Origin of the sequence: Proteus sp. G2618 (genome assembly GCF_009915995.1) — a bacterium.
GTDB lineage: Bacteria > Pseudomonadota > Gammaproteobacteria > Enterobacterales > Enterobacteriaceae > Proteus > Proteus terrae.
Genome location: NZ_JAABNI010000001.1, coordinates 1 through 115,343, shown reverse-complemented (window position 1 = coordinate 115,343; position 115,343 = coordinate 1). Strand labels below are relative to the sequence as shown.

100 protein-coding genes and 1 tRNA gene (1 of these 101 running past the window's edge) are annotated in these 115,343 nt (G+C 37.0%); 57 read left to right on the top strand and 44 right to left on the bottom strand.

Annotated features, from left to right (window positions below):
- From cysI to GWJ01_RS00435, 16 genes are all read left to right on the top strand, one after another.
- Positions 1-1,434: the 3' portion of an assimilatory sulfite reductase (NADPH) hemoprotein subunit gene (cysI, locus tag GWJ01_RS00510; protein ID WP_161710571.1), read on the top strand. It extends 297 nt beyond the left edge of the window; the window shows 1,434 of its 1,731 coding nt (coding positions 298-1,731); the start codon falls outside the window, past its left edge; its stop codon occupies positions 1,432-1,434.
- Positions 1,431-2,162, top strand: a complete 732-nt coding sequence (locus GWJ01_RS00505) for a phosphoadenylyl-sulfate reductase (RefSeq protein ID WP_109401389.1) — start codon at positions 1,431-1,433, stop codon at positions 2,160-2,162. Before cysI ends, GWJ01_RS00505 begins: the two co-directional genes overlap by 4 nt.
- 205 nt (positions 2,163-2,367) lie before the next feature.
- A complete protein-coding gene (gene cysG, locus GWJ01_RS00500; protein ID WP_109395443.1) occupies positions 2,368-3,792 on the top strand; it encodes a siroheme synthase CysG in 1,425 nt (474 codons plus the stop codon).
- 11 nt (positions 3,793-3,803) lie between these two features.
- The gene (gene cysD / locus GWJ01_RS00495) at positions 3,804-4,712 is read left to right on the top strand and encodes a sulfate adenylyltransferase subunit CysD (protein ID WP_161710570.1); all 909 of its coding nucleotides are present in this window, start codon (positions 3,804-3,806) and stop codon (positions 4,710-4,712) included.
- 11 nt (positions 4,713-4,723) lie between these two features.
- Complete coding sequence (gene cysN / locus GWJ01_RS00490; protein WP_161710569.1) at positions 4,724-6,175, top strand: sulfate adenylyltransferase subunit CysN; 1,452 nt, start codon at positions 4,724-4,726, stop codon at positions 6,173-6,175.
- Entirely contained in the window at positions 6,175-6,789 is a 615-nt protein-coding gene (gene cysC / locus GWJ01_RS00485) for an adenylyl-sulfate kinase (RefSeq protein WP_109395446.1), read from the top strand. The genes cysN and cysC overlap by 1 nt, the downstream gene beginning before the upstream one ends.
- A gap of 330 nt (positions 6,790-7,119) precedes the next feature.
- Entirely contained in the window at positions 7,120-7,410 is a 291-nt protein-coding gene (ftsB, locus tag GWJ01_RS00480) for a cell division protein FtsB (RefSeq protein WP_036913758.1), read from the top strand.
- Positions 7,411-7,449: 39 nt separating this feature from the next.
- A complete protein-coding gene (gene ispD / locus GWJ01_RS00475; protein ID WP_109395447.1) occupies positions 7,450-8,196 on the top strand; it encodes a 2-C-methyl-D-erythritol 4-phosphate cytidylyltransferase in 747 nt (248 codons plus the stop codon).
- Between the two features lie 3 nt (positions 8,197-8,199).
- Positions 8,200-8,685, top strand: coding sequence for a 2-C-methyl-D-erythritol 2,4-cyclodiphosphate synthase (ispF, locus tag GWJ01_RS00470; protein WP_109395448.1), 486 nt, complete (start codon positions 8,200-8,202; stop codon positions 8,683-8,685).
- Entirely contained in the window at positions 8,682-9,734 is a 1,053-nt protein-coding gene (truD, locus tag GWJ01_RS00465) for a tRNA pseudouridine(13) synthase TruD (protein ID WP_109401392.1), read from the top strand. Before ispF ends, truD begins: the two co-directional genes overlap by 4 nt.
- On the top strand, positions 9,712-10,476 hold the full coding sequence (gene surE, locus GWJ01_RS00460; protein WP_109395450.1) for a 5'/3'-nucleotidase SurE: 765 nt from the start codon (positions 9,712-9,714) through the stop codon (positions 10,474-10,476). The genes truD and surE overlap by 23 nt, the downstream gene beginning before the upstream one ends.
- Entirely contained in the window at positions 10,470-11,096 is a 627-nt protein-coding gene (locus GWJ01_RS00455) for a protein-L-isoaspartate(D-aspartate) O-methyltransferase (RefSeq protein WP_075673789.1), read from the top strand. The genes surE and GWJ01_RS00455 overlap by 7 nt, the downstream gene beginning before the upstream one ends.
- 153 nt (positions 11,097-11,249) lie before the next feature.
- Entirely contained in the window at positions 11,250-12,368 is a 1,119-nt protein-coding gene (gene nlpD / locus GWJ01_RS00450; protein ID WP_161710568.1) for a murein hydrolase activator NlpD, read from the top strand.
- Positions 12,369-13,055: 687 nt separating this feature from the next.
- Positions 13,056-14,039, top strand: coding sequence for an RNA polymerase sigma factor RpoS (gene rpoS / locus GWJ01_RS00445; RefSeq protein ID WP_075673787.1), 984 nt, complete (start codon positions 13,056-13,058; stop codon positions 14,037-14,039).
- A 170-nt stretch (positions 14,040-14,209) separates the two neighbouring features.
- On the top strand, positions 14,210-15,469 hold the full coding sequence (locus tag GWJ01_RS00440; RefSeq protein ID WP_109401394.1) for a hypothetical protein: 1,260 nt from the start codon (positions 14,210-14,212) through the stop codon (positions 15,467-15,469).
- Positions 15,466-16,620, top strand: coding sequence for a hypothetical protein (locus GWJ01_RS00435; RefSeq protein WP_161710567.1), 1,155 nt, complete (start codon positions 15,466-15,468; stop codon positions 16,618-16,620). The genes GWJ01_RS00440 and GWJ01_RS00435 overlap by 4 nt, the downstream gene beginning before the upstream one ends.
- Positions 16,621-16,735: 115 nt before the next feature.
- On the opposite strand, the gene mutS is transcribed toward GWJ01_RS00435, so the two are convergent.
- Positions 16,736-19,300 carry a DNA mismatch repair protein MutS gene (gene mutS / locus GWJ01_RS00430; protein WP_109395454.1) on the bottom strand — a complete coding sequence of 855 codons (2,565 nt, stop codon included), beginning with the start codon at positions 19,298-19,300 and terminating at the stop codon, positions 16,736-16,738.
- 564 nt (positions 19,301-19,864) lie between these two features.
- Between mutS and GWJ01_RS00425 the strand changes: the two genes are divergently transcribed.
- The 4 genes from GWJ01_RS00425 to GWJ01_RS00410 all read left to right on the top strand — a co-directional run bounded on the left by GWJ01_RS00425 (position 19,865) and on the right by GWJ01_RS00410 (position 30,218).
- The gene (locus GWJ01_RS00425) at positions 19,865-21,001 is read left to right on the top strand and encodes a DUF3829 domain-containing protein (RefSeq protein WP_109401397.1); all 1,137 of its coding nucleotides are present in this window, start codon (positions 19,865-19,867) and stop codon (positions 20,999-21,001) included.
- Positions 21,002-21,332: 331 nt separating this feature from the next.
- Positions 21,333-27,278: an alpha-2-macroglobulin family protein gene (locus GWJ01_RS00420; protein ID WP_161710566.1), complete on the top strand. Its 5,946-nt coding sequence runs from the start codon at positions 21,333-21,335 to the stop codon at positions 27,276-27,278.
- A 42-nt stretch (positions 27,279-27,320) separates the two neighbouring features.
- The gene (gene pbpC / locus GWJ01_RS00415) at positions 27,321-29,699 is read left to right on the top strand and encodes a penicillin-binding protein 1C (RefSeq protein ID WP_109401399.1); all 2,379 of its coding nucleotides are present in this window, start codon (positions 27,321-27,323) and stop codon (positions 29,697-29,699) included.
- Positions 29,700-29,870: 171 nt separating this feature from the next.
- On the top strand, positions 29,871-30,218 hold the full coding sequence (locus tag GWJ01_RS00410) for a hypothetical protein (RefSeq protein ID WP_109395431.1): 348 nt from the start codon (positions 29,871-29,873) through the stop codon (positions 30,216-30,218).
- A gap of 70 nt (positions 30,219-30,288) precedes the next feature.
- On the opposite strand, the gene GWJ01_RS00405 is transcribed toward GWJ01_RS00410, so the two are convergent.
- The 4 genes from GWJ01_RS00405 to GWJ01_RS00390 form a co-directional block, all read right to left on the bottom strand.
- On the bottom strand, positions 30,289-31,218 hold the full coding sequence (locus tag GWJ01_RS00405) for a Dyp-type peroxidase (RefSeq protein WP_109395430.1): 930 nt from the start codon (positions 31,216-31,218) through the stop codon (positions 30,289-30,291).
- 191 nt (positions 31,219-31,409) lie between these two features.
- Complete coding sequence (locus tag GWJ01_RS00400; protein WP_171455375.1) at positions 31,410-31,988, bottom strand: YebB family permuted papain-like enzyme; 579 nt, start codon at positions 31,986-31,988, stop codon at positions 31,410-31,412.
- 226 nt (positions 31,989-32,214) lie between these two features.
- Positions 32,215-33,039: a VanW family protein gene (locus GWJ01_RS00395; RefSeq protein ID WP_167392460.1), complete on the bottom strand. Its 825-nt coding sequence runs from the start codon at positions 33,037-33,039 to the stop codon at positions 32,215-32,217.
- Between the two features lie 113 nt (positions 33,040-33,152).
- Positions 33,153-34,067: a LysR family transcriptional regulator gene (locus GWJ01_RS00390; RefSeq protein ID WP_109395429.1), complete on the bottom strand. Its 915-nt coding sequence runs from the start codon at positions 34,065-34,067 to the stop codon at positions 33,153-33,155.
- 109 nt (positions 34,068-34,176) lie between these two features.
- Here GWJ01_RS00390 and GWJ01_RS00385 point away from each other — a divergent pair, with 109 nt between their 5' ends.
- The 10 genes from GWJ01_RS00385 to GWJ01_RS00340 all read left to right on the top strand — a co-directional run bounded on the left by GWJ01_RS00385 (position 34,177) and on the right by GWJ01_RS00340 (position 43,425).
- Complete coding sequence (locus GWJ01_RS00385) at positions 34,177-35,670, top strand: SLC13 family permease (protein ID WP_109395428.1); 1,494 nt, start codon at positions 34,177-34,179, stop codon at positions 35,668-35,670.
- 22 nt (positions 35,671-35,692) lie between these two features.
- Complete coding sequence (locus tag GWJ01_RS00380; RefSeq protein WP_075674356.1) at positions 35,693-36,298, top strand: histidine phosphatase family protein; 606 nt, start codon at positions 35,693-35,695, stop codon at positions 36,296-36,298.
- Positions 36,299-36,883: 585 nt separating this feature from the next.
- Positions 36,884-37,408 carry a fimbrial protein gene (locus GWJ01_RS00375; protein WP_098942056.1) on the top strand — a complete coding sequence of 175 codons (525 nt, stop codon included), beginning with the start codon at positions 36,884-36,886 and terminating at the stop codon, positions 37,406-37,408.
- 68 nt (positions 37,409-37,476) lie between these two features.
- On the top strand, positions 37,477-38,145 hold the full coding sequence (locus GWJ01_RS00370) for a fimbrial biogenesis chaperone (RefSeq protein WP_161710565.1): 669 nt from the start codon (positions 37,477-37,479) through the stop codon (positions 38,143-38,145).
- A 24-nt stretch (positions 38,146-38,169) separates the two neighbouring features.
- Entirely contained in the window at positions 38,170-40,677 is a 2,508-nt protein-coding gene (locus GWJ01_RS00365) for a fimbria/pilus outer membrane usher protein (RefSeq protein ID WP_161710564.1), read from the top strand.
- 86 nt (positions 40,678-40,763) lie between these two features.
- On the top strand, positions 40,764-41,285 hold the full coding sequence (locus GWJ01_RS00360) for a fimbrial protein (RefSeq protein ID WP_109395424.1): 522 nt from the start codon (positions 40,764-40,766) through the stop codon (positions 41,283-41,285).
- 12 nt (positions 41,286-41,297) lie between these two features.
- Positions 41,298-41,795 carry a fimbrial protein gene (locus GWJ01_RS00355; protein ID WP_109395423.1) on the top strand — a complete coding sequence of 166 codons (498 nt, stop codon included), beginning with the start codon at positions 41,298-41,300 and terminating at the stop codon, positions 41,793-41,795.
- A 21-nt stretch (positions 41,796-41,816) separates the two neighbouring features.
- Positions 41,817-42,110, top strand: coding sequence for a helix-turn-helix domain-containing protein (locus GWJ01_RS00350; RefSeq protein WP_109401402.1), 294 nt, complete (start codon positions 41,817-41,819; stop codon positions 42,108-42,110).
- Positions 42,091-43,074: a fimbrial protein gene (locus GWJ01_RS00345; protein WP_109401403.1), complete on the top strand. Its 984-nt coding sequence runs from the start codon at positions 42,091-42,093 to the stop codon at positions 43,072-43,074. The genes GWJ01_RS00350 and GWJ01_RS00345 overlap by 20 nt, the downstream gene beginning before the upstream one ends.
- A 48-nt stretch (positions 43,075-43,122) precedes the next feature.
- Positions 43,123-43,425, top strand: a complete 303-nt coding sequence (locus GWJ01_RS00340; protein WP_109401404.1) for a helix-turn-helix domain-containing protein — start codon at positions 43,123-43,125, stop codon at positions 43,423-43,425.
- A 67-nt stretch (positions 43,426-43,492) separates the two neighbouring features.
- On the opposite strand, the gene GWJ01_RS00335 is transcribed toward GWJ01_RS00340, so the two are convergent.
- Positions 43,493-44,965, bottom strand: coding sequence for an anion permease (locus tag GWJ01_RS00335; RefSeq protein ID WP_109401405.1), 1,473 nt, complete (start codon positions 44,963-44,965; stop codon positions 43,493-43,495).
- A gap of 522 nt (positions 44,966-45,487) precedes the next feature.
- Between GWJ01_RS00335 and GWJ01_RS00330 the strand changes: the two genes are divergently transcribed.
- Positions 45,488-46,393, top strand: a complete 906-nt coding sequence (locus GWJ01_RS00330; RefSeq protein WP_109401406.1) for a LysR substrate-binding domain-containing protein — start codon at positions 45,488-45,490, stop codon at positions 46,391-46,393.
- A 73-nt stretch (positions 46,394-46,466) separates the two neighbouring features.
- Here the strand turns inward: GWJ01_RS00330 and GWJ01_RS00325 are convergent, their stop codons facing one another.
- Entirely contained in the window at positions 46,467-47,339 is an 873-nt protein-coding gene (locus GWJ01_RS00325; RefSeq protein ID WP_109401407.1) for a pirin family protein, read from the bottom strand.
- A gap of 280 nt (positions 47,340-47,619) precedes the next feature.
- Here GWJ01_RS00325 and GWJ01_RS00320 point away from each other — a divergent pair, with 280 nt between their 5' ends.
- The 7 genes from GWJ01_RS00320 (at position 47,620) to GWJ01_RS00290 (ending at position 55,588) form a co-directional block, all read left to right on the top strand.
- Positions 47,620-48,297: a hydrolase gene (locus tag GWJ01_RS00320; protein WP_109395416.1), complete on the top strand. Its 678-nt coding sequence runs from the start codon at positions 47,620-47,622 to the stop codon at positions 48,295-48,297.
- A 105-nt stretch (positions 48,298-48,402) separates the two neighbouring features.
- Entirely contained in the window at positions 48,403-49,002 is a 600-nt protein-coding gene (locus GWJ01_RS00315; protein WP_161710563.1) for a YceI family protein, read from the top strand.
- Positions 49,003-49,549: 547 nt separating this feature from the next.
- Complete coding sequence (locus GWJ01_RS00310) at positions 49,550-51,217, top strand: acyl-CoA synthetase FdrA (RefSeq protein WP_109395414.1); 1,668 nt, start codon at positions 49,550-49,552, stop codon at positions 51,215-51,217.
- 12 nt (positions 51,218-51,229) lie between these two features.
- Positions 51,230-52,495: a DUF1116 domain-containing protein gene (locus GWJ01_RS00305; RefSeq protein WP_109395413.1), complete on the top strand. Its 1,266-nt coding sequence runs from the start codon at positions 51,230-51,232 to the stop codon at positions 52,493-52,495.
- Between the two features lie 42 nt (positions 52,496-52,537).
- On the top strand, positions 52,538-53,365 hold the full coding sequence (locus GWJ01_RS00300) for a DUF2877 domain-containing protein (protein ID WP_161710562.1): 828 nt from the start codon (positions 52,538-52,540) through the stop codon (positions 53,363-53,365).
- Between the two features lie 47 nt (positions 53,366-53,412).
- The gene (locus GWJ01_RS00295; RefSeq protein WP_109401411.1) at positions 53,413-54,318 is read left to right on the top strand and encodes a carbamate kinase; all 906 of its coding nucleotides are present in this window, start codon (positions 53,413-53,415) and stop codon (positions 54,316-54,318) included.
- Positions 54,319-54,343: 25 nt separating this feature from the next.
- On the top strand, positions 54,344-55,588 hold the full coding sequence (locus tag GWJ01_RS00290) for an MFS transporter (protein WP_109395411.1): 1,245 nt from the start codon (positions 54,344-54,346) through the stop codon (positions 55,586-55,588).
- Positions 55,589-55,646: 58 nt separating this feature from the next.
- Here GWJ01_RS00290 and allS read toward each other — a convergent pair whose 3' ends face one another.
- The 6 genes from allS to GWJ01_RS00260 form a co-directional block, all read right to left on the bottom strand.
- Positions 55,647-56,561 (bottom strand): HTH-type transcriptional activator AllS, encoded by a 915-nt coding sequence (allS, locus tag GWJ01_RS00285; RefSeq protein ID WP_161710561.1) that lies wholly within the window; start codon positions 56,559-56,561, stop codon positions 55,647-55,649.
- Between the two features lie 396 nt (positions 56,562-56,957).
- Positions 56,958-57,779, bottom strand: a complete 822-nt coding sequence (locus GWJ01_RS00280; RefSeq protein WP_109395410.1) for a CPBP family intramembrane glutamic endopeptidase — start codon at positions 57,777-57,779, stop codon at positions 56,958-56,960.
- A gap of 319 nt (positions 57,780-58,098) precedes the next feature.
- On the bottom strand, positions 58,099-59,034 hold the full coding sequence (locus tag GWJ01_RS00275) for a phosphatidate cytidylyltransferase (protein WP_023582641.1): 936 nt from the start codon (positions 59,032-59,034) through the stop codon (positions 58,099-58,101).
- Positions 59,021-59,743, bottom strand: a complete 723-nt coding sequence (locus GWJ01_RS00270; RefSeq protein ID WP_109395409.1) for a lysophospholipid acyltransferase family protein — start codon at positions 59,741-59,743, stop codon at positions 59,021-59,023. Before GWJ01_RS00270 ends, GWJ01_RS00275 begins: the two co-directional genes overlap by 14 nt.
- Before the next feature lie 3 nt (positions 59,744-59,746).
- Positions 59,747-60,409, bottom strand: a complete 663-nt coding sequence (locus tag GWJ01_RS00265) for a CDP-alcohol phosphatidyltransferase family protein (RefSeq protein WP_161710560.1) — start codon at positions 60,407-60,409, stop codon at positions 59,747-59,749.
- A gap of 944 nt (positions 60,410-61,353) precedes the next feature.
- Complete coding sequence (locus tag GWJ01_RS00260; RefSeq protein WP_109395407.1) at positions 61,354-61,989, bottom strand: response regulator transcription factor; 636 nt, start codon at positions 61,987-61,989, stop codon at positions 61,354-61,356.
- A 468-nt stretch (positions 61,990-62,457) separates the two neighbouring features.
- Here GWJ01_RS00260 and GWJ01_RS00255 point away from each other — a divergent pair, with 468 nt between their 5' ends.
- Complete coding sequence (locus tag GWJ01_RS00255) at positions 62,458-63,453, top strand: LacI family DNA-binding transcriptional regulator (protein WP_109395406.1); 996 nt, start codon at positions 62,458-62,460, stop codon at positions 63,451-63,453.
- Positions 63,454-63,482: 29 nt separating this feature from the next.
- Here GWJ01_RS00255 and GWJ01_RS00250 read toward each other — a convergent pair whose 3' ends face one another.
- Positions 63,483-64,949, bottom strand: a complete 1,467-nt coding sequence (locus GWJ01_RS00250) for a glycoside hydrolase family 32 protein (protein WP_109395405.1) — start codon at positions 64,947-64,949, stop codon at positions 63,483-63,485.
- A 272-nt stretch (positions 64,950-65,221) separates the two neighbouring features.
- On the opposite strand from GWJ01_RS00250, the gene GWJ01_RS00245 reads away from it, so the two are divergent.
- The 3 genes from GWJ01_RS00245 to purT all read left to right on the top strand — a co-directional run bounded on the left by GWJ01_RS00245 (position 65,222) and on the right by purT (position 68,628).
- The gene (locus GWJ01_RS00245; RefSeq protein WP_109395404.1) at positions 65,222-66,169 is read left to right on the top strand and encodes an aminoimidazole riboside kinase; all 948 of its coding nucleotides are present in this window, start codon (positions 65,222-65,224) and stop codon (positions 66,167-66,169) included.
- A 234-nt stretch (positions 66,170-66,403) separates the two neighbouring features.
- Positions 66,404-67,315, top strand: a complete 912-nt coding sequence (gene rarD / locus GWJ01_RS00240) for an EamA family transporter RarD (protein WP_161710559.1) — start codon at positions 66,404-66,406, stop codon at positions 67,313-67,315.
- A 125-nt stretch (positions 67,316-67,440) separates the two neighbouring features.
- Positions 67,441-68,628 carry a formate-dependent phosphoribosylglycinamide formyltransferase gene (gene purT, locus GWJ01_RS00235; protein WP_109401413.1) on the top strand — a complete coding sequence of 396 codons (1,188 nt, stop codon included), beginning with the start codon at positions 67,441-67,443 and terminating at the stop codon, positions 68,626-68,628.
- Between the two features lie 16 nt (positions 68,629-68,644).
- Here the strand turns inward: purT and GWJ01_RS00230 are convergent, their stop codons facing one another.
- Both GWJ01_RS00230 and GWJ01_RS00225 read right to left on the bottom strand, forming a co-directional pair.
- Entirely contained in the window at positions 68,645-69,382 is a 738-nt protein-coding gene (locus tag GWJ01_RS00230) for a substrate-binding domain-containing protein (RefSeq protein ID WP_109395401.1), read from the bottom strand.
- 11 nt (positions 69,383-69,393) lie between these two features.
- A complete protein-coding gene (locus GWJ01_RS00225) occupies positions 69,394-70,446 on the bottom strand; it encodes an ABC transporter substrate-binding protein (RefSeq protein ID WP_109395400.1) in 1,053 nt (350 codons plus the stop codon).
- A gap of 210 nt (positions 70,447-70,656) precedes the next feature.
- Here GWJ01_RS00225 and htpG point away from each other — a divergent pair, with 210 nt between their 5' ends.
- The 5 genes from htpG (at position 70,657) to GWJ01_RS00200 (ending at position 77,207) form a co-directional block, all read left to right on the top strand.
- The gene (htpG, locus tag GWJ01_RS00220; protein WP_109395399.1) at positions 70,657-72,540 is read left to right on the top strand and encodes a molecular chaperone HtpG; all 1,884 of its coding nucleotides are present in this window, start codon (positions 70,657-70,659) and stop codon (positions 72,538-72,540) included.
- Positions 72,541-72,722: 182 nt separating this feature from the next.
- Entirely contained in the window at positions 72,723-73,367 is a 645-nt protein-coding gene (gene adk / locus GWJ01_RS00215) for an adenylate kinase (RefSeq protein ID WP_109395398.1), read from the top strand.
- Positions 73,368-73,530: 163 nt separating this feature from the next.
- Entirely contained in the window at positions 73,531-74,511 is a 981-nt protein-coding gene (hemH, locus tag GWJ01_RS00210) for a ferrochelatase (protein WP_109395397.1), read from the top strand.
- Positions 74,512-74,674: 163 nt separating this feature from the next.
- Positions 74,675-75,793 carry an LPS O-antigen length regulator Wzz(fepE) gene (gene wzz(fepE) / locus GWJ01_RS00205; protein WP_109395396.1) on the top strand — a complete coding sequence of 373 codons (1,119 nt, stop codon included), beginning with the start codon at positions 74,675-74,677 and terminating at the stop codon, positions 75,791-75,793.
- Positions 75,794-75,896: 103 nt separating this feature from the next.
- Positions 75,897-77,207 carry an inosine/guanosine kinase gene (locus tag GWJ01_RS00200; protein ID WP_109395395.1) on the top strand — a complete coding sequence of 437 codons (1,311 nt, stop codon included), beginning with the start codon at positions 75,897-75,899 and terminating at the stop codon, positions 77,205-77,207.
- Between the two features lie 120 nt (positions 77,208-77,327).
- On the opposite strand, the gene ybaL is transcribed toward GWJ01_RS00200, so the two are convergent.
- Positions 77,328-79,088, bottom strand: coding sequence for a YbaL family putative K(+) efflux transporter (gene ybaL, locus GWJ01_RS00195; RefSeq protein WP_109401414.1), 1,761 nt, complete (start codon positions 79,086-79,088; stop codon positions 77,328-77,330).
- 237 nt (positions 79,089-79,325) lie between these two features.
- Positions 79,326-80,564 carry an MFS transporter gene (locus GWJ01_RS00190; protein WP_109395393.1) on the bottom strand — a complete coding sequence of 413 codons (1,239 nt, stop codon included), beginning with the start codon at positions 80,562-80,564 and terminating at the stop codon, positions 79,326-79,328.
- Positions 80,565-80,825: 261 nt separating this feature from the next.
- On the opposite strand from GWJ01_RS00190, the gene ushA reads away from it, so the two are divergent.
- Positions 80,826-82,490, top strand: a complete 1,665-nt coding sequence (gene ushA / locus GWJ01_RS00185) for a bifunctional UDP-sugar hydrolase/5'-nucleotidase UshA (protein ID WP_098942084.1) — start codon at positions 80,826-80,828, stop codon at positions 82,488-82,490.
- Between the two features lie 120 nt (positions 82,491-82,610).
- Here ushA and ybaK read toward each other — a convergent pair whose 3' ends face one another.
- The 4 genes from ybaK to copA form a co-directional block, all read right to left on the bottom strand.
- Positions 82,611-83,090: a Cys-tRNA(Pro)/Cys-tRNA(Cys) deacylase YbaK gene (gene ybaK, locus GWJ01_RS00180; protein WP_109401415.1), complete on the bottom strand. Its 480-nt coding sequence runs from the start codon at positions 83,088-83,090 to the stop codon at positions 82,611-82,613.
- 34 nt (positions 83,091-83,124) lie between these two features.
- Entirely contained in the window at positions 83,125-83,934 is an 810-nt protein-coding gene (locus GWJ01_RS00175; RefSeq protein WP_109401416.1) for a TraB/GumN family protein, read from the bottom strand.
- Positions 83,935-84,043: 109 nt separating this feature from the next.
- Entirely contained in the window at positions 84,044-85,513 is a 1,470-nt protein-coding gene (locus GWJ01_RS00170; RefSeq protein ID WP_161710558.1) for a YadA C-terminal domain-containing protein, read from the bottom strand.
- Positions 85,514-85,887: 374 nt separating this feature from the next.
- Positions 85,888-88,830 carry a copper-exporting P-type ATPase CopA gene (copA, locus tag GWJ01_RS00165; RefSeq protein ID WP_161710557.1) on the bottom strand — a complete coding sequence of 981 codons (2,943 nt, stop codon included), beginning with the start codon at positions 88,828-88,830 and terminating at the stop codon, positions 85,888-85,890.
- 132 nt (positions 88,831-88,962) lie between these two features.
- On the opposite strand from copA, the gene cueR reads away from it, so the two are divergent.
- The gene (gene cueR / locus GWJ01_RS00160; RefSeq protein ID WP_161710556.1) at positions 88,963-89,376 is read left to right on the top strand and encodes a Cu(I)-responsive transcriptional regulator; all 414 of its coding nucleotides are present in this window, start codon (positions 88,963-88,965) and stop codon (positions 89,374-89,376) included.
- Here cueR and GWJ01_RS00155 read toward each other — a convergent pair.
- The 5 genes from GWJ01_RS00155 to tesA all read right to left on the bottom strand — a co-directional run bounded on the left by GWJ01_RS00155 (position 89,330) and on the right by tesA (position 93,189).
- Complete coding sequence (locus GWJ01_RS00155) at positions 89,330-89,818, bottom strand: NfeD family protein (protein WP_075673931.1); 489 nt, start codon at positions 89,816-89,818, stop codon at positions 89,330-89,332. The genes cueR and GWJ01_RS00155 overlap by 47 nt on opposite strands.
- Positions 89,819-89,820: 2 nt before the next feature.
- Positions 89,821-90,744 (bottom strand): SPFH domain-containing protein, encoded by a 924-nt coding sequence (locus GWJ01_RS00150; protein ID WP_075673932.1) that lies wholly within the window; start codon positions 90,742-90,744, stop codon positions 89,821-89,823.
- Positions 90,745-90,781: 37 nt separating this feature from the next.
- Complete coding sequence (locus GWJ01_RS00145) at positions 90,782-91,639, bottom strand: co-chaperone YbbN (protein WP_109401420.1); 858 nt, start codon at positions 91,637-91,639, stop codon at positions 90,782-90,784.
- An 84-nt stretch (positions 91,640-91,723) separates the two neighbouring features.
- Positions 91,724-92,509, bottom strand: coding sequence for an SDR family oxidoreductase (locus tag GWJ01_RS00140; RefSeq protein WP_109395561.1), 786 nt, complete (start codon positions 92,507-92,509; stop codon positions 91,724-91,726).
- Positions 92,510-92,559: 50 nt separating this feature from the next.
- Positions 92,560-93,189 carry a multifunctional acyl-CoA thioesterase I/protease I/lysophospholipase L1 gene (tesA, locus tag GWJ01_RS00135; protein WP_075673935.1) on the bottom strand — a complete coding sequence of 210 codons (630 nt, stop codon included), beginning with the start codon at positions 93,187-93,189 and terminating at the stop codon, positions 92,560-92,562.
- Here tesA and ybbA point away from each other — a divergent pair.
- Positions 93,160-93,846 (top strand): putative ABC transporter ATP-binding protein YbbA, encoded by a 687-nt coding sequence (ybbA, locus tag GWJ01_RS00130; RefSeq protein ID WP_109395563.1) that lies wholly within the window; start codon positions 93,160-93,162, stop codon positions 93,844-93,846. The two genes, tesA and ybbA, sit on opposite strands and share 30 nt — an antisense overlap.
- Positions 93,843-96,284, top strand: coding sequence for a putative ABC transporter permease subunit YbbP (gene ybbP / locus GWJ01_RS00125; protein ID WP_161710555.1), 2,442 nt, complete (start codon positions 93,843-93,845; stop codon positions 96,282-96,284). Before ybbA ends, ybbP begins: the two co-directional genes overlap by 4 nt.
- Before the next feature lie 88 nt (positions 96,285-96,372).
- Here ybbP and GWJ01_RS00120 read toward each other — a convergent pair whose 3' ends face one another.
- From GWJ01_RS00120 to ppiB, 7 genes are all read right to left on the bottom strand, one after another.
- Complete coding sequence (locus tag GWJ01_RS00120; RefSeq protein ID WP_161710554.1) at positions 96,373-98,535, bottom strand: ornithine decarboxylase; 2,163 nt, start codon at positions 98,533-98,535, stop codon at positions 96,373-96,375.
- Positions 98,536-98,712: 177 nt separating this feature from the next.
- On the bottom strand, positions 98,713-99,738 hold the full coding sequence (locus tag GWJ01_RS00115; protein WP_109395565.1) for a mechanosensitive ion channel family protein: 1,026 nt from the start codon (positions 99,736-99,738) through the stop codon (positions 98,713-98,715).
- 67 nt (positions 99,739-99,805) lie between these two features.
- Entirely contained in the window at positions 99,806-101,065 is a 1,260-nt protein-coding gene (locus GWJ01_RS00110) for an MFS transporter (protein WP_109395566.1), read from the bottom strand.
- A 123-nt stretch (positions 101,066-101,188) separates the two neighbouring features.
- Positions 101,189-102,256: a 5-(carboxyamino)imidazole ribonucleotide synthase gene (gene purK, locus GWJ01_RS00105; RefSeq protein WP_109395567.1), complete on the bottom strand. Its 1,068-nt coding sequence runs from the start codon at positions 102,254-102,256 to the stop codon at positions 101,189-101,191.
- Entirely contained in the window at positions 102,253-102,774 is a 522-nt protein-coding gene (gene purE / locus GWJ01_RS00100) for a 5-(carboxyamino)imidazole ribonucleotide mutase (RefSeq protein ID WP_075673942.1), read from the bottom strand. The genes purK and purE overlap by 4 nt, the downstream gene beginning before the upstream one ends.
- Positions 102,775-102,908: 134 nt before the next feature.
- Complete coding sequence (locus GWJ01_RS00095; protein WP_109395568.1) at positions 102,909-103,631, bottom strand: UDP-2,3-diacylglucosamine diphosphatase; 723 nt, start codon at positions 103,629-103,631, stop codon at positions 102,909-102,911.
- A gap of 12 nt (positions 103,632-103,643) precedes the next feature.
- Positions 103,644-104,138 carry a peptidylprolyl isomerase B gene (gene ppiB / locus GWJ01_RS00090; protein WP_006533972.1) on the bottom strand — a complete coding sequence of 165 codons (495 nt, stop codon included), beginning with the start codon at positions 104,136-104,138 and terminating at the stop codon, positions 103,644-103,646.
- Between the two features lie 375 nt (positions 104,139-104,513).
- On the opposite strand from ppiB, the gene cysS reads away from it, so the two are divergent.
- Complete coding sequence (gene cysS, locus GWJ01_RS00085) at positions 104,514-105,905, top strand: cysteine--tRNA ligase (RefSeq protein WP_109395569.1); 1,392 nt, start codon at positions 104,514-104,516, stop codon at positions 105,903-105,905.
- An 88-nt stretch (positions 105,906-105,993) separates the two neighbouring features.
- Here cysS and GWJ01_RS00080 read toward each other — a convergent pair whose 3' ends face one another.
- The 4 genes from GWJ01_RS00080 to folD form a co-directional block, all read right to left on the bottom strand.
- Positions 105,994-106,437, bottom strand: a complete 444-nt coding sequence (locus GWJ01_RS00080) for a hypothetical protein (RefSeq protein ID WP_109395570.1) — start codon at positions 106,435-106,437, stop codon at positions 105,994-105,996.
- A 236-nt stretch (positions 106,438-106,673) separates the two neighbouring features.
- Positions 106,674-107,615, bottom strand: coding sequence for a 1-phosphofructokinase (gene fruK, locus GWJ01_RS00075; RefSeq protein WP_109401427.1), 942 nt, complete (start codon positions 107,613-107,615; stop codon positions 106,674-106,676).
- A 651-nt stretch (positions 107,616-108,266) separates the two neighbouring features.
- Positions 108,267-108,479, bottom strand: coding sequence for a ribosome-associated protein YbcJ (gene ybcJ / locus GWJ01_RS00070; protein ID WP_023582608.1), 213 nt, complete (start codon positions 108,477-108,479; stop codon positions 108,267-108,269).
- A 3-nt stretch (positions 108,480-108,482) separates the two neighbouring features.
- On the bottom strand, positions 108,483-109,355 hold the full coding sequence (gene folD / locus GWJ01_RS00065; protein ID WP_109395572.1) for a bifunctional methylenetetrahydrofolate dehydrogenase/methenyltetrahydrofolate cyclohydrolase FolD: 873 nt from the start codon (positions 109,353-109,355) through the stop codon (positions 108,483-108,485).
- Between the two features lie 190 nt (positions 109,356-109,545).
- Here folD and GWJ01_RS00060 point away from each other — a divergent pair.
- Positions 109,546-109,622, top strand: a tRNA-Arg gene (locus GWJ01_RS00060).
- A 76-nt stretch (positions 109,623-109,698) separates the two neighbouring features.
- Here GWJ01_RS00060 and GWJ01_RS00055 read toward each other — a convergent pair.
- The 4 genes from GWJ01_RS00055 to GWJ01_RS00040 form a co-directional block, all read right to left on the bottom strand.
- Positions 109,699-109,887 (bottom strand): helix-turn-helix transcriptional regulator, encoded by a 189-nt coding sequence (locus GWJ01_RS00055; protein WP_099660096.1) that lies wholly within the window; start codon positions 109,885-109,887, stop codon positions 109,699-109,701.
- A gap of 64 nt (positions 109,888-109,951) precedes the next feature.
- Positions 109,952-110,464 carry a hypothetical protein gene (locus GWJ01_RS00050; RefSeq protein ID WP_161710553.1) on the bottom strand — a complete coding sequence of 171 codons (513 nt, stop codon included), beginning with the start codon at positions 110,462-110,464 and terminating at the stop codon, positions 109,952-109,954.
- 160 nt (positions 110,465-110,624) lie between these two features.
- The gene (locus GWJ01_RS00045; RefSeq protein WP_161710552.1) at positions 110,625-111,452 is read right to left on the bottom strand and encodes a YfdQ family protein; all 828 of its coding nucleotides are present in this window, start codon (positions 111,450-111,452) and stop codon (positions 110,625-110,627) included.
- 65 nt (positions 111,453-111,517) lie between these two features.
- Complete coding sequence (locus tag GWJ01_RS00040) at positions 111,518-111,892, bottom strand: hypothetical protein (protein ID WP_006533955.1); 375 nt, start codon at positions 111,890-111,892, stop codon at positions 111,518-111,520.
- Between the two features lie 498 nt (positions 111,893-112,390).
- Between GWJ01_RS00040 and GWJ01_RS18985 the strand changes: the two genes are divergently transcribed.
- Positions 112,391-112,831, top strand: a complete 441-nt coding sequence (locus GWJ01_RS18985; protein WP_161710551.1) for an ECs1072 family phage-associated protein — start codon at positions 112,391-112,393, stop codon at positions 112,829-112,831.
- 274 nt (positions 112,832-113,105) lie between these two features.
- On the opposite strand, the gene GWJ01_RS00030 is transcribed toward GWJ01_RS18985, so the two are convergent.
- Both GWJ01_RS00030 and GWJ01_RS00025 read right to left on the bottom strand, forming a co-directional pair.
- Positions 113,106-113,309, bottom strand: coding sequence for a hypothetical protein (locus tag GWJ01_RS00030; RefSeq protein ID WP_161710550.1), 204 nt, complete (start codon positions 113,307-113,309; stop codon positions 113,106-113,108).
- Positions 113,310-113,433: 124 nt separating this feature from the next.
- Positions 113,434-114,141 carry a LexA family transcriptional regulator gene (locus tag GWJ01_RS00025; RefSeq protein WP_290013676.1) on the bottom strand — a complete coding sequence of 236 codons (708 nt, stop codon included), beginning with the start codon at positions 114,139-114,141 and terminating at the stop codon, positions 113,434-113,436.
- Positions 114,142-114,227: 86 nt separating this feature from the next.
- Here GWJ01_RS00025 and GWJ01_RS00020 point away from each other — a divergent pair, with 86 nt between their 5' ends.
- From GWJ01_RS00020 to GWJ01_RS00010, 3 genes are all read left to right on the top strand, one after another.
- On the top strand, positions 114,228-114,461 hold the full coding sequence (locus GWJ01_RS00020) for a transcriptional regulator (RefSeq protein ID WP_006533952.1): 234 nt from the start codon (positions 114,228-114,230) through the stop codon (positions 114,459-114,461).
- A 51-nt stretch (positions 114,462-114,512) separates the two neighbouring features.
- Positions 114,513-114,971 carry a YmfL family putative regulatory protein gene (locus tag GWJ01_RS00015; RefSeq protein ID WP_072065169.1) on the top strand — a complete coding sequence of 153 codons (459 nt, stop codon included), beginning with the start codon at positions 114,513-114,515 and terminating at the stop codon, positions 114,969-114,971.
- A gap of 88 nt (positions 114,972-115,059) precedes the next feature.
- A complete protein-coding gene (locus GWJ01_RS00010) occupies positions 115,060-115,269 on the top strand; it encodes a hypothetical protein (RefSeq protein ID WP_072070914.1) in 210 nt (69 codons plus the stop codon).
- Positions 115,270-115,343 lie beyond the last annotated feature (74 nt).

Here is a 115,343-nt window from a genome sequence, read left to right as displayed (position 1 = left end):
GATAAGTTTGCGACTGAAAATACGCTTTATGGCAGTATTCGTATTACCAATCGTCAAACATTTCAATTTCATGGCATTTTAAAGGGCAATGTAAAACCTGCTCATCAAATGTTGGTGGCAACAGGTCTGGATGCTTTAGCGACAGCGAACGATGTTAACCGTAACGTGTTATGTACTTCAAACCCAGTGCAATCTTCATTACACCAAGAAGCGTATGAGTGGGCGAAAAAAATATCAGAACATCTGTTACCCCGCACCCATGCTTATGCGGAAATTTGGTTAGATAAAGAGAAAATCGCAACAACAGACGAAGAGCCTATTTTAGGAGAAACCTATTTACCACGGAAATTTAAAACCTCGGTGGTGATCCCGCCTCACAATGATGTTGATCTTCATGCTAATGATATGAATTTTATTGCGATTGCTGAAAACGGGCATTTAGTTGGTTTTAACGTGCTTGTGGGTGGCGGTCTTGCAATGACACATGGCGATAAAAATACTTTTCCTCGCTTAGCCAGTGAGTTTGGTTATATCCCTATTGAGAAGACATTGGCAATTGCAGAAGCCATTGTGACGACTCAACGTGATTGGGGAAATCGAACTGAACGTAAAAATGCAAAAACAAAATATACACTGGAACGTGTTGGTATAGAGACATTTAAACAAGAGGTTGAACGTCGTTCTGGAGTAATTTTTGAGGCTATTAGAACTTATGAATTTACCCATCGAGGTGATCAAATCGGTTGGTTAAAAGGTGTTGATAATAAATGGCACCTAACTTTATTTATTGAAAGTGGGCGATTGATTGATACGCCAGATACTCCATTAAAAACAGGCGTGGCGGAAATAGCCAAAATTCATCAAGGTGATTTCCGACTGACTGCTAATCAAAATTTAATAGTGGCAGGTGTATTAGAGAGTGAAAAAGCCAATATTGAAGCGATTGCTCGTCGATATGGTTTGATGAATAGCCAAATTACACCACTGCGTGAACATGCGATGGCGTGTGTTTCTTTCCCAACTTGCCCATTAGCGATGGCAGAAGCTGAACGCTTTTTGCCTTCATTCACCGATATCCTTGATAGTTTGATGACAAAACATGGTGTGAGTGACGAGTATATTGTTGTGCGTGTAACAGGATGCCCGAATGGTTGTGGTCGGGCTATGTTGGCAGAAGTTGGGCTGGTGGGTAAAGCACCTGATCGTTACAACTTGTATTTAGGGGGAAATCGCATTGGGACACGTATTCCTAGAATGTATCGTGAAAATATTACCTCGCAAGAAATCATTGCAATACTGGATCCACTGATTGGTGAATGGGCAATTTCTCGTCATAACAATGAAGGTTTCGGTGATTTTCTTATCCGCACTGATGTTGTTAAACCTGTACTGAATTCAGCGATTGATTTTTATGAAGTGCAGGAGGCGGTATGAGTTTATTTCAGCTTGCTTCGCTAAAACAGTTACCTGTTGAAGAACAAACACATGCTTTGAGCGAGATTAATCAACAGCTAGAGCAATTAAGCGCCATTGAACGGGTTATTTGGGCTTTAGAACATTTGCCTAAAGCCTATGTATTAAGCTCTAGTTTTGGTATTCAAGCTGCGGTATGTCTGCATTTAATCACTCGGCAATATCCTGAAATTCCTGTGATTTTGACTGATACAGGTTACCTGTTTCCTGAAACCTATCAATTTATTGATACATTGACTCAGCAGTTACAACTTAACTTGAAGATCTATCGAGCTGAAATATCTTCATCTTGGCAAGAAGCGCGCTATGGCAAACTTTGGTTAGAAGGCATTGATGGTATTGAACGTTATAACCAGATAAATAAAGTAGAGCCGATGGAAAGGGCGTTAAAAGCATTACAGGCTCAAACATGGTTTGCAGGTCTTCGCCGACAACAAGCTAAAAGCCGTGAACATTTACCAGTGCTTTCAATCGCAAAAGGGATCTTTAAGTTTTTACCTATCGTTGATTGGGATAATAAGCAGGTCTATCAATATCTTAAAGAGAACGACTTACCTTATCACCCTTTATGGGAACAAGGCTATCTCTCTGTAGGAGATACTCATACAACCCGAAAATGGGAAGAGGGTATGAGTGAAGAAGATACACGATTTTTCGGCTTAAAACGTGAGTGTGGATTACACGAATAACGTCATTATCTACCAATAAATAATTGGGGGAATAGAGCTTATCTATTGCCCTTTTTGCCATTTTTAAAATTATAACTATTTGAAAAAACTTTATTTTTCCTTATTCCTTTCAGTTCCATCACATAGCTTTTTGTCATTTCATAACTTCTAAAGCACCTTTTATAGTCGTTAGTTATAAAGTGAACAACGAAGGTGAAATGCGCGTATGGATTACCTACCCTTATTTGTGGAATTAAAAGAACGCCCAGTGTTATTGGTTGGTGGTGGTCATGTTGCTGCGCGTAAAGCTTTGCTGTTGTTAAGAGCTGGCGCTCGCTTAAGGGTGATTGCACCTCAGTTGTGTGATGAATTACACCTCGCCTATCAGCAAGATAAAATTGAATGGGTATCAGCAAAATATCAATCTGAACATCTATTAGGAATGATGCTTGTAATTGTAGCCACTGATGACAGTGTGCTTAATCAGCAAGTTTATCTTGATGCACAAGCACGGCATATTTTTGTCAATGTGGTGGATTCACAACCTCAATGCTCATTTATTTTTCCTGCCATTATCGATAGAAATCCTATTTTGATTGCCATTTCATCAGCAGGAAAAGCACCTGTTTTAGTGCGAATGATCCGTGAAAAGTTAGAAGCCTTATTGCCAAGTTCATTAGGCGCAATGGCGACAATAGCAGGAAAATGGCGCAACAAAGTGAAACAGCACTTAGAGACTTTTCAAGCTCGTTGTCGTTTTTGGGAGCAAGCTTTCAGCGGTAAATTTGCTTCTTTAGTGGCAAGCGATCAATTAGCACAAGCAGAAGCCTTGCTTGAACAACAATTGAAACAAAAAGAGTGCCAACAAGGCGAACTTGCATTGGTTGGGGCTGGTCCCGGTGATGCAGGGTTATTAACACTGCGCGGTTTACAGGTTATTCAACAAGCTGAAGTTGTGCTCTACGACAGTTTAGTGAGCCCAGAGGTTTTAGAGCTTGTTCGCCGTGATGCTGACACTATTTGTGTAGGTAAAAGAGCGGGACACCATAGTGTTTCTCAAGAAGAAACCAATGCACTTATTGTGAAATATGCGCAACTTGGTAAACGCGTTGTTCGATTAAAAGGTGGCGATCCCTTTATTTTTGGACGTGGTGGTGAAGAAATTGAAGTTGCTATCGCGCATGGGATCTCTTTTCAAGTTGTACCGGGGATCACTGCAGCGAGCGGAGCTAGTGCCTATGCGGGGATCCCGTTAACCCACCGACAATATGCTCAAAGTGTCACCTTTATGACAGGGCATTGTAAAACGGATGGGATCGAGCCGGATTGGGCATCGTTAGCGCAAGCTAACCACACTCTCGCTATTTATATGGGAACAGCAAAAGCAGAGCTTATTAGCCAGCGTTTAATCAAACTAGGACGTTCTCCATTAACGCCTATCGCGGTGATTAGTTGTGGCACTCGTGGTGATCAGCAGGTCTTCACGGGAAATCTAACACAATTAGCGCAGTTAGCTGAAAAAGCACCGACTCCCGCTTTATTAATTGTGGGAGAAGTCGCTGCACTACATCACCAACTTGCGTGGTTTGGTGATAGATACGCTTATCAATCCTTACCGTCACTCCATTCACCTTTGGTTCATTTTGCCTAAACGAGGTTGTTATGAATGAAACACAGTTAACCCATCTTCAGCAATTAGAAGCAGAAAGTATTTATATTCTGCGTGAGGTTGTCGCTGAATTTGAAAATCCCGTCATGCTTTATTCAATAGGCAAAGATTCCTCGGTGATGTTGCATTTAGCTCGTAAGGCATTTTATCCCGCGAAATTACCTTTTCCTTTGTTGCATGTTGATACGGGCTGGAAGTTTCGAGAAATGTATGAATTTCGAGATAAAACGGCTAAAGAATATGACTTTGATCTTAAGGTTTATCGAAATCCACAAGGGGTAGAACTTGGGATCAATCCGTTTATTCATGGTAGTGCAAAACACACAGATATCATGAAAACCGAAGGACTAAAGCAAGCCTTAGACAAATATGGGTTTGATGCGGCATTTGGTGGTGCGCGCCGTGACGAAGAAAAATCACGAGCTAAAGAACGTATCTATTCGTTTAGAGATAGAAAGCATCGCTGGGATCCGAAAAACCAACGCCCTGAATTATGGAAAAACTATAACGGACAGATTAATAAAGGTGAAAGTATTCGTGTGTTTCCGTTATCTAATTGGACAGAACTCGATATTTGGCAATATATCTATTTAGAAAATATCGACATCGTTCCGCTCTATTTTGCAAAAAATAGGCCGGTTATTGAACGAGATGGTACTTTAATCATGGTAGATGACGACAGAATCGATCTAAAACCCGGTGAAGTGATCTCACAGCAAAAAGTAAGATTTAGAACGCTGGGATGCTGGCCATTAACTGGTGCCATTCATTCACAAGCAGAGACTCTACCGGCCATTATTGAAGAAATGCTGATTTCCACCAGCAGTGAACGACAAGGGCGTTTAATTGACAGTGATCAGTCGGCATCGATGGAACTGAAAAAACGCCAAGGTTATTTTTAATCGGAGGAAATATGGGACTTTTAGCCGTAAAAACGAATCAGCTTGTTGCAGGTGAAATCGCGCAACAGGGCGGTGTAGAGCGCTATCTCAAGACTCAACAGAATAAAGGATTACTGCGATTTCTAACCTGTGGCAATGTCGATGATGGAAAAAGCACATTAATAGGACGTTTACTTCATGACACAAGGCAGATCTATGAAGATCAGCTTTCTACATTACAAAATGAAAGTAAAAAGATCGGCACTCAAGGTGAAAAGCTCGATCTTGCTTTGCTGGTGGATGGATTAGCGGCAGAAAGAGAGCAAGGGATCACTATTGATGTTGCTTATCGCTATTTTTCAACTTCAAAGCGTAAGTTTATTATTGCTGACACACCGGGACATGCTCAATATACCCGCAATATGGCGACAGGTGCATCAACAAGTTCACTTTCTATTCTGCTGATCGATGCTCGAAAAGGCGTACAAGAACAAACACGGCGACACAGTTTTATCAGCACACTCCTTGGGATCCGCCATTTAATCGTTGCAATCAATAAAATGGATCTAGTGGATTATCAGCAAGCAACCTTTGATTCGATCCAACAAGATTATCTTCATTTTGCCGATCAACTCCCAACGGATCTAACCATTGAGTTTGTTCCTATTTCTGCCCTTGATGGTGACAATGTGGTTTCTTCCTCATTAAATATGTCTTGGTATCAAGGAAAAACGTTGCTTTCATTATTGGAAGATGCGCCGGTTAAATTAGGTTCAGACGTGCAACCACTGCGTTTCCCTGTGCAATATGTGAATCGTCCAGATTTAGATTTTAGAGGATACAGCGGTACGGTGTCTTCGGGCGTGCTTTATCAAGGGCAACAAATCAAAGTACTACCTTCAGGAAAACAGACAACGATTAAACGTATTGTCACTTTTGACGGTGATTTAACACAAGCCAAAGCAGGGCAAGCAATTACACTGGTTTTGGCGGATGAAATTGATATTAGTCGTGGGGATATTATCGTTGATGATAACGATACAACCCCCAATATTAGTACTCATGCATTAATTGACGTAGTGTGGATGTCAGAGCAACCTTTAGTACAAGGGCATACTCTAGACATCAAGATCGTAGGCAAAAAAAGCCGCGTCAAAATAGAGAATATTCATTATCAAGTGGATGTGAATAAGCTTACTCAACAAGTTACGGATAACTTAAGTTTAAATGCAATAGGTAGTGTTGAAGCCTCATTTGAAGAGCCATTAGTGCTGGATAACTATCAAACCAATGCCGATATGGGCGGGCTTATTTTTATTGATCGACTAAGCAATGTCACTGTTGGTGCTGGACTTATTCGAGAAACAAGAGATAACGCGATACAAACCACGACACAATATGATGCTTTTGAAATCGAGTTAAACCAGCTTATCCGTCGCCATTTTCCCCATTGGGGAGCAAGAGATCTTCTTGGAGGAAAATAGTGGTGATAAGCAACGATATTGTTTGGCATCCCCATAAAATTGGATTAAATGAACGCGAATCACAACAAACACACAAAGGATGTGTGCTTTGGTTTACAGGCTTATCTGGCTCTGGTAAATCCACACTTGCCGATGCGCTAGAACAAGCGCTTTATCATTACTCACAAAAGCATTCACTCATCCATACTTATCTATTAGATGGAGATAACTTACGTTATGGATTATGTCGTGATCTTGGATTTAGTGCAGAAGATAGGCACGAAAATATCCGTCGTGTGGGTGAAGTGGCTAAATTGATGGTAGATGCGGGACTGATTGTCTTAACGGCTTTTATCTCGCCTTACCAAAAAGACAGACAACAAGTTAGAGATCGTTTTGAGCAAGGAAGATTTATTGAGATCTTCGTTGATACGCCACTTTCTGTTTGTGAAGCCCGTGATCCGAAAGGACTTTATCAAAAAGCAAGACGAGGTGAGATAAAGGAATTTTCAGGTATCGATTCGCCTTATGAACGGCCCATTGATCCCGAATTACATTTAGACGGCACACTTCCTATAAATACCCTTATCCAACAAATCACCACATACTTACGGCAAAAAAAAATTTACTGTTAATTTTATGATGGCATTAAATTATCTCTACACACCCCCACACAAAAAGGGAGGATGTGTAGAGATAATGTATGTATTTAAAGTAAAATATGCATATTACGCCATACTATTTCAAATGCGACTTACGCATTAATTAAGAGCCCATTTATTTATAAATAACCCCCATAGCACTTCATCTTAATAAGAAAAAATTAAACCTTAATCTGAATTTTATAGAAGTCATCCACGTTTATAGTGAGGATAATGGGAATAATAATGTAATATATTCCAGCACTTTTGTGGCGTCTGTGGTTGAGTTGTGGGATGATTAGCCCATTAATCTTGGGGGTGGTAATGGGGAAATTAACAGTCTTACTTCTGATTTTACTTGGCTGGCTACAATATTCATTGTGGTTAGGTAAAAATGGTATCCATGATTACAACAAAGTAACTCAAGAAGTTGAATCTGCATTGGCGCAAAATACGCAGCTAAAAGAGCGTAATGATCGTCTATTTGCAGAGATTGATGACCTCAATGGCGGGCAAGAAGCGTTAGAAGAGCGTGCTCGTAGTGAATTAGGAATGATAAAGCCTAATGAGACATTTTTCCGTATTGTGAGCGATAAATCTCAACCACGTCGTTAATTTATTGAATTAATAGTGTGTCCTGATACAAATATCATAATGAATATAACAAACTCTACTCTTCCTATTGTTGCCGTTATTCCGGCAGCCGGTATCGGAAGTCGAATGCAATCAGTCTGCCCAAAACAATATTTGAAGATTGGCGGATTGACTATTCTTGAACATACCATTAATGCCTTATTGAAACACCCACGTATAACGCAAATTATCGTGGCAATCAGCCCTAATGACAGCTACTTTCACACTTTACCTTTAGCGCAAGATAAAAGAATAATTACGGTTGATGGTGGTGGTGAACGCGCTGACTCCGTATTGTCAGGTTTAGAATATGTCACTCAACATTTTCCTGAAAACACATGGGCATTAGTTCACGATGCAGCAAGACCTTGCCTACATTTTGGCGATCTTGATCATCTAATTAAACTCATTGATGAAAACGTGATGAAACCTCACTTTTGTGGTGGCATTCTTGCGACACCGGTTCGCGATACAATGAAACGTAGTCATCACCAAGATAACCATATTGAACAAACAGTAGAAAGAACAACGCTATGGCATGCTTTAACGCCACAATTCTTTCCTGCATTGTTATTAAAACAAAATATAGAAAATGCACTCTCTCAAAAAGCAACGATCACTGATGAAGCCTCAGCGATGGAGTTTGCTGGATATGAACCTTTATTAGTCAAAGGTCGTGCAGATAATATCAAAGTTACTCAGCCAGAAGATTTAGCGCTTGCAGAGTTTTTCCTCTCACGCCAAATCATCAGTATAAGGAACACATAATAAATGAGAATTGGACACGGTTACGACGTACATAAATTTGGTGGTGAAGGCCCTATTATTATTGGCGGTGTCAGAGTTCCTTATGAACAAGGGCTATTAGCTCACTCTGATGGCGATGTAGTATTACATGCAGTTACAGATGCTATTTTAGGTGCGGTGGCAATGGGTGATATTGGCACATTGTTTCCTGATACCGATCCCGCATACAAAGGCGCAGATAGCCGTGTACTCCTTCGTGAAGCCTTCTCACGGGTAAGAGAAAAAGGTTACCGAATTGGCAATTTAGATGTCACGATCATTGCTCAAGCTCCCAAAATGCTACCTCATACACCACAAATGCGCGTCAATATTGCAGAAGATCTTCATTGCCACGTTGATGACATCAATGTGAAAGCGACCACAACAGAAAAGCTTGGATTTGTCGGTAGAAAAGAAGGCATTGCCTGTGAAGCCGTTGTTTTACTAATGAAAGAGTCATTACCTGAATGAGTGATTTACCCGAACTCCGTTGGTTACATGGAAAACCACAAGCAACAGGTTTGTTAAAGTCAATTCCTGAAGATTTTATTGTCTGTGAAGATCTTGGCTTCACCCTTGATGGTGAAGGTGAGCATGTCATGGTGAAAATCAGAAAAACAGGTTGTAATACGGCTTTTGTTGCTGAAAAATTAGCAAAATTTGTTGGGATCCATCCTCGTGATGCTAGTTACGCTGGTCTAAAAGACAGAAATGCAGTGACTGAACAATGGTTTTGTCTGCGTATGCCGGGTAAAGAGATGCCTGATTTCAGCCAACTCGCTTTAGAAGGTTGTGAAATTCTAGAAACGACTCGTCAGCAACGTAAATTACGTATAGGAACACTAAAAGGTAATCACTTTACATTGGTGCTACGAGATATTTCTGATCGCAATTTTGTTGATGCTCGTTTGGCGCAAATAAAAGCAAAAGGCATCCCTAACTATTTTGGTGCTCAACGATTTGGTCGTAATGGTGATAATTTACGACAAGCCATGCGTTGGGCAACAGACGAAATCCGCGTAAAAGAACGAGGAAAGCGTAGCTTTTATCTCTCCGCAGCCCGTAGTGCGATGTTTAATCATATTGTCAGCAAAAGATTGGAATGCGATTTATATTCAAAAGTGATACTCGGTGATGCAATGCAACTTCATGGGCGAGGTAGCTGGTTTGTTGTTGATGAAGCAGAGCTGACTCAAACACAAACTCGTTATGAAGAGCATGATGTTCATATTACTGCACCTTTACCGGGTAAAGGTGATTTAGGTACACAATCACAAGCATTAGATTTTGAAACTGAAAATCTGGCAGAATATGAAGCCTTCTGGTCGTTAGCTCGACAAGAACGCGTTGATAATACAAGACGTGCTATCAATGTATTGCCAGAAAATATGTCATGGAATTGGGTAGACGATACCACTGTTTCTTTGTCATTCTTTTTACCTGCAGGAAGCTTTGCAACTAGCGTTGTACGTGAATTAATTTTATTAGGGAATGATGATGCTGAAAATATTGGTGAGTAATGACGATGGTGTGATGGCGAAGGGGATACAGACCCTCGCTAAAGCATTACGTCAGCGTTATGATGTACAAATTGTTGCACCTGATCGCAATCGTAGTGCTGCATCTAACTCTTTAACAATCGACAAACCTCTACGTAAGCAAGAGCTTGAGAACGGGGATATTGCGATTGTTGAGGGTACACCAACAGATTGTGTTTATCTTGGTGTAAATCATTTAGTGCGCCCTCGTCCTGATATTGTGGTTTCTGGTATTAATCATGGCCCTAATTTGGGTGATGATGTTATTTATTCAGGTACGGTTGCTGCGGCAACAGAAGGGCGTTTTTTAGGTTTACCTGCCATTGCTGTTTCACTTGATGGTGAAACGCACTTTGAGACAGCAGCTCAAGTAACTTGTGAAGTCTTGGCAATGTTACAACAAGTACCTTTAAGAGCCGGAAATATTCTCAATATTAACGTACCTGATATTCCTATTGATGAAGTAAAAGGTTTCCGTATTACACGCTGTGGTAGTCGTCATGCATCACAACATGTTTATACGCATACCGATCCTAGAGGAAATAGTCTTTATTGGATTGGGCCTCCAGGTGAAAAAAATGATGTAGGTCCCGATACAGATTTTGCTGCTGTTGATGAAGGTTATGTTTCGATAACTCCATTGCATGTTGATTTAACAGCGTATAAAGCACTTGATTTACTACAAAACTGGTTAAATAAAGCAGAGGTCAAAAAAACATGTTAAGTCGGTCAATGAAAGACTTACTGACAATGTTAAAACAGCATGGCATCAAGGATGAAAGCCTGTTGGAAGCAATGAGTAAAGTACCTAGAGAGCTTTTTATTGATGAAGCGCTTTCTCATAAGGCTTACGAAAATACGGCTTTGCCTATTGGCAATGGGCAAACTATTTCACAGCCTTATATTGTTGCCAAAATGACAACATTACTGGAATTACAAAGTACAGATTCTGTATTAGAAATTGGTACAGGTTCGGGGTATCAAACGGCCGTATTAGCAAATTTAGTCCATCATGTTAGTTCTGTTGAGCGTATAAAAATATTGCAATGGCAAGCTAAACGACGTTTCAAACATCTTGATTTACATAACATCTCGACACGCCATGGTGATGGATGGGAAGGTTGGTCATCAAAAGCGCCGTTTAATGCCATAATAGTGACAGCATGTGCAACAGAAGTACCACAACAGTTATTGATGCAGTTAGCCGATGGTGGCAGGATGATAATACCTGTTGGTGAACAACAACAAATACTGAAGTTTATCCGACGTTTAGGTAATGATTTTCACTACCAATCTATAGAAACAGTTAGATTTGTTCCTTTAATTGCAGGCGAGTTAGCATAACTTCCAGATAAATCTGACCGTTTTTTATTACTGCTTTTTAATAGCTTGTCGTAATCTGCACTAATAAATGAAACATTTTCAAAAAATTGCAGTCTTTTTGTTTAACTCGACAAATTGCTAGATGCTAATGCCTTTTTAAAGGGAGAAGGAAGTATGAATTCAGAAAGCCCAATTAAGCATGTCCGCTGGGCAATCATGTGTTCGGTAATTGGATTTGCATTAACAGGCTGTGCAGATACACCTTATCGTCCTGCACCAATTACCTCTGTAAATGATAGCTCTTCAAATAATACGGTATCAACCGCACCTGTAATGACTAACAGTAATGCGACACCTATTGAAAGAACTACCCCCTTACAATCGTCACCTCCTCCTTCAATTAAGGTGAACTCCGCTTCGTCTAATGGAGGCATGGTTCAGTCTCAAAACCAATCTCGTCCTCAAACATCTGTTGCAGCGCAAAATGTAAGTACTGATGGCTCTGGACGCATTGTGTATAACCGTAACTACGACAGTATTCCGAAAGGAAACTACAACGGAAATACGTACACCGTAAAACGCGGTGATACCATGTTTTATATCGCTTGGATAACAGATAGCGATGTAAAAGAGCTGGCATCAATGAATAATATTTCAGAGCCTTACAGTTTAAATGTGGGGCAGGTGCTGAATATTGGTAACCGTCAAGTCAATACGGGAACCAATACAAATGTGAACACATCCGTTATCAATCAACCAAGTAGTGCAGGTGTTCAAACGGCTCAAACGAAACCGACAAATAACACATCAATGGGGCCATTGATCACTAAACCGGCAACAACACCGCCGAAAACAACGACTCCGCCACCAACAACCAACACGAATACCACAACGACAGCGAAATCAGCACCAACAACGGTTTCTGGTAAGTGGATTTGGCCTGCGCAAGGTAATATCATCGAAAGCTATTCAAGTGCGCCAGGTGGTAATAAAGGTATCGATATCGGTGGTACAAAAGGTTCACCAATTGTTGCAACCGCAGCGGGTAAAGTGGTTTATGCTGGTAGCGCATTACGTGGTTACGGTAACCTCGTTATCATTAAGCATAATGACGAATACCTCAGCGCATACGCACATAACGACACCATTTTAGTGCGCGAACAACAAAATGTGAATGCAGGCCAGCAAATTGCCACAATGGGTAGCTCAGGAACTAGTTCTGTCCGACTACACTTTGAGATCCGTTATAAAGAAAAATCACTCAACCCAATGAGTTATTTGCCTAAGAAATAGGTAAGTGATTTTTTACACGTATAGTGAATAATCCTAAAGTTAAGCCCTCTCCTTTACAAAAAGAAGAGGGCTTTTTCTTATCTGTAATTAATTAAAATATTGAAACAAAATAAATTTTGTCTAAGTATAAGTGCTTATTTAAAGGTTATTGAAAATGAGAGGTCAATATAAAATTATAGATAACGTTAAATTAGACGGTTGATTCTCAACCAATGAATGCGTATGCTAAAAATTGTTATATAAAAAATGAATAAAGATTCGTTGTTATGAAAAGATGAACTATAAAACAACCTATTGTTTAGGTAGGTATTTTCTTTATTAGATTATCTTTTTAATAATAGTACGTAATATAAATTATTGGATATTATTTTAGTATTATGGATTTTTATTTGTTTTTTTAGATGTAAATAGTCACAAATAGTACATCAAATAGAGTAATTTTACGCATAGATAGATATACGTAAAATATAATAAAAAAACTGTTAATAACCTGCACTCAATAGTTAAGTTATATATTGAATAAAGAAAGAATAAAATTAACAGTAAAATAGATTATGTTATCTTTTATTTTGTAATTCGTTACAAGGGAAAATCAGTAAACCCGTTGTGTCGTGACACAGCGATAAACTGGTAAATAGACTTTAATTAGGAGTCGTTTACCTAAATTATCAAGGGTAGGAGCAGCTGATGAGCCAAAGTACGCTAAGAGTAGACGAGTTATATACAGATGAAATTGAAGAGAACATGGAAGAGTTCGATGAAGTTGCTGCAAAAGAGGCAGAAAATGAGTCTGATGCTCAAGATGAAATTGAACTTATTGAAGGAGTCAACCAGCGTGCGCTCGATGCAACTCAGCTTTATTTAGGAGAAATTGGTTATTCTCCGTTGCTGACCGCTGAAGAGGAAGTTTTTTTTGCCCGTAGAGCGTTGCGAGGCGATATTCCTTCAAGACAACGAATGATAGAAAGTAACCTACGTTTAGTTGTTAAGATCTCTCGTCGTTATACAAACCGAGGTCTTGCCCTGCTTGATTTGATTGAAGAAGGGAACTTAGGACTTATTCGTGCTGTTGAAAAATTTGATCCTGAAAAAGGTTTCCGTTTTTCAACTTATGCGACATGGTGGATACGTCAAACTATTGAACGTGCCATTATGAACCAGACTCGTACTATCCGCCTTCCCATTCATATCGTTAAAGAGCTGAATGTTTATTTAAGAACAGCAAGAGAATTAGCACATAAACTCGATCATGAGCCTAGTGTTGAAGAAATTGCGCAAACACTTGATAAACCAGTTGAAGATGTGAGTAAGATGCTACGTTTAAACGAACGTATTACTTCTGTTGATACTCCAATTGGTGGTGATTCAGATAAAGCATTACTCGATATTATCTCTGACGAAAATGAAGAAGGGCCGGAAGTAACAATTCAAAATAATAACCTCAAGGAAAATATCATAAAGTGGTTATTTGAATTGAATCCTAAGCAACGTGAAGTATTAGCACGTCGTTTTGGGTTATTAGGCTATGAAGCAGAAACTTTAGAAGATGTTGGTAGAGAAATTGGTCTAACAAGAGAAAGAGTTCGTCAAATTCAAGTTGAAGGACTGCGTCGCTTAAAAGACATTCTACAAAGTCAGGGATTATGTATTGAAGCACTTTTCAAAGCATAGTTAGCCATCCTTGTTCTGTTTATAGCTTTAATTGACAAATTGTTATTACCAAAGCCGATTAGTGGATTTACTAATCGGCTTTTCTTTATCTTGTATTATGCGACTTAAAACGATAAAACAAGACCGCAGTCTTGCACCTTATTAGCCTGATGAAAGTAATAAAGGAAGATATGAAAGATTATTTTTTAAACGTTAAATTAGAACGTTGCGATTTTAACCAAAGTAAAATCTCCCCGAATGGAATGGTGAGATTAATAGCATCAGGTAAAAACTTCTATCTTAATGAAGAGGATTTTTCTAATTCTCAAGATTTTCTTAAACGATTAAAACAAGGTGATGAACTTAAAATCTGTGCTGAATTATTGAAGGATGGCAGTTTTTGGGTGCAATGGATTTATCATGATACTAAAGGAAGGCTTGAGCCTGAAAGAAAATTCACGCTAACAGCAAAACAACAAAAATGGTTATTGCTTGCATTTATTCTGACGCTTGTTGGCGGTTATTGGAGCTATTTTTCGATCCTCTATCTTGAAGTGAATTTCTTTATCGTTGTTTCTATGGTTATTGCATGTGGCGCAGTGATGGCGGGGATCAGTTATATCGGAGAAAAAGCTTATCGCTATTTTCAGCGCACCAGACCCAAACATAGAAAGAGAATAAAGGCGTTAGATAAAGTTATAGCCAAGCAAACCTTGATAGCGCCAGATGGCGAGCGCCTCATTATTACTGGAATAAAATCAGCACCATTACCTTCATTGACTGTGATTAAAAAATCGTTTCCTCAAATAAAGCAAAGTAAAGTACAACGAGTTCGAGGAATAATACAAATTCATAGTAGTAATAGAATTAAAATGCATCACCGCAATGGTGAGACGGTGATAATGCAAGTATCCTGCCTGATTGATAATCATCCTTTCGTATTAAGTTATAGAGAGCGCTTATTTTATTCTGATCATAATCTGTTTCTTGCTGATGATGATGATGTTGAACTGTTCTTTTGGCAAGCTGAAGATAAGAACTCAGGACCTGTTATTTTGGGGGTTTATAATCATACAGATAATGGTGCTTATACAATATCAGGACAAATATATATTGGTCACCAGCGTACATATCGTTTATCACTGTTAATAGTCGCATTAGTCAGTGTTTTTATTTTCTCAATGGTCGCAAGTTTCTCTATTTCTGATGTTTATGATAATGGCAATTATTGGGATAAATGGGATTGGTATTCTATTGGTGATAGCTTTTTAGGTATGGGAATTATCTATGGCTTAATCATGAGTGGCATTGCTTTTTTAACTGCCTTATTTTCAAATCTTTATATTTTGTTATCAGAAAAAGGTAATAGCAGTTATCAAACCTATTTTTTACTTCAGCAGCAATGTGTTGAAAGCAAACAACCCCTGTATATTACGGAGTTGCGTCAATGAATCCTTTTTTCCGTAAGCCTTTTATCATTATCACAAGTTTATTTATTTTAAGCTTACTGCTTTTTTATGGCGTGCTTTTTCATGGATTCGCCTCTAAATGGCAATGGAAAAATGAAAGCTCTTCTGAATTATCTTCATACCCTTATTCTCACTATGATTGGCGTAATACTTTTTATGCTTCTAGCGGAATATTAATTAAAACTGAATCTGATCGTGGCCGATATGATGTAGATATTTATGGCAGACTTCACCGCCAAGATAACCAGAGAAAATATACGCTGTATTTTTCTGATAAAGAAGGCTTGCGCTTTGTATCACAAGGTCAAGGTAGCTTTTATAACGCATATTGCGTTGCCGATAAATGTGTTTTATTTACAGAGCAGGGACGGCAAACTATAGATTTAACAGAGTTTATAGTAGCAGATTTAATTCCTTGGCAAGAGGCTAACAATAGTTATTATCGTTTCCCTTTAGCGCTTATTGGTGGAAAATTACTCTTTTCACAAACAACATCGCAATTAGTATTAGTTGATAATAAGACGATATTAACAAGTTTAGATGAAGGTGAAAGCTGGGAATATTCAGTTAATACAGAAGATCTGGTGAAGCAATATTACGCTGAAGATTTCGGTGAGTTTACACAATTTCATTACGCTTTATCAGATGATTCCCTCATTATTTTTTATAACCACCATTACACAACAAATACGTTAGAAATCACGCTAAATTTAGTGAATAAAGAAGTGACAAAAACACGCTGGCTTCCTTTGCGTGTTAAAGAAGTTGCCCAAAATGCTAATGGTGATATTTATCTTATTACTCAACATGCTTATCGAGATCTCTATTCTGTTGTTCGACGTCAATCTGATGGCAATTTAAAGACTTTTTATGAAAGTGGTTATAAATATATAAATGGTTTAATGGTAAGTAATGACAGTTTAATTATAAATAAAGGTTATAATGATGATAAGGTTACACTAGTTTTTTTATTAAAAACAAATGGCTATACAATTTATGAGAAAATTACTGACGATATGATGTTTAATCCTGCTTTATCATCATTTGTTCGCTTATTTGACAACTATGGTGATGAAGACACTTTATTGTTATTGGGTGAGCGACTGAAATATAGCCATGCTTCAATTAATTAATGTTGTATTTATCTTTGATTATCTTCATTTGAAAAATTATAAAATAAGCCATAAAAAAGGCTCTGAAAAATCAAACAGAGCCTTTTTGCTATCAATATTTAGTATTTGTTATGACTTATTTTGCCATCTCTTTTAAACGATAGAGTTGTTCTAATGCTTGTCGAGGTGTTAATGCATCAGGATCGATTTTATCTAACGCTAATTCAATGGCAGAAGGCTCTGCTTCTGTTAATAACATCAGCTGTGACGTTTCAACATGACCAGAGCCAGTATGACCTGATAGCATTTCAAGCTCTTTTAGCTTCTGCTTAGCGCGACGGATCACCTCTTTTGGCACGCCCGCTAATGACGCTACCGCTAAACCATAACTTTTACTTGCAGCGCCTTCTTGGACGCTGTGCATAAAGGCAATAGTATCGCCATGTTCAACGGCATCTAAATGAATGTTTGCAGTGCCTTCAAGTTTTTCAGGCAGGGTAGTTAATTCAAAATAGTGGGTTGCAAAGAGAGTCATCGCTTTAATGCGATTTGCTAAGTTTTCAGCACAAGCCCAAGCAAGAGATAACCCATCATAAGTGGATGTACCCCGACCAATTTCATCCATTAAGACTAAGCTATTTTCAGTTGCATTGTGCAAAATATTAGCGGTTTCTGTCATTTCAACCATAAAAGTAGAACGTCCAGAAGCAAGATCATCAGAAGCACCGACACGCGTAAAGATGCGATCGACAGGGCCAATTAAGGCTTTTTCAGCAGGTACAAAGCTACCAATATAAGCAAGTAAAGTAATTAATGCAGCTTGGCGCATATAAGTACTTTTACCACCCATATTAGGGCCTGTAATGATCAATAAGCGACGTTGAGGTGCTAATTGTAATGGATTTGAAATAAATGGTTCGCTAAGGACTTGTTCAACAACTGGGTGGCGTCCCCCAGTGATTTGAATACCTGTTTTTTCACTTAATTCAGGGCGAGTATAATTTAATGACTCAGCACGCTCTGCAAGGTTAGAAAGAACATCTGTTTCAGCTAAAGCTTCTGCACTAATTTGTAATGCTGTAAGGTGAGGTAGTAGCTTTTCAAAAATCTCTTCATAAAGCATTTTTTCGATAGCTAATGCTTTACCTTTAGAAGTTAATACCTTGTCTTCATACTCTTTTAATTCAGGAATAATATAACGTTCAGCATTTTTCAATGTTTGACGACGAACATAGTGCATAGGTACTAAGTTACTTTGCCCGCGACTGACTTGGATGTAATAGCCATGTACACCATTAAAGCCAACTTTTAGAGTATCAATACCCCATTTTTCACGTTCACGGATTTCAAGTTTATCAAGGTAATCACTTGCACCATCGGCTAATGCACGCCATTCATCTAATTCGGCATTATAACCAGAGGCAATAACACCACCGTCACGTACTAATACAGGCGGTGTTTCAACAATGGCATGTTCAAGTAATTCACATAATTCATCGAACTGGCTAATACGCTTTTGTAATTCTTTAATGTAAGGCATATCAGCTTGTTCAAGCACTTGATGAATATCGTGATATTGCTGGAAAGCATGGCGCATACGAGAAAGATCACGAGGACGTGCGGAACGTAGTGCTAAACGCGCTAAGACTCGCTCTAGATCACCAATTTGTCGTAAAAAAGGCTGCAGTTCAAAATAGAGAGGCTGTAATGCACTAATAGCATCTTGGCGTTTGATAAGTTGTTCACGTTGGCGCAAAGGCGAGTGTATCCAACGTTTCAGCATGCGGCTTCCCATCGGGGTAACACAAAGGTCAAGTACGGATGCGAGTGTGTTATCGGTACCACCTGCAAGATTCTGTGTTAATTCAAGATTTCGACGAGTCGCCGCATCTAAAATAATTGAATCTTGAGGACGCTCCATAGTGATGTTACGAATATGGGGCAATGCAGTGCGTTGTGTATCTTTTACATATTGTAATAAGCACCCAGCAGCACAGAGCGCCAAATGTGCATTTTCAACACCAAAGCCTGTTAAATCACGAGTACCAAATTGCAGGTTCAGTTGTTGTTTTGCTGTTTCTGGTTCAAATTCCCAAATAGGGCGACGGCGCAAGCCTTGCTGGCGCTCAATCAGTGCCATCGACTCAAAAGTTTCTGGATAGAGTAATTCCGCGGGATGAGTACGTTGCAATTCGGCAGTCATGCTTTCACTATCTGGCATTTCAGTAACACGAAAACGCCCTGATGTGATATCTAACGTTGCATAACCAAATGCGCCATTTTTATCTTGCCAAATAGCCGCTAAAAGGTTGTCTTGGCGCTCTTCAAGTAAGGCTTCATCAGTGACAGTACCTGGCGTTACAATACGAATAACTTTGCGTTCAACAGGGCCTTTACTGGTTGCAGGATCGCCAATTTGTTCACAAATAGCGACAGATTCTCCTAGTTGAACTAATTTAGCGAGATAGTTTTCAACAGCATGATGTGGAACACCTGCCATAGGAATAGGTTGACCTGCGGACTGACCTCGTTTTGTTAATGAAATATCTAATAAGCGAGAGGCTTTTTTGGCATCATCAAAAAACAGTTCATAAAAGTCACCCATACGATAGAACAGTAAGATTTCAGGATGCTCTGCTTTAATCTTAAGATACTGCTGCATCATTGGTGTGTGGGAGTCTAAGTGTTGAATGTCAGTCATGTTGTTGTCTGTCTTAACGTATTGAATTTTGAGTTATTTGTGAAAATCTGTTGTTACACCGCATATCGTTCTATTTCACAAGCATTGCGTGATCATATCACAAGGTTTCAGTTCATTGTTTTAATGATCCAAATATCTTTTTAGACCAAAAACCAAATAATTTTACACACTATAATATCGTTGATTCACCATTAATGACAATCTGCACTTTTCTGAAAACTCTTTATTTTTAATTTATTATATATTGATTTAAATGATGTTTTATTGCATTGATAAATAAAGTGATAGTACCTGCTTTATTGATTTTATATTAAAGCTTATTGCTCAGGCGTTAAAAGAAGGAATTGAAAATAGCTAATATAGGATATTTATAAATTCTTTAAAAAATACTTATAAATATATAACATTATATTTAAGTAAATATACGTTATCAATCAAAGCTCGATACTCTTAGCAAGAGTATTATTGAGATGCTTCAAATTAATTTAAGAAATAATAGCCATTAATTATTAAACTCATTATAGTTTATAGCGGGTTGATTACTTAATAATATAATGAGGGATTATGAAAAAGAACATATTGGCATCGATAATAAGTCTTTTATTAATATCAGCAGTAGGTTGTGATAATTCAAATGAAAATTCGAATACAGGAATACCTTCGCAAGATAAAAATAAGACAGAGCAAACAACACAATCTAAACCTGATTCAAAAAACACTCAATCTGATGAAGTTCAATTTAGCCAGAAAATTGAAAAAGGCAACTTGTGGTTAGCAACGTTTAACGAAGATTTTGGCACCATAATTCAGAAAAAAACTGGCAGAATTTCGGGAACAATTAACGTCAGTCTTTTAGATAACACAAAAACAGTTTTAACAAGCTTAAGTTCTGATAATGGCAAAACCCTTGATCTAACACCTTTCAAAATACTCGAAAATGAAGCAGAGACTGATCAAATAAAAAGAATGAAAGCGAACAGTGCGCTAATGCCTGTTAGAAGTGCTTTCTCTATGTATTTGAGCGAATCAGGTGCCGAACGCGCTCAAGAGTCTTTTGAATTTATGAAAACATTTTCTCCTACACTCCCAGAGCTAGATACTGTGGGGAATACTTATGGTGAAAGTTATGTTGATCTATATAAGAAACTGCTGAAGTTGGGCGATTATCTTGTTGTAAAGGAAACTTACCGTTTAGATGGCTTCGCACAAGCAAGTACTTTGTATGAAGATGTGAAAAATGCTTATGCCAAACTAATCGATGAGAAAGAAAAAGCCGCTGAGGCATATGAAAACTATTACCAAGCAATGCATATTGAAGAGCTTGAATTAGTGAAAAAAGAAGGCTTAGTTGTTCGTTATCAAATTATGCAATCATTGGATACAGTAACTAATACTCTTGATTCAATGAACCTAGATAAAATTGATGTGGCTGCACTCTCTGCTGCAATTACAAAAATTGAGGAACAATCAATTGAGTTAGGAAAAGTATTTGGTGATGAAGCATTGCTAAATAAAGAAAATATGAAAAGTACTGATTATTCAGTTAAAAAATATCTAGAATTATACCAACAACTTGTTATTGAGTTAAAAGTGTTAGAGAAAAAACTCAATGAGAATAAAGATATATCAGGTAGCATAAATACGATTTCAAATGAATATAAATATTTAATAGAGAATTATAATTCTCTAATAGCGAAGTAATATTTACGCTATAAAAATGTAAATCGCACTTTAATAGTGCGATTTCTTTTGCAAAACTCACTTTTTTACTGTGTTTTATTAAACATTAAATGATTGTTAGAAAAAGATGATACAAACTAATGCTCAGAAGAGTCTTGAAATAAAGTGGAATACTAGGAAAAAATATTAAGAATGTAGTCTGTCTTTATATAATAAAATTTAAAATTAATGATAAGTATTCATTCTTATTCTATATTCTTACTTTATTATAGTTACGCTATTTATTTTGCTCTTTGGCTTAATTTTACTGATAAGAAATACGTTTTTATCGGTGCAAAATAGGACTATCTATATGGACGTATTGCGTTTTTTACTTTCCTTCCCTTTTAAACTAATCCGTTTATTTGGATGGATCATTGTTTTTTGTATTCGTCTTTTAGAGAAGATACTCAGCCCATTTATAGGGAAAATACAATGGAGTACGCCTGTTTGGATTGACTTTTTTGCCCGCCATTTACGGAAGATCGAAAATGGTATAGTAGGTCACCCTAAAACCGCATTAGGTTCTATTATTTTTCTTATTGTTGCGTCGTTTGGCGGCTATTACGGTTATCACAGCTATCTCAATCGACCCGTTCCTATTGATGTCGCGCCTATCGTTGTACAAAATGTTAATGTGAAGCTTACAGGCCCCACACAAATCAATTATGCAAATGATAATCCTCAACCACAGAAAATCATTTTATCTTTTTCTCGATCCGCAGCACCTATTGCGCTTATTGATAAAGAGGTAACTGAAGGTGTGACATTAACACCTGCGATTGAGGGAAATTGGCAGTGGCAAAATGGCTCGACCCTTATTTTTACAGCCAAAAAGCCTTTTGCTATGGGTAGTGAATATAAAATTCAGCTCGATGAAACTAAATTATTATCGCCACAATTTTCATTAAAATCAAATAGATATGAATTTAAAACAACCTCTTTTGATTACAGGTTAGGAAATAGTGAATTTTATCAAGATCCTCAAAATCCATCACAAAAACACGCCATTATAAAGATCTCTTTTAACGCTCCTGTCGATATTCAGAGTTTTGAAAAACGCCTTTCAATGAAATATGGCGATAATGAAAAGCTGAAATATGTCATCAATTACGATAATAAAAAATTAACGGCTTGGGTTCACTCAGAGCAATTAACGCTAAAAGACATTAGTAGCAAGGTTTTTCTTAAAATTAAACCGGGCATAGCCACAACAGTAACCGCCAATACAACATCCAAAGAAAAAACATATCATGTTGAGATCCCAAGTCTATACAGTCTTAATGTTTCAAATGTAGAGAGTGAATTAGTTGAGTCTGAAAATGGAAAAGATGCACGAGTACTCATCATTTCATTAAGTGATGAGTTAAATGAAAAAGAGATAAAAAATGAGATTTCCGCGTGGTTATTGCCTCAACACAATTTAGAGTTAGAAAATACTGACATTCGCCAAGATGAAGACGATTATTATGATTGGAACTTGAATGATGTGAGTAAAACTATTCTTGCTCAGTCAGAGAAGCTAATGCTTGAGATGAATGATAATGAGCAAGAAAAGCAAGCCACTTTTGCTTTTAAATACAATGCACCAGCTTATCGCTATATATTGGTTAAAATCCCAAGCGGGATAACATCTGTGGGTGGATACCAACTAAAAGAAGATCGTTACCAAATCGTCAGTGTGCCAGATTATCCACAAATGCTGAATTTTGTTTCTGAAGGTGCTTTGCTTTCTATGACGGGTGACAAACAGATCACTGTTTCTGCTCGTAATTTACCGGGGTTACAACTTGATATAAAACGAGTGATCCCAAGCCAGTTACAACACATCGTTTCCTTTAAAGATAAATACTTTACTTCAACACGATTTGGTCGCCTTAATGATGAATATTTCACAGAACACTTTACTTATCAAACAGCACTAAATAATGAAGATAAAGGTGAAGTTCAATATAAAGGTATTGATTTAAGTCGCTATTTATCAGCTGATCCTAATGCTAGACGCGGGATATTCTTATTAAAACTCTCTTCATGGGATCCTAATAAAGCATCCAAAACAGACGAAGATGACGATGAATACTATGAAGATGATGACGACGAAGAGCTTTCTGATGCGCGCTTTGTTGTTGTGACAGATTTAGGGATCATTGCTAAATCATCGATTGATGGTTCTCGAGATGTCTTTGTGCAATCTATCTATAATGGTGCTCCTGTTAGCGATGCGAAAGTCTCAGTTATTGCTAAAAACGGAACAACGTTACTGAGTAAAATGACCAGCTCTGATGGCCATGTCGCTTTTCCTAATCTTAAAGATTTTAGAAATGAACAGACAGCCGTTCTCTTTTTAGTTGAAAAAGATGGCGATATTTCATTTTTACCAACAGATGCTTATTACGATAGACAACTTAACCTATCTCGCTTCGATATCTTCGGTGATGATACGCCAAGAGATCCGCGTACTCTTGATAGCTTCTTATTTTCTGATAGAGGTGTTTATCGACCGGGTGAAACCTTCAATATCGGTCTTATTACACGTACCTTTGACTGGAAGACAGCCCTTGAAGGCGTACCTTTACGCGTTGAAATTCGAGATCCTCGTAATACATTGATGTTAAATCAATCTATGGTATTAAACGAGTTTGGTTTCAATGAATTAAACTATACTACATCAGAAAACTCGCCTACTGGAGATTGGAATATCTATCTCTATTTAGTCGGTAAAAATAATAAAGATGCCAGCTTACTAGGTAGTACAACTATTGTGGTTAAAGAATTTGAGCCTGATTTACTTAAAGTTGCGCTTAATCTAACGCCAGATAGACAACAAGGATGGGTAAAACCTTCTGAATTAAAAGCTTCAATCGATGTACAAAATTTATTTGGCACTCCTGCACAAGATAGACGAGTTGTTTCCAAATTAACCTTAAGGCCAATTTATCCTAATTTTTCACGTTATTCCGATTATCGTTTTTATGAAAACCGTCGTAATCACGATAGTTTTGAAACCGATTTAGAAGAAACAACAACGAATGAAAAAGGGCTAGCGGATATTGATTTAGGGCTAACATCTTATGATGATGCTACTTATCAACTACAACTTATCTCTGAAGCATTTGATGCTGGGAGTGGTCGTTCTGTAACGGCTGCTGCGCGTGTTATGGTATCTCCTCATGATTATCTGATTGGTGTGAAAGCAGATGGAACGCTTGACTATATTAATCAAAATGCACAGCGCAATCTCAATTTCATTGCAATTGATCCGACATTAAAACAAATTGCTCAAGAAACATTAACGTTAGAACGCTATGAGCAAAAATATCTCTCTGTTTTGACGCGACAAAATTCTGGTGTTTATAAATATCAATCTAAACTCAAAGAAGTGTTTATTGATGATGTTCCACTTTCTATTGATGAAAAAGGAAGTTCTTTTGCATTAGAAACACAGACTCCGGGTAACTTTGTATTATTAGTTAAAAACAAAGAAGGTAGTGTACTTAATCGCATTAACTATACTATTGCGGGTAATGCGAATGTGACCCGCTCACTTGATCGCGAAGCAGAGCTACAGCTCACTTTAAACAAAGACACATACAAAGCGGGTGAAGAGATCGAAATTGCCATCAATGCTCCTTATGTTGGTAGCGGTATTATCACGATAGAGAAAGATAAAGTTTATTATTGGCAATGGTTTACATCTTCAACAACAAATTCGGTACAAAAAATCCGTGTACCTGCGCAATTGCAAGGTAATGGCTACATCAATGTTCAATTTGTTAGAGATATAAACTCTGATGAAATATTTATGAGCCCACTTAGCTATGGCGTTGTCCCGTTTAAAGTCAGTCGTGAAAATTTCCAAGCTCAAATCGAATTAGAGTCACCAGATATTATTAAACCGGGCGATACCTTACCGATTACAGTAAAAACAGATACTCCACAACAAGTTGCTGTTTTTGCTGTTGATGAAGGTATCTTACAAGTTGCTCGATATAAATTAAAAGATCCATTGGATTACTTCTTCCGTAAGCGTGCATTAGAAGTTGAAAGCACGCAAATACTGGATCTCATTTTACCTGAATTTAGAAAAATGATATCACTGGCTTCAGCACCGGGAGGGGATGCGGGTGAAGGTGTCGATCTCTATCTGAATCCATTTAAACGCAAGAAAGAAGCGCCTGTCGCTTATTGGTCTGGTATTACAGAAGTAGATGGAGAAGCCGTCTTTAATTACAAAGTGCCAGAGTATTTTAATGGCAAAATAAGAGTTATGGCTATATCTGTTACACCAAATCGTATAGGAAATACGCAACGCTATACGACTGTGCGTGATGATTTTGTATTAAGCCCACATATTCCTACTACAGTGGCGCCTAATGATGAATTTGATGTCACTTTAGGTATCGCAAATAATCTGACCAGCCTTAATGGTGTTACAACTAAACTTGATGTGGCGATAACAGCAGCACCTCAATTAGAGGTTATCGGACAGAACAATTATCAATTGGAATTAGGTGAGAAAAAAGAAACAGTAGTTTCCTTTAGACTAAAAGCGAAATCGCAATTGGGTAATGGCGCTATTACTTTCTCAGTGAACAACGAAGGCAAAGTGACTCAAAGAACGGTGAATCTCTCTATTCGCCCAGCTTCAGCTTATCGCACTCAATCAAGCTTAGGTCGTATGGATGGTAAAGAACAGAGTGTCACATATATTCGCCAAATGTATGATGAGTATGCAAAAAGGGATGCGCGTGTTTCTTATTCGCCTTTAGTGCTAAGCAGTGCATTGGCACAATATCTGGCTAATTATCCTTATAATTGTTCAGAGCAAATAACCAGTCAGGCAATACCGTTGTTATTCCATCAACGTAATCCTGAAATGAAGGCGATGTATTCACAAGATAAAATTCGCACTCAACTTGAACAGACAATGGCAACATTACTGACTCGCCAAAATGCTCAAGGTGCTATCGGAACATGGCGTTCAACACCATCAACTGATCCATTTGTGACTTTATATGTCGTTCAATTTTTACTTGAGGCACAAGAGTCGAATTATCCTGTATCAGATACGCTATTACGTTCATCCAATGAATATTTAACTAAACTTGCCATTAATGCAGGGCTAAATAATCAAGATGAACTTAGAATGCGTGCTTTTGCCGTCTATTTATTAACACGTCAAGGTAAAGTGACGACGGGTGAAATTGCGGCTATTCAAACGCGAATGCAAAAGAATTATCCAAAAACATGGCAAAGTGATTTAGGCGCTTTATATCTAGCGGCATCTTACAAAATGCTGAAAATGGATAAACAAGCGGATGAATTACTCAAACCCACATGGCAAGAGCTGAGCAAAGCTTATAGCAAAGCGTGGTGGTCACATAATTATTTAGATCCTCTGATCCAAGACAGTACAAGACTGTATTTGATTGTGAAGCACTTCCCAGAAAAAGCGGGAGATATACCGCCACAACTACTGGAAAATATGGTTATGAGCTTTAAAGAAGAGCGCTATACCACACAATCATCAGCAATGAGTATCTTGGCGTTAGAGCATTACACTAAACAGATCCAAAATATGACAACACCGACACAGCCATTAACGGTGAGTGTAAAAAGTGGTGAAAACCCACCAGTTGTTATTTCATCTATGACAAATGCCACTGCGATAGGTCAGTTTAAAGCAGGTACTAAAGAGATCTTATTTAATAATCCAACTAATAATGCTGCTTGGTATGTTGTGACACAATCTGGTTTTGATAGTGAACAACCTAAAGAAGCACTTTCACGAGGATTGGAAATTTCTCGTGATTATGTGAATGAAAAAGGTGAGGTTGTTAATAGTGCAACCTTGGGTGAAAAACTTTATGTGCACATAAAAATCAGAGCGAATGCAAAACAAGGTGTGAATAATGTAGTGCTGGTGGACTTATTACCTGGTGGTTTTGAAGTTATACAACAATCAATGGAGAATGTGGACAATCCTGAAGTCGAATGGTTATCGCCAACCGGTAGTAAAGGTACACGCTGGTCACCAGAATACAGCGATATTCGAGAAGATCGAGTCATTATTTATGGTACTGCAACTCAACAAGTACAAGAGTTCGTCTACCAAATTAAAGCCACTAATTCGGGAATATTCTCTATACCGCCAGCATTTGCAGAAGCTATGTATGACAGGGAAATTCAGGCATTAGCGATTGGTAAAGGCGCTATGACTGTTAACAAACCGATGCAAAATAATGGCAATGTAAAATGAAATTAGTTTGTATTTCAAGTGCTTGTTTCTGGTTATTTTAGAATGACGAGAAGCAAGCGAGTTTTACAAAACATATTGATGGGTGGCTTTTTAGTCGCCCTCTTTTGTGTAGGATTTCGCCTTTTTCCACATCCAGCACTATCAGAAGGCTTTTTATCTTCAACAGCCTACTATGACAGCAATGGAAATTTACTGCGTTTAACATTAGCTAATGATGAACGTTATCGATTGTGGACAGAGTTAGATGATATTTCGCCTTTGATGATAGATAGCGCCATGCGATATGAAGATCGCTGGTTCTATTATCATCCTGGATTTAATCCTTACAGTTTAATTCGAGGTTTTTTTGTCAGTTATGTTTATGGTGAGCGATTACAAGGTGGTTCAACGATCACCATGCAATTGGCTCGTATGCATTGGCAATTAAATACACGTACAGTAGGGGGCAAATTTGTTCAGGTATTACGTGCTATTCAATTAGAACTCAGTTATTCAAAACATGATATTTTAGAAGCTTATTTCAACTATGCACCTTATGGGCGAAATATAGAAAGTGTTGGTGCTGCAAGCCTGATTTATTTTAATAAAAATCCTAAAGAATTAACGTTACCTGAAGCGTTAACACTTGCCGTATTGCCTCAATCACCGAGTTATCGAATTGAGCCAAACAGTGATGGTATTAGCCTTTCTTTAATGAAAACGCGTAATCAGCTTTATGATTATTGGCTGGAAGAACATCCCAAAGATGCCGATTTATCTGCATTGTTTCAATTACCGCTTCGTCTACGCCAACCTGAAAAGATGCCTTATATAGCACCTCACTTAGTTGAGCAACTTGAAAAGCAGGAAAAGTTTAATCCAAGAAAGCCTACAACTATAGTTACAACCATTGATCTTTCATTACAAAACTTAGTTGAAAAACAAGTTGATGCGTTTATTGAACGAAATAAACACCTTGGTGTGAAAAATGCCTCGGTGATCCTCGTTGATACACGAGATATGGGCGTTAAAGCGCTAGTTGGTTCGGCGGATTATTATAATGCTGATATCCATGGGCAAGTTAACGGCACTAATGCGAAACGTTCACCAGGTTCAACATTAAAGCCTTTTATCTATGCATTAGGGATAGAGCAAGGCATTTTACATCCTCGAACAATTTTAAAAGATGTGCCTTCTACCTTTGGTAGCTACGCACCAGAAAACTTTGATTTACGCTTTTTAGGACCTATTTCTGCCACCCAAGCGTTAAATTACAGCCGAAATATCCCCGCTGTGTCGATAGCCTCTCAACTGAAAAATCCAACGCTTTACCAGTTTCTACAAATGTCTGGGATCAGTAATATGGCGAGTGAAAGACATTATGGTTTATCATTGGTATTAGGGGGTGGTGAAATTACAGCCCAAGAATTAGCGAAGCTCTATGCAATATTAGCTAATCGAGGACAACTTAAGCCGTTAAGAATGCAAAGTACAGATGCTATTGCTAAACCTCTTCCATTATTAAGTGAAGAAGCGAGTTTTATTACGCTGGATATGTTAAGTCAACATCGAAGACCTGATGATACTTTGGCGCAAAAATCAATGACATTGCCCGTTTATTGGAAAACTGGCACATCTTGGGGGTTTCGAGATGCATGGAGTAGTGGAATTTTCGGGCCTTATGTTTTAGTTGTTTGGATCGGTAATTTTGATGGTAAAGGGAATAGTGCGTTAATTGGAGCTGAAGCCGCAGCACCGCTATTTTTTAATATCATAGATAATATTGTTGCAGATTATCCGAATTTAAATGAGCCTAGATTTAAGCCTCCTGAAAATATTAAGCAAGTCGATATTTGTTTAGCGAGTGGTAATTTACCTACGCCATGGTGTCAACGGAAAGGTAAGACATGGTTTATTCCGGGTAAATCACCAATTAAAGTTGATACAATTTATCGTCCTCTAGCAATTGATAAAGTGACGGGAGAAGTTGCTTGTCCTCCATATAATGAAGACCAGGTCAAGATTGAGGTTTTTGAATATTGGCCTTCTGATTTGGCTAAAGTATTTGCTCAAGCTGGGTTACCAAAGCGAATACCACCTTCTACTGCCCACTGTAAAAATGGAGATATGGCTATTACAGGAATGCCTCCTCGTATATTATCTCCATTACGTAATACCACTTATACTTTAAGACGTGTTTCATCACCAAATACATCAATTGTATTTAATGCAACAACGGATAATGACAGCAATATTATTTATTGGTTTGTTGATGATGCTTATCTAGGGAATAGTACAAATCAGCGTTCAATAGAATGGTATCCCAAAGAAAGTGGTCGCTATCGTATTCGTGCAGTAGACGATAAAGGAAGAGCGGATACGCGAAATATTCGTGTTGATATTATTGGGGTGATTAACAAACAAGAAATCGAAGCACATTAACATTGAAGTTAAAGTCCGTAGGTTTTACTTAATGTTTTTCTTAACGCTAAAATATTAATCTCTATCGTTATCTTATCCTAACTGTTATTACCCTATATTGTTGCGAGATAATTATTAGGTAAAATATTGAAAAATTTATTTTATCTCGTGAGCAAGGAAGAAATAACCCGTATGAAAACTAGAATTCTAAAATTAGCTTTATTAAGTGCATTAGCATTACCGTTAGTGGGATGTGGTGATTCAACACCTAATTGTGATAGCACTGAAGCAAAGAACTTAGTGGTTGATATTACAAAAGATGAATTACGTGATCAAAAAATGGCGGCAGTGATCGATCAAATTAAGATCAAAGTAGAAAGCGTACGTACCCGTGAGCATGATGAAAAGAGAGATACTTATTCATGTGCTGCTGAACTTTCTTTTGAAGGTAAAGGCGGTAAAAACTCTATTCCGATTACTTATACCATTGAAAGTACAGATGACGGCAAAGAGTTTTACGTTAATGTATTTGGTTTGTAGTTGATCCAGAAAAAACCAGAATAGAAAGTAGATATATAAGTAACAAGCCTATATATCTACTTGTAATAAATTACACGAGATCATCCAGAAATTCTGGTGATGGAACAAAGAATAATGTACCAGTTACAGGGGTACTGAATTTAAGTAATTTATCCGTATGGCCCTCAGGTGTACCTGCAAACATATTTTCTAACATACGATTAGTTGTTGAAAAATAACGTGCATAACCAATAAAGTAAGTACCATATTCATTTTTAGATGGATTGGAAAAAGGCATATTGGCTCTGACAATTTTTAAATCTTCGCCGTTCTCATCTTGAATATTGGTGACAACATTGTGTGAACCGGGCTCTTTTTCTTCATCGGTTAATTCCACATCATTGAATTTATGTCTGCCAATGACTTTTTCTTGTTCGATAAGAGGCTGTTTTTCCCATGCTTCCATATCGTGAATATATTTTTGTACAAAGGCGTAACTACCACCTGCAAATTCAGGATCTTCATCACCAATAACGGCATAAGAAGCTCGTTCATCTTCATACTCTGGGTTTTCAGTTCCATCGACAAAACCAATAATAGAGCGCCCATCAAAATATCTAAATCCATGTACTTCATCGACAGGCGTAACAATATTCTTTAGCTTTTGGCTGATGATAGATGCTAATTCGTAACAGGCTGAAACTTTGAGTGCTCGAATATGGAAAAAAAGATCGCCTGGAGTTGAAACCGCGGTATAAGTATCACCTTTAATTTCTTTAAAGGTATTTAGCTCTTTGGGTTTAGGCTGATTGGGAAATAATGTAGTCCATGCATTTGCCCCGAATCCCATTACACAACTTGTTTCCAATTCAGGAAAACGTGTTCTCATACTACGTATCAGGCCAGAAAAATTATTACAAAAATCGATCAGTGTATCGCGGTTTTCAGGTGAATGGGTGAGGTTAAAAACTAAAAAATAAGCATTCTCACAGGGTGATTTCGTAACATCTTGGTATTTCATGGTGATCCCTAAATGACGAATAATAGATGAATAGTAATTAAGTTATATTTACAAAACATTGTTTTTTTAGTTTTACACCAAAAACCTCCCTATTACAAAGAGAGGGTTTGAGTTTTATTCAGATTTTTATCAATAAACATTATCAGAAATGCTATTGTTTTCTCTATTTTTTATAATGCTAATACACTGTATTAATTAATATTCTCATGACTTTGATAAACTAAAGATAGGTGCGGATGTTCCCATAAACTAGCTGGAGTGACAGTAGTTCTTTCCCACGGTATTTGCCCAATAAACCATAATTTCCAAAATTGTAATTTGGCATTAGGATTTTTGCTTAATAACTCTTGGAATGTTTCTATTTCACCTACACGAATAGAGAGTGCTGATTTATAAATATCAAAAACAAATTTAGAGCAAAACTGGCGGGAAGAGTCGTATTTAAAACCTGTGTGGTAAAGCTTATTTAATCTTTCAGGTACTTGTGCAACAAGTGCATTTTTTTGTTCGTCAGAGAGTTGTGTTGATAGCCGGCGTATTGCATAACGTTTGCCCGCAGAGCGGTTAATAAAGCGGGTTAATGTGGTTGTGGTTGAGAGCGGAACTCGGCTTTCGGCAACTAAATAATCCTCACCATTATGACCAATAATAATGCCAACATGATTACTCCAGCATAAAGAAGCTGAGGAAATTTGACGAAATAAAGAGGTACCAATACACGTAAATACGATATCACCAACTTCTAATTTTTGTGGATAATCAATTTTTATCATCATTATATGACCTATTAAATAGAAACATAATCACCATTCTTTGACCATAATAAATAGATAAGGCTTCTATTTGATAACTCAATGATCTCAAGATAAAAAGAACACTCGGATTTAAGGCGTTCTTAATTTTAAGAGAAAAATAATTATTTATTTAGAATAAAAAGATAAAATTAGAATATTAAATTAATATTTTAATTGAGTAATAAATATATATTTAAGTGAATTAACTTAGTTGCTCATTTGAAATATCATATTTCACGACCACACTATTTTCATAAAGTAATTCTGATGTAATTAATTGAGGAAAAGCACCCACATTGTTCTTAGTGTAAATATCTCGCCAAATTTCATTACAGCGATATACATGCTCTCCTTTTTTGATAAAAGAAGAAGATTTCTCATAAATATGATAACGATATTCCCTTGCTTCGCTACAAAGGAGTTCGCCTTCTAACTGATGCTCAGCTACATGTAATCTAATTTGGTAATCATAAGGCGTTGGATTATATAAGACTAAATCGACATAGTTATAAAAAATAGCAGCTCCGGAACCAAAAGGGAGTACTCGGCCTTCATCAGGGAAAGGATCAAAACTATGATTTGCCTTTTCAATCACTTTTAATTCAGAGTGTAGTGCTAACCAATGTATTAAATTACTAGCCTGACAAATTCCACCGCCTACACCTTTTTGTGCTTCGCCATAGGAGAGTTGCATACCATCAATAAAACCTCTTTTATAGCTAGGTTTACCGACTAAATAGCAAAAAGAGAAATACTCACCTGGTTTTATCACTACGCCATCTAACGCTTTTTCGACTAATTTAAGATTCGTTATTTTATTGTATTGTAATTGAATATCACTTTCGCCACGGCGACTAATTAATTTAGATGTATGTTTTAGATAACGGTAAGAAAGTCGTTGTTCTGGCTGAACGTCTTTGCTGTATTTTCGACCTGAAAAGTACCAGCTAAGAGAACGAAATAAACGACGCTGCGCCACTCTCAACGTATAAAGAATAGGGTGATAAGACGAGAGTGTTCTACGCATAAAATCCTTTTAAACAATAGAAAGAAATAAACGCGAGTATGATAACGATTTAATGAGGATATTGATACGCTGATATCCTTAAAATAATAGGGCTAGAAATTTAGCTACTAAATTTATTTATTGATATCTTTCGTTAAAATTTGAGCTTGAGATTGTAAAACAGATAAAAAATTCTTAGTGGCTGGAGAGATATATTTTTCTTTATGGTAAAAGTAACGAATACCTCGGCTAAATTGAATATCATCAAATGCAATTTCACATAGAAGACCAGATTTTAATTCTTGCATGATAGACAAACGAGATAAAATTGAGATCCCTAAACCATGAATAACACCCTGTTTTATTCCTTCTAAGCTATTTATTTCCATCACATTTTTGAGTTCTTTATTATTTTCTTGGATCCTATCTAATAAAAAATCACGAGTAGCAGAGTGCTCGGGTTTGATCAGAAAAACTTCTGATGCAATATCAGAAAATCTACAATGTTTATTTTTTGCCAACCAATGTTCAGGTGAACAAATAAGCACTAAGGGATCGATAAGAAAGGTATCAAGATGATATTCCGTCGGATCTAAATAGATATGATCTGACATGATCAAAAATTCTAATTCTTGGGTATCAAGCTTACGGATAAGTTGGGTTGAACTTGAAATATCCATACTTAATTTCACATCAGGATATTGCTCTCTAAACTGCGCCATAATTTGAGGTAATAGGTAAACGCCAACAAAATGGCTAGCGCCAAACTTAATTTCACCTTTAGAGGGATCATCAAATTGTCGCATATGCTCAGAAGAGGATTTTACCAAATTAATAATCTGAGTTGCGTACTGTTGATAAACCTTACCTTGGGGAGTTAAATAAAGCCGATTATTGATCCTTTCAAACAATGTTGTTTGCAACTCTTCTTCTAGTTTTCTGATTTTAATACTTACACTGGGTTGAGTGCAGAATAGGCGTTCTGCGGTTTCAGTAACATTAAAACCGTTGGCTAGTAGTAAAAAAGCATCAAGTTGGCTTAAATTCATATTAACACCATAAATTATTTTTATAGTTATAATATATTAATACAATTATCTTTATACCTCAATATTTCTATACTGGACTTCCTACCCTACACATTAAGAGGAATCGGTTATGGAAAAGACTGCGAAGCGAGATGACATCGCTAAACCAGCGCCATCATCACCAAAACAAAACGGTAAGAAAATAACCTTAAAAACCATAGGAATACCTTTAGCTTTATTGGTATTGCTCGTTTTATTTTTTATGCCAACACCAGATGGATTAAGTATTGAAGGGCAAAAAGCCATTGCTATTTTTTGTGCTGCGTTAATTTTATGGGTGTGTGGTTCTTTACCCATTTATTTAACCTCAATGCTCGTTATTGTTTTACTTCCAATAACGGGAACTGTCGCAAAAGAGAAAGTGGTTTTCGGTACATTAGGTTATGACGTTATTTGGCTGATGGTTTCAGCATTTGTTTTAACGTCCGCCATGATCAAATCGAATATTGCCAGACGCTTTGCTTTATGGATGATCACCAAATTTGGGCAAACACCCAAAAAAGCGTTATTTGTTCTTATTTTAATTAACTTCAGTTTAGTTTTCTTTGTTCCTTCGACGACTGCACGCGCAACATTAATGGTGCCTATTTGTATGATCTTATTAGAGATACATAAGGCGATCCCAGGAAAAAGCAATTACGGGAAATTAATGATGTTGCAAGGGGTACAGGCTGATGCTTTAGCAACATCCGGTGTTATGACAGGAACTGCTGCCAATATAATTGCGGTTGGATTTATTAATTCACAAGCTGGCGGTTCTATTGGTTATATGGATTGGCTAATTGCTTCTTTCCCATTGGCAATTGTTGGCATGACTATCTCCTTTTTTATTGGATTAAAATTATTTTCCTTCAAAGGTGAGGTGGATTTTGAAGGTTCACTGGGAAAATTAAAACAAGAACGCTCTCAGCTTGGTGCGCTTACTAAGAATGAGAAAAAAGCCATGTATATCTTTTTAATGGCGGTGTTCTTATGGGCAACAGAAAGCTATCACCAGGATATGTTTGGCTTCAAGATTAGCGTTTATATGACCGCTGTTATTGCTGCCATTCTTTGCCTGATGCCTCGTATTGGTTTATTAACGTGGAATGAAGCCAATATCAAATGGGATCTAATGATATTTGCAGCAGGTGCTTATGCGGCTGGTAACACCTTAGAATCTACAGAAGGAGCACAATGGCTAATTGGTAAAATGGTTTATGGGCTTGGGCTAGAAAATATGAGCACTACAATGGTTTATATTGTGGTTGTCTTTATCTGCATGTATAGCCATTTAATTTTTACCAGTAAAACAGTAAAAACAACCATCTTAATTCCAGCCATTATTGCACTTGCTAAAACATTGGGCATGGATCCGGTTACATTGGCATTAGCTGCGTCATTTACACTGACTTATACCATTACCTTACCACCACATTCGAAAGTAAATACTATCTATTTCTCAAGCGGCTACTTTAGTGTGTTAGAGCAAATGAAATATGGATTAATTACTTGTTTTGTTGGTGCATCGGTAATTTCTATTGCGATATTTACTTGGTTCCAAATTCTTGGATATGGTCTTTAAACCATTAAATTAAGGAATAATAATGAGACTAATTTTATTAAGACATGGTGAAACCTTATGGAATATGGAATCACGTTTACAAGGACATGCTAATTCTTGTTTATCACCAAAAGGAATTAATCAAGCAATGGCGATAAAAGAGAGTATTAAATTGTTATCACCTGCAAGGATTATTACGTCAGATTTAGGGCGAACAGTACAAACTGCAGAAATTGTTGGTCATCCTGAAGCAGTTAAAGAGCCATTATTACGTGAGTTAAATATGGGAGAGTGGACGGGACAACGAAAGCCAGAACTCATAAGACACCATGCAGATAAATACAAAAATTGGCGAGCAGGAACATATACGCCACCTAAAGGCGAAAATTGGTTTGATTTTTGCGATCGCATTGGTGCGGCATTACAAGGATGGGTGCATAAAGAAGATAGCGATTTATTAGCGGTTGTGCATAGTGGTGTTATTCGTGCCGCCTGCAAAGTATTCTTAAATTTGTCGCCTGAGTTTTTATTACCTGCAACACCGGGCACAATAACGATATTTAATTTTGATCTTAATTCTGACAAAGCACCAAAATTAGAAGCCTATAATATTGGCTCTTATATGCCAGACAAGAATGTCGCTGATTAAGATTAATAAGTAGTGGTTTTTAAATTAATCGTAGTAAATTAATGTATATAATTATCTAAAAAATACTCCGATATTAAATCAGAGCAAGGGAAACCTTGCTCTTTTTTTGTCTATAAAAAAATCATATTTTTTATAAATAATATTTTTATTCAATTTGTAACTGATAGGTTAAGACTAAATTTGTTCAAAAATAACACGTTAAGAAGTTATTTTAATCAAATGGAATAAAAAGTAGCTTTTATTATTAAGAGGAAATAATGCTTTTTTTCATTCACACCATATGCGTTATAAAATAAAATAAAAAATTATTTATTAATGAAAAATAGTATTTAAATTTTATTTTGATTTAACAATGTTGTATCAATATATGAAAATTTAAAATAATTAAAAATAAACTTCATTGATTAACTAATAAAGAGTCCTCTTGGTTTTAAATCCTGATTTAAATAAAAATTATGAATATTATACCGCTATAACCAAAACTTGTTTATTGTAAAAAACAATTAGATAATACTCACATACTGAGTTAATTAAGTATTTTTTAATTAATTTGGTTTTATTAATAAAAATTAATCGGAGAAAAAAATGAGAAAAAATTTACTTGCAACATTAATTGCTGCAACGACTATCTTTGTCACTAATAATGCGTTAGCAGCGGATGGTACTATTGATTTTACAGGGGAAATTATAGATAACGCATGTGAATTAGCGGCGGGTTCTGATGCTTTAAAAGTTAATTTAGGTACCGTCTCTAAAAAAGCATTACCAAGTACAGGAAGTACTGCTGCAGCGACAAAATTCACAATTAAATTAATTAATTGTCCTAAAACAGTGACCACTGCATCTGTTAAATTTGACGCAGATTCATATGTAGGTGATGACAGTGTTATTGCCCTGAAAAAAGAGTCGGGTGTAGCAACTGGAGTGGGTATTCAAATTACGGATGATGCAAATGTTGTAGTACCTTTGTTTACAGCATCTAAAGCCTATCCATTAAAAGAAAATATTGAAAATAATTTAGATTTTAGAGCTCGTTATATTGCTAAAACAGATTCTGTTACTGCGGGTTTAGCAAATGGTAATGCAACATTTACTATTAACTATAACTAAATAAGATTAAATATAAATTAAGGTTTAAAAGGACTTGAACCTTATTATAAAAATACAGTGGTGATAATATGAAGTCTATTATTGTCTTTTTAATTTCTATTCTTTTTTTTATTAATCAATCTTCTGCTGGTGTTATTATTGGCGGAACTAGAGTTATTTATACAGAAGGGAATAAAAACGTTAGTATTAATGTTGAAAATCCAGATAAAATCCCCTATTTGATCCAGTCTTGGATAGATGATGTTAATGAAAATAAACAGTCAAAATTTACTATTACTCCACCTTTATTTAGATTAAATCCAGATAAGGCGAATACGCTGAGGATTTTTTTAACTGAAGGGAATTTGCCTAATGATAAAGAGTCTCTATTTTGGCTAAATATAAAAACAATACCTGCTACAGAAAAAACAGAAAATTCATTGCAGATTGCTTTTAAGACTCAAATGAAATTAATTTACCGACCTGAAAATTTAAAAAAAGTGAATTTTGAGGAAAAGCAGAAAAAATTAATATGGTCAAAAGTTGGAAATAAAATCAGTGTGAATAATCCAACACCCTATTATTTTAATTTCCAGATGATTAATTTTAATGGGAAGTTAGTAAATGATGTTTCTTATGTTGAACCTTTTTCAACAAAATCATTTGATATAAATGATAGTAATGAACATGGCACGATAAGCTGGGAAGTTATTAATGACTATGGTGCTAGCGTAAATTTATCAGAAGTTAAAATATAATAAATTATAAATTTAGGTTTTAATATGAAAATTAGCAAGATATGTATTAGCCTAATTTTATATTTGGGCTATACGGCTTTATTATATGCGGAAAACGACAAATCAGATAATATCTATTTTGATCCTGATTTCCTTGAGTCATCGGATAAAGAGAGCATCGATTTATCTCCTTTCGAAAATAACCAGCAATTAGCGGGAAATTATTACGTTGATATCTATGTAAATACTAATTTGATCCTAACTAAAAATATTAGATTTGAAAAAAATAAAGACAATCAACTTATTCCATGTTTATCAATTGATGATCTTAATGATTTTGGTGTTAAAACAAAGGATTACCCAAAGCTATATACAATGACTGATAGCTGTGTGAATTTATCTGCGATACCTGATGCTAAAAGTGAATTAGAGTTTGATTCTCAAAGATTATATTTGAGTATTCCTCAAATTGCTTTATCTAAGTATCCGCGAGGGTATTTAGATTTAAATAAGATAGATAATGGTATCACTGCACTTTTACTTAATTATAGTTACAGTGGGTCGAAAAATTACGATCGTAAAGATAATAACTCAAGTGAAACATCTCATTATATAAATTTAAGACCTGGGTTGAACTTTGGACCGTGGCGATTGCGTAATTATACCACCTGGTCAAATTCAGATAATCAATCAGGAAAGTGGAATACTGTTTATACTTATTTATCGCGTAATATAAATAAGATAAAAAGCCAATTAATGTTAGGTGATGGTGTTTCTCCGTCTGCTATTTTTGATAGTGTGCCATTTAGAGGTGCTCAATTATCAACAGATGATGATATGTATCCAGAAAGTTTAAGAGGTTATGCTCCAGTTATTAGAGGTATTGCGCGCAGTAATGCCCAAATTACTATTAAGCAAAATGGATATATTATTTATCAGACAGAAGTCGCCGCAGGACCTTTTGAGATTAATGATTTATATCCCACAGGGAGTAGTGGGGATTTATACGTCACAATAAAAGAATCTAATGGGAGTGAACAGCATCAAATCGTACCATTTGCTTCTTTGCCTGTTTTACAGCGTGAAGGCTATTTATCTTATAGTGTGACGGGAGGTGAATATCGCTCTTATGATAAGAATGTGGATAAAACTAAGTTTGGGCAATTTACATTAATTTATGGCCTACCTTATGGAGTGACAACTTATGGTGGTAGCCAATTAAGCCAAGACTATCAATCTTATTCTTTAGGTGCAGGAAAAAACTTAGGTGTTTTTGGTGCAATTTCTGTCGATATCACACATGCAAACTCAACCTTTAATAATGGTACTAAGCAACAAGGTCAATCTTATCGTTTTAGATATAATAAAAATCTGAATAATATAGGAACTAATATAGCATTAGCAGGTTATCGTTATTCTACAAACGGCTTTTATAGCTTATCAGAAGTCTTTGATAGTTTCCGACGTACTAATTATATTCCTGAAGTTGAACGTCGTCGTAATCGTGCTGAAATTACGATTAACCAAAATCTAGGTGAAGGGAATGGTTCTTTAGCAATTGGCTATATAAAAGAAGATTATTGGAATAGTAATAAAAAGACACAGTCTGCTACGTTAGGTTATAACAATAGTTGGCAAGGGATCAGCTATGGAATGAATTATACTTATAATAAGAATACAAATCGTTACTCTTATATTTCAGGCGAGAAAACACAAAGTGAAAACGAACATTTATTTGCATTTTCGGTGAGTGTGCCTTTTAGTGTTTTTGACGATACTTTTTATTATAACTTTAATACAAATAGTAGTAGTAATAATGCAAGTACTGGAAGTGTCGGAATTTCTGCATCTCAACTCAATAATAGATTAAATTGGAGTGCACAACAGGGATTTACCAATCAAGATCAAGGATCTTCTGGAAATATCAATGCATCCTATAAAGGTCAACTAGGTGATATTACGGGGGGATATAGTTATAGCAAAGACAACCATAATCTTTATTATGGGGTCAATGGTAGCGTAGTTGCTCACTCTGGAGGAATAGTCCTTGGACAACAACTGGGTGAAACGTCTGCAATTGTTGATATTCCTAATGCAGGTGATGTTGCGATACTAAACCAAGCGGGTGTCAAAACTAATAGTATGGGTTATGCATTAGTGCCTTATGTTACACCGTATCGCAAGAATACCTTAGAAATTGATACATTAATGCTGCCTGAAAATACAGAAATGGAATTGACTAGCCAAACGGTTTCGCCTAGTCGAGGTGCTTTAGTCAAAGCTGATTTTTCTGCTAACGTGGGTTATCGCGTATTGATGACGATTAATCTTGCAAATAAAAAACCAGTTCCATTTGGTGCTCAAGTTATTTTTAAAGATAACAGCCAATTGAATAGTATTGTTGGTAATGATGGAGAGGTTTATTTATCGGGGTTAGAGCAACGCGGAAACTTAACTATTAAATACAACAATGAAACATGTCATGTAAATTATGATTTATCAGGTGTTCTTGATTATTTAGGACTCTATAAAATCAGTGTGACTTGTCAGTAGTAAATTTAAATAGCATTAAATTTAATATATTAAACCCAGTTATTTCTTTTATAGCTGTCGATATTTGCTACGCGTAGGAAAGTGAAATGACTATATTAATAAGATTTTTTATTTTAATAACCAGTGTAATAATAAGTTTTCCTTTACTCGCAGGGAATACGGTTACTGTTAATTTTTCTGGAAATATTAGAGCAGCAACTTGTAATATTTCTGGAGGAAATAATATTAATATTGATTTAAAGGAAATGCCTGCAAATTTATTTAAGACAACAAATTCGAGTTCGGTGTGGAATAATTTTACGATTAAATTAATTGATTGTTCACCCACAATAAATCAAGTAAAGCTAACATTTACTGGTACACCAGATAATGCTGATGTCAATAATTTATATAAAAATGAAGGAACTGCAAAGAATATTGCTGTGCAATTGCAGAATGAAAATAGTAATGGATTAATACCATTAGGTAATCAAAAATCACTGTATATCGCGGTTAATGGTCAGTCATCAGTGAATATTCCTTTAAGAACACGGGCATTTAGTAAGCTTGGAAATGCCACTCCAGGTACGGTATCTGCAAAAATTACAGCAACCATAGTCTATAGGTAGAGGCAGAATATTATGTATAAAATCATACCATTATCCCTATTATTTTTATGTTCTCCTTTTGCAGTAGCAAGTGTTGTTAATATTAATGTTTATGGCTCTGTGATTGCATCACCTTGTGAATTAGAAACAAAAAATTATTTAATTGATCTTAACAAAATAAATATTAGAAATATTAAAAATAATCAAAAATCAGATTGGGTTGATTTTTCTATAAGGTTGAAAAATTGCCCAATAACAACGAATAAAGTCACAATGACCTTAAAAGGAACTGTTGATCCTAATTATCCAGAATATTTTATTAATAGTGGTACAGCAAAAAACACGGCATTAAATATTGCGACTCAATTAAATAAAAACATTATAAAAAACAATGAAAAATTAATAGTGAACATTAATCAGCAGACACACAATGCTGAATTTCCTTTATCGGCAAGAATTATAGGTTATGGAAGTAATATCACTGTGGGTTCATTTAAAAGTCATCTTGAACTTACACTTCTTTATAATTAACGAATAATAAAGGAAATAAAAATGAGTCATATTTATCCTGCCTCAAAAATGATTGGAAAAAAAATAGCTTATTATAGAGTTATGAATGGGTACACTTTAAGTGAGCTGGCGGAAATAATTGGTATCAGTCAACAACAGCAATCAAGATATGAACGAGGTATTAATAGAGTTAGTTTGGATAGACTTTATCAATATGCTCGTGCTTTTGATATTTGTTTAAGCCAATTTTTTATTTTAGATGAAGAAGAACAAAAAGAGATGAAAACTAAAATAATAGATAAATTAGGAGATAAAAATGCGCCATATAAGCATTAAGTCTATTTTTTTATTAAGTGGGAGCTTATTTTATTCTACATATGCTTTTTCCGCTTGTATTCAAAACCCGAATCTAAGAAATATTAGAGTGGATATACCGAATAGAGTTTATTCAATTCAATATGATGATATGGGGACACGTGTATTAGATGAATTTCGTATAAATTATAAAAATGGACCTATAAATACATTTTCTGGTAACGATGGAAAATGTGGTAATTCAATAATAGTAGGTACTTATATTAATGGTTGGGTACCTAATGCTAATAAAATAGTGCAGACCAATATTCCGGGTATTGGTATACAAGTTAAACTACATGAATTAGGATTATTAAATTTAACTCACAATAATATAATAGATCCATCAAATAATCATTATACAATAATAAATCCATACTGGACTGTTAAAATATTAAAAACAGGTAGAGTTACTGAATCAGGAAGTGTAAATTGGGGAATGCTGGCTAAAGTTGTACAAAATAACACATTACCTAGAAATAGTACTTGGAATATATCATCATTATATTTACCGTTAAATGCAATAAGAGTAAATTCCTTAAAATGTACAACTAAATCATCGAGTTATAATGTTAATATGGGCACTTGGTATGATACCCAATTTAAAAATATTGGCGATGTAAGTAAAAATATTGATATTCCTATTACGCTAAGTTGTGCTGCAGGAACTAATATTAAAGCCACTGTAACGAGTAGTGCTGGATATATTGATATAAATACAGGTAAATTAAAGTTATCGGGTACAAATGCAGCAACAGGAATTGGGATTCAGTTATTAGATAAAAATAATAATCCTATTAAATTAAATACTAAAAATAGTTTGCAAAATCAGGTTGCATCTGGCGATTATATTTTTGGTTGGAAAGCGCGCTATATAAAAACAGGAAGCACTATAACACCAGGAAGTGCTAACTCAATTGCTACGGTAAATATTTTGTATGAATAATTAATGAGTGTGTTTTTGATATTATCAATTTTATTTTTTGGAGATGTTATGAATAAAAAAATATCAAGATTAGTTGGCGCTAAAATTAGAGAATTAAGAATAACACACAGTATGAGTGGCAGTGAGTTTGGTGCTTTATTGGGAATAAGCCAGCAACATCAATCTCGTTTTGAAAATGGTGAGTCAAACATCCATGCAGAAAGTATTTATATATTATCCTATCTTTTTGATGTCGATTTAAATTACTTTTTTGATGGCGTTCAACATACCGTTGAGAAAGACAAAATAGAGAATAAAAAAAGTCATTATCAATCAGAGTCAATTATTGTAAGTAACGATATCTGGCGTTAACTTTATAAGATGCCTAACAATAAGCTAGGCATCTTGTATTTGTTTTATTTAAGGCTATTTTTAAACCTTACCAATATCCCAGTACTTTCCACCATATGCTACCAAGGGTTATCCAAACGATAAGGTTAACTACACTCATCACGAATCCTGTTTTCCACCATTCGCCCAATGTGGCGTAACCTGAACCAAAAATAATGGGAGCAGTACCTGTACCATAATGGGTTAATGACATCATTAATGAAGATGAGAATGCTAAAATAAGCCCTAATAACATTGGTGGTGCGCCAAGGGCTAAGCCTGCGGCATAGAAAGCGGCAAACATTGCAGTAATATGGGCGGTAGTACTGGCAAAGAAATAGTGAGAATAAACATAAATTAGTACCAGTAATATCATGCCACTGACCCAACTTATTCCCATGCTATCAATACTTGCCCCTACACTGAGTGACAACCATTTAATTAGTCCTAATTTTCCTAAGAAGGATGCCATCATTACTAATGCAGAGAACCAAACTACGGTATCCCATGCACCTTTATTTTTTAAAATATCATCCCAATTTAAAACGCCTGTACATAATAAAATAGATAAGCCAATAAATGCCGCAGTCGTCGCATTAACGCTAAATCCATCACCAAATAACAATGCAGGAACACCAGCCCACATAATTAATAATAAGGCGAAGACGGCAAGCGTTATTTTTTCAGGTAATGAAATAGGCCCTAGTTGTGCTAAACGCTCTTTAGCGAAATGAGGTGCATTAGGAGTGCTGGTTATTTCAGGTTTATAAAGTAGATAGATAACAATAGGCATTAAAATTAATGAAACGATAGCGGGTACAAAAGCCGCAATTGCCCACATCGACCAACTAAGCTCATGTGTGGGATCTGTTTCACTAATAATTAAACTGACAATGAGTGGGTTGGGAGCCGTTGCTGTAATAAACATGGCAGAAGTAATAGGATTTATATTGTAGTTCACCAAAGAGAGATAACGACCTATTTTACCACTTGTGCCATCTTCTGCTTTAGAGTTAAAACTGTCTGATATTGAACGCATAATCGGGTGAATAATTCCACCACCACGCGCGGTATTACTTGGTGTTACTGGGGCTAATATTGTTTCAGCAATAGCCAATGAATAGGCTATTCCAATGGTTTTTTTGCCAAATAGTGAAATAAAATAATAACCAATTCGAGCACCAAGTCCGGTCTTGTTTAGACTCATTGATACCATAATGGAAATACCAATTAACCAGATAAGGTCATTGGAAAATCCACTTAATGCATCACCGATAGCAGCTTTGGTTGAGTTAGGGTTAGTGACCCCTGTAACAGCGACTAATGCGATAGCAATAATAGAAACAGCACCGATAGGGAGAGCTTTACCAATAATAGCGGCGATAGTACCAACAAAGAGTGCTAATAAGTGCCAAGCATTGGGATCAACACCTTGTGGTACGGGAATAAGAAACCAGATAATAAGGGTAATAGAAACGGCGATTAATGTAGGTATGGGTCGTAATGGAGTTAATTCGTTCATTAGGTTATTCCATTAGGTTGCAGGTTAAATAAATAATCGGAAGTAAAAAGTAAAACTAATAAGTATTTTTATTAAGGATGATCTTATTAACATATTATTAAATATTCATTGATTAATGTCATAAAAATAAAATTATTTATTAACTTGTTTTTAAAATAAGTTTTTTTATGTAACTTGATGTTATTAATATGCAAAGTGATTATCTATCTTTATGTTTTATAATGAATTTTACTAAATCAATCAAAGTTTAATAATAAAAACAAATTTCAGTGATAGGTGGTAATAAAATTAAATTATGGTATGTGAATTAATTCAATGTCACATTTGTAATATTAATTTAATTGGTTTTTTTTGAATTATGATATTATCTTAGATCGCCTTTATTTTATTAACCTATGTGATTATAATATTATTAACAAAAGTTGAATAATGGAAAATAGTAATTACAATTATTTTCTCCATAACATCAATAACTGAAACAATTCAGCTTAATATGTAAAATAACCTAATGGGTGATACACAATGAAGTATGATTTAAATGACCTCTACTATTTTGTGAAAGTCGTTGAGTTTGGTGGTTTCTCTCAAGCGGCTGAAACATTAGGAATACCTAAATCTAAGCTGAGTCGCCGTATTGCTGATTTAGAACAAAAGCTCAATGTTTCTTTAATATATCGTTCTACGCGACAATTTCATGTCACCAAAATTGGGCAAACTTTTTATCAACAATGTAAAAATGTGGTTGCAGAAGCTGAGATTGCGGAAGAGGTTATTTGTTCAGCACAAGGGCATCCTCATGGCACAATTAAACTCTCATGTCCTGTCGCATTATTACAAATATATATTCAAGATATTTTGGTCGATTTTATGGAAAAATATCCGGATATTAATATTCAGATATTAGCTATTAATCGCCCAGTTGATGTGATTAGTGAAGGCCTTGATCTTGCATTACGAGTCAGAGCATTGCCGCTAGATGATTCAGGTTTAACAATGAAAATTCTAGGTTATTCTCGGCGAGTATTAGTTGCTAGCCCATTGTTATTTCAAGGGAGAGAGATCCCAAATTCCCCCGAACAACTTACAGATTATCCCATTTTGGCAAATAGCGAACATTCCCAGCATTATACACTCACACTCACTCATGAAGATGGTGCGGTTTCTACACAACATGTTACGCCTAAATTAGCCACAACCGATGTTTTGACTCTTTATAAAGCAACATTAAAGGGATTGGGAATAACAAGATTGCCCTTGAGTGTGGTTGAAAAAGAGTTACAAGATGGCAAGTTAATTGAGGTATTGCCATCTTGGCGCTTTCCTAAAGATGTGGTTCATGCTGTTTATCCATCAAGAAAAGGGCTATTACCTGCAATCCAAGTCTTGTTGGAATACCTTGCTGATAATATGTCACCAATGAAAGAGTAAAATTGATATAAAAACGGCTCCGAATAGAATAGGGAGCCGTTTGATTTCATTGTTTTTGTATAAAATAAAAACGTTATTCGTTAGGTATACGACCAAATTTACCTTGGTTAAAATCATCAATGGCTTGTCTGATTTGTGCTTCGCTATTCATTACAAAAGGGCCATAACCTACAACAGGTTCATTAATAGGCTCACCACTGAGATATAAGATAACAGCATCTTCAATAGCTTCAAGATTAACAGAGCCTCCTTCATTATCTAAAATAACCAAATCGCCAGTTTGTAATTGGGTTTGATTATCAAGATAAACACTGCCATGTAAAACCACTAAACCAACATAACGATCTTTTTTCGTTAGTAATGTGGTCGATTTTGCACTCTTTAATTGAATATCCCATACATCAACAGGCGAAAAGGTTTTTGCTGCGCCTTTCGTATCGTGATAATGCCCTGCAATAACGCGAAGCTGCCCTGCATTATCAGATAAAGGCAATACAGGGATCGCACTTTCTTTCAGTAATTGATAACCAGCAGGTGCTGATTTGGCATCTGATGGGAGATTAACCCATAATTGCACCATATCTAATACACCACCTTCTTTGGTAAAAGCATCAGAATGGTATTCTTGATGCAAAATACCCGATGCCGCAGTCATCCATTGGACATCTCCGGGACCAATAACACCGCCTTCACCCGTTGAATCATGATGCGCAACTTCACCTTTATAAACGATAGTGACCGTTTCAAATCCTCGATGAGGGTGTTCCCCGACACCACGATTATGTCCTTGAGATGCAGGAAAATCAGTAGGCCCTGCTCTATCTAAAAGTAAAAATGGGTTTAAATATTTACCATGATTACCATAACTAAAGAGTGAGCGAACATGAAAACCATCGCCAACCCAATGTTGACGAGGTGCTTTATAAATACCTATGATCTTTTTCATAAAATGTTCCTATAAAATTTCTATAGGGCTTATTTTAGAGCGGCTAATATATTTAAGTAGTGCCAAAAATAGATTTCATCATCCTAAAAATAGAACAATAATAAAATGTTTCAGTGTTCTATTTTTAGAATAGTGTTTATCAGAATTGCTACTACCGAGCTTTTAATTAATTGATTATTGTTTATTACAACGAAAGAGAAACGATATGAAGATATTTTTTTCTAATATTGTTCTTCAATCATGTTAATGATCAACTTTATTAATTAAAAGGAATAAATAAATGAGCACTCCAGCAAATTTTAATGGTCAACGCCCTGTAATTAATCCAGAAGATGCGGTTATGTTATTAATTGATCATCAAAGTGGTTTATTCCAAACAGTGGGTGATATGCCAATGACTGAATTACGAGCTCGTGCTTCAGTATTAGCAAAAATAGCAACATTAGCTAACATGCCTGTTATTACAACGGCTTCTGTACCACAAGGTCCTAATGGTCCATTAATTCCTGAAATTCATCAAAATGCTCCTCACGCAAAATATATTGCACGTAAAGGTGAAATTAATGCTTGGGATAATCCTGAGTTTGTTGAAGCCGTTAAAGCCACAGGTAAAAAGCAATTAATTATTGCGGGTACTATTACGAGTGTTTGTATGGCATTCCCTGCAATTAGTGCCGTTGCTGAGGGTTATCAAGTATTTGCAGTGATTGATGCATCAGGTACTTACAGTAAAATGGCGGAAGAAATTACCTTGGCTCGTATTGTTCAAGCTGGCGTAGTACCGATGGATACCGCAGCAGTTGCTTCTGAAATTCAAAAAACATGGAACCGTGCTGATGCAGCAGAATGGGCGCAAGCGTATACCCAGATTTTTCCTGCTTATCAGTTATTAATTGAAAGTTATAGCAAAGCTCAAGATGTATTAAAAAATAACGAAGTTTTGGATTCTCAGCGTTAATTAATTTTCAACTCTCTTTGTAATTTATATTTTCTGTGTTTAAAAACGCCTATAAAGTTTTTTCTTTATGGGCATTCTTTTATAAAAATATATTAGGAAACTATAATGAAATTTATTTTATCTGCCATAATATCATCATTATTACTTGTGCCTACAGTACAAGCAAATGAATATAAACTTGTGCCTACAGTACAAGCAAATGAATATAAACTTGAGCCAACACACACTAAAGCCATGTTTTATATTGATCACTTTGGAACTTCAACCAATAGTGGTGGTTTTTATGAAATTGAAGGGAATTTAACGTATTCACCAGAAAATAATAGAGGAAAAATAAACGTTTCTATTCCAGTTAAAACATTAAATACGGGATTAACGGCATTTGATAATCACGTAAAAAGTGCCGATATCTTAGATGCAGATAAATATCCAACAATTCAATTTTCTTCAACACAATGGCATTTCTCTAATAATAAGCCCACATTTATTGAAGGGTTATTAACCATGAAAGGAAAAACACTGCCAATTCAATTAACGGCAACTAAATTTAATTGTTATGAAAGCCCTGTATTTAATGCACCTGTATGTGGGGGCGATTTTGAAACGACCATTAAACGTTCAGCTTGGGGTGTAGACTTTTTAGTTAAAGAAGGGATGGCTGATAATATGACATTAAAAATTCAAGTAGAAGCTATTAAGCAGTAACTTAAGTCATATATTAAATATTCTTTCTATTTTAAAAGCCTTATTAAATACAAGGCTTTTTTTGCTATTTTATAAAATTAAATGCAATTAAAAATAAAGGATAATTTAAAAATCTAAGAAAGAAAAATAGCTTTTTTTATTTGTTGATAATAATAATTTATTACTGTATGTTATGGAATTGTAACTTACAAATCAGTTGTCTTTGTTTTATTTGAAATTTATAGCTTGGTAATTGTTTCTTGTTAGTTAAATCTCTTTCTGAAGTTTGTGGTTTTATTCCAAAATTAATAAACTTTTCTCATCATAATTTATTTAATAAATACCGTTCGATTAAATAAAAATTTTTTACAATAAATAAGTGTGACTTCTATCACTCTACATTTTGATATTTCTTCAGTATGTTTATACGCAGAGATTAGAAATTAATAAATCAGACATTTATTTATATTGCTTAATAACTTAAGCAAATAGGCTTCTTATTATCAAAAAAACGAAATGCAAATAAATATGTGCTGTTACATATATTAAATGCGTTAAGGATATCATAATGATCCATGCTTTTATTAAAAAAGGGAGCTTTCAGGATTCAGTAAGCCTGATGATTATTTCCCGAAAATTAAGTGAAGCCCCAGAGGTGGAAGAAATTTCCGTCATGATGGGAACACCAGCGAATAAATCTCTTCTTGATGTCACCGGTTTCTGGCATGACATGTTTAACGAAGCAACACCGAATGACATTTGTGTTTCGATTAAAGCGGAATCAGATGATCCTGCGATTATCGATATGATTTCTACTGCGTTAGAAGAAGCATTAGCAGAAATTGCAAGCGGTCAAAAAGGCGGTAACAAATTAACGACAGTACGTAGCTGGCGCACCGCTAAACAAAAAAGCACTGATGCCAATATGTTGCTTATCTCTATTGCCGGTGAATATGCTGCTGAGCTAGCGGATACGGGTTTAGAAGATGGCTGTAACGTTATGCTGTTCTCTGACAACGTATCTATTGCAGATGAAAAAGCATTAAAAGAAAAAGCAGCAGCCAAAGGTCTGATTGTTATGGGGCCTGACTGTGGTACGGCAAATATTGCAGGTGCTCCTCTTGCTTTTGCTAACATTGCACCGAAAGGCTCAATTGGTATCGTTGGCGCATCAGGTACAGGTATTCAAGAAATTACCTCTCAAATCGTTTTACAACGCCAAGGTATTTCTCACTCAATTGGTTTAGGTGGTCGTGATTTAACAGAGCAAATTGGCGGTATCAGTGCAATCACTGCTATCAATATGCTGGCGGCTGATCCTAATACTCGTGTTATTGCCTTTGTTTCTAAGCCACCAGCACCAGCTGTTCGTCAAAAAATCATTGCAGAAATGAAACGTCATAATAAACCGATTGTGGCTCAATTCTTAGGAACAACACCTGAGAAATTCCAAGACGACAATATCTATTTCACTCGTACTTTAGATGAAACTGCACGTATTGCGGCTGAATTAGCGCGTGTTGAAGATATCGCAGCAGAGTTACCAAAAGTAGCTGGTAAGAAAATCATTGGTCTTTATGCCGGTGGTACGTTAGCTGCTGAGTGCGCCATGCTGTTATCTGAAAAACTTAATGTTGAAGTCGATAACGAGCATAAACAAGGCACGATGTTAGATGTAGATGGCCACAAAATTATCGATATGGGTGATGACTTCTATACACAGGGTAAACCACACCCAATGATTGACCCATCTACACGTAACAAATTTATCAGTGAGCTAAGCAATAAAACAGAAGCCGGCGTGTTACTGGTTGATTTTGTTATTGGTTATGGAGCAACTCAAGATCCAGCTGGCGCGTTAATTCAGGAAATCAAGAAACTGAATGAGAAACGTGGCGAAGCTAATCCACTAATCACTATCGCAACTATCACTGGTACTGAAGATGATCCACAAAACCGCAGCGAACAGCAAAAACAGCTGAAAGAAGCGGGCATTATTGTGATGGATACGTTGCCAGAAGCCGTTTTATTAGCAAAAGAATTAATCCAGCCACATCCAGCAGAAGCACATGCTGAAGTGTCGCCACTGCTTAATGGGATCTCTGTGATCAACGCAGGATTACGTAGCTTTGCAGACGATCTGCAATCAAGTGGCACCCCTGTTGTTCATTATCAGTGGGCACCTGTCGCAGGTGGCAATAAAAAATTGGCTGAAATATTAAAGAAATTGAAATAAGGAATTGCAGATATGTACTCAACTATCGAACAAGCGAATGAAGCAGTTATCGAACGTATCCGTGAAGCCCGTCCTCACTGGTGTGATGTTAGCTTAGCAAAAGAAGTTGTTCCTACTTTAGAGTCAGGTAAAAAATTACTTCACGCAGGTCCACCAGTAACTTGGGGAGAAATGAGCGGCCCTGTTCGTGGTGCATGTATCGGTGCTTCTTTATTTGAAGGCTGGGCAGAAACTGAAGAGCAAGCATTAGCCATGTTAGAAGCAGGCGAAATCGAGTTTATTCCTTGTCATAACGTAAATGCAGTAGGTCCAATGGGTGGTATTACTTCTGCTCATATGCCAATGCTGGTTATCAAAAACCACATTCATGGTAACTATGCTTACTGCAATATGAACGAAGGTATCGGTAAAGTGATGCGCTTTGGTGCTTACGGCCCAGATGTGCAAGAACGTCTACATTGGATGCAAAAGAGTTTAGCGCCAGTATTAAAAGCAGCGATTGCAACGTTTGAAAACGGTATCGATCTAACTGCAATTATGGGGCAGGCAATTACGATGGGTGATGAATTCCACCAACGTAACATCGCTGCATCTGCACTGTTACTGCGTCAGCTGGCACCTGTATTAAGTACATTAGATTTTGAAGATGCTGAAATCACAAAAGTGACTAAATTCCTGAGCATTACAGATCAGTTCTTCCTGAACTTAGCAATGGCTTACTGTAAAGCGGCGATGGATGCAGGTGCTCAAATCAAGCAAGGTACTATCGTCACTGTGATGACTCGTAATGGTAGCAACTTTGGTATCAAAATCAGCGGAATGGGTGACCAATGGTTTACCGCTCCAGTCAATACACCGCAAGGTTTATTCTTCTCTGGCTTTAGCCAAGCAGATGCAAATCCAGATATTGGTGACAGTGCAATCACTGAAACTTTCGGTATTGGTGGCGCAGCAATGGTTGCGGCTCCTGGTGTAACACGCTTTGTTGGTGCATCCGGTGGTATGGATGCAGCACGTGAAGTGACTGAAGAAATGGCTGAGATCTATCTTGCTCGTAACATGATGTTGCAAATTCCAACTTGGGATTTCCAAGGTGCATGTTTAGGCTTAGATGCGCGTCGTGTTGTTGAAACAGGGATCACTCCACTGATTAACACTGGTATTGCACATAAAGAGCCGGGTGTTGGTCAGATTGGTGCGGGTACTGTACGCGCACCTTTAGGTTGCTTTGAAAAAGCGATTGTTGCACTTGCTGAAGAGCTAGGTATCGACGCTTAATCTCGTTTTCTAACGACAAAGCACAGCAATAAAGGGGGCATTATGCAAATTCAAGCACTTCAAACCAGCCAGCATATCACTGACTTTGAAGGTGAGATTAAATGTGTGGGCATTTATGATCATGCTTTGAATTTCATTTGCCCTCAGCGACGCTTAATGACTTTTCATCGTGAAGGAAGAGGATTAAGTCCGATGGGGTGGTTGCTGAAGCAAGATGATTTTGATTATTTTGCAAAACAGTGCCATCCCTCGATTGTGATGGATCTTAAAAATCATCAAGCAACACTAACAAATAAACTCACATTGATCGCAGGTCAAAGTGAGAATTTGCGCTTGCAAGATAAAGCGGATTTAGATTTACGTTGGTTAGAAAGTTTTTTTTCTCTGTTATCACCCTCGATTGCAACGGGGTTATATGGATCATTGAAAAATTACCGTCAAATCGCGCAACTAAGTGAAATTAAGTTATTAACTAAGCTGTTTCATAACCAACTATTAGGCAATGCAGTTAACTGGGCTATTTTTACAGGGAAAGGCCCCGGGTTAACGCCAAGTTCAGATGATATGCTGGTGGGAATGTTATTTGCGCATTATTTAGCAGAGCCTGAAAAGAAACTTAATAATTTTTTTAATAACACACCACCTTTATCTGAATTGACCACTATTGTCAGTAAGCATTATTTGGAATATGCCACACAGGGAATATTTTCTACCTATCTCATTCAACTAGGTAAAAAAATAAAGAATAAAGAGATTATTTTTAAGGATATGTTGGAAATACTCTCTATTGGTCATCATTCTGGAGCAGATACATTACTGGGATTATGGATTGGTTACCAAGCTAAAAAACAACAACAGCATATTGATTAAATTTTTTTAATAAAAGAATTTATATAAACATTCGGATACGGATAATTATGAAAACAATTGTTATTGCTTTAGGCGGAAATGCATTATTGCAACGCGGAGAAGTTTTGTCTGCTGAAAATCAATATAAAAATATTGAATTGATGTCAGAGACAATTAATAAATTAGCCAAAGAGTATCGTGTTGTATTAGTACACGGTAATGGGCCTCAAGTTGGATTGCTTGCACTGCAAAACCTTGCATATCAAGATGTTCCTGCATACCCGTTAGATATCTTGGTGGCAGAAAGCCAAGGTATGATTGGTTATATGATGATGCAGAAAATTAATCAAAATCATCCTGAACAAGCTATTACAACGGTAATGACTCGAGTTTCAGTTGATATTAATGATGAAGCATTTAACGATCCAAGTAAATTTATTGGCCCTATTTATGATGAAGCTGATAAAGAAAAATTAATTGCGAAGTATCAATGGACATTTAAACAAGACGGTAAACATTATCGCCGTGTTGTTCCATCTCCAACACCGAAAAAGATTATTGATATCGAGGCAGTAAGACTTTTATTAGATAAAGGTCATATTGTTATTTGTGGTGGTGGTGGTGGTATTCCAGTCAACAATTCAAATAATGAGTTTATTGGTAGTGAAGCGGTTATTGATAAAGATTTAACTGCGGCTTTAATTTCTCGTGAATTAAATGCTGAGCACTTTGTTATTTTAACAGAGGCAGATGCTATTTATAAAAATTGGGGTACACCAGAACAAGCTGCAATTCGTGAAGCAACACCAGAAGAACTTGCACCAATGGCTGTCGCTGATGGCGCAATGGGACCAAAAATTATGGCAGTGAGTGATTTTGTTAATGAAACAGGGCAACAAGCTCATATTGGTGCATTACAAAATATTCAACAAGTTATTGAAGGTCAGTCTGGCACTTTAATTTATAAGTCTTAATAAAAATGCTTTCAGGAGCGTCATTATGAACGATGCACAAGTGAATGAGAAAGGCAAAGTCCCTTATTGGGTCAAACTGACCATTATCTTCTTCTTTGGTTGGATTGCACTGTATGGTAGCCGCGCTATTGTCGGCCCTTTAATGGTCAATATTGGTGCTGAGTTTGATCTTACTAAAGCTCAACTCGGTTCTATCATGAGTATTTTCTTTATCGGATATACTGCACTTAATATTCCATCAGGAATGATAGGTGACTATTTAGGTAAGAAAAAAGTATTAGTAACAGGGGTTGTTCTCTTTGGTGGATTTACCATTATTGCGGGGATGATGCCAACTTACGTGACCTTTATGTTTGCATGGGTCATGGTGGGGATATTCCAAGGCTTCTATTATGGCCCTCAGTATGGCTTATCTTCAGAAGCAATACCGAAGCATCGTATTACATTAGGTAGTGCGATTATCAATAGTGGTATGGCATTTGGTCTGTCTATTGGTTACTACATTTCAAGTATTTCTGTCGGTGAGATGGGAATGAGCTGGCGTGCTCCGTTCTATATCATTGGTGTGCCAATTATTATTATTGGTTTGGTGATGTTATGGATCATCAAAGATAAGCCAAAAGCACAACCTGCGGCAGAAAGTGGCGCTCCAAAACAGAAAGTTAAACTGACATTTAAAGATCTATTTGGCAATCGCAATATCAACCTTGCATATGTCACTATCTTCTGTTCAATCTATGGCTTCTTTGTATTAGTCACTTGGTTACCGTACTACTTAGAAACTGAGCGTGGAATTACAGGAACTCAAATTTCAACTATCGCATCATTAATGCCATGGTTTGCTATTCCTGGTTCACTTATTTTTAGCTGGGTTTCAGATAAAATTGGTCGTCGTAAACCTGTATTACTGATCATGTTACCGCTGTCATTAGTCGCTATTCTTGCTGTACCAATGTCAGAATCAATGCCTGTGTTAATTGGTGCTCTGATCCTTTACGGTATTGTAGGTAAAATCAGTACAAACCCAGTCCTTGTTGCTGTAGTTGCTGATAACTCACCGCGACATGCACTAGGTACATCGTTTGGTGTTTATAACTGTATCGGTATGTTAGGTTCTGTTTTTGCTCCAACATTAACGGGTTTCTTATCAGACAAAACAGGTAGCATGGACTCAGGTTTCTACTTTGCAGCTATTCTGATTTGTATCGGTATTGTGGCAAGCCTCTTTATTAAAGAAAGCAACAACAATAATGAAGAAGCAAAAGCGTAGCACACTATTCAGATAGTCACTGAATAAACAGTTAAAGGGCAAACTTCGGTTTGCCTTTTTAATTTAAAGGATCGTAAAACGATTGCACACTAGGATGATTTTGCTTAAACAACTCCACTAAATAGCTCACTACAGCACCTTTTTTATCTTCACACCATGCTAATGAAAGAGGGGAGTTATGACGACGGTTTTTCACTTCTTTCGCAATTAACTGTCCGCTATCTATAAGTGGTTTGCATAAACTTAATGGCAAAAATCCTATTCCTACGCCTTTTAAGTGACAGGCTAATTTGGTATGTAAATCAGGCACACGGATCTCATGCTGACCCGATAAACGCCATGCTGTACGTTTAGAAAGATGGCGAGAGGTATCTTCGACGTTTACAGCAGAATAAATACGCATTTGGTCATCACTTAATACACCACTGATATTGGCTAAAGGATGATTAGGCGCGACAACAAATTGCCATTGAATTTCGCCCATTGCACAAATGTTAATATTATTCTTAAGAGATTCATTGCCAGTAACGCCGATAGCAAAATGATAATCTTCGTTAATAAGCGCATCCCAAACACCCATATAGACTTGGCGAGTGATATGAAACTGGGTAGAAGGAAAGCGTTGATGAAGACAAGCCAACATACTGGCAACTGCGGTGCGATCATAAAGCAGATTATTGATGACAATGTTGACCTGATGTTCGACACCCGCGTTCATCTGCTGAAGTTCCACAGGCATTGACTCTAACCATACAATCCATTGACGACATTTTTCTAATAGATATTCGCCCGCAGGTGTCAGTGTAACGGTTCTTGTGGTGCGATTAAAAAGTTGGGTGCCGATATTTTCTTCTAATGTTTTGATACGGTAACTAATTGCTGCTGATGTTTTATGAAGCACATCGGCTGCTTTGGTAAAACTTTGGCAATCGGCGACCTGTATAAAGGTTCGGATCATTTCTTGGTCTAACATATTTTTTGTCCTGGTAATAAGAGAGGCAAAATATCAGCAGATAACGCTGAACTAAAAAAAGCAAAAAAAGTAAAAAAGCAAACAGAGCAAAGCTTACCTATTTTTTCTGAGGTCTATACCGCAAAGTAAGACAACTTCTTATCGTGTTAATGGATGTTATTATTTTTGGCTTATTGTTGTTCGCCGTATGAAGTGTTGATTATTTATAGATAAGCGATAAAGCATACTAACAAAAATTTCATCAGATGATGGGCGCAAATAAGAATATCTGTATTCTATTTGTGTGATTGCTTTCACGTTTCACTCATCCTTTTACTGATGAAGTTAAGATATCAGTAAAAGGCAGTGAAGATCAGAATAAAAATTAAACCAGTATTAAATGGTGATAAATAGAGATCACGCGATTTTAAATGGGTAAGTAAAGAAGAGAAGGTGAGTCAGGTTAAGTGCAAAGTGAAATAGCGTTGAAACCCAAAGTCGACCACTCCACATCCACGCTAATCCATAAATAATACCTGCCAGTGAAGCAAATATGATCAACAGTAATCCGCCTGCAGAATGTGCTAAACCAAAGATAATGGCTGCTATTAATAGCGCGACATAAGGGGGAAGGTAACGTGATAATGTTTGCTGAATAACACCTCTAAATAATGCTTCTTCAGCAAGTGATACAAAAAAGAGATTCGCGAGAATAAATGCAGGTAGCCACGATGGTAAGTGCAATTCAATTGCCAATCCTCCTAGCTTTACAGCGATCAATAATAATGCAGGAATGGCAATAATTAGCATTGCCCAATGTAATTTATTTGCTTTTTTTAATGGCGCGCAGACAAAAAGTGTAGGAATAAAAATCAGAAAAATAAAAGGTAATAATGCTTTATCGGCATTGAAATAAAAAGAAAAAGGGGCGCTTTTCATACCTATAATGGCATGTGAAAGGTAACGTAAATTGTTAAAACCAGGAATAAGGTGAAAAGTTAATCCACTGGCAATAATGACAAGTGCGAGAATGATGATAGCTCTAAGTAGAGGCTGTTTTTTATAGCGAGAATAGGCGAATGCGAGTAAGAGAATACTAAAAATAACTGGCAAGGTTTGCCATGTAATAACACCCGTTATAAATGCGCTAAGTGCTGTAAATATCAATGTAATAAACGCAAGCTTACGATTGAAACCCAGAAATAACAAAGAAAAAGCAAGAAGTAGCCAAGTGATCATAATTGTAAAGGATCTAAAATAAAAAGGAGCGCTAGGGTAAAAGATAGCAGCCTTCTAAGCTATCATTATAAATAAAAATGGAGAGAAATCAGACCTCTTTATTCGTTATGTTTTTATTTAATTATTTGATTTATATGTAAAATGGTTCTTTTGTATTTTTAATCTAAAATTAAAACAAATGTTTAATTTATATAATGATAGTCAATTAGTGATATTAAATTAGCATGAGCGAAATAGGGCGTATAAAAATGCCGATGGTTTTAATATCGGCATTTGAGCCTACATCGGGCTAGTTTACATTTGATTAAACAAAGTAAAACTAAACATAAAAATAGCGAATAACATGGAAGAAAATAGGCGCTGCAAAGCAGAGAGAATCCATTCTATCCATCATGCCACCATGACCTTCGATCATCGTACCAAAATCTTTTACACCACTGTCTCTTTTGATTGCTGACATGCATAAACCACCAGCAAAACCGGCCAATGTAATTACTAAAGAGAGTAAAAATGCCGCCCACCATGAGAAAGGAGTTGCCCACCACAACATCATGCCAATCAGGCTGGCAGAGATAATTCCACCAAAAAAACCTTCCACTGTTTTATTTGGGCTTAATTTAGGTACGATAGGATGTTTGCCAAATAATTTACCAAATACATATTGAAGTACGTCAGAAACTTGCACCACTATCATTAAAAAGAGCAGTAAATTGATATTACGACCTTCAAAACCTTCTATTGGTAACATTAAAAGTGCTGGTGCATAACTTAGGCAATAAATTGCTATCATCACGCTCCACTGTACTTTTGCCATACGTTCTAAGAAGTGGCGAGTATCACCTGAAAGTGCCATACGTGTTGGTATTAATAAGAAGGCGTAAACTGGGATAAATACCGCCATTAAGTTATACCATTGCACGCCAACAAGAATGTATTGGATAGGTAAGATAACGAAGAAGCACCAGAAGAGCGCTTCATGATCGCCACGATGTGTGGGGGTTAAGGTGATCAGTTCGCGTAATGCAAGCCATGAGATAATGGTAAATAGGACGACAGATCCAATCGCCCCAATTCCTATGGCAACACCCGCGATAATACACATTACCCACCATGCGTTGATCCTTGAATTAAGATTCGTGATAGTGGAGGTTGGGCCTTTTATGGCTGCTAAAATAGCACCAATAATGCTGGCAATAATTAAAAAAGAGAAGAGCCCGATAAAGATCCATAGGACTTCATTATTAATACGTTCCATTGTGTAGCTCCTCTAACGCACTTTTCGCTCTTACCAGAAACTCTTGTTTACTTTCATTTTCATGAGTGGAGCCAATAGGGGCACCAAAAATCGCACTGCAAATAACAGGAACAACTAAGCGAGAACCTTTAGGAAGGACTCTATTTAAGTTTTCCAGATAAATAGGGACTAATTGCACATTTGGATTTTTACGAGAGAGATGCCAAAGACCCGCTTTAAAATCTTGAATAGATTCGCCGTTACCTCGAGTACCCTCAGGAAAAATAATTAAAGAATCACCTTGGTCTAAAATTTCTTGCATCAGAGCAAGTGCATTGACTTTATTGGGTGTCGATGATGCCGAGTCATTAGTGGGTTGTTCTACGATCTCTTCGCAAGAATTTTCTTCTTGTGGAAAATTCATTTTGGCAGCATGACGAGGGATAAGAATAGCTCTAAAGATACGACGAGATAAATAACGGCGTAAGCGGTTTTTATTCCAATAATCTTCAGCGGCAACCGGATGAACATAAGGGCGAATATTGGGTGAAAGACAAGACCAAATAACTAAGCCATCAAGATGACTAGAGTGGTTAGCGTAATAAATACAAGGCGTATCTTTCGCAATAGGAGAGGTTTGTTTCGCGCGAATACCTGTTAAGAATCGACAAATAGAGACTAAGACGGATGATACCACTTTTGCATCTAAAGCAAGTTTTCCATTTTTCATTAATCAGGCACCTTGTGCTAAATCCCGTAAAATTCGACGGGTTCTGAAAATTGTGGTCAGCGTTGAACCTAAAATAATAATCCATAATGAAATAAAAAAGAGCCATATTCCCCAAAGACTAGGAATAAATGCAGCAATAACGGCAACAGAGGTTAATAATGCCATTCGGTGTTGTTTTGCCATTGGGCCTGTAAATTGTTGATCTAATCCACAAGCACCGCCTAAGACACGAACATAAGCGGTCATTACCGCAAAAAAAGCGCCCACCCAACTTAATGTAATGGCCATAGAAAAGTCAGAAGAAAGCCCATAACCGACACCCAAAATAATTAAAGTATCGGCAATTCTGTCAGGTAATTCATTATAGACAGCACCTACTGGGCTTTTCATGCCCCCTTCGACGGCAACCATACCATCTAATAAATTACAAATTAGGCGACCTTGGATCATGATAGCTCCAAGGATCAATAAAATTGAGCGTAATAATCCAGATGTGTAAAAGAGAGCACAAAAGAGTGATAAGCCTGCAAGTAATGCAAATACGACGCTAAACACAGAAATACCATTAGGGGTTGCCCCTTTTTGTTGTAAATAGCGACTGCACTTTGTGGCCCAGTTTGTTTGCCTTGCTTTTATAGGACGACGGTTTTTATCTTGAGCGTTCATTTTTCTTTGTAAAAGGCGAGTTAGGAGGGGATAGCATAAGGGCATTTGTGCAAAGTGAGAATAAGAATAAACGTATAAATTTATCTTATATTTTTTTTATAACGATTGATTCCTTTTTTTTATGCTCATATTAAGACTATAAATCAATCATTAATAATTATTTACTTTTCTAGGTGTTAATACTTATTCTTGGCTAGTGTATTTTACTTACATAAAAAGATCATTTTATGACGCTCTTTATTTGAGTGTTATTAAGTAGAGATGTTAAATGATGTATTACATTAATTAAACTATAAAGAGAATAAATTTCTTAAGTAAAAGGGAGTATAAAGGGAAATACTTATTATTATTTCTTATTTTACTGTTTAAATAATCGCAATTAAAACACTTCGATTAGAATATTCTTATAAAGAATTTTTTGTTTAAATCAAAAATCAAAACGCATAAACAGTCTATAAATGGGCATAAAAAAAAGAGACAAGAATTTCTTTTGTATTATTTTTTAATCGCTAATAATTTTCTTCGTGAAATAAGAATAAAGAAAATGAGAAATTAAAAATGAGAATATTCATCTTTATAATAAGTAAAAAATGATTTATATCAAATGAAGAGCTTCATCTTTTCTTATATTGCTATTGTTAATAAAAAATAATCATAATAATTATTAATAATAGCGATTATGAAAATAATATATACAAGTGTTTTTGATTGAGATTAAACGAACACTAATGAAAGGGTGGCATCAAAATAAGTTGCCTCCCTTTCTATCGTAGAATGGTGTTTAACGTATTAATTATTCCCATATTAGGTGTAATTCATCCAAAATAGAATATTTTTAGAAGTACAGCTTTCTCTCATTAATAAAATATAATGAAATTAAACAGGTCATATCGTTATATCGTTAGATAATACAACCCATTGATAAATAGAAATCACGTTTTAAATTAACTTGCTCTTAAGTCATATTTCTTAAAGAAATCATATTCTTGAACTAATTGTGGTAGTGATCTTATTTTCAATTTTGTATACATATTTGAACGATGTACTTCAACAGTACGAGGCGATAGAGAAAGTTTTTCTGCTGCTTCTTTGCTCGTATTTCCCTCAAGGATCATCTCCATAACTTCTTTTTCTCTATTAGATAACTTACTAAATTTATCTTTTAGAGATATATATGTTCGGAATTGCTCAACTTCACTTTCATAATGTAAGAAAGATTCCGAGACAATATTAAGAAGTTCATTTACATTTAGAGGGCGAGTTAAATATTCAAAGGCCCCTGATTTAAATGCGTTACGGCAACTCTCAATGGAACTATCCCCTGAAATAATAATAACAGGGATGATGTTTTTCAATTTGTTGAGTTCTTTAATCAGTGCGATTGATGGCGCCGCACTGCTTTTTGTATTAATTATGATGCACTCTTTATGAGCTCCTTTTGTTGATGAAAAATAGTATTTCAAGAAAGCCTGTTCATTTGAATAGGTTTTCACGTTAGCAGCTAAAGAAGAAAGAACTGCTTTAAGTTGAACTTTTGTACTGTCATCTTCAAAAGTGATTAAGTGGATTATTGATTCCATATGTTGCTCCTGGTTTTACTCTGCTCTTTCACTAAAAGTGAATGAGTAACGAAATTTGACTAATTTATAAGTTTTTTTGTGTAGGGTGACATTCACGCAACGGAGCCATATTCAGAATATATCAAATTAAAAATGATTAATACTTCTGTATTATATTATAGATAAAATATCAGAACTTTGTTTTGTTTCAATATTTGTATTTTATAGATAAGAATAATTTATTTCTATAATGAAGAAAGGAGATAACTATTATTAATTGTAACTAAGTTTTTTCTCGTAAGTGATTTTAACTATATTAAACTCATTTAATAAGTAAAAAAATAATATATTTAGGTGTCTTTTTATGAGGAAATTAATAGTCGTATTTAGTTACAATACAATTCCCTTTGTGGCTTTTTGACTTTACTTCTTGTAAAATAGCACTTTATTTCTATTGATCCTTTTTAATAAACCAATCGAGCCAATGCTATGGCGTCACTGAAAGATGTAGCTCGACTTGCATCCGTTTCTTTGATGACAGTCTCAAGAGCGATTAATAACCCTGAGTTATTAAAACCAGAAACACTGAAACAAGTCCAAAATGCGATTGATCAACTTAACTATGTTCCAGATTATTCTGCACGAAAAATTCGTGGGCAAGGAACAAAAGTATCATCAATTGGTGTTCTGGCAATTGATACCGCTACGACACCATTTTCTGTGGAAATGATTTTATCGATAGAACAAACTGCAAGAGAATTTGGCTGGAGTTCATTTGTTGTCAATTTGACTGCACAAGATTGTTATGAAAATGCCATTTGGCAACTTTTGGCTCAACGTCCAGATGGTATTATTTATACCACGATGGGGTTGCGTGAAATCACTGTGCATGAAAAGTTGCTTGATAAGAATTTAGTGTTAGCAAACTGCTTGGATAAAACGTGCGCTTTTCCAACTTATATTCCTGATGATTATCATGGGCAGTATTTTGCGATGAAAAAAGTCATCGAAAAAGGGTATCGCCGCCCTTTATGCTTCTATATACCTGAAGAGTCTGTAGCAGGCCCTATTCGTCGTAAAGCTGTTGAAGATGCTTGGCAAGAGGCTGGGCTACCATTGGCGGATCTACAACAATATACGATGATGTTAGGAGATGAACATTATCGTGATGTGATTGAAATATTGAAAAAGCATTGTATTCAGCAAAAAGCAGATTTTGATATTCTCATTTGTGGTAATGACCGTATTGCATTTCTAGCGTATCAAGTTTTACTTTCTATGGGGTTACGCATTCCAGAGCAAGTGGCTGTTTTGGGATACGACAATATGATTGGTACAGGAGAGTTGTTTTATCCACCATTAACAACGGTACAATTGCCTCATTATGAATTAGGTAAAGAAGCAACGTTGCATATCATTCAAGAACGGAAACATAGAGATACGATACACGTACCTTGCCAATTAGTTGAACGTGAGTCTATTTAAAGACTCACGTCTTACTTATCTTATCAATATCAGTAAATACTATTTAACTGCCAATATTCACCATTAATCAGTGTTGCATCACCATTAATGGCGAAAAGACGTAAAGTTTGAATATCTTGTTGATCATAATATCGGCTGCTAAAGGTGAATTCACCTTTGTTTACAAAGATTTCAATTGATGAGCGATCAATGAAAATGCGTAAATTCAATTCACAACCTTCAGGTAATGGAATACTTCGAGCACCACTTATATTGTGCTGAGGATAATGACGATTAAGAACTAAACGGTGTGATTGATTATCAACAAAGAGCTCAAGCCCTTCACCTAGCCATAAGCCAAATTTTTCAGCGTGGCTGTCTAAAGATAATGTTAAGTCAAGTTCGATCGCAGGAGTATTATTGATTAGCTCTATGGATTGATTACTGAGTGTTAATGGCTGGATAGTCTGTTTTTCTTGGCGTAATGATTCGACTTCTTTAACGGGGATCATGCGTAAGCGATTTTTGGATTTATCAAAAGTGATTTCACGAGGGAGTGTAAAACAGCCAGACCAAAATTCAGATTTTGAAGGCATGGGCGAATTCCACATATCCATCCATCCCATAGAAACGCGACGGCCATCAGGTGTTATAAATGATTGTGGCGCATAATAGTCATGGCCATTATCAAGTTCAATAAAATGCCCTTGTGGTTTAAAGAGTTGGTTTGGCGCCCACTGGCCAATTAACGCACCTGATTGAAAGAGATTGCGATATTGATATCCTTCGGCTCGTTTTCCTTGTGGTGAGAAGACGATTGCAAATTCGTTTTCTTGGCTAATAGGGAAGAAATCAGGGCACTCCCACATATAGACATTTTTATCATCCGTTTTTCCTAAAACAGTGTAATCGTTGTTCCACTGCTGACCTTCCACAAATAAGGTGTCACTAGAGAAGAGTAGAACTTGTCCTTGATCTTTTTCATCACGAGCACCGACAACCATCCACCATTTGCCTTCTTGATACCAAACTTTAGGATCACGAAAATGCATATAACCTTTAGGGGGTTCTAAAACGATCCCTTTTTTCTCAAAATGAATGCCATCTTCACTGATAGCAACACATTGCGCTTCATAGATTTGGCTATCATCACCTTCGTCTGCTAACCAGTTGTGTCCTGTATAGAAAAGATAGAGTTTGCCTTCATGACTAATTGCTGATCCTGAGAAACAACCACTTTTGTCGTAGTCATCTCCTGGGGCTAACGCAATAGGTTGGTGTTGCCAGTGGATCATATCTGTACTTGTAGCATGCCCCCAATGCATTGGCCCCCAATCTTGAGAATAAGGATGATGCTGATAAAAGGCATGATATAAACCATCATGATAAATAAGACCATTAGGATCATTCAACCAACCCGCAGGTGCAGCCAAATGAAACTGGGGATAAAATTTATTGCCTCGTTTTTCAATCAAAGTACTTAAGGCTTTTGTTGATTGTTCTAAGCGGTGTTTCATATCATTATCCTTATTATATATCAGAGTTATTAGTGTGTTTTTAAGAGCATAGAAAGGGTAAAGAACAGATGTAATCACACTATTACTCTTATTGTTAACGATAACATTCTGAGTGAAAAAATACGATGTATGAGATTGACTTTATCATATTACCTAGTTATGTTAACGTTATCAGTGTGGATTTACGAGCAATATCTTTATTTATTCGTTATGAATAACCATAAAAACAGAATATAGTTAAGAAAAATAATTGCTTATCTTCAGGAGAGATTATGAAAGTCTGGTCTTTAGGTGACGCTGTTGTTGACTTGATCCCATTGCAAAACATGCAATATGAAGCATGTGCTGGTGGTGCGCCAGTCAATGTTGCTGCTGGCGTTGCCAGGCTTGGTCAACAAAGTGGTTTTATTGGGCGTGTAGGTGAAGATGCGTTTGGCCATTTTATGCAAAAAACACTGTTTGATCTGGGTGTCGATACTCATGCAATGGAATTTGATGAGTTTCACCGTACCAGTACTGTTCTTGTCTCTTTACAAGAAAATGGTGAGCGTGATTTTACTTTCTTAGTTGCTGAGTCTGCTGATCAATTTTTAACAGAAAAATCTTTACCTGCATTCGAAAAAGATATTTTGCATTTTTGCTCTTTAGCATTGGTGAATCCTATTTGTCGCTCGACCTTAGATTGTGCAATCAAAAGCATTAAAGAAAGTGGTTCACTATTGAGTTTTGATATTAATTTACGACCCCAAATGTGGCGTGATCATGAAGAAATGCGTGAAATTATCGATAATTATGCGCATAAAGCAGACATATTAAAATTATCAGAAGATGAGCTCACGTGGATGACACAAGAAGTGACATTGAATAATGCACTTAAAAAATTAGAAAATTATCCCGCTCGTTTAAAAGTGATCACTCAAGGCTCTAAAGGCTGTTTAGTTTTAACACCAAATACTCAAGTTGCATTTAGTGCCTTTACTGTTGAATGCATTGATACAACAGGTGCTGGTGATGCCTTTATGTCCGGTTTGTTAGCCGCGCTTGCTGAATATGGTTTTGCTGAAGATGAACAATACCTATCAAAAATAGTGACGCAAGCAGCTGCTTGTGGTGCTTTAGCTACCACTCAAAAAGGGGCGATAGCTGCAGCACCAAGTCGTAAAAAATTACATGATTTTGTTCAGCAACAGCCACCTTTGCATGTTAGGGAGATTTTCTAACAACTCATCTATTTTTCTGGTTGTGGTTTTTACCACGGTTTTCCCTTAATGGTATTTTCCTATTCTCCATTTATAACTACTTTTCTCGGAGTGGTTATTTATGGAGATTTTTTTATCTCGTCTATTCGGCTATATTGGTGTTTGATCAATCAATCAGCGATGCTGATCATATTGTTCTATCTGTTTTAAGCGTATGATATTAAATCTTATTGACTTTTATTGATGGAACATTAAATGTGGGCTCAATCGGGCGCGGTATTAGCCATTTTTTCTTATATTCTTTGGGGAATAACCCCTCTGTTTTATCGGCTGTTACCAGGAGCACAACCATTAGAGATGTTGGCTCAGCGTTTGATCTGGTCTATCCCTCTTTTATTACTCGTACGACTTTTTATTAAAAATAGAACACGATGGCGCGCGGTTTTACAAGATAAGCGCTCTGTTTTTATGTGCCTGTTTAGTTCAATGGCTATGGCTGTTTCTTGGTGTACGTTTACTTATGCGTTAACACATCAACAAGTATTAGAAGCGAGCTTGGGGTATTTTATTAATCCGCTTTTCTCTATTTTATTAGGTGTGATATTTCTTAAAGAAAAGCTTAATTCAGCAGAAAAATGGGCTGTTGCCTTAATTTGTGCGGGTGTGGGCTATCAATTGTGGATGTACGGTGAATTACCTGTATTGGCTATCATGATGGGGGGCGCATTTGCTGTATATGGCTTAATCCGTAAGTTTATTCGTTTTGATGTGATCACCTCTTTATTTATGGAAACACTTTGGTTAATGCCATTAGCCATTGGCGCCACTATTTGGTTGTTTTTAACAGAGAAAAGCGCACTACCTTCTGCGGATAATCTGACTCGTTTTTATTATATTCTCACTGCACCAGTCACTATACTGCCGTTGTTGTTTTTTACCGCAGCCGTCAAACGAACCACATTAACTGTAATTGGATTAGCACAATATATTGAGCCTACTATTCAATTTTTACTGGCTGTTTTCTTATTCCATGAAGTTTTTGATGAAGTAAAAGGCGTGAGTTTCTCTCTAATTTGGTTAGGGCTTTTATGCTGTATCTTAGCTCTTATCCGAAAACGCCTGAATTATCTAAAAATTCAAAAAGGAAAACGCAGCCAAACGGTGTAATTGTATTATTTCCCTGTTTGATTATTTTTTTGTCTGGCTATTTTTCTATCAAGCTAAATCCGTTATGCTATATGAAAAGCAATCGTTTGCGTGATTGTGGTTTTTATTAATGGTGAGGATAAAAAATGACTGTGCTGGGTACGGCTCTTACGGCAAATGCAACAAAAGTGATGTTATTAGGTGCTGGTGAATTAGGCAAAGAAGTCGCAATTGAATGCCAACGCTTAGGCATTGAAGTGATTGCTGTTGATCGCTATCTGAATGCTCCTGCTATGCATGTTGCTCATCGCCATCATGTTGTAAATATGCTTGATAGTGATGCATTAAAGCAAGTTATTGAACAAGAGCGACCTGATTTTATCGTTCCAGAAATTGAAGCTATTGCAACAACATTACTGGTTGAATTAGAGCAGACGGGGCAAAACATTGTTCCTTGCGCCCGTGCGGTAAAGCTGACTATGGATAGAGAAGGGATCCGTCGATTAGCCTCAGAAACATTACATTTACCTACGTCAAACTATCAATTTGTTGATGATGAAGTGAGTTTTAAAAAAGCCGCTTTAGAAATAGGCTTCCCTTGTATTGTAAAACCCGTCATGAGTTCATCCGGAAAAGGGCAAAGTGTTATTCGTAATGAAAATGATTTGGCTCAGGCTTGGACTTACTCGCAAGAGGGAGGGAGAGCAGGAAAAGGACGCGTTATTGTTGAAAAAATGATCCCGTTTGATTTTGAGATCACTTTGCTGACTATTCATGCTGTTGATGGTATCCATTTTTGTGCCCCTATTGGTCATCGACAAGAAAAAGGGGATTACCGAAGTTCGTGGCAGCCTCAAAAAATGAGTGATATCGCACTTGCTAAAGCAGAACATATTGCGAGTAAAGTGGTTGAGAACTTAGGGGGCTATGGCTTATTTGGTGTTGAGTTATTTGTTCAAGGTGATGAGGTATTCTTTAATGAAGTCTCTCCTCGTCCTCATGATACAGGGCTCGTAACATTAATCTCTCAAGACTTATCAGAGTTCGCGCTTCATGTCCGTGCTTTTTTAGGTTATCCCATTGGTGGTATTCGCCAATTAGGCCCTTGTGCATCAGCTGTTATTTTACCTGAGCTTTATAGTACAAATATCGTTTATTCTGGTATTGAAAAAGCGTTGAAGGCGGATCGCCAAATTCGCCTTTTTGCTAAACCTGAAATTGCTGGCACTCGCCGTTTAGGTGTTGTACTTGCTCATGCTGATACAATAAAACATGCATTAGATGAAGCAAACGCAGGTGCTAACGCTATCATTGTAAATGATGCCAGAAAATAGCCGATATAACATAAGGTTACTTACCGCTAAGATGGGAACTTAGCGGTAAAAATCCAGATTTAATAAAATACGTCTTAGCATAAGGAGATAATATCTCCTGATATAAACTATAAGCCTGAGAATGAATAAGCGTCGCACAATAGTGCGCGATAACATTAAAGGGTTTTGGAATATCGAAGATCTTTAATTCAGGAAATTTGCTTAATTGTGTTTGGTAATGCTGGTAACCAATAAACGCGTCTGCTTGGTGTGTGGCAATTAAATAATGTGCTGCCATTCTACCTTGAGGAATAGTAAGTGAATGCTCACCCCCAACCAAAGAAAGTGCTCGTATTTTTAATGCCTGACTTAACTTTGGGTCAATCTGCGCGATATTATCAAATAGTTGCCAACTATAATCCCCTGAGGGATCTGTTTTTGGTGTGGATATCCCTAATTTTAATGCAGTATTTGATAATACGCTAAGCCAGTTATCTTCTTCATTTACATCATTACGACGAGCTGTAATACAAAGCTGATTGGCAATAAAAGGAGCATATTGTAGTGCAAAACCTTTATCAATTAATTGCTTTGCATTATTTTCATCAGCAGAAAGAAACAAATGACAGGTTTCCCCTTGTTCAATACGTTGGCGCAAAAGCCCGGCAGGTCCAAATGTAAGTGTCCACTTCTCGCCTGTTTTTTGCTGATGATGCTCAATAAAAGCAGGTAGTGTAGTTTTTAAACTACCTGCTGCAAAAAGGGAAAATGTCATGGTGTTATATCCTACTCTTTTCCTTGATACTGAGTACGATAGAATTTTTTATACCAATCATTAGCTGCTTTTTGCATATCGATATCGCTAAATTTTTCAGGATATATTTTTTTTGCCATCCACAATTCACCTATTGCCATAGCTTCAGGCATTGGGTATCCCCATGCTTTCGCATACTCAGGCATTAAGTAAATTCGGTTATTTTTAACAGCGCTAATGACTTGCCAACGTGCATCTTGTTTGATTTCATCGACAACTTGAGGATATCTGTCTTGAATAAAAATGACTTCTGGATCCCATGCAATAACTTGTTCTAGCGAGACTTGCTTATAACCTTTAACGGTTGATGCGGCGACATTAAATGCACCTGCATGTTCCATCATTAACCCAGTATATTTTCCTGAGCCATATGTTGTTAAGTCTGGATTCGCCATATAAGCCCGCACTCGTTGCTCTTTAGGAACATTTTGTAAGCGCTGACTAACTTGTTCACGTTGTTTAAAGGTATCGTTAACTAATGCTTGTGCATTTTCTGATTTATTGACGATATCACCAATCAGCAAAATACCTTCTTTTAACCCTTCGTTATAGGCTTGCTCTTCATTTTGTAATGTTGGATTCAGTGTTGATTTATCATCATTAACTTCTTTACGTAATGAAATCGCCACAACAGGAATACCAAGAGCAGAGATCTTATCAATCATCTCTTTAGGGGCATAATTAGTAACAAAAACGACTTGAGGTTGCAGCTTGACTAAGCTTTCAGCATCAAAACTGGTGAGATCGCCGACTTTAGGTGTTTTTTCTAGAGATGGTGCTAGTTGTGCATATCCATCGCCAAGTTGTTGCTTCCAATTGGACATCACACCAACAATTTTATCTGTGGCATCTAGTTGAACTAATAAGTTCAAAGTTTGGTGTTGTAAAACCACCGTTCTTTCTACTTTGTCTGGAATGGTAACAGTGCGACCAATTTGGTCTACGATTTGTCTATCTGCATAAGAGAAAGAAGAGAGGGAGAGTAAGCCAATACCTAGTAAACAGTGTTGTAATAAAGCTTTCATAGTCATAAACCCAAGTTAATATCGCTGTATAATAAAATATACAACTAAAATATACAGCAAGTATTATTTTGGCTCAAACTTTAATCATATAAGGAGCTTAATCACTTTTATTCGCTTAATTTTTTACTCGACCCTTGAAACTTGCTTAACTATCCCCACTTTTTACTCATATTGATTTTTTTCGCCAAATTAGGATTAATTGAGGTAAAAATGAGTATGAAAGGTCAGGAAACAAGAGGATTTCAGTCAGAAGTTAAACAACTTCTCCAATTAATGATCCATTCTCTTTACTCCAATAAAGAAATTTTCCTTCGCGAATTGATTTCGAACGCATCAGATGCGGCTGATAAATTGCGTTTCCGTGCATTATCAGATGCAGCACTTTATGAAAATAATGGTGAGTTGCATGTGCGCATTTCCACTGATAAAGAAGCTCGTACTCTGACTATCAGTGATAATGGTATTGGTATGACTCGCGATGAAGTCATTGATAATCTGGGTACTATTGCAAAATCAGGCACTAAATCATTCTTAGAATCTATCGGACAAGATCAAGCTAAAGATAGCCAATTAATTGGTCAGTTTGGTGTCGGATTCTATTCTGCGTTTATCGTTGCAGATAAAGTGACAGTACGCACTCGTGCAGCTGGCGAAAGTGCAGATAAAGGTGTTTTTTGGGAGTCTGAAGGCGAGGGTGATTACACCGTTGCTGATATTGAAAAAGCAGATCGCGGGACTGAAATTACGCTTCATTTACGTGAAGGTGAAGATGAGTATCTAGACGATTGGCGTCTGCGTAGCATTATTAGTAAATATTCTGACCATATTTCTCTGCCTGTTGAAATTGAAACAAAAAATGAAGAAGATGGCACAGTAACATGGGAAAAAATTAATAAAGCACAAGCCCTTTGGACTCGTAACAAATCTGAAGTAAGTGATGAAGAGTATAAAGAGTTTTATAAGCATATCTCACATGACTTTGCCGACCCATTAAGCTGGGTACATAACCGTGTAGAAGGTAAGCAAGAGTATACAAGCTTATTATATGTGCCTTCAAAAGCGCCTTGGGATTTATGGAATCGTGAACAACGTCACGGTTTAAAACTGTATGTCCAGCGCGTCTTTATTATGGATGAAGCTGAGCAGTTTATGCCTAATTACCTGCGTTTTATTCGTGGGTTAGTGGATTCTAATGATTTACCGCTAAACGTTTCACGTGAAATTTTACAAGACAGCTCAGTTACACGTAACTTACGTAGTGCATTAACTAAACGTGCATTACAGATGTTACAAAAACTGGCAGAAAACAAGCCGGAAGAGTATCAAGCATTCTGGAAAGAGTTTGGTTTAGTCTTAAAAGAAGGCCCTGCAGAAGACTCATCTAACATTGAAACAATTGCTAAATTACTACGTTTTGCATCAACGCATAACGATAGTGATGCTCAAACAGTTTCTCTGGAAGATTATGTTGGCCGTATGGTCGATGGTCAGGAAAAAATCTACTACATCACCGCAGATAGCTATGCCGCGGCAAAAAACAGTCCTCATTTAGAGCTGTTCCGCAAAAAAGGTATCGAGGTACTGCTGTTATCTGATCGTATAGATGAGTGGATGATGAATTACCTGACTGAGTTTGATGGCAAATCATTCCAGTCTGTCAGTAAAGCGGATGAATCTCTTGATAAACTTGCAGATGAAGAGAAGCAGGCTGAGCAAGAAGAAACAGATAAACAATTAGCACCGTTCGTCGAACGTATTAAAACCTTGCTAGGAGATAAAGTTAAAGATGTAAAATTAACGCATCGTTTAACAGATACTCCAGCAATCGTGACAACCAGTGCTGATGAAATGACAACACAAATGGCTAAATTGTTTGCAGCAGCAGGACAAGAAGTGCCAGAAGTGAAATACAACTTTGAGCTGAATCCAAATCACCCATTAGTGAAGCAAACAGCCGAGCTAACGGATGAAGCATTATTTGCGGATTGGGTAAATTTATTACTCGATCAGGCATTATTTGCTGAAAGAGGCTCTTTAGAAGATCCAAACCAGTTTATTCGCTTAGTGAATCAACTTTTAGTTCAAAAAGCGTAACTGTTTTCGTTTTCAAATATTTAAACCACGTTTATCTGAAAAGAGAGCGTGGTTTTTTCTTTTTCGATAAAAAATAAAATGCAATCGCTACTGTGATTTCTTGAGCGATGACCTCACAAAATGGTATGGTAATGCGTTTTCGAGTTTAAATATAAAAAATTAAATGCAAGGGGATTTACGCGATGCGTATCATTCTGCTAGGCGCTCCAGGCGCTGGTAAAGGCACTCAGGCTCAATTCATTAAAGAAAACTATGGTATCCCACAGATTTCAACTGGTGATATGTTACGTGCGGCAGTAAGTGCAGGTACAGAACTAGGACTGAAAGCAAAAGCACTGATGGACAATGGTCAGTTAGTTACTGATGAATTAGTTATTGCGTTAGTTAAAGAGCGCATCAAACAAGACGATTGCCGTAATGGTTTCTTGTTGGATGGGTTCCCAAGAACAATTCCACAAGCTGATGCAATGAAAGAAGCGGGTATCAACGTGGATTTCGTACTGGAATTCGCTGTACCTGATGAAATCATTGTTGAACGTATTATTGGCCGTCGTGTTCATGCACCATCAGGTCGTGTTTATCATGTGAAATTTAATCCACCTAAAGTGGAAAATCGTGATGACGTGACAGGTGAAGAATTAACAACACGTAAAGATGACCAAGAAGAAACTGTTCGTAAACGTTTAGTTGAGTACCATACTCAAACTGCACCGTTAGTTTCTTATTACCAAAATGAAGCTAAAGCAAACAATGCGAAATACTTCAAAGTTGATGGTACACAAAAAGTAAGCGAAATTAACGCTGAACTGAAAAGTATCCTTGGCTAATTTCGTCATTGTGATGACTAATCCCGGTTGAGCCGGGATTTTTTTTATCTAAATAAAATAGGGGAAAAGAACAATCCAATAAATTGACAAGCACAATCTATTATTTTCCTTTATGCTTCTACTCTTTGGTTATCCTAATAAAATAACTCTAAGGAGTCATAGTATGAATGATGCTAAGTATGGTGTTCTTTTGGTTAATCTTGGCACACCTGATGAGCCGACAACGGGTGCTGTTCGACGTTATTTAGCACAATTTCTTAGCGATCCTCGTGTTGTTGATGTTTCTCCTTTGATTTGGAAACCAATATTACAAGGGGCGATATTACCGTTTCGCTCACCTAAAGTGGCTAAGTTATACCAACAGATTTGGATGGATGAAGGATCACCACTTTTAGTTTACAGCCGAGCGCAACAACGTGCTGTCGCTGAGCGATTACCTAATATCCCCGTAGAGTTAGGGATGTGTTATGGCAATCCATCGCTAAATGAAGGGGTTGAAAAGTTATTACAACAAGGTGTTGAAAAGATTATTTTGTTACCGCTGTATCCTCAATACTCTTGCTCCACTTCTGCTGCGGTATTTGATGGTGTTAGTCGCATTTTTAAAGATATGCGCACAATACCTTCTCTTCACTTTATTCGCAGTTATCCTACTCATCCGCTTTATATCAAAGCGCTTGTCACCTCTATTGAGAAAAGTTTTCAGCAATATGGCAAACCCGATCGTTTAATTCTCTCTTTTCATGGTATTCCTGAGCGCTTTATCAAAACGGGCGATATTTATTATGATGAGTGTTGCCTCACAACAGAAAAACTAAAACAGCAATTAGAAGAACAGTTAGGTTATCCTAAAGAGCAAGTCATGCTGACATTCCAGTCACGCTTTGGTCGTGAACCTTGGTTATCGCCTTATACGGATAAAACGATGGAAAAGCTGGGAAGTGAGGGGGTTGAACATGTGCAGGTTGTATGCCCAGGATTTTCATCTGATTGCTTGGAAACATTAGAAGAAATTAATGAACAGAACCGAGAATTCTTTATTCATGGTGGTGGCAAACAGTACGAATATATTCCGGCATTAAATGATGATCCAGAGCATATTGACTTGCTAGAAGCGATGATCCGTGAGGTATGCGAAAAATAATTACTGAATTCTATAAATAAAATTATCGGATTTGATGATATATTAATTTGAACATATTTCAGTTATATATAAACTTATCTTTTCTCATTTTTTAAGTCTTTTAGTGGAAATCACTAAAAGTGCTGATAAACGGACACTGCATTACATAAATTTAGGCAGGAAAATGAATAGTAAGCTTTCAAAACCACAATCTTCAGAAGTTGATAAAGGGAATTTTGATGACTTTTATCTAAAACAGAACGATGAAATCGATCTTTTTGAATTATTTTCTGTTATTTATAAATCAAAATTTGTCATTATTGGTATCACGTTATTATTTGCTATCGTTGGCTTTACTGTTGCAAGCTTTTTACCACAAAAATGGACGAGTCAAGCTGCAATTACCAAGCCAATGCTTGATGAAATGAAGCAATTAAGAGCGACATTGACTGAACTTAGCTTAGTGGATGTTGATACGGGTGTTAATGGTTCTTCCGTTTATCAAAAATTTATCAATAACTATAACTCTCGTGTTTTGCGTGAAGAGTATTTGATCAGTACGGATTATTACAAAAATTTGCTGGCTAAAATGGAAGATCCAACACCACTGGATAAACGTAAATTAATTGAAGAAATCGTAACGAAAGATATTAATTTAAAAGCTTCAGATGACAAAAAGAATGAAGAAGAGTTTAGTGGTGAAATTAATTTAAGCTTTACAGCGCCAACCCCTGAAGAAGCTTACGATTTACTTTCTGGTTATATTCGCTTTATCTCTACCAAAGTACGTGTAGAAGTAAAAGACGAAATTGATGATCAAATTGAGCGTAAATTAAGTTTCGCGCAAAAAGCCTATGAAATGGATTTAGAGCGTATCGCTAATGCGCGTAATGTTAATGTGCAACGCTTAAAATATGCGTTGGAGATTGCTAATGCGGCAGGAGTAAAAAAACCAATTTCCAGTGAAGGCGCACAAATTAAAGATGATCCTGATTACTCTATTGCCATGGGTTCTGATGCGTTAAGTAGTAAATTGGCTATTACAGAAGCTATTGTTGATCCAACAACAGTAAGTACTGATCTGAAAAACCGTTTATACAATATGAAGCAACTAGAAAAAGTAAAATTAGATGATCTTCAATTTGTGCCGTTCAAATATATGTTGAAACCTTACGAACCGACTAAAAAAGATGCACCTAAACGCGCTCTGATTTTAGTTGGCACCGCTTTTGTTGGTTTCATTCTTTCTGTTATGGGCGTCTTACTGAGCTACATGGCAAGAAGTCGTCGTAAAACTGCATAAAAATATCTTTAAATAAGTAGGTGTACTGACGTACACCTACTGTCTCTCCTATAATATTGTGTTAACATTGCGCATCTTTTTTAGCTGTGTAGCATCGTTCACAATGAAATTCCCTGGCAAACGAAAATCCAAACACTATTTTCCCGTTAGTTTACGAGATCCTCTATTACAACCCATCATCAATATGACGGAGAGCGAATCCTCTCGCGCTTATATCGTGGGTATTGACCAAACATTGGTTGATATTGAAGCGAAAGTTGATGAGGAGTTTATTAACCGTTATAACTTGAGTCAGGGACACTCTCTTGTTATTGAAGATGATGTCGCAGAGGCACTTTATCGTGAATTAACAGACAATAATCTGATAACACACGAATTTGCTGGTGGCACCATTGGCAATACGCTACATAACTACTCTGTATTGGCTGACGACCGCTCTGTGTTATTAGGTACTATGTGTAATAACATTCAGATTGGTAGCTATGCTTATCGTTATTTATGTAATACCTCTAGCCGTACTGACCTTAATTACCTCCAGGGTGTTGATGGCGCCATTGGGCGCTGTTTTACGCTGATCACGGAAAATGGTGAACGCACATTTGCTATTAGCCCCGGTCAAATGAATCAGCTTAAACCTGAAAGTATTCCGGAAGAGGTGATCGCTGAAGCTTCTGCATTGGTATTAACAGCTTATTTAGTTCGCTGTAAACCCGGTGAACCGATGCCGTTGGCAACCATGAAAGCAATTGAATACGCGAAAAAATATGATGTGCCAGTTGTTCTCACCCTTGGTACAAAATACGTTATTGCAGATGATCCACAATGGTGGCGTGATTTCCTAAAAGAGCATGTGTCTGTTGTGGCAATGAATGAAGATGAAGCGTTTGAGTTAACAGGGCATTCTGATCCTCTGTTAGCCTCTGATGTTGCTTTAGAGTGGGTAGATTTAGTGCTTTGTACCGCTGGGCCTGCAGGGCTTTATATGGGCGGTTATACAGAACATAGCTTTAAGCGCCAAACCACACATCCTTTATTACCGGGAGCGATTGCTGAATTTAATCGCTATGAATTTAGTCGTGCTATGCGCCGTAAAGATTGTGATGAGCCAGAAAAAGTCTATTCTCATATTGAGCCTTATATGGGTGGCCCAGAAAAAATCATGAATACAAATGGTGCGGGTGACGCAGCATTGTCAGCATTACTACATGATATTACAGCGAATAGCTATCATCGTATTAATGTGCCAAATTCAAGTAAGCATCCTCGGACTTATTTAACTTATTCATCGTTAGCGCAAGTGTGTAAATATGCTAACCGAGTGAGTTATCAAGTGCTAAGCCAGCATTCTCCACGCTTGACGCGCGGTTTACCTGAAAAAGAAGACAGCTTGGAAGAAGCTTATTGGGAACGTTGAGTTTATATTGTTTCTAAGTCTTGTTTTATCCGAGTGAAATAAAAAAAACCTATCAACATTTATTGATAGGTTTTTTTATTGACTTAAATTTTATGGGGCTAAGTGGTTATTTGTGTTTGATTATTGCGCTGCACTAGGTGCAATGATTTGTTGGCCATTTTCAGGTGTATCATCAATAGCACAACCAAACTCAACTTCTTTAATTAGCATATCTGCCATTGCAGTTGCAGTTTGATCTTCATCGATAATGACGTGATTTGCCCCTTTCTCAAGGATAAAAGAAGCTTCTTCATCGTAGTTAGCGCGCACGATAATATCGTCAAAATGAGCACGAACAATGATATTTAAATCAGGGTTCATACTTCTTGCTGTTTCCGCGATATCGGCTGCTTCATAACCATTAGGTATCGTCAGTAATAAAGATTTAGCACAATCAATTCGGGCTAAAGCAAGAGACTCTTTAGTTGATGCATTACCCAGTACTGTGTTTAAGCTTTTCTCTTTTAATTCAGCGAATTTATTACGGCTATTTTCGATAATAACTAATGGAATAGATTGAGCTAATAATTTCTCCGAAAGCATGCTTCCTGCACGTCCATAACCGACGATAATGGCGTGGCCACAAATATCAACAGGGACTGGCATCTCTTCTTCAAGCTCTTCTTGTTGTAGTTGCTCCACTTCTTCTTTGGTCTCTGTTTTTGCCAGATAACGGTCTAATAAAGAGAACAATACAGGGTTTAGCATAATAGAGACTAAAGCACCGGCTAAAACAAGGTTGCGCGCATCGGGTTCTAAAACGTTCAGTGCCACACCAAGACCAGCAAGAATAAAGGCAAACTCACCAATTTGAGCAAGGCTGGCTGAAATGGTTAAGGCAGTGCGTCTGGAATGTCCAAACATTCGCACAAGGACCAATGCCGCGGCTGATTTACCAATAATAATGATAGCCAGTGTCGCTAAGATACCTAGTGGATGCTCAATTAATACCATTGGATCAAATAGCATACCGACAGAAACAAAGAACAGTACAGCAAAAGCATCACGCAGCGGTAAAGTATCTTGAGCCGCTCTGTGGCTTAACTCAGACTCATTAAGAACCATACCGGCAAAGAATGCGCCTAATGCGAAGGAAGCATCAAATAAGGTTACAGCGCCATAAGCGATACCTAAAGCAAGAGCGAGTACACTCAGTGTAAATAGCTCACGAGAGCCCGTTGCCGCGGTTTTAGCTAAAATCCAAGGAATAAGTTTACGACCAACAACCATCATGATTAAGATAAAGGCAACAACTTTACCGATTGTAATACCTAAATTGATCATGAGTTCAGAAATACTGGTTTGATCGCTACTTTCCAGCATATTGGCAACAGCGGGAAGTAGTACAAGGGCTAACACCATGGCTAAGTCTTCAACAATCAACCAACCAATAGCAATTTGACCTCGTTGGCTATCAATCAAGCCTCTTTCTTCAAGTGCTCGTAAAAGCACAACGGTACTTGCTGTTGATAGACACAAGCCGAATACTATGCCACTAAATAAACCCCAGCCAAAAAATGCCGATAATCCCAGTCCTAATAATGTTGCGACTGCAATTTGAGCAATAGCACCTGGAATAGCGATGGCTTTTACCGCCATCAGATCTTTTAACGAAAAGTGTAAACCCACGCCAAACATTAGCAGAATAACGCCAATTTCAGCGAGTTCAGGAGCGAGAGAGGTATCAGCAACAAAGCCGGGAGTAAATGGACCAGCGAGTACACCCGCAGCAAGATATCCTACTAAAGGTGAGATTTTTAGCCGTTGAGCGATCATGCCTAAAATATAAGCAAGTGCTAATCCACCAACAATGGTGGTAATGAGGGGTGTTGAATGCGGCATCAATTCTCCTTCTTTTTATAAAACTACATGTATCGGGGGGCGAGTATATAGCAGGCTGATAGTTTAACGTATTCATGCAATAAATTCGCTAAAAATTATTGATTATTTATAAAAATAGCAAGTTGATTGAGTTTTTTGATGCAAATGCATTTTTTTATGTTATTTTAATCAATCTTACCTTTTAAAGTAAGAATTACCCTGTTACTGGTTCATTTAGATAACAGGGATAATTACAAGTTACTCGGTTTTATCTACCCCAATGTTAGGGAGAAGAATGGTGAAAATGCCTAATAGTGGTAAATAAGCACAAATATGATAAACATATTCAATACTCTTCTGATCTGCAATATAGCCTAAGACAGCGGCACCAATACCTCCCATCCCAAAAGCAAGCCCGAAGAAAAGCCCTGAAACCATGCCTGTTTTACCCGGTATTAACTCTTGAGCATAAACTAAGATAGCAGAAAATGCTGAAGCTAAAATCACACCAATGAATACAGTAAGTACGCCAGTCCAGTACAAGCTGGCATAAGGGAGTATCAGTGTAAAAGGTGCAACTCCTAGAATAGATCCCCAAATAACGTATTTTCTACCAATTTTATCGCCTACAGGGCCACCAATCATGGTGCCAGCAGCAACAGCAAAGAGAAAAACAAATAGGTGAATTTGTGCATTTTGTACTGAAACGCCAAATTTATGTATTAAATAGAAAGTATAGTAGCTACTGATGCTTGCAAGATAAAAATACTTAGAAAAAATCAGAATAAGTAAAATGGCTAAAGAGCCCAAAAGGGTTTTACGTGGCAATACGGCTTTGTTATTTAGTGCTTTAGGTTTTTTTTTCTGAGCTTCTTGTTGAATTTTATACCAACGGCTAACTTGTAATAGCACTACAATAGCCAATAAAGCAGCAAGGGAGAACCAACCGACATTTCCTTTGCCATAAGGCGCAATCAATAAAGCCGCCAAAAGAGGGCCTAAAGAGCTACCTAAATTACCCCCGACTTGAAAGAGTGATTGTGCAAGTCCGTGTCTTCCTCCTGATGCCATTCTAGCAACACGAGATGATTCAGGATGGAAAACAGACGAGCCAGTACCAACTAATCCCGCAGCAAGTAATAACATTGGGAATGTATCTGCAAAGGCGAGGAGAATAAGCCCTGTCAGCGTAAAACCCATACCAATAGGTAATGAGTAAGGCTTAGGATATTTATCAGTATAGAGGCCAATAAAAGGCTGTAATAAAGATGCTGTAATTTGATAGGTCAACGTTATCATCCCTATTTGCACAAAACTGAGTGAAAACTCTGATTGCAACATAGGGTAAATAGCTAATATCAATGATTGGATCATATCATTGAGAAGATGCGAAAAACTGATAGCAGTTAAAATACTAAAAACGGTATTACGCTTATTGGCTTTTCGTTGTAAAACATCGGTTTCTTCTATGGGAAGCGTTGGATCGGCATTGCTCATTTTAGTTCCCTGTCACATTATTTTGTTAATAAATTGTTTCTATTTTTATTGGTCTAGTTTACATCTATTTAGAGTTGAGTGCTTTTGTGAGAAATAGAGTTTGATTCATGTCTCAAAAAAACTATCGGATCAATGAAATAATAAAAAAATTATATAACCTACGTCATAAAATACAGCAAAAGTATTTAACTTCTGTCTTCTTTTTCTACAGTAGAACCATGGCAGAACCTTCTCAATAAATAATATACATGGGGATATACCATGAGCTTATCTTTTAAATTATCAGCATGCGCATTAACAGTTTCTTTAGCGATGGCGCCTGCGATGTCTCAGGCATGGGAAAAGGATAAAACCTACGAAATTACTATTTTGCATACCAATGATCACCATGGCCATTTCTGGCATAACGATCGTGGCGAATATGGTTTAGCGGCACAAAAAACGGTTGTTGATGACATTCGTAATGAAGTGGCTAAAAAAGGCGGTAGCGTACTGCTGTTATCTGGCGGCGATATTAATACTGGTGTACCAGAATCTGATTTACAAGATGCAGAGCCTGATTTTAAAGGTATGAATCTTGTAGGTTACGATGCAATGGCACTGGGTAACCATGAATTCGACAATCCATTAGATGTTTTACGCCAACAAGAGAAATGGGCAACATTCCCATTCTTATCTGCAAATATTTATCAAAAAAGTACGGGTGAGCGTTTATTCAAGCCTTACACCATTTTTGATAAGCAAGGTGTCAAAATTGCAGTATTAGGTTTAACAACGGATGATACCGTACGTATTGGTAACCCAGCGAACTTTCCTGATACCGAATTCCGCAAACCTTCTGATGAAGCTAAAAAAGTGGTAGAAGAGCTGCGTACAACGGAAAAGCCAGACATTATTATTGCAGCAACTCATATGGGTCACTACGATGATGGTAATCACGGTTCTAACGCACCTGGCGATGTAGAAATGGCGCGAGCCTTACCAAAAGGCTACCTTGATATGATTGTGGGTGGTCACTCACAAGATCCAGTTTGTATGTCTCAAGAGAACAAAAACTACAAACAAGCTGATTATGTGCCAGGAACACCTTGTGCACCAGATAACCAAAATGGTACATGGATTGTTCAGGCTCATGAATGGGGTAAATATGTTGGTCGTGCAGACTTCGAATTCCGTAATGGTGAATTCACGTTAAAACATTACCAATTAATCCCAATCAACTTAAATCAAAAAGTGAAGAAAGACGACGGTACAACTGAGCTTGTTTACTATACAAAAGAAATTCCTCATAACCCTGAAATGATGAAACTGCTGACGCCTTACCAAGAAAAAGGTGGCGAGCAATTGAATGTTAAAGTGGGTGAGGTTGTTGGTAAATTAGAGGGTGATCGTAGTAAAGTTCGCTTTGTTCAAACCAATATGGCACGCCTATTATTATCAGCTCAAGCTGAACGTGCAAATGCAGACTTTGCCATTATGAGTGGTGGTGGTGTCCGTGATTCTATTGAATCTGGTGATATTACTTATAAAGATGTACTGAAAGTACAACCATTTGCGAACGAACTGGTTTATGTTGATTTTAAAGGTGAAGAAGTCGAGCCTTATCTGTCAGCTGTCGCATGTATGAAAGTAGACTCTGGTGCTTACGCACAATTCTACAATGTTAGCTTAACTGTAGATGCAGACTGCAAAGTTAGCGATGTTAAAATTGCTGGTAAACCATTAGATAAAACTAAGACTTACCGCATGGCGACATTAAACTTTAACGGTATTGGTGGTGATGGTTATCCTAAGATTGATGTTCATCCTGCATATGTAAATACTGGTTTTGTTGATGCTGAAGTATTAAAAGGTTATATCGAAGCACACTCTCCATTGAAAGCTGCTGATTTCGAACCTAAAGGTGAGATCGTTTATAAAAAATAAGCTCAGAAAATCATGATGATATAGATAAAAGGCGACATTAATGTCGCCTTTTATTTTAAGTCTAAATTACGTTAATTTCTTATTTTGAGGATGCGCCTTAAAATAAAAAATCATTAATGATTATGACGCTTTACGAATAAGTGCAAATTGAGCACCTAATACAGAACCTAAATCTTTTGCTGATAATTCAATATCTAAACCACGTTTGCCACCAGAAACAAAGATAGTGTCAAATTCAAGGGCTTGTTCATCAATTACTGTCGGTAGGCGTTTTTTCTGACCCAATGGGCTTATTCCACCCACTAAATAACCCGTTACCTTTTGTGCAATCTGTGGATCTGCCATATCTGCTTTTTTTGCCTTAAAGCACTTAGCAACGAGTTTTAAATCTAACTGACCAGAAACCGGTGTTACTGCAACAGCAAGATTCTTAGCATCACCATTTAAAGAAACTAACAGTGTTTTGAATACTTGGCGATTATCCAAACCTAATTTTTCAACGGCTTCATCACCAAAATTATGGACATTCGCATCATGCTCATAAGGATGAAGGATAAATTTGATTTTTTGTTTTTCCAGTAAATTTACAGCGGGAGTCATAGCTATTCCTACTTATAAGATTAGAACTATATTTTTATTCTTGGTGCGTTAATAAATCGATCAAATTCTCTTCACCAAATAAATGAAGGGCACCTACAGTCACTACATAACGACCAGCCGGTAATTTTGATAATATACTTACCCATTTTTGGTTACGGCTTTCCATTAAAATATCAAATACAGCTTTACTAAAAGTATTCGGTAAAGGTGGCTGTTTCTCTCTACTATTATAATTTAACCACCAATTGATCATGATTTGCAATGTACGCGCGTTCTCGTGCCAATTTTTTAATGTGTCTTCGAGCAATTGCTGACCATCCTCAGGAAAATTCAATAATAGTGCGACTTGATCCTCAATGCCTTCGAGTTCAATAATCCTTTTTTTGTATTCATTAGCATGTTGGATAACTTGATAATCAATGCCGTATTGCGGTTGTAATCCAAGTTGGATCGCTTGGGTAGATTGTAAAATCAACGCAATTTGCCAAAGAGGCTTATTCTCAAGTTGATAAAGCGAGAGGGAGAGATCTTCACAATGACGTGTCACTTGAGAAAAAAGAGGTGTATTTAAGCGCGTTTCTAGTGACTCTCTAAAAAGAGATGCTTGCTTAAAAGGTTGAACGTCAGTTGAAATATCAGCTTCAACAATAATAGCATCTGAATTTTTTATTTCATTGATAAGCACGTTGGAGAGTGGTGACATTGTAGGAACACCCATATGGATACTACCCACAAGGTGTAAAGAGACATTATTAGGCAACGTAATATCAACAGCGGGATAAGGGTAATGGACCGTATTTTTTATTCCTACCCAATGTTTGATTTTCTGAAAAATACCCGTCATTGATATGCTCCTTTGAGTATAGAATCGCAAAGTTTTAGCATAACGGATTTGAACTGGAATGAAACAACGAAAACTAAGCTTTACTTAGCTTTCGCTGTTTTTACGTTATTTACCAGCTTATGCCAACACCACCTGCTGAGACCCAATTTGATTCATTCCATGCGGTAGAGGCTCTCACTTTAATATTTTCGTTAATACGGTATTGCATACCCCAAGCAAGCGCTGTTGCATTACGATAATTACCAATGCCAATAGCAGTACTAAATGTGGCGGAATCAGTAAAAGGTAAATTACTCATTGCGGCTACAGAAGCAATACCTTGATTGGCACGTTTCTCAACTTTATAAAAGCGGTTTTGAGTATCTGATTTAAAATGTTCAAAATTAGTTTTTAGATCTTTAAATTCATTTCTTGCTACTGATTGCTCAATATAAAGAGTAGAAAAATGATTTTTTAATGAAAGATTACTCCCATTAATATTTAGATTATCAATATATTTTTCTTTAATATTATCAATACCTTTTTTGTTGGTTTCGATATTTTCTTTATTAGCTTTGATATCGCTCGAGTTGGTGTTTATTTTGTTTCTATTGCTGGTAATATTATCTTTGTTAATGCCAATGTCAGTTTTGTTGGTAATAATGTCATTTTTATTAGTGGCAATATTGTTTTTATTGATGCTGATATTGCTTTTGTTAGTGTCGATTTGGGTTTTATTGTTTTCAATATTACTTTGAATAGTATTATTTTTAGTCTCTATTCTATTTTTGTTATCATTGATTTCATTTGCATGTTGATCTAGTTTAGCTATTGTATGATGTATTTTTTCATTTAATTCATTATCAGTTTTTTGTCTTTCTCGATTGTCTTCGGTTCTTTTTTTCTCAACATTTGCAAACTTTTCTATGACACTCTCTTCTAGTTTGAAAATTATTTCTTTTGAATGAGGTGGAACTTTCATTCCTCTTTCTATATTTGCATTTAGCTCACTAAGTTTCGAGCTTGGTTGGTAATGTCTTTGGATTTCAATAGGTTTTTTAATGATGCCATCTATTTTATTTTTATTAAAAGAAATCGTTTCTTTTAGTCCGGAATATATATTTTCTTTTTGTTCTGAAAAGTTAGAAAGATAATTCAATATCGCTGTTTTAAAATCAGGTGGCATACTATCTAACTTTAGTGAGTTATTACCTCTTTGGTTATCTGTGATGAGAACTTTCTCTATATTTATATTTGTATTTTCTTGAGATACGTTTTTTTTTATTTCTTCATTCATCATCTTTATTATTTCATCTGTGATTTTGATGACTTCAATATGTTTTTTTGAAGATGCTTCGACATCATGATAGATATATATATCACTTACAAATTCATCAAAAATAGGTCTGGTAATGTCATTTTTCATGGGATGTGAGTTTAGATATGTAGAATTAGAATCGGTGTTGTTAGGGTGACTATTTGCAAGATGGCTGTTTTCAAGTAAAATAATGTTTTTATCGGTTGTTGTTTCTGAAACAGAAAAAGCATTTATAGAATAAATTAAAGATAAGCAAAATAGGGTGGTGTTTTTTAATTTCATGATTAATTCCTTTTGATATATATTCCTTTGTTACTTTTTAATTTTAAATTCAGAAAAACACACTGGCAATAATAATATCTTTTAAAATATTTTTATGGCTATTTTATATAAATATTTAATTTTATATATGAATAATAAAGTTAATGAAAAAATTATAATATATTGCTATTCTAGCGCTAAGAGGGCGGAGTGATGACTCTCTTGTATAATGAGAAATTCCTCTTTGACTGGCCGATAGTAATATCGGCTTTTTTTTTAACCTTTTGATAAAGTTAAAAATCATTAAATAAGAAGTCAAAAATAAGATAATAAAAAACCTCTTTAACTAATAAGCAAAAGAGGTTTCAGGGAAATGCTTAATATATTATTAAGTATTATTGCTTGGGTTTGAATCGTAACAAGCGATTCGCATTACTCACAACGGTAATTGAAGACAATGCCATTGCTGCACCTGCAACAACTGGATTTAACAGTGTGCCGGTGAAGGGATAGAGAACGCCCGCTGCAATAGGAATACCTAAGCTATTATAGACAAAGGCACCAAAAAGGTTTTGTTTCATATTACGTAGTGTACCTTTTGAAATTTCAACAGCATCAGCAACACCATGTAAACTGTGACGCATCAACGTGATTGCTGCTGTTTCAATGGCAATATCACTACCACCTCCCATTGCAATACCGACATCCGCTTTGGCTAATGCTGGGGCATCGTTAATACCATCTCCAACCATTGCAACACGACGTCCTTCAGCTTGAAGCTCAGTAATCGCTTGAGCTTTACCTTCTGGCATCACTCCCGCAATAACCTGATCAATACCCGCTTCTTTTGCAATTGCATTGGCAGTAATTGGATTATCTCCCGTTAACATCACGAGTCGATAACCTTGATTATGTAAACGCTGTAATGCACTTACGGTATCATCTCTAAGAGGATCACGAATAGAAAGTAATGCCGCAATTTTGCCATCTAGTGCTAATAAAACCGGTGTAACACCTTTAGCTGCTTGTGTATCAATCAGAGAATTAACTTCATTAATATTAACACCTGATTCGAGCATCAATTTAGGGTTACCTAAAAGTACTGTTTTACCCTTGATTTCACCACTTAATCCCATACCAGCTAATGTACGGAAATTGTTTACTTCTGGTAAATCAATACCTTCAGCGCGCGTTAAAATGGCTTTAGCTAATGGGTGATTAGAACCATTTTCCAGTGATGCCGCCAATGCAAGTGCTTGAGTGTCATCTACTTGATTGAAAGTATGAATTTCAGTGACCTGAGGCATACCTTCTGTCAGTGTTCCTGTTTTATCAAAGACTAAAGTATCTAGATTACTGGCTTGTTGTAGTGCATCTGCATCACGAACTAACACACCATATTCAGCAGCACGACCGACACCCGAAATAATGGACATAGGCGTCGCTAGACCTAAAGCACAAGGGCAAGCGATGATAAGAACAGTTGTGATAATCACAAGTGCATAGGTAATTTGTGGAGAAGGGCCAAAGAAATACCAAATAGCTCCTGCAACAAGCGCAATAGCGACAACGACAGGTACAAATACACCCGAGATTTTATCCGCTAATTGACCTATTTCAGGTTTACTGCTTTGCGCTTGACGAACTAATTTAATAATACGAGCCAGTGTTGTTTTACTTCCCACTGCTGCAGCTTTAAAAAGAACAGAGCCATCTTGGACGGTTGTTCCGGCATGAATAGTGTCACCCACTGTTTTTTGCTGTGGAATTGGCTCGCCTGTTAGCATAGCCTCATCCATCCACACTTCACCTTGGATAATTTCACCATCAACGGGTACTTTATCACCTGTTGCTAAACGTAAAGTCATTCCTTGTTTAACATCAGCCAATGGCATTTCGACTTCACCGTTTTCAGTTATCACTCTTGCTGTTGGTGGAGTTAAATCTAATAGTCGTTCTAGCGCTTTAGATGAACGCTGGCGCGCTCTTTGCTCAAGCATATGTCCCAGATTGATTAACCCGATAATCATCGCACTAGCTTCATAATAGAGATGTCGAGCTTGAGCCGGGAACACTTCTGGCCATAGGTTTACGGTAATGGAATAGAGCCAGGCTGTTCCTGTTCCTAATGCAACGAGAGTATCCATTGTTGCACTGCGGTTTTTTAAACTCTGCCATGCGCTACGATAGAAATGACCACCAGCAACAACCATAACAAACAGTGTCGCAATACCAATACCTAACCAGATGCTGTGATTGGCCTCTGTTAGCATCATATTATCGCCGATCATTCCCCAAATCATGACAGGAATACCAACCGCTAAGGCCAACGCAGCTTGCCAGCGAAAACGCTTCATATTAGCAACAGCAACTTCTTGCTGACGTTCTCTGCGTTTTACATCGTCTTGAATAATTTCAGCGCCATAACCTGCTTTTTCAATGGCAGTCACAAGTGCATCATGGTCGATGTCACCCGTTACTAATGCACTACGTTCAGCTAGATTCACTCGCACATTTTCAACGCCATCAACGGATTGTAATGCTTTATGAACCTTGTTTACGCAACTCGCACAAGTCATACCATCAATTAAAAGCTGAACACTGTCGTCATCGTTAGTATCGATTTCAACGTTATTATCAATATCAGCATTCTCAACTGGAATATCACAAACAGCCGCTGACGATGCTTCCAGTTGTGCATGCGTTTGCGTCAGCGGCTCAGTTTTTGGGAAATCAGTACCAGCTAGTTGAGCTTCAAAACCCGCTTCTGTAATAGCGGTAATTAAGGTTTCAGCGGTTGCAGAACCAGTCACTTTAGCATGTGTTAATTCAACTTCAGCTGTTTCAACACCCGCAGTATTTTCTAGTACTTTTTTAACTGAACCGACACAGTGACCACAATTTAAGCCCGATAGAGTTAAGTGAATTATGTTATCAGCAGGCGCTAAACTTGCTTGAAAACCTTCAGCCGTAATCGCTGAAATTAAAGTATCCGCATCTGCGTCACCAAAGATTTCAGCTGACTCTTTTGTTACATTAACGGCTGCAACACCTTCAACAGCTAATAATGCTTTTTCAGTTTTACCAACACACTTCATGCAGTTAAGTCCGCTTAGGCTTAATTTTACATCAGGTTGTGTTGCAACACTTGCTTCATATCCTGCATCTTCAATTGTTTTGATTAAGCTTTCAGCAGTTGCATCGCTGTCAATTTTAGCGTATTGAATAGTCACAATTGCCTGCTCTATGTCATTGCGAGCATCAAGTGCTTTTTTTACACTGTTGACACAGTGAGAGCATGAAAGTCCTTTCAATGAGAGTATTATAGTTTTTGCCATGTTAATTATCTCCGTCATAAAAGCGTTACCTCTATTATTGCGCAATATTCGGTAACTTGCTTTCTTTAAAGGTTTTTTCTTATCAGAGATAAAGGCTAAACCTTTCCGCAAGGGGAAGGTCAAGGGGGAATTTTGAATATTAGTGAAATCGCAAGTAAAACAGGATTAACGGCTAAAGCTATTCGGTTTTATGAAGAAAAAGACTTGATAACACCACCAGGAAGAGGTGAAAACGGCTATCGTTATTATCAGGTTCAACATATTGAAGAATTAACTTTATTGCGCCAAGCAAGAGAAGTTGGCTTTAGTTTAGAAGAGTGCCGAGCTTTATTAATGTTGCTAAGAAATCCTTCTCGTCATAGTTCAGACGTGAAAGAAGCCACCTTAAAAAAAGTGGCTGAAATTGAGAAAACAATTAATGAGCTTAATGCCATTCGCCAGCGATTACTTTTGTTGGCCAGCGAATGTCCCGGTGATGACGGAGCAGATTGCCCGATCATCAATCATTTGTCGGGGGGATGTCATCACCAGAAACAGCCGGTTTAAGTGCAATCACTCGTAAGGTAATACCATCAATCTCGGTTACTGTTACCTTATCGCCTGCAAGTAATGGCGTGTCTGAATAAACACGCCAACTACCATCAGCTAATTTAACGCGACTAAAACCGTTTTCCGTATCTGATAATAAAACAGCATGAACACCAATTAGTTGATGACTTTTCTGATTTAAGTTCTCGGCTTCTTTTGATTGTTTTCTGCGTTTAAGCCAAAGGTGCCAAAAAATAGCACTAATAACTGTTAATATCGCAAATAAAACACCTTGAATAGGCCAGCTAATAGGCAATATCCATGTGATCAACGATACACATAGAGCAGCCATTCCTGACCATAAAAGGTATCCTGCTGTTCCTAACATTTCTGTAATTAACAGCAAACCACCAAGACAAAGCCAGAAAAGTGCAGGTTGAGCACTAATCCATTCAATCATAATTAATTGCTCTTGTTGCCTGAGTCACTTTTTTTGGTATTGAGTAATTCAGAAATACCGCCAATAGCACCCATAAGATTACTTGCTTCTAGTGGCATCATAATAACTTTACTGTTATTAGCTGAACCAATTTGAGACAGCGCATCAGTATATTTTTGAGCAACAAAGTAGTTAATTGCTTGCATATCACCTTTTGCGATGGCCTCAGATACCATTTGTGTTGCCTTAGCTTCAGCTTCTGCTGCACGTTCACGGGCTTCTGCTTGTAAGAATGCAGATTGACGCTCACCTTCAGCCTTCAGAATTTGCCCTTGTTTCTCACCTTCAGCTTTCAAGATAGCAGCTTGACGAATACCTTCAGCTTCAAGAATGTCGGCACGTTTAGTTCGCTCAGCTTTCATCTGCGCATTCATTGCAGAAATCAATTCTTTTGGTGGGCGGACATCACGAATTTCGATACGGGTAATTTTGATACCCCAAGGGTTTGTTGCATCATCGACAATCAGTAACAGGCGACTATTGATTTGGTCACGCTGAGAAAGAATTTCATCAAGCTCCATTGAACCTAACACTGTACGAATATTAGTGAGTGTTAAATTAATAATGGCAAGCTCAAGATTATTGACTTCATAAGCAGCTTTTACAGGGTCGATCACTTGAATAAAGCAGACGGCATCGATGCTGACGTTGGCGTTATCACGAGAAATGACTTCTTGAGAAGGAATATCAAGCACTTGCTCCATCATGTTGATACGGCGCCCAATACGATCGACAAAAGGTATAAGGATTTGAAGACCAGGGGCCAGAGTACGAGTGTAACGACCAAAACGTTCGACAGTCCACTGATAACCCTGTGGAACGGTTTTAACACCACATAAAACTAAAATAATAGCGAATAAGATGATAATACCAATGCCTATTTCCATATACCTGTCCTAAATCTGCTCTAATAAGAAAATAAAATTAATAAAGTAAAGAATACACCATGCGACGATATTTAGACGCCAAATTATCATTAGTACCTAATGCTGATAAAATATCCATCAGGGTTTTCTTAACTTGTCCGTCACCTGCATTTAGATCTTTTTTGATAAAGCTAAATAGCAATTCTAACGCTTCTTCATTACGAGCAACTTCATGTAATTTTAGTGCAAGCTGAATAGCAAGATCGGTATTTTCAGGCTGTTGATTAAAATCGTTTTGTAACTGTTGAATTTCAGGCGTATCAGCAGCCTGTTTTTGTAATTCAATTTGCGCTAACAAACTGTGGTAGTAACTATCTTGATCTTGTAATGGGATAGTCATTAACAAGGTTTGAGCTTCTTCATTTTTATTTAAAGAAATTAAAGCACCTGCTAGCGCAAGCGTAATTTCACTATTTTTAGGTGCGAGTTGATGCGCTTCTTTTAGCAGAGGTAAAGCATCTTCTGCTTTTCCTTCAGAAAGTAATTGTGCGGCTTGTGCCGCTTTCAACTCTTCTGGTTTAGGTAATACATTGGCTAAAACTTGGCGAATTGCTTCTTCAGGTTGAGGGCCTTGGAAACCATCAACTGGGCGACCTTCTTGCAATATATAAACTGTTGGAATAGCACGTAGACCAAACTGTGAGGCAATCATTTGTTCAACATCACAATCCAATTTTGCCAAAATAAATTGATCAGCAAATTCGGCTGCCAGTTTATCTAATGTTGCGCCAAGCTCTGCACAATGAGGGCTACGTTCTGAATAGAAGTACATCATGACCGGTTTCGTCATGGATTGTTCTATAATTTGTTGAATATTTGATTCATTTACATCAACAATATGTGCAGTTGCTAACATTAGCTTGTCCCTTTTTGAGAGTTTTAAATATAGATGCGATTTATAAAGCTATTTTATTAATAAGTAAGGGTGGATACTGAAAAATCAAGCCTTGCCACTTTGGCGACTGAGAATTGTATCCATTAAAATATCAGGTAGAAAGCGCTTTAGTATTCTGACAGCGTAAGTTAATAAGGTTACGGGATAACGTATCTTAGGTTTTGGGCTTTCTAAAGCATGAATGAGCTTTTTCACGACATCTTCAGGCGTTAATGTGAAACGACTCGCAATCCCCGGATTTTTTACAGGTTTATCTTTTTCAGCTTGAGCGACATTCTCAGTGAAACAAGTTCGTATTGGGCCTGGCTCTATTAAACTCACCTTAACTCCAGTATGCGCTATTTCCATTCTTAGCGCATCAGACCATGCTTCTACAGCATATTTACTGGCTGCATAAGCACCTCGACCTGGCGTTGAGATAATCCCCATTACAGAACTCGTTTGAATAATACGTCCTTCTCCATGAGGTAACATTGCAGGTAGAAGTAATGTAGTAAGCTGATGTAAACCAAAAAAGTTAGTCGAAAACTGTTTTTCCATTTGTTGGCGAGTAATGGCATCTAATGGGCCATAAACACCAAATCCGCCATTATTAAATAATCCATATAAACGACCGTTTGTCAGGCGAATAACTTCTAGTGCTGCATTTTTAACACTTTTTGGATCATCAAGGTCAAGATGAATAGGTTCTAATCCCAGTGTTTCCATGCGTTCAAGGTCTTCACCTTTACGGCAAGCAGCAAGAACTCGATAGCCTCTTTTCTGTAGTGCTTTTGCTGCACAGAGTCCTATTCCACTGGAACTTCCTGTAATCAATACCGTTTTTTGCATAATTTTACAATTAATCTCGTTTAATCTACGTCAACTACTGTCAGAATAGTCTAACGTGTTAGGTAAGGGGATAATGTTTCATCCATCCACTGCGTAATAAAAGGCTGAGCATCTTCATTGGGGTGTATGCTGTCATTTTGCATCCACTCAGGCTTATCAGCGATTTTCTCCATATAAAAAGGAAGCAGAGGAAGCGCATTATCTTCAGCGAGTTTTGGATAGATAGCTGAAAATGATTGTGTATAACGTTTACCGTAATTAGGTGAAATCATTATTTGCATAAAAAGTGGCGTTGCACCGGCATCTTTCACTTGTGTAATGATGTTTTGTAATGCCTCTTTTGTTTGTGCAACAGGGTATCCCTGTAAACCATCATTTGCACCTAATTCAATTAAAACCCAGCGTGGTTGATGCTGTTTTAATAAATCAGGAAGCCTATTTTGTCCCTGAAAGGCTGTTTCACCACTAATGCTTGCATTAACAACATTAATATCAGGGTAGGTTGTTTTCCATTTATCAGCAAGGCGTTGTGGCCATGCGCTTTCAATTGGAAGACGGTATCCTGCACTCAAGCTGTCACCAAAGATCAAAAAGGTATCAGCAGCAATTGCCTTAAAGCTAAACATCATCATAACGATAAGGAAAAATGTATGTCGACGGAAAAGGTTCTTGAAGTTCATCAGTTAACCAAACAAGTAGGACAAGGTGATAGTCAGATCTCTATATTGCAGGGTGTTGAGCTAGTTGTCGAGCCTGCACAAACAATTGCGTTAATTGGTGAGTCAGGATCGGGTAAATCGACCCTGTTAGGGATCATCGCGGGGTTAGATGATGGCACCTCTGGCAATGTGCATTTGATGGGGGAAGATCTCACAAAAATGAATGAAGAAGAGCGTGCCAAGTTGCGTGCTGAACATGTTGGTTTTGTTTTTCAATCATTTATGTTGATCCCAACATTGAATGCACTTGAAAATGTGCAGTTGCCCGCATTATTAAAAGGTGAGTCAGAAAAGCACAGCCATGCGCGTGCAGTTGATTTACTTAAGCTGTTAGGGTTAGGTGAACGTTTATACCATATGCCAGCACAGCTTTCTGGCGGTGAGCAACAGCGCGTTGCATTAGCAAGAGCATTTTGCACTCAACCTGCCATTCTTTTTGCGGATGAACCAACAGGGAACCTTGATCGTAAAACTGGCGATAAAATTGCTGACTTGTTGTTCTCTCTTAACCGAGATTATGCAACAACCTTGATTTTAGTGACTCATGACAATGAGCTAGCTGCTCGTTGTCAAAGACGATTACGATTAGTTGATGGACAACTTAAGGAGGAGTCATGATTTGGCGTTGGTTTTGGCGTGAATGGCGTTCTCCTGCATTATTAATTGTTTGGCTTTCTTTAGCGCTGGCAGTTGCTTGTGTGCTCGCTTTAGGGCGGATAGGTGATCGCATCGATAAAAGCATTTATGCTCAAAGCCGCGATTTGATCGCTGGTGATTTAGTCTTACGTGCATCTTATCCTGTTGATGAAAACTGGCTTGCTGAGGCGAAGAAGGAAGGGTTAACCCTCAGCCGTCAAATGCAATTTACTACCATGTCTTATGCGCCTGAAGGTGATACACCTCAGCTTGCGTTGGTGAAAGGCGCAGATAATTTATATCCATTGTATGGTGAGTTAGAAACAGAGCCAGCAGGCTTAAAGCCTGAAAAAGGGACGGCCCTTGTTGGTGCTAGATTACTTGAATTACTTGATATAAAAGTCGGCGATAATATTGATGTAGGCGATGCTTCATTTACTATCAGTGGTGTATTAATTCAAGAGCCAGACAGTGGGTTTAATCCTTTTCAAATCGCCCCCCGTATTTTAATTAATCTTGATGATGTGGAAGCAACTGGAGCTGTGCAACCCGGAAGCCGCCTGACTTATCGCTATATGTTTGCGGGCGATGAAGCGGTGATTGATAGTTATCAGCAACGCTTCGACCCACTATTAAAGCCAGATCAGCGTTGGAATAGTTTAAAACAAGATAGCGGGGCACTTTCACAATCAATGGAGCGTGCAAAAAACTTTCTTTTGCTATCAGCTCTATTGACATTATTGCTTGCTATATCAGCGGTTGCTGTTTCAATGGCTCATTATTGCCGGACTCGTCATACCTTAATCGCGGTATTAAAAACACTAGGTGCAGATAAACGGGCATTGAGAAAGTGGATCGTTGGGCAGTGGGGGGTGATCTTAATTGGTGCTATTGTTGTAGGCTCATTAGTCGGGCTTGTTTTTGAGGCAATATTGCTACAAATTTTAGCACCAGTGTTACCTAAAAGTTTACCTGAAGCGAGTTTCTTACCATGGGTATGGTCAGTGGGTTCCTTGTTGTTAATAGCTTTATTAACAGGATTAAGACCTTATTATCAACTAATGGCGACACAACCTTCTCGTGTATTAAGAAGTGATACCACGGCACCTATCTGGCCTCTTCGTTACTATTTACCGATTGTAGGCTTAATTATTGTTGGTGCTTTGACGCTTTTTGCGGGGACGGGCGTTTTACTCTGGTCAATTCTATTTGGTGTTGTTGTTATTGCTTTTTTATTGGGGGGGATTGGTTGGCTTGGATTGTGGGTGTTAAAGCAGTTTAAATTTCGCCAACTCAGTGCGCGCTTAGCAGTAACTCGCTTGTTGCGACAGCCTTTTCAGACCATGACTCAATTGGCTGCTTTTGCACTTTCATTTATGTTGTTAACACTATTGGTGCTGATCCAAGGTGATTTATTAGATAAATGGCAAAAACAGTTACCCGAAGATAGCCCTAATTACTTTCTGATCAATATGTCTGCACCTCAAGTTCAAGAAGTTAATACCTTGTTGGCAAAGTATAACGTTGAACCAACGGATGCATTTCCTGTGGTATTAGCGCGCTTAACGCAGATTAATGAGAATAATGCTAAAGAGTGGGCAGATAAACGTGATGCTGGTAATAACACTGTTCGTCGAGAGCTTAACTTAACGTGGCATAGCGAGTTGCCAAAAGATAACGTGATTGTTGAGGGAACATGGCCTCCAGTGGGAAATGGTGTTTCTCTTGATCAAGGTGTTGCTGAACAACTCGAAATTAAATTGGGTGATGAATTAACATTTGTTGGTGATACTCGTGAATTTAAGTCGATTGTTACTAGCATTCGCCATGTTGATTGGGAAAATATGCGTCCTAACTTCTTCTTTATCTTCTCTGAAGAAGGGTTAAGTAATCAGCCAGAAAAATGGATGAGTAGTTTTTATTACAATGGTGAAGGGACGTTAATTACGGCACTTAATCGGCAATTTCCAACTGTAAGCGTATTAGATACAGGCGCATTAATTCAGCAAGTTCAACAAATCTTACAGCAAGTCAGTCGAGCATTGGAGATTATGGTTGGATTGGTAATGATCTGTGGTGCGTTATTGTTAGTTGCCCAAATTCAGGTAGGAATGACACAGCGACGTATTGAGCTAGTGGTATATCGAACATTAGGCGCAGGTAATTCATTATTAAGACAGACTCTTTGGGCTGAATTTGCATTATTAGGTTTAATGGCGGGATTAGCTGCGGCGATTGGTGCGGAGGTTGCATTAAGTTTATTACAAATATCGGTGTTTAATTTCCCTTGGCAACCGCAATGGGGAATGTGGATCATTGTACCTATTGTTGCTGCACTATTACTTTCATTATGTGGCAGTATCTTAGGGATCAGATTGTTGCAAGATAAAGGGCAGTATCGACGAATTCAAGGCGAATAGTTGAAATAAGTTGGGCTTATAAATAGAGTTAAATAAAAATGCTGATGTTATTAAATATCAGCATTTTTTATGGGGAAGGATTAGACAATTATTCTTTTATAACATAAGCATAAATGCGCTTGCTGCCATCATCTTCATCATAAATATAAACTCCTTGAAGTTCAGTTGAAAAACCTGGTAGTTGATTAATCGTGACTTCAAGTGCCTGAAAATAGCGTAAAACAGCACCATCCCAAATTTCACCGGGGACAGCACATAAAACACCTGGTGGATAAGGTAAAGCACCTTCTGCGGCAATTCTGCCTGCTAATTTATTTAAAGGTAAAAACTCAATATTACCACGAACAAACTCAATATTAGCTTGTTGCGGACTTAGTGCTCGCTTAGGAAAATGACTTTTTCTAAACATCTGTTTTTGTAGCAACTTGATATTATATGTGACACAAATATCATGCATTTCCTGACAGAGTTGACGCAATGTATAGCCCTGATAACGAGATTGATAGCGACGATAAACAGAAGGCAATATATTTTCTAATGGCACATCTTCAACTAAGTACTTTTCAAATTGAACAATCAAAGAGGTTAAGCGATCAAATTTCGCTTGATCCTCTGCGGGAGTCAGCAAAAATAAGATTGAATTAAGGTCGCTTTTTTCAGGAATAACACCGTGCTCACGTAGATAATTTGCCAAAATAGATGCTGGTACACCAAAGGATTCATATTCCCCTGTATGAGGATCGATCCCCGGCGTTGTAAGCATTAATTTGCAAGGATCAACAAAGTATTGATTGGTGGCGTAACCTTCAAATGAGTGCCAATTATCATTAGGAATAAAATTGAAAAAACGTTGATCGTGAGCGATTTCATCGGTGTCGTGATCTTGCCAAGCAAGTCCATCAACTACTTCAGGAATAAATGGCTTAATAAACTGACACTGTTTTAGTAATGATTTACGAGCTTCGATGCCTTGTTTTACGCAACTCATCCACATTGCTTCACCACTTTTACCCGAATGCATTTTTGCATTGACATCAAGAGCCGCAAAAAGGGGATAAAATGGGCTGGTGGACGCATGGATCATAAAAGCATTATTCATACGTTTATGATTAACATAACGTGATTGCCCTTTAAGGTGCGCATCTTTTTTATGTATCTGTGAGGTTTGTGAAAAGCCCGCTAATTGCTTATGAACTGATTGAGTAACCAGAATACCGGGATCGTCTTTATTAAGCGTTAGTAATAAAGGGGAACACTGTTTCATCATCGGAATGAATTGTTCATAACCAACCCATGCAGAATCAAATAAAATGTAATCACAAAGATGACCAATTTTATCGACAACTTGTCTTGCGTTGTAAATCGTACCGTCATAAGTACCCAGTTGAATAACGGCTAAGCGAAAAGGGCGTTTATCGAATTGGCGTTCTGGCGTAATTTCTGCGATTTGTTGGCGTAAATAGCTCTCTTCAAAGCAATGTGCATCTATACCTCCGATAAAGCCAAAGGGATTACGAGCGGTTTCTAAATAAATAGGTGTCGCTCCGGCTTGAAGTAACGCGCCATGATGATTGGATTTATGGTTATTTCTATCAAATAGCACTAAATCATTCGGTGCCAATAAGGCATTTAAGGCAACTTTATTAGAAGAGGATGTTCCATTTAAAACAAAATAGGTTTTATCGGCATTAAACACTTGCGCTGCGAAAGTTTGGGCCTCATAAGGCGCACCTTCATGAATAAGTAAATCACCCATTTCCACATCAGCATTACAGAGATCAGAGCGAAATAGATTCTCACCAAAATATTGATAAAACTGTTCCCCTGCGGGATGACGACGAAAGAACTCCCCGCCTTGATGACCGGGACAATCAAAAGCAACGTTCTTTTCGGCAACATAATTCACTAAGCGTGAAAAAAATGGTGTTGTCAGACTCTTTTCATATTGCTGTGCAGCTTCATTAATCAACGTACTATTTTTTTGATGTGCGCTTTTATCTGTAATCACAATCCCTGAAACTTGATTAAGTAATTCAGCACTGACTGTATCATTAAGATTAACTGCAATAAATACGGGGAGTTGAAAGCCTGTTTGATGAATGCGATATAGTTCGCCAGACTCAATATCTGACAATGACAAAACTACTGCTGACACTTGCGTTAAATTTGCATCAACAATATCAACAATCGGACGTTCACAATAAAAATAGTGTGAAAGAGTAGGGTGACACGCCAACTTCATTTTTTTCATTATACTCGCGTTTTTATCAATAGAAGAATTGGCGAACAATATACTTGGTTGTGAATGTGATTGAAATAAATTAAAAGATAAATTAGGTGGTTTTATGCATTTGAAACGCATAATTCACCACTTTGGCAAGTGGGTGAATGGATAAGTTTATGAGAAAATAAACTTATCCATTTTGTATTATTGGGTAATTGGAGAAGGTTTTTCGATATAGACCGTTTGAGATGGAAAAGCAAAATCAGCGCCATGTTTATGCACAATCTCAATTATCTTTAAATAGACTTCTTGCTGAGCTTCAAGCCACTGCGCCCATACTGTTGTTTTAGTAAAACAATACACCATGATATTGAGTGAAGAGTCTGCAAATTGATTAAAATAGACTAACAAAGTTTGTTGTGTATCGATTTTGTCATTTTGCATCAGCATGGTGCGAATATCTTCAACGATCACGCCAATTTTATCTGAATCTTCGTAACGTAAACCGAGTTCAGTTTCAATACGTCGATTAGTCATTCTTCCCGGGTTTTCCACACTAATAGAGGAAAAAATTGAGTTAGGAATATAAAGTGGTCGATGATCAAACGTGATAATTTTGGTAATACGCCATCCAATTTCAACTACTGTTCCTTCAATATTACGATCAGGAGATCGAACCCAATCACCAATATTAAAAGGACGATCGAAATAGAGCATGACCCCTGAGAAAAGATTACTTAATACATCTTTACTTGCCATGCCAATGGCGATACCACCTAATCCGCCAAATGTCATTAAGCCGGATAAGCTCATACCAAAATGCTCACCGAACAATAAAATGATAATGACAAATAGAGTGATTTTAAATATGCGAGAAATAATACGAGCAGAAGTAGGGTCACTACCTTTTTTAATTTGAACTTTTTCTAATCGATTAATTAGTAAGAAAAACTTTCTCATTAAAATTAATGCAATGCCGACATAGGTGAAAAAATTAATCATCCTAAAGGAGATAAAGTGGAGATTAAAATCGACCACGGCCATTTCACAATATTGGCTTAAGATAAGCACTAAACTACAAAGCAAGATAGCTTGGCTGATATGAATAATAATATTTCTGCGGCGTTTTTTCTTTTTGTCATGAAAAAAAGATACGGCGACAAAACCAACAAAACAGGCTAAAGCTATGCCAACACCTATTGAGTATTTTATTATTAATGCATCATTCATCAGCTTAATGTCTCCTTAGAAAATGCGTTCTTATAATACGAAACTCACTATCTTGCTTATTTAATGGTTACTTTTCTTGTTCACTTGCATGCTGAAATTTAGGATAGACTGGTGGTTTCATAAACAGTGTTATCGCTAAAATCAGTAAAACAGGGATGGTTAAAATCAAGAATGCAGGTGTAAAACTACCTGAAATATCTTTGATTGCTCCAGCAAAGAAAGGTGCTAAACAAGCCAGTGTTGAAATTAAATTCATCACTGAAAATAGCTCAAGGTAAGGAGAGCGGCCAAAATAATTAGCAAGTAAAATACTTGATGCTAAGAATGTCATGCCATAACCGATACCGACACAAACCGTAAATAAGATTAGGTAAATCCAAGAATTAGCCATACTTAGTGAGAGCAACCCAATGATAATAATACTTAAACTTGCGATAAGTAATTTTTTAGGTTCTAACCATTCACCAATAGCCCCACCAGCTAGGCGTGAGAAAGCATTAATAAATGCCATACTACTCAATAGTGTTGCGGCAATAGTTTCACCAAAACCATTTTCAATAATATGTGCAACAGCAAAACTATTGACCGTGATCCCACACCATAAAAAGGCCGTATAAGTCGCAGCAATAACATAAAATTGCCATGTTCTTAAAGCATGACGAGCCGTCCAAATCTCTTTAGTTTGATAGATACGTTTTGTGGTTTGAAGTTGGCTAATTTTTTTTGCGTGCTCTTGTTCTTTAGTGCCTTCGCGTAAAAATAAAATAGTGAGAAGAGTAACAAGAGTAAGTGTGATCGCTGAAATAAGCCAGTGCATTCGCCATGTATGCCATAAATGGGTTGCTAAAAAATAGATCCAAGGCCCAGCAACACCACCTAACCCACCAATGGTAAAATAAACACCAAAGGCAAAGGACTGTTTTTCAAATAAGCGGGAAATAACATAAGTACCGGGTACAGTAGCCAGTAGCGTAAAACCAATACCTAACAGCGCAGTACCGAGAAAATAACGTGCAATGGTGTATGTTTCATAAAGAAAATAGAAACCACTGACAAAAATGATTAATCCGATAAGTAGTGTAAGGCGAACACTTAATTTACGGATCAGCAATGTAGGTAAAAAACTCGCAAGACCGCAGGTTAATCCTAATAACGTAAAGCCAAGGCCTGCTTGAGTCCAGTTCCACTCTAGCTCGTTTATCATACTAGGAAGAACAACGCCTAAAGAAGTAAATGTGGTTGCGGTAGCTAAAAAATACACAAAGCCCAATAATATCAGCATACTCCACTGATAAGCGGGCCCAAAAGTCTGTTGCGTGGCTTGCATCCTGACTCCATCAAATGGGTGCAGTAACCTGAATAATCAGGAGAAAATAGCGAATAACAGACCTCTTTATCTAAGGCCTGTTCGTTTAAAGGCTATTATTCTCTAACTTTATGAGTCGGACTGCTAGCTTAATTTTTCTAAAGCCCATTTGATAGGGTACTGATAAGCATCATCAAGCATCAAGCTTAATGATTTGAGTGTCTCTTTCAGTGGTTGATTATCGCGATGTACAAGATTGAGATGGCCCACTTTGCGGACAGGGCGAACTTCTTTTTCATACCAATGTAAATGAACTAATGGTAATGAAAGCCATTGAGGGTTGACATCAGTACCAATCAAATTAACCATTACTGCCGGTTGGCAAACCTCAGGTTTTGGCATAGGTAAATCCAAAATTGCACGTAGATGTAACTCAAACTGGCTAATTGAGGCACCATTTTGTGTCCAATGACCACTGTTATGAACTCGAGGGGCTAATTCGTTAATAAGTAATTTATCACCAACGATAAAGCACTCCATCGCCATTACACCCACATAATTGAGCTTATTAAGGATGGGGGTCAGCATTTTTTCCGCTGATTGTTGTAGTTTTGACGCAGGTGTTGGTAAGGCAACACTCATGCGTAAAATGCCATCTTGATGCAGGTTGTGAGTCAAAGGGTAGAAAACACAATTTCCGTTACTATCTCTTGCACCTACTAATGACACTTCACCTGAAAAAGGAATACCTTGCTCAACAATACACTCACCATAAATTTCAGCAGGTAATTGTTGTTCTTCACCGGGATGAATTCGCCATTGACCACGACCGTCATACCCACCAACACGGCGCTTCACAATAATAAAATCACCCAATTGAGCGAAGATATCAGGCCATTGTGTTGGTGATGTTAATGGTTGCCAAGGTGCTGTTGCTAAACCTAGCTCATCAAGGAGTTGTTTTTGAGGTAATCTATCGGCAAGCAATGGGAAAATGTCACGGTTTACAAAATTAGTATGACGTTCTAATTCTTTGGTGAGTGCAGTTTCAGGCCAGCGTTCAATTTCAGCTGTGATGATGCTTTTTTGATAAGGAACTGCTTCAGGTTCTGCATCTAATCCCACTGGATAAACTGCAATTCCTAAAGGTTCACCGGCTTGTCTTAGCATTCGCCCTAGTTGGCCATTTCCAAGAACACAAACTGGCTTCATAGTGCCTCCCTTGGATCAGGGTTATTTAAGACATCATCAGTTTGTGCAGTACGCCATGCTGTTAGTGCTTCAAAAATAGTAGGGGAGTGTAATGCTAAAATTTGAGCGGCTAATAAAGCGGCATTGGCGGCACCAGCTTTACCAATCGCTAAGGTTCCCACAGGAATTCCTTTCGGCATTTGTACAATAGAGTAAAGGCTATCAACACCGCTTAATGCTGCACTTTGAACAGGAACACCTAATACAGGGACGAGTGTTTTTGCTGCGAGCATACCCGGTAAATGGGCAGCACCGCCTGCTCCGGCAATAATGACATCAAAGCCATTACTTTTGGCTTGTTCTGCAAAGCTAAATAGCTTATCAGGGGTACGGTGTGCAGAGACAATCTCAACATGATAAGGAAGTTGTAGTGCGTCTAGTACATCAGTGGCATGAGACATTGTTGCCCAGTCACTTTTAGAGCCCATTACAATAGCGATACGAGCGGAAGAGGTATTTAGACCAACTTGAGAAGACATTACTTAACTGCTCCTGTAAGCATAAACGGATATAGCCTAATAAACTGAGCATGATAGTATCACGCTAATACGCATAGGAAAACGTTTGCGTAAAGAAAAAATAGCCTTTTTATGTAGAAAATAAGCAAAACAACTTAGAAGGGAAAATGAATAAGTTCTATTTTTTCAGCCGTTACTTTAAACATAGAACCTTCAGTATGCCAAGCACCTAATACACCACGATAATGTATTTTATCATCAATATTAACAGTATGAATTGCTGGACGATGAGTATGACCATGGATCATCCATTCTGTATTGAAATGCTTAAAAGTATCAATCACTGCCTGCGGATTAACATCCATAATAGCATCAGACTTATACTGATTTTCGTGCTGGCTACGTGAACGCATTTTGTCAGCGATACGCAGTCGAATAAATAGAGGCAGTTGTAAGAATAAGCGCTGAATAAATTTATTATGCACTTTTTTACGGTAACGTTGATACGCTTCATCATCTGTACAAAGTGTATCACCATGCAAAATTAGGATGCGATGCTTCTCAATTTCGAGTACTTTTTCTTGTGGAAGTAAGGTGATACCACTCTCTTTTGCAAAACGAGAGCCAATTAAAAAATCACGATTTCCATGAATAAAATAACAAGGTACTCCTGCATTTTTTAGCGTCATCAGAGCTTGAGCAATTTGTTGATGCAAAGGATTAGGATCATCGTCACCTATCCAAAAATCAAAAAAATCACCTAGGATATAAAGAGCTTTTGCATGAATAGCTTGTTCTTTTAAAAAGCGAAGAAAACCGGCAGTGGTTGCCGGTTCATGTTCACTTAAATGCAGGTCTGCAATAAAAAGCGTACACATAAAAAGTGAGGCTTATTCGCTAACCGTTACACTTTTAATGACGATATCTTCACGAGGAACATCTTGGTGGAAACCGCTACGACCTGTGGAAACAGCTTTAATTTTATCAACAACGTCCATGCCTTCAACAACTTCAGCAAAGACACAATATCCCCAACCATTTGCGTTTTCAGCACGGAAGTTTAAGAAATCGTTGTCTGCAACGTTGATAAAGAATTGAGCAGTAGCAGAATGTGGATCGTTCGTACGAGCCATTGCTAATGTACCGCGGTTGTTTGCTAGGCCATTGTTTGCTTCGTTTCTTACAGGCGCTTTGGTCGCTTTTTGGTTCATACCTGGTTCAAAGCCACCACCTTGGATCATAAAACCATTGATGACACGGTGGAAAATAGTGTTATCGTAGAATCCTTCTTTACAGTAGTCTAAAAAATTTTCTACGGTTGCAGGTGCTTTGTCTGCAAATGTATTAATCACGATATCGCCGTAATTGGTATGAAAAGTAACCATATTCAGATCCTAATATAATTTTAGCTTTACCCAGATTTGGGCATAAACAACAGTCCCGTTTTTATATCACAGTTGCCTAATTTAGTCAGTATGCATCTTTTTCTCGTTCTGATTTTTCTTGCTAAATAAATCAGTAATAGAGAAAAAAACACTTTTCGCTAAAATTTAGCCACATAACAGAAGTTTGATTGTTCACTATCAACGATTGAACAGTGAAAATAAGTGTTAAGCGGAGTAAGATAAAGGTACTAATCTTGAGTTTGCTTTGTCTTCAAGATCCAATATCCTAATAAACATTCATGTTATAGTAATTGTTATTTTCTTTTATATAAAAACGTAATAAACACGTACAGTTGAAAACGGGAACGTCCACTGATGCTAAAGATTTTTAATACTCTCACTCGCCAAAAAGAAGAATTTAAACCTATCCATGCAGGAAAAATAGGTATGTACGTGTGTGGCATCACTATTTATGACTTATGCCATATTGGTCATGGACGTACATTTGTGGCTTTTGACGCCATAACCCGTTATCTGCGTTACTTAGGATACGATGTTAACTATGTTCGTAACGTAACGGATGTGGATGATAAAATCATCAAACGTGCGATTGAAAATAATGAAACATGTGAGCAATTAACGACTCGTATGTTAGCTGAAATGCATAAAGATTTTGATGCATTAAATATTGCTCGCCCTGATTCAGAGCCGCGTGCAACACACCATATTGCTGAAATTATAGAATTAACAGAAGCGTTAATTAAACGTGGACATGCTTACGTTGCCGACAATGGCGATGTGATGTTTGCGATTGATACTGATCCTGATTATGGTTTACTTTCTCGCCAAGATTTAGAGCAACTACAAGCCGGTGCTCGTGTTGAAGTGGCTAACGTAAAACGCAATCCAATGGATTTCGTCTTATGGAAAATGTCTAAACCGGGTGAACCAAGCTGGGAGTCTCCATGGGGAGAAGGCCGCCCGGGTTGGCATATCGAATGTTCTGCGATGAATGGTAAAGAATTAGGACATCATTTTGATATTCATGGTGGTGGTTCAGACTTAATGTTCCCTCATCACGAAAATGAGATTGCACAATCAACTTGTGCCCATGATGGCCCTTACGTTAATTACTGGATGCATTCTGGTATGGTGATGGTAGACAAAGAAAAAATGTCTAAATCACTTAATAACTTTTTTACTATTCGTGATGTATTGGCTTATTACGATGCTGAAACTGTGCGTTATTTCTTATTATCAGGCCATTATCGTAGTCAACTTAACTACACTGAAGAAAACTTAAAACAGGCTCGTACTGCATTAGAACGCCTCTATACTTCATTACGTGGCACTGATGCAGATGCACAACCTGTGGGTGGTGAAACGTTTGAAGCACAATTTATTGACGCAATGAACGATGATTTTAATACACCAGAAGCTTATTCAGTTTTGTTTGATTTAGCTCGTGAAGTGAATCGCCTAAAATCAGTTGATATGAATGCAGCGAATGGCTTAGCCGCGGTATTACGTAAACTTGCTAAGGTATTAGGTTTATTAGAGCAAGAGCCTGAATTCTTCTTACAAAGTGGCGCTAAAGCAGATGATGCTGGTGAAGTTGAAAAAATTGAATCGTTAATTCAACAGCGTAATGATGCTCGTAAAAATAAAGATTGGGCTGCTGCTGATGTTGCTCGTGACGCATTAACAGCGATGGGGATTGTTTTAGAAGATGGTCCTCAAGGAACAGTTTGGCGTCGTAATAATTAATACAATGATTGAGTAGTTACACTTAATACATGTTTAATATAAAAATATCGGATATTTAATATCCGATATTTTTTGTCTGATGATTAATTTATTGACTAATAATACTAGTTTTTCTTTCGTTATCTTTTTGTTTATCTTCAAAATAAGAAATCACATTTTCAGAGAAAAAAAGCCGATGTGTTAAGATAACGATAATAGAAAAAACAACAAAGCCAATCTCTGACATATTTGTTAATGACATCGAAATACTAAGCATAAAAAAGAGCGAAATAGATAAACATACCCATGAAATTTTCAAAAAAGAGTAAGCATTTCTACTATTTCTAGCTAGTTTTATCCATGCTGTAACTTGCATTATCATTGTTATAATTAGACACAGCATGATGAAAAAACCCACTAGCATTGTTTGGCCGCCACCCATTGCCATTGCTAATAAATAAATTGGTGCCCCGGCAACTAATATAAATAAACTTACACCTAAAAATAATACCGAAATAACTTGGATCCATAAAAGTACTATGGGCCTTTCCATAACTTCTCCTAAAAACAGAAATAAGTTTTTATTGGCTTTAGAATATCTTTATCAAATTTTATTAAAGTGAAGTTTATCGAATAAATAGAAAAAATAAAGTTTGATTTAATAATAAATAAATATTAATCAATTTAAGAGATTCTATTTTAGAGCTTTATAACATAGCGTTAATATATTTAATGAAGGCAGTGGTAATTCTACTTAATATTATTCAACTTACCACCGAATGTTATTACTTATAATTTTAGAGGAGTTAATTCTACTTCTGCCATCATTTTTGCTAATTGTTCACGATCGTGAATACCAACATTGGTTTGGCTTACAGCAAGCGCAGAAACAGCAGTAGCTAGACGTAAGGTGTGCTCACTGGTTTGTCGCATCATTAAACCATAAATTAAACCACCCACCATTGAATCTCCAGCACCAACTGTACTTACAACATCACATTTAGGTGGTTTTGCCATCCATGCACCTGATGCATTTACCCACATAGCACCTTGTTCACCTAATGAAATAACAACATGGGCAATACCTTGCTGACGTAATGTTTGTGCCGCTTGTACAACATCAGAAAGTTCAGGTAAAGGTCTGCCTGCCCAAATCTCTAATTCATGATGATTAGGTTTAACTAACCAAGGAGAGGCTTTTAATCCTGCGACAAAAGCATCTCTGCTACTGTCGAAGATCAAGCACATACATTCGCGACGTAAGCGTGTCATCCACGCAGTGAAATCATTGAGATCAACACTCGGGGGAACACTACCGCTGACACAAATCATATCAAATTGACCCGCCCAACTTAGCGTGTCGTTAACAAAGCGAGTCCAGTCTTGTTTTGTGATTTCAAAACCTGAAAAATTGAAGTCAGTCACTTTGCCATTAGGCTCTGTGAGTTTGACATTAATACGAGTACGGCCTTCAACCATTTGAAAACGGTTAGCGATACCGGAGTCACTGAACTCTTTTTGGAATCCATCTTGGTTTTCTTTGCCTAAAAAACCGCCAACAGTAACATCAACGCCAAGGCTTTTTAAAACCTTAGCCACATTGATGCCTTTACCAGCAGCATGGAAGCCAGCCGTTTTAACACGATTAACTTCACCAAGTTCAATGGGATTACTTAAACCAACAAGATCATATGCAGGGTTAAGTGTGATGGTTGCTACTCTGCGTTTCATGCTAGTTCCTTACCTTAAATAAAAGAACAGGCATCGGTTTTTGCTGCAATTTAGCAAAGACAGAGATACCTTGAGTGGGTAAGTCGAGCATAAAATCTCCTGTTAGATAAAGGGCAAGAAAGACTTAAATATCACAAAATAACAACTAAAATAGTGCTGTTAGGCTGAATCGTTTCAAATTATAACCTGTAATTTAGTACAAACAATGTTCTTTTGCCTAATGAAAGTAGAAATAAATTAGATCTAAATCACATTTAAGGGCATTTAAACATGAATAAACGGATAAAAATATCAATAAAAAGGGTTGTTGCTGAAGTTTTACAGTAATGGTTAAAAAGTGTTATCCATATATAAAATAATAACTTATAGCATTTCTTTTTATCTGTTTTTTTATAAAATGTACAATTTGCTGAACTGCGAAAGGAGATTATAACCATAGATCGGCTTAAAAATGATGATCTAAATTTAAATAAATTAAATTAAATTTTATTATTTTATTTTAATTCAATTGGTTATATTGATTTTTCTTTTTGGAATATGACTAAATAAGAAAAAAGAGGGAGAAAATGCGAATTAAAGGCAAAAAAGGATTAAAAAGAAAAAAGCGAGGCTAAGATAGCGACGCTTTTTCAATATTAATTAATTTGCTGATTATTTGCTGACGCTAACGGAAAACTCACCAAAGGTGACCACTTTTCCTGCAACAATTTTACAGCGTTTACGGGTTTCAACTTCGCCGTCAACACTCACTAAACCTTCAGCAATGACACTTTTAGCAGCAGCTCCGCTTTCAGTCCAACCTTGAAGTTTTAATAAATCACAAAGCTCGACATAGTCATGCCCATCTAATTGAAATGTTTCCATCGATTAATTATTTCCTGTTTCAGGGTCGTGATACTCTTCGCATGCTTGCAAAGTATTTTGAATAAGTGTGGCTACTGTCATTGGACCTACACCACCAGGGACAGGAGAAATCCAGCCCGCACGTTGAGATGCTGCCTCAAAATCAACATCCCCGACAACTTTACCACTTTCAAGACGGTTTATACCGACATCAATCACGATTGCACCCGGTTTAATCCACTCACCAGGAATAAAGTTAGGCTTACCTACCGCCACAACAACTAAATCCGCGTGCTCAACATGAAAGCGCAGATCTTTAGTAAAACGGTGAGTAACCGTTGTTGTACAACCCGCAAGTAATAGTTCTAAGCTCATCGGGCGACCAACAATATTTGATGCACCAATAATAACGGCATTTAAGCCATTCATAGGAATATTACAACGCTCTAGTAGTGTGACAATACCACGAGGTGTGCAAGGGCGTAATTTAGGTGCTCGCTGGCATAGGCGACCGATATTGTAAGGGTGAAAGCCATCCACATCCTTATCAGGATGAATGCGTTCTAAAACCTTAACATTATCAATTCCGGCAGGTAAAGGGAGCTGAACGAGGATACCATCGATGGTGTTGTCTGCATTAAGCTGGTCGATAAGATTTAATAAATCAGCTTCACTGGTAGTATCTGGTAAATCATAGGAGTGAGAAATAAAGCCTACTTCTTCACAAGCGCGACGTTTACTTCCAACATAAATCTGTGATGCTGGGTTATCACCCACTAAAATAACAGCTAAACCAGGCGCTCGTTTTCCTGTATTAATACGTTGTTTTACTTTTTCTGCAACTTCACTTCTGATGGTCTGCGCAATCGATTTCCCATCTATAATTCTTGCTGACATCTATACATCCAAATTATTCAATTACGGTATTGGTCTATTTTGTCAGATCAAGAGCAATCTGTCAGTCGAATACTTGCCATATTTTGACCATATAGTTTGATATCGTTGAAAAAGCGTTGACTCTCAGAATGTTGAACGTATAATTCACACCCGTTATCAGCAGTGATTGCTGACGTCTAAGTTCCTCTAGGCGCCCTTAGCTCAGTTGGATAGAGCAACGGCCTTCTAAGCCGTAGGTCACAGGTTCGAATCCTGTAGGGCGTACCATTTAAAATCAATGAGTTACAAGATTTTAAAAAGAAACCCGCAAGAGATGCGGGTCAAGTAACGGGTCAAGTTAGCATTACAGTTTTTCACTTCTAACCCACTCTTCATAGACATGTTCTGGCCAGCCTAAAAACGTACCACCTTTTGTTTTTTGTGGTTTTGGGAATTCCTTTCTCTTTGCATACATTCTCCATAACGTAGTTTTGCTTTTCCCTGTCAATTGAACCATTTCTTTCATTTTTATATATTTTATTAGTGCTGACATATTTTCTCTCCACACTGTCCGTACACAGTTTTAATAGATATTAATTAATGCGGTGAGCAATTGATTATTTAGTTATAATATTTTTTATTAATATTACTTCTTGTGATAGTTCATTTAATGAACTACTTATTCTATTATATATTTCTTCCCTCTCTTTTTTCTCTCTTTTTTCTCTTTCTTCCCTCAGTTTTTTCTTTCTTTGTACTTCACGTTTTTTTATTTTATTTTGATTTATATAGTAAAAAAATGTATTAACAAAAAATAGAAATGAGAAAAATATAGTGTTCTCAAAATAATAAATTTTAAAAAAATCACTTACTATATTATTAGTTCCTTTATAAATTAACACCCCAGATATGATTATTATTGCTAGAGTTAATGCCCTTAAAATCACTTGAGATACGTAGTTAGTACGCCATATTGAAATATAATATATCAACATAGATGCGAGAAATATTGATAGGTTTATTATATCCACTTTATCAGAATACATAGCGTATATAATGAAAGTTGATATAAATAAAGCAAGCATAGTATCTATGAATTTATTGAATAATATAAGTGTTTTGTTAATCATATGTGATTCCAGAATAAATGTTAGCTATTATAGATGGTTGGATAGTGTATATTATCAAATGTTAATAATATTGCTCTTCTTTTTAAATTCAACAACTCATACACATGTTTTATTTTAATATTAGCGGATCGCCACCAATAAGATGGCGATTAATTAATAATTAAGCTGAAAATTTGCCAATGAATGTTTCGATTTCACTTTCATCGAATTCATCACAAAGCAGATTGCGAAACTCTTGAGCGATTTGCTCTTCAAGGTTTTCAAGTTGAACAATACGGAGCACTAAGGTAGGAACATCACCGCCAGTAAGTACGCTATAACGCAATTTAATGTTACGTTCTTTTAACTCGTCATACGGAGTGCAGGTGAACTGGAATGCTGTTGGCATAACATCTTTGCTTCTTGCTTCAACATTTTCTAATACTGAACGTTTGGCACTAAAATCGTGATCTTCATGTTCAGCAGAGCGTGTTGATTCAATCGTAATACGGCGAACAGCAGAAATAGCTTGTTTGATATCTAGAACATTACCGTTAGCATCGAACGCCATTAAATAATCACGCCAGTCTTCTAACCATTCCGCTAATTCTTTTTGACGATGTTTAACACCATCAATTTTTAATAGTGCTGCGAATGGGGCTGTTTGTTTTAATTTCACAAGAGCCGTATTATCAGCATGACCAGGCTCACCAATTGTGCCGATATTGAAAATAGTTTTGGCACTCATTTCATTGGCATCAATAAAGCAGCTAACACCTTCATCAATTGCATTCTTGATTGAGTATTTAACAAAATCACTGATGCTTGTTGTTTTCATTTCACCACGGAAACGGAAGCGACCTTCTTGTAAGTTTTCTAAACTACTTACTTTAAAGTCATTAGGAAGGACAATGGCAGGGCAAAGAGACTTCTCTATTGCATCGAGACTTAATGAAGCCACCGCCATATTTTGAATTTGCGAAATAGCATTACCGTCTAATTGAGACATGAATAAACTCCTACTTATTTAAAAGCATTAAATTAAATGGATAGGTTTAATTAAAAATAAGGAAACTAATTAACGGATTTTAATTTCCCGTCGGGCTGACCTTGCAAAGAAAATAATTGACCTTGGTCTTCTTGCATAATAGTCAACTTACCACCTTTACCCACGTACATTGGTGTTTTTGTGGTGTCTTCTTCAGCCCGTTTTCCGCGTGGTGTTGGTGCAGAGAATTTAAGTTTATGAGTTATTTCAACTCGTTTTTCTTCCATTGAATTACTAAGGCGAGCAATATCTAATTCAATAGTGACTTTGCCTTTTCCACCATTATTTAAAACGCCTAAAGCCACATCATTTAAAACAGCAGAGACTTTATTTTCAAAAACGCCAGCGTCCAATTCGGAAAGAAAGTCGGGAACATTTGTCTTACGATCTTCTTGGCTCATTTCTATAACCTCACGTTATCACTTCACACAATAAGAAAGGGCACTAGCTACAGTAGATACCTGATATGGACTGTCATGGATGAATGCCAGTACCCTTGTTTATTGAGTTAGTTTTAGTGATTGGTGGTAGGTGCTTATCTCCTACTTGTATGACTGGAATCGAACCAGCGACACATGATTTTTTCACCGCTCTACCATCTGAGCTACATACTCACAATCGGTACACCCAGCCTAGGAACCTGGTCACCCTCATGCCTAGCACATCAGCCTGTGCATTCACCAATCCTAAAACTAACTCTATAAAAATGGCTGACTGGGCAGAACATTATCACCGCACCCCCGTTAATGGTTTAAGACTCAGCCAGTCATTGTTTCTCTTCACACTTTAAATATTGTGCCTGATTATTTTCCCACCTCAGGCGGTGGTGGTTTCCTCTATTCCCCAACAGAAGGAAGCTTGCTATATTTCCTTTACCCCAACATTAAAAGGAAATACCTATGTCTATTTATTCAAATTTATGGGCCGATTTAAGTGATTCACTTTGTAATGCTCACAAACTAGAACCTTGTTATTTTAAAGATAACGATCCAAGATCACATTCTGTACGCAAGAAAGCCTATCTTTTATTTCTTATTGAAGTCGTTACTTACGAATATCGAAAAAATGAAATAAATATTTGGTTTAAACAGTCATTCACTAATACTTTAAAATCATTTATTTATAATAAAACTACATTACCACCTGACCAATTTTCTAAACTTACTGATAGCGAAAAAATTATAGTTTTGCAGGAACATCTCCTTGCATACCCTCTACCTGAAAAGGCTCGAAGTTTTCTAGAAAACCTAAAATCTCCTTTATCTTCTGATGATTTTGAAGTAGATCTCTCTCTAGGTTGGACCCTCGGTAGTGGATGGAAATATTTAAAGCATCAGTAGCTGCTTTGTTTGCTTCATCTGTAACATGGTAAAGTTCAGCTAATTGGAAGCTTACTAGATTCAGTCTATCTTTAAGCCGAACAAAGGGATAAAAGCCTTTAGATAAAATCTCGTGTAATTCAGCACCAGTAAAGTTGGCAGGATCAATATGAATTAAGCTTACATTGATTTTGCCACTGTCATTTTTACTCATTGAGTTATTCACGCCAATTTCTCCCCACACAATTGTTTCTCTTCACACGTTCTCTTCACACGTTCTCTTCACACATAAAAATCATTTTCTTTGGGTCTGAATAGCACTTTTATTTGCGTACTCTGCTATTTCAGCATCCAGTTTTGCTAGTTTATCCACCAGCTCTTCACGTCTTGCGTTTAACTCACCGATGACTTTGATAGACGATAGTTTCTCTTTCATCCAATCAACAACATCTGCATCAGTGAAATTGGCTGGCGGTATAATTACTGGTTCAGTTGTCATAAGTATTCTCTTCACACACTTTATTTCGCTTTAGAAATAGAATGCAACTAAAAGTAGATATTGTCAACAACTAAAAGTAGAAAGCAGGGGCGTAAAAAAACCAACTTTTAGTTGGTTTTAATGTTTATGCGAATTGTTTAAATGACATTGGTAGGCTTCTTATAAGCTTTCCATGAAAATAAACTTCATGTATTTCATGATCATCAATAAAAAATGGAGGGTAAAAATCATTATCTGATATTACAGCTAACTTCCTACCTTTAACGCGTTGCAATCGTTTAATAAAGGTAGAATCTTCAAAGTTAAAGATATAAATACCATCACCATTGAACTGATTTATTTTGGTATCTATAAAAAGTAAGTCTTTAGGGTTCAGTGTGGGAGTCATGCTATCACCATCCACATTGATGATCATTACGCCGTCTAGATTACTACGACCAAATAACTCATAAATACGTTCTTGTGGTATTTCTATTGATCTAACTACTTCTGGGAATGGATTATTAATATAGCCATTTCCTGCTGACGCAAAAGCCTCGATTTGTCTAACTGTGGCTGTATCTTTATTAAATTCGTTTTGAGGATCAGATTGTAGACCTACACCATAGTCAAGATATGCGGGGGTTGAAAAAACGGTTTTAGCAACTAATTCCATCTTATCATCTCTAGGTTTGGCTGTGCCTAATGTATATCGACGTGCCATTTCATAAGACACACCAACTTGTTCGGACAATTGCCGAATATCTACATTAACCTCTTTCATTCGCTGGGTTAGTCGTTTAGCGAAACTATCGTATTTATTATTTTCTACCATAAGTAGAATTCTATCCACCAATCTCACCCTTGTCATTTCTATTTTAAGTTGTTTTATTTGTCTACTTTAAGTAGTATTGGTGTATTACTTAAGGAGAGGCATCTATGCACCAAGAAAATTATACAGAAAAAGCAATTAGAACAATCGGAGTGCCATCTGCTGTATCTCGAATGTTTGGCTTTAATTCCCCTCAGTCAGTTTTTAACTGGATTAAAAATAACAAAGTACCAGCAGAGCGAGTGATTCAACTATGTGAATTAGGTGGTTGGGTTGTATCACCGCATCAACTACGACCTGATCTCTACCCAAATAAAACCGATGGTCTACCAAAACAATAACAAAACCGTTTAAAGCAGTTAACTACAAGAATTTATCAATGGTGGTAGGAAATGAGTAACCAATCAATAAAACAGGTAGTGAAAGAAATGTGTGAGGCAACAGCTGGTGGGCGTGAGGCAATGGCTGGTGCGCTTGGTCTGTCTTTAACATCGTTCAACAACAAGCTTTATGAGAAAAACGGTTGTCGTTCGTTTGATTTAAACGAGCTGTTAGCAATGCAGGATATCTCTAAAACCGTTTTGTTTGCTGAGTTTGTTGCTCGTGAATCAAATCGCTTGTTGGTGGATAGAGTCAATCCAGCTGAACTAGATACAACCGAGTTATTCACATTACGAAGCAATGTTGACGAAATGCAAGGGCGTTTAGCCTTATTGATGAAAGATAGTTTAGCTGATGGCGTTATTGATGGTGATGAAGAGCAAAAGATAAAAATGATGTTGGATGGATTAATTTCACAGACCCGCACATTTATGAATGCGTTTGTTTCGTTACATCAAAAGAGAAATTAAAGATGGCTATATCCAGAAAGGGTGAAGCCAAAGGTGTACGGCCTCTGGCTTCGGTTTGCAAATTTCAATTGTGTGAAGAGAAATTAGCATGAGTAGATTAGCGCATTTAATACCTAAAAAGCAATTTCGTTGTTTACCTGTCTCGGGTAGTCAGTCATTTCGCTATGTAGAAATCATAGCCTCTGACGAACAACCAGACAACTACAAGAAACCGGCACATTTGGTAGATAGACAATCGCTTAAAAAGGCATGGGCTGATTTTTATTTTTCAAGTGGAGAGCGGGGCAATGAACAATGAGAACCCAAACAAACTTGATCGCTACTACAAAAATCACAGGGGTATCGTTGTTCATGTTGTTCGTTATGACAGAG

What these genes read in the sequence shown, in the direction of transcription:
- GWJ01_RS00010 (WP_072070914.1), top strand. Translation starts at nt 115,060, where the DNA reads ATGAGTAGATTAGCGCATTTAATACCTAAAAAGCAATTTCGTTGTTTA.
- truD (WP_109401392.1), top strand. Translation starts at nt 8,682, where the DNA reads ATGAGTGATTTACCCGAACTCCGTTGGTTACATGGAAAACCACAAGCA.
- GWJ01_RS00455 (WP_075673789.1), top strand. Translation starts at nt 10,470, where the DNA reads ATGTTAAGTCGGTCAATGAAAGACTTACTGACAATGTTAAAACAGCAT.
- GWJ01_RS00350 (WP_109401402.1), top strand. Translation starts at nt 41,817, where the DNA reads ATGAGTCATATTTATCCTGCCTCAAAAATGATTGGAAAAAAAATAGCT.
- GWJ01_RS00095 (WP_109395568.1), bottom strand. Translation starts at nt 103,631, where the DNA reads ATGTGTACGCTTTTTATTGCAGACCTGCATTTAAGTGAACATGAACCG.
- GWJ01_RS00290 (WP_109395411.1), top strand. Translation starts at nt 54,344, where the DNA reads ATGAACGATGCACAAGTGAATGAGAAAGGCAAAGTCCCTTATTGGGTC.
- ybaK (WP_109401415.1), bottom strand. Translation starts at nt 83,090, where the DNA reads ATGACTCCCGCTGTAAATTTACTGGAAAAACAAAAAATCAAATTTATC.
- ybbP (WP_161710555.1), top strand. Translation starts at nt 93,843, where the DNA reads ATGATTTGGCGTTGGTTTTGGCGTGAATGGCGTTCTCCTGCATTATTA.
- purT (WP_109401413.1), top strand. Translation starts at nt 67,441, where the DNA reads ATGACTGTGCTGGGTACGGCTCTTACGGCAAATGCAACAAAAGTGATG.
- GWJ01_RS00295 (WP_109401411.1), top strand. Translation starts at nt 53,413, where the DNA reads ATGAAAACAATTGTTATTGCTTTAGGCGGAAATGCATTATTGCAACGC.
- GWJ01_RS00020 (WP_006533952.1), top strand. Translation starts at nt 114,228, where the DNA reads ATGCACCAAGAAAATTATACAGAAAAAGCAATTAGAACAATCGGAGTG.
- GWJ01_RS00355 (WP_109395423.1), top strand. Translation starts at nt 41,298, where the DNA reads ATGTATAAAATCATACCATTATCCCTATTATTTTTATGTTCTCCTTTT.
- copA (WP_161710557.1), bottom strand. Translation starts at nt 88,830, where the DNA reads ATGGCAAAAACTATAATACTCTCATTGAAAGGACTTTCATGCTCTCAC.
- GWJ01_RS00175 (WP_109401416.1), bottom strand. Translation starts at nt 83,934, where the DNA reads ATGACGGGTATTTTTCAGAAAATCAAACATTGGGTAGGAATAAAAAAT.
- GWJ01_RS00245 (WP_109395404.1), top strand. Translation starts at nt 65,222, where the DNA reads ATGAAAGTCTGGTCTTTAGGTGACGCTGTTGTTGACTTGATCCCATTG.
- purK (WP_109395567.1), bottom strand. Translation starts at nt 102,256, where the DNA reads ATGAAGCCAGTTTGTGTTCTTGGAAATGGCCAACTAGGGCGAATGCTA.
- purE (WP_075673942.1), bottom strand. Translation starts at nt 102,774, where the DNA reads ATGTCTTCTCAAGTTGGTCTAAATACCTCTTCCGCTCGTATCGCTATT.
- ybbA (WP_109395563.1), top strand. Translation starts at nt 93,160, where the DNA reads ATGTCGACGGAAAAGGTTCTTGAAGTTCATCAGTTAACCAAACAAGTA.
- rpoS (WP_075673787.1), top strand. Translation starts at nt 13,056, where the DNA reads ATGAGCCAAAGTACGCTAAGAGTAGACGAGTTATATACAGATGAAATT.
- GWJ01_RS00360 (WP_109395424.1), top strand. Translation starts at nt 40,764, where the DNA reads ATGACTATATTAATAAGATTTTTTATTTTAATAACCAGTGTAATAATA.
- GWJ01_RS00140 (WP_109395561.1), bottom strand. Translation starts at nt 92,509, where the DNA reads ATGCAAAAAACGGTATTGATTACAGGAAGTTCCAGTGGAATAGGACTC.
- GWJ01_RS00250 (WP_109395405.1), bottom strand. Translation starts at nt 64,949, where the DNA reads ATGAAACACCGCTTAGAACAATCAACAAAAGCCTTAAGTACTTTGATT.
- GWJ01_RS00375 (WP_098942056.1), top strand. Translation starts at nt 36,884, where the DNA reads ATGAGAAAAAATTTACTTGCAACATTAATTGCTGCAACGACTATCTTT.
- GWJ01_RS00390 (WP_109395429.1), bottom strand. Translation starts at nt 34,067, where the DNA reads ATGAATTTAAGCCAACTTGATGCTTTTTTACTACTAGCCAACGGTTTT.
- GWJ01_RS00055 (WP_099660096.1), bottom strand. Translation starts at nt 109,887, where the DNA reads ATGTCAGCACTAATAAAATATATAAAAATGAAAGAAATGGTTCAATTG.
- GWJ01_RS00155 (WP_075673931.1), bottom strand. Translation starts at nt 89,818, where the DNA reads ATGATTGAATGGATTAGTGCTCAACCTGCACTTTTCTGGCTTTGTCTT.
- GWJ01_RS00150 (WP_075673932.1), bottom strand. Translation starts at nt 90,744, where the DNA reads ATGGAAATAGGCATTGGTATTATCATCTTATTCGCTATTATTTTAGTT.
- GWJ01_RS00345 (WP_109401403.1), top strand. Translation starts at nt 42,091, where the DNA reads ATGCGCCATATAAGCATTAAGTCTATTTTTTTATTAAGTGGGAGCTTA.
- ispD (WP_109395447.1), top strand. Translation starts at nt 7,450, where the DNA reads ATGAATATAACAAACTCTACTCTTCCTATTGTTGCCGTTATTCCGGCA.
- fruK (WP_109401427.1), bottom strand. Translation starts at nt 107,615, where the DNA reads ATGAAACGCAGAGTAGCAACCATCACACTTAACCCTGCATATGATCTT.
- ppiB (WP_006533972.1), bottom strand. Translation starts at nt 104,138, where the DNA reads ATGGTTACTTTTCATACCAATTACGGCGATATCGTGATTAATACATTT.
- GWJ01_RS00300 (WP_161710562.1), top strand. Translation starts at nt 52,538, where the DNA reads ATGCAAATTCAAGCACTTCAAACCAGCCAGCATATCACTGACTTTGAA.
- GWJ01_RS00270 (WP_109395409.1), bottom strand. Translation starts at nt 59,743, where the DNA reads ATGAAAAATGGAAAACTTGCTTTAGATGCAAAAGTGGTATCATCCGTC.
- GWJ01_RS00315 (WP_161710563.1), top strand. Translation starts at nt 48,403, where the DNA reads ATGAAATTTATTTTATCTGCCATAATATCATCATTATTACTTGTGCCT.
- GWJ01_RS00145 (WP_109401420.1), bottom strand. Translation starts at nt 91,639, where the DNA reads ATGTTAGCAACTGCACATATTGTTGATGTAAATGAATCAAATATTCAA.
- GWJ01_RS00170 (WP_161710558.1), bottom strand. Translation starts at nt 85,513, where the DNA reads ATGAAATTAAAAAACACCACCCTATTTTGCTTATCTTTAATTTATTCT.
- GWJ01_RS00045 (WP_161710552.1), bottom strand. Translation starts at nt 111,452, where the DNA reads ATGTCTCAATTAGACGGTAATGCTATTTCGCAAATTCAAAATATGGCG.
- GWJ01_RS00420 (WP_161710566.1), top strand. Translation starts at nt 21,333, where the DNA reads ATGGACGTATTGCGTTTTTTACTTTCCTTCCCTTTTAAACTAATCCGT.
- GWJ01_RS00380 (WP_075674356.1), top strand. Translation starts at nt 35,693, where the DNA reads ATGAGACTAATTTTATTAAGACATGGTGAAACCTTATGGAATATGGAA.
- GWJ01_RS00120 (WP_161710554.1), bottom strand. Translation starts at nt 98,535, where the DNA reads ATGAAAAAAATGAAGTTGGCGTGTCACCCTACTCTTTCACACTATTTT.
- ushA (WP_098942084.1), top strand. Translation starts at nt 80,826, where the DNA reads ATGAGCTTATCTTTTAAATTATCAGCATGCGCATTAACAGTTTCTTTA.
- GWJ01_RS00050 (WP_161710553.1), bottom strand. Translation starts at nt 110,464, where the DNA reads ATGATTAACAAAACACTTATATTATTCAATAAATTCATAGATACTATG.
- GWJ01_RS00275 (WP_023582641.1), bottom strand. Translation starts at nt 59,034, where the DNA reads ATGGAACGTATTAATAATGAAGTCCTATGGATCTTTATCGGGCTCTTC.
- ispF (WP_109395448.1), top strand. Translation starts at nt 8,200, where the DNA reads ATGAGAATTGGACACGGTTACGACGTACATAAATTTGGTGGTGAAGGC.
- GWJ01_RS00440 (WP_109401394.1), top strand. Translation starts at nt 14,210, where the DNA reads ATGAAAGATTATTTTTTAAACGTTAAATTAGAACGTTGCGATTTTAAC.
- tesA (WP_075673935.1), bottom strand. Translation starts at nt 93,189, where the DNA reads ATGAACTTCAAGAACCTTTTCCGTCGACATACATTTTTCCTTATCGTT.
- ftsB (WP_036913758.1), top strand. Translation starts at nt 7,120, where the DNA reads ATGGGGAAATTAACAGTCTTACTTCTGATTTTACTTGGCTGGCTACAA.
- GWJ01_RS00030 (WP_161710550.1), bottom strand. Translation starts at nt 113,309, where the DNA reads ATGACAACTGAACCAGTAATTATACCGCCAGCCAATTTCACTGATGCA.
- GWJ01_RS00255 (WP_109395406.1), top strand. Translation starts at nt 62,458, where the DNA reads ATGGCGTCACTGAAAGATGTAGCTCGACTTGCATCCGTTTCTTTGATG.
- GWJ01_RS00190 (WP_109395393.1), bottom strand. Translation starts at nt 80,564, where the DNA reads ATGAGCAATGCCGATCCAACGCTTCCCATAGAAGAAACCGATGTTTTA.
- hemH (WP_109395397.1), top strand. Translation starts at nt 73,531, where the DNA reads ATGAATGATGCTAAGTATGGTGTTCTTTTGGTTAATCTTGGCACACCT.
- cysN (WP_161710569.1), top strand. Translation starts at nt 4,724, where the DNA reads ATGGGACTTTTAGCCGTAAAAACGAATCAGCTTGTTGCAGGTGAAATC.
- GWJ01_RS00330 (WP_109401406.1), top strand. Translation starts at nt 45,488, where the DNA reads ATGAAGTATGATTTAAATGACCTCTACTATTTTGTGAAAGTCGTTGAG.
- htpG (WP_109395399.1), top strand. Translation starts at nt 70,657, where the DNA reads ATGAGTATGAAAGGTCAGGAAACAAGAGGATTTCAGTCAGAAGTTAAA.
- GWJ01_RS00340 (WP_109401404.1), top strand. Translation starts at nt 43,123, where the DNA reads ATGAATAAAAAAATATCAAGATTAGTTGGCGCTAAAATTAGAGAATTA.
- cysD (WP_161710570.1), top strand. Translation starts at nt 3,804, where the DNA reads ATGAATGAAACACAGTTAACCCATCTTCAGCAATTAGAAGCAGAAAGT.
- ybaL (WP_109401414.1), bottom strand. Translation starts at nt 79,088, where the DNA reads ATGCCGCATTCAACACCCCTCATTACCACCATTGTTGGTGGATTAGCA.
- GWJ01_RS00385 (WP_109395428.1), top strand. Translation starts at nt 34,177, where the DNA reads ATGGAAAAGACTGCGAAGCGAGATGACATCGCTAAACCAGCGCCATCA.
- GWJ01_RS00200 (WP_109395395.1), top strand. Translation starts at nt 75,897, where the DNA reads ATGAAATTCCCTGGCAAACGAAAATCCAAACACTATTTTCCCGTTAGT.
- GWJ01_RS18985 (WP_161710551.1), top strand. Translation starts at nt 112,391, where the DNA reads ATGTCTATTTATTCAAATTTATGGGCCGATTTAAGTGATTCACTTTGT.
- GWJ01_RS00410 (WP_109395431.1), top strand. Translation starts at nt 29,871, where the DNA reads ATGAAAACTAGAATTCTAAAATTAGCTTTATTAAGTGCATTAGCATTA.
- GWJ01_RS00335 (WP_109401405.1), bottom strand. Translation starts at nt 44,965, where the DNA reads ATGAACGAATTAACTCCATTACGACCCATACCTACATTAATCGCCGTT.
- GWJ01_RS00405 (WP_109395430.1), bottom strand. Translation starts at nt 31,218, where the DNA reads ATGAAATACCAAGATGTTACGAAATCACCCTGTGAGAATGCTTATTTT.
- GWJ01_RS00425 (WP_109401397.1), top strand. Translation starts at nt 19,865, where the DNA reads ATGAAAAAGAACATATTGGCATCGATAATAAGTCTTTTATTAATATCA.
- GWJ01_RS00115 (WP_109395565.1), bottom strand. Translation starts at nt 99,738, where the DNA reads ATGAATGATGCATTAATAATAAAATACTCAATAGGTGTTGGCATAGCT.
- GWJ01_RS00265 (WP_161710560.1), bottom strand. Translation starts at nt 60,409, where the DNA reads ATGAACGCTCAAGATAAAAACCGTCGTCCTATAAAAGCAAGGCAAACA.
- GWJ01_RS00310 (WP_109395414.1), top strand. Translation starts at nt 49,550, where the DNA reads ATGATCCATGCTTTTATTAAAAAAGGGAGCTTTCAGGATTCAGTAAGC.
- cysS (WP_109395569.1), top strand. Translation starts at nt 104,514, where the DNA reads ATGCTAAAGATTTTTAATACTCTCACTCGCCAAAAAGAAGAATTTAAA.
- mutS (WP_109395454.1), bottom strand. Translation starts at nt 19,300, where the DNA reads ATGACTGACATTCAACACTTAGACTCCCACACACCAATGATGCAGCAG.
- adk (WP_109395398.1), top strand. Translation starts at nt 72,723, where the DNA reads ATGCGTATCATTCTGCTAGGCGCTCCAGGCGCTGGTAAAGGCACTCAG.
- GWJ01_RS00370 (WP_161710565.1), top strand. Translation starts at nt 37,477, where the DNA reads ATGAAGTCTATTATTGTCTTTTTAATTTCTATTCTTTTTTTTATTAAT.
- nlpD (WP_161710568.1), top strand. Translation starts at nt 11,250, where the DNA reads ATGAATTCAGAAAGCCCAATTAAGCATGTCCGCTGGGCAATCATGTGT.
- GWJ01_RS00225 (WP_109395400.1), bottom strand. Translation starts at nt 70,446, where the DNA reads ATGAAAGCTTTATTACAACACTGTTTACTAGGTATTGGCTTACTCTCC.
- GWJ01_RS00260 (WP_109395407.1), bottom strand. Translation starts at nt 61,989, where the DNA reads ATGGAATCAATAATCCACTTAATCACTTTTGAAGATGACAGTACAAAA.
- GWJ01_RS00325 (WP_109401407.1), bottom strand. Translation starts at nt 47,339, where the DNA reads ATGAAAAAGATCATAGGTATTTATAAAGCACCTCGTCAACATTGGGTT.
- GWJ01_RS00280 (WP_109395410.1), bottom strand. Translation starts at nt 57,779, where the DNA reads ATGATCACTTGGCTACTTCTTGCTTTTTCTTTGTTATTTCTGGGTTTC.
- GWJ01_RS00230 (WP_109395401.1), bottom strand. Translation starts at nt 69,382, where the DNA reads ATGACATTTTCCCTTTTTGCAGCAGGTAGTTTAAAAACTACACTACCT.
- ybcJ (WP_023582608.1), bottom strand. Translation starts at nt 108,479, where the DNA reads ATGGAAACATTTCAATTAGATGGGCATGACTATGTCGAGCTTTGTGAT.
- GWJ01_RS00365 (WP_161710564.1), top strand. Translation starts at nt 38,170, where the DNA reads ATGAAAATTAGCAAGATATGTATTAGCCTAATTTTATATTTGGGCTAT.
- GWJ01_RS00015 (WP_072065169.1), top strand. Translation starts at nt 114,513, where the DNA reads ATGAGTAACCAATCAATAAAACAGGTAGTGAAAGAAATGTGTGAGGCA.
- cysG (WP_109395443.1), top strand. Translation starts at nt 2,368, where the DNA reads ATGGATTACCTACCCTTATTTGTGGAATTAAAAGAACGCCCAGTGTTA.
- folD (WP_109395572.1), bottom strand. Translation starts at nt 109,355, where the DNA reads ATGTCAGCAAGAATTATAGATGGGAAATCGATTGCGCAGACCATCAGA.
- surE (WP_109395450.1), top strand. Translation starts at nt 9,712, where the DNA reads ATGCTGAAAATATTGGTGAGTAATGACGATGGTGTGATGGCGAAGGGG.
- rarD (WP_161710559.1), top strand. Translation starts at nt 66,404, where the DNA reads ATGTGGGCTCAATCGGGCGCGGTATTAGCCATTTTTTCTTATATTCTT.
- GWJ01_RS00320 (WP_109395416.1), top strand. Translation starts at nt 47,620, where the DNA reads ATGAGCACTCCAGCAAATTTTAATGGTCAACGCCCTGTAATTAATCCA.
- GWJ01_RS00040 (WP_006533955.1), bottom strand. Translation starts at nt 111,892, where the DNA reads ATGAGCCAAGAAGATCGTAAGACAAATGTTCCCGACTTTCTTTCCGAA.
- GWJ01_RS00395 (WP_167392460.1), bottom strand. Translation starts at nt 33,039, where the DNA reads ATGCGTAGAACACTCTCGTCTTATCACCCTATTCTTTATACGTTGAGA.
- pbpC (WP_109401399.1), top strand. Translation starts at nt 27,321, where the DNA reads ATGACGAGAAGCAAGCGAGTTTTACAAAACATATTGATGGGTGGCTTT.
- GWJ01_RS00305 (WP_109395413.1), top strand. Translation starts at nt 51,230, where the DNA reads ATGTACTCAACTATCGAACAAGCGAATGAAGCAGTTATCGAACGTATC.
- GWJ01_RS00110 (WP_109395566.1), bottom strand. Translation starts at nt 101,065, where the DNA reads ATGCAAGCCACGCAACAGACTTTTGGGCCCGCTTATCAGTGGAGTATG.
- GWJ01_RS00505 (WP_109401389.1), top strand. Translation starts at nt 1,431, where the DNA reads ATGAGTTTATTTCAGCTTGCTTCGCTAAAACAGTTACCTGTTGAAGAA.
- allS (WP_161710561.1), bottom strand. Translation starts at nt 56,561, where the DNA reads ATGTTAGACCAAGAAATGATCCGAACCTTTATACAGGTCGCCGATTGC.
- GWJ01_RS00435 (WP_161710567.1), top strand. Translation starts at nt 15,466, where the DNA reads ATGAATCCTTTTTTCCGTAAGCCTTTTATCATTATCACAAGTTTATTT.
- GWJ01_RS00080 (WP_109395570.1), bottom strand. Translation starts at nt 106,437, where the DNA reads ATGGAAAGGCCCATAGTACTTTTATGGATCCAAGTTATTTCGGTATTA.